101 protein-coding genes and 1 pseudogene (2 of these 102 running past the window's edge) are annotated in these 114,129 nt (G+C 71.2%); 63 read left to right on the top strand and 39 right to left on the bottom strand.

The features are described from left to right. On the bottom strand, positions 1–405 hold the start of the coding sequence (locus QM782_RS16260) for a sigma-54 interaction domain-containing protein (protein WP_415203942.1). 1,140 nt of this gene lie to the left of the window's left edge; the window shows 405 of its 1,545 coding nt (coding positions 1–405); it begins with the start codon at positions 403–405; its stop codon lies off the left edge, out of view. Between the two features lie 78 nt (positions 406–483). Here QM782_RS16260 and QM782_RS16255 point away from each other — a divergent pair, with 78 nt between their 5' ends. Together QM782_RS16255 and QM782_RS16250 are read left to right on the top strand one after the other, a co-directional pair. Then, positions 484–897 (top strand): RNA-binding S4 domain-containing protein, encoded by a 414-nt coding sequence (locus QM782_RS16255; RefSeq protein ID WP_415203941.1) that lies wholly within the window; start codon positions 484–486, stop codon positions 895–897. A gap of 20 nt (positions 898–917) precedes the next feature. Then, positions 918–1,055 (top strand): hypothetical protein, encoded by a 138-nt coding sequence (locus QM782_RS16250; RefSeq protein WP_415203940.1) that lies wholly within the window; start codon positions 918–920, stop codon positions 1,053–1,055. On the opposite strand, the gene QM782_RS16245 is transcribed toward QM782_RS16250, so the two are convergent. After that, positions 1,036–1,371 carry an I78 family peptidase inhibitor gene (locus tag QM782_RS16245; RefSeq protein WP_415203939.1) on the bottom strand — a complete coding sequence of 112 codons (336 nt, stop codon included), beginning with the start codon at positions 1,369–1,371 and terminating at the stop codon, positions 1,036–1,038. The two genes, QM782_RS16250 and QM782_RS16245, sit on opposite strands and share 20 nt — an antisense overlap. Positions 1,372–1,546: 175 nt before the next feature. Between QM782_RS16245 and QM782_RS16240 the strand changes: the two genes are divergently transcribed. From QM782_RS16240 to QM782_RS16230, 3 genes are read left to right on the top strand one after another with little or no spacing between them, the layout of a single operon-like run. Further along, positions 1,547–1,678 carry a hypothetical protein gene (locus QM782_RS16240; RefSeq protein ID WP_415203938.1) on the top strand — a complete coding sequence of 44 codons (132 nt, stop codon included), beginning with the start codon at positions 1,547–1,549 and terminating at the stop codon, positions 1,676–1,678. A 15-nt stretch (positions 1,679–1,693) separates the two neighbouring features. Then, positions 1,694–2,047 carry a hypothetical protein gene (locus QM782_RS16235; protein ID WP_415203937.1) on the top strand — a complete coding sequence of 118 codons (354 nt, stop codon included), beginning with the start codon at positions 1,694–1,696 and terminating at the stop codon, positions 2,045–2,047. A 43-nt stretch (positions 2,048–2,090) separates the two neighbouring features. Continuing rightward, entirely contained in the window at positions 2,091–2,336 is a 246-nt protein-coding gene (locus tag QM782_RS16230) for a hypothetical protein (protein ID WP_415203936.1), read from the top strand. A 103-nt stretch (positions 2,337–2,439) separates the two neighbouring features. On the opposite strand, the gene QM782_RS16225 is transcribed toward QM782_RS16230, so the two are convergent. The 4 genes from QM782_RS16225 to QM782_RS16210 form a co-directional block, all read right to left on the bottom strand. Beyond that, positions 2,440–3,399, bottom strand: coding sequence for an alpha-E domain-containing protein (locus QM782_RS16225; protein ID WP_415203935.1), 960 nt, complete (start codon positions 3,397–3,399; stop codon positions 2,440–2,442). A 4-nt stretch (positions 3,400–3,403) separates the two neighbouring features. Beyond that, positions 3,404–4,912, bottom strand: coding sequence for a circularly permuted type 2 ATP-grasp protein (locus tag QM782_RS16220; RefSeq protein ID WP_415203934.1), 1,509 nt, complete (start codon positions 4,910–4,912; stop codon positions 3,404–3,406). Positions 4,913–5,032: 120 nt separating this feature from the next. Then, a complete protein-coding gene (gene ppk2, locus QM782_RS16215; RefSeq protein WP_415203933.1) occupies positions 5,033–6,205 on the bottom strand; it encodes a polyphosphate kinase 2 in 1,173 nt (390 codons plus the stop codon). A gap of 103 nt (positions 6,206–6,308) precedes the next feature. Then, the gene (locus tag QM782_RS16210; RefSeq protein WP_415203932.1) at positions 6,309–8,744 is read right to left on the bottom strand and encodes a DNA internalization-related competence protein ComEC/Rec2; all 2,436 of its coding nucleotides are present in this window, start codon (positions 8,742–8,744) and stop codon (positions 6,309–6,311) included. 120 nt (positions 8,745–8,864) lie between these two features. On the opposite strand from QM782_RS16210, the gene QM782_RS16205 reads away from it, so the two are divergent. The 5 genes from QM782_RS16205 to QM782_RS16185 all read left to right on the top strand — a co-directional run bounded on the left by QM782_RS16205 (position 8,865) and on the right by QM782_RS16185 (position 17,205). Beyond that, a complete protein-coding gene (locus QM782_RS16205; RefSeq protein WP_415203931.1) occupies positions 8,865–12,389 on the top strand; it encodes a DUF2126 domain-containing protein in 3,525 nt (1,174 codons plus the stop codon). A gap of 72 nt (positions 12,390–12,461) precedes the next feature. Then, positions 12,462–15,083: a circularly permuted type 2 ATP-grasp protein gene (locus tag QM782_RS16200; protein WP_415203930.1), complete on the top strand. Its 2,622-nt coding sequence runs from the start codon at positions 12,462–12,464 to the stop codon at positions 15,081–15,083. A gap of 54 nt (positions 15,084–15,137) precedes the next feature. Further along, on the top strand, positions 15,138–16,055 hold the full coding sequence (locus QM782_RS16195; RefSeq protein ID WP_415203929.1) for a transglutaminase family protein: 918 nt from the start codon (positions 15,138–15,140) through the stop codon (positions 16,053–16,055). Further along, entirely contained in the window at positions 16,052–16,507 is a 456-nt protein-coding gene (locus QM782_RS16190) for a RidA family protein (RefSeq protein ID WP_415203928.1), read from the top strand. Before QM782_RS16195 ends, QM782_RS16190 begins: the two co-directional genes overlap by 4 nt. Then, positions 16,504–17,205, top strand: coding sequence for an SDR family oxidoreductase (locus tag QM782_RS16185; protein ID WP_415203927.1), 702 nt, complete (start codon positions 16,504–16,506; stop codon positions 17,203–17,205). Before QM782_RS16190 ends, QM782_RS16185 begins: the two co-directional genes overlap by 4 nt. A gap of 21 nt (positions 17,206–17,226) precedes the next feature. Here QM782_RS16185 and parC read toward each other — a convergent pair whose 3' ends face one another. The 3 genes from parC to QM782_RS16170 all read right to left on the bottom strand — a co-directional run bounded on the left by parC (position 17,227) and on the right by QM782_RS16170 (position 22,706). After that, a complete protein-coding gene (gene parC, locus QM782_RS16180) occupies positions 17,227–19,629 on the bottom strand; it encodes a DNA topoisomerase IV subunit A (RefSeq protein ID WP_415203926.1) in 2,403 nt (800 codons plus the stop codon). 282 nt (positions 19,630–19,911) lie between these two features. Beyond that, the gene (locus QM782_RS16175) at positions 19,912–20,727 is read right to left on the bottom strand and encodes a lytic transglycosylase domain-containing protein (protein ID WP_415203925.1); all 816 of its coding nucleotides are present in this window, start codon (positions 20,725–20,727) and stop codon (positions 19,912–19,914) included. Continuing rightward, positions 20,727–22,706, bottom strand: a complete 1,980-nt coding sequence (locus tag QM782_RS16170) for a DNA topoisomerase IV subunit B (protein WP_415203924.1) — start codon at positions 22,704–22,706, stop codon at positions 20,727–20,729. The genes QM782_RS16175 and QM782_RS16170 overlap by 1 nt, the downstream gene beginning before the upstream one ends. Positions 22,707–22,792: 86 nt before the next feature. Here QM782_RS16170 and QM782_RS16165 point away from each other — a divergent pair, with 86 nt between their 5' ends. The 6 genes from QM782_RS16165 to QM782_RS16140 are packed head-to-tail and all read left to right on the top strand — an operon-like array spanning position 22,793 to position 27,563. Continuing rightward, positions 22,793–24,013 carry an MFS transporter gene (locus QM782_RS16165; RefSeq protein ID WP_415203923.1) on the top strand — a complete coding sequence of 407 codons (1,221 nt, stop codon included), beginning with the start codon at positions 22,793–22,795 and terminating at the stop codon, positions 24,011–24,013. Further along, on the top strand, positions 24,010–24,135 hold the full coding sequence (locus QM782_RS16160) for a hypothetical protein (protein WP_415203922.1): 126 nt from the start codon (positions 24,010–24,012) through the stop codon (positions 24,133–24,135). The genes QM782_RS16165 and QM782_RS16160 overlap by 4 nt, the downstream gene beginning before the upstream one ends. Continuing rightward, positions 24,132–24,698: a class I SAM-dependent methyltransferase gene (locus QM782_RS16155; protein ID WP_415203921.1), complete on the top strand. Its 567-nt coding sequence runs from the start codon at positions 24,132–24,134 to the stop codon at positions 24,696–24,698. The genes QM782_RS16160 and QM782_RS16155 overlap by 4 nt, the downstream gene beginning before the upstream one ends. Positions 24,699–24,758: 60 nt before the next feature. Beyond that, complete coding sequence (gene dapA / locus QM782_RS16150) at positions 24,759–25,643, top strand: 4-hydroxy-tetrahydrodipicolinate synthase (protein WP_415203920.1); 885 nt, start codon at positions 24,759–24,761, stop codon at positions 25,641–25,643. Between the two features lie 34 nt (positions 25,644–25,677). Then, positions 25,678–26,766 (top strand): outer membrane protein assembly factor BamC, encoded by a 1,089-nt coding sequence (gene bamC, locus QM782_RS16145; RefSeq protein WP_415203919.1) that lies wholly within the window; start codon positions 25,678–25,680, stop codon positions 26,764–26,766. A 14-nt stretch (positions 26,767–26,780) separates the two neighbouring features. Beyond that, positions 26,781–27,563, top strand: coding sequence for an MBL fold metallo-hydrolase (locus QM782_RS16140; RefSeq protein ID WP_415203918.1), 783 nt, complete (start codon positions 26,781–26,783; stop codon positions 27,561–27,563). Positions 27,564–27,615: 52 nt separating this feature from the next. Here QM782_RS16140 and QM782_RS16135 read toward each other — a convergent pair whose 3' ends face one another. Beyond that, on the bottom strand, positions 27,616–27,972 hold the full coding sequence (locus tag QM782_RS16135) for a hypothetical protein (RefSeq protein WP_415203917.1): 357 nt from the start codon (positions 27,970–27,972) through the stop codon (positions 27,616–27,618). Between the two features lie 186 nt (positions 27,973–28,158). Next, positions 28,159–29,280, bottom strand: a complete 1,122-nt coding sequence (locus QM782_RS16130; protein WP_415203916.1) for a JmjC domain-containing protein — start codon at positions 29,278–29,280, stop codon at positions 28,159–28,161. A 64-nt stretch (positions 29,281–29,344) separates the two neighbouring features. On the opposite strand from QM782_RS16130, the gene QM782_RS16125 reads away from it, so the two are divergent. Then, positions 29,345–29,869 (top strand): FKBP-type peptidyl-prolyl cis-trans isomerase, encoded by a 525-nt coding sequence (locus QM782_RS16125; RefSeq protein WP_415203915.1) that lies wholly within the window; start codon positions 29,345–29,347, stop codon positions 29,867–29,869. 218 nt (positions 29,870–30,087) lie between these two features. Here the strand turns inward: QM782_RS16125 and dut are convergent, their stop codons facing one another. From dut to coaBC, 3 genes are read right to left on the bottom strand one after another with little or no spacing between them, the layout of a single operon-like run. Next, positions 30,088–30,534, bottom strand: coding sequence for a dUTP diphosphatase (gene dut, locus QM782_RS16120; protein WP_415203914.1), 447 nt, complete (start codon positions 30,532–30,534; stop codon positions 30,088–30,090). Continuing rightward, complete coding sequence (locus tag QM782_RS16115; RefSeq protein WP_415203913.1) at positions 30,531–30,944, bottom strand: hypothetical protein; 414 nt, start codon at positions 30,942–30,944, stop codon at positions 30,531–30,533. Before QM782_RS16115 ends, dut begins: the two co-directional genes overlap by 4 nt. Further along, positions 30,944–32,191: a bifunctional phosphopantothenoylcysteine decarboxylase/phosphopantothenate--cysteine ligase CoaBC gene (coaBC, locus tag QM782_RS16110; RefSeq protein WP_415203912.1), complete on the bottom strand. Its 1,248-nt coding sequence runs from the start codon at positions 32,189–32,191 to the stop codon at positions 30,944–30,946. Before coaBC ends, QM782_RS16115 begins: the two co-directional genes overlap by 1 nt. Positions 32,192–32,304: 113 nt before the next feature. Here coaBC and QM782_RS16105 point away from each other — a divergent pair, with 113 nt between their 5' ends. Genes QM782_RS16105 through QM782_RS16075 form a run of 7 tightly spaced genes read left to right on the top strand, consistent with a single transcriptional unit; the run spans position 32,305 to position 38,084 of the window. Continuing rightward, on the top strand, positions 32,305–34,002 hold the full coding sequence (locus QM782_RS16105; RefSeq protein WP_415203911.1) for a CTP synthase: 1,698 nt from the start codon (positions 32,305–32,307) through the stop codon (positions 34,000–34,002). Continuing rightward, complete coding sequence (kdsA, locus tag QM782_RS16100; RefSeq protein WP_415203910.1) at positions 33,999–34,856, top strand: 3-deoxy-8-phosphooctulonate synthase; 858 nt, start codon at positions 33,999–34,001, stop codon at positions 34,854–34,856. The genes QM782_RS16105 and kdsA overlap by 4 nt, the downstream gene beginning before the upstream one ends. Before the next feature lie 5 nt (positions 34,857–34,861). Next, the gene (locus tag QM782_RS16095) at positions 34,862–35,152 is read left to right on the top strand and encodes a DUF1330 domain-containing protein (protein WP_415203909.1); all 291 of its coding nucleotides are present in this window, start codon (positions 34,862–34,864) and stop codon (positions 35,150–35,152) included. Positions 35,153–35,187: 35 nt separating this feature from the next. Then, a complete protein-coding gene (gene eno, locus QM782_RS16090; protein ID WP_415203908.1) occupies positions 35,188–36,471 on the top strand; it encodes a phosphopyruvate hydratase in 1,284 nt (427 codons plus the stop codon). Positions 36,472–36,501: 30 nt separating this feature from the next. After that, the gene (ftsB, locus tag QM782_RS16085) at positions 36,502–36,777 is read left to right on the top strand and encodes a cell division protein FtsB (RefSeq protein ID WP_415203907.1); all 276 of its coding nucleotides are present in this window, start codon (positions 36,502–36,504) and stop codon (positions 36,775–36,777) included. Continuing rightward, positions 36,778–37,419, top strand: a complete 642-nt coding sequence (gene pnuC / locus QM782_RS16080) for a nicotinamide riboside transporter PnuC (RefSeq protein ID WP_415203906.1) — start codon at positions 36,778–36,780, stop codon at positions 37,417–37,419. Next, entirely contained in the window at positions 37,416–38,084 is a 669-nt protein-coding gene (locus QM782_RS16075; protein ID WP_415203905.1) for an AAA family ATPase, read from the top strand. Before pnuC ends, QM782_RS16075 begins: the two co-directional genes overlap by 4 nt. A 7-nt stretch (positions 38,085–38,091) precedes the next feature. On the opposite strand, the gene QM782_RS16070 is transcribed toward QM782_RS16075, so the two are convergent. From QM782_RS16070 to QM782_RS16060, 3 genes and pseudogenes are all read right to left on the bottom strand, one after another. After that, entirely contained in the window at positions 38,092–39,090 is a 999-nt protein-coding gene (locus tag QM782_RS16070; protein WP_415203904.1) for an Hsp33 family molecular chaperone HslO, read from the bottom strand. Then, positions 39,090–39,362 carry a gamma carbonic anhydrase family protein gene (locus QM782_RS16065; protein ID WP_415205666.1) on the bottom strand — a complete coding sequence of 91 codons (273 nt, stop codon included), beginning with the start codon at positions 39,360–39,362 and terminating at the stop codon, positions 39,090–39,092. Before QM782_RS16065 ends, QM782_RS16070 begins: the two co-directional genes overlap by 1 nt. A 306-nt stretch (positions 39,363–39,668) precedes the next feature. Beyond that, positions 39,669–40,442: pseudogene (locus QM782_RS16060) on the bottom strand (ferritin-like domain-containing protein); the annotation flags it as partial. Positions 40,443–40,714: 272 nt separating this feature from the next. On the opposite strand from QM782_RS16060, the gene QM782_RS16055 reads away from it, so the two are divergent. Beyond that, complete coding sequence (locus QM782_RS16055; RefSeq protein WP_415203903.1) at positions 40,715–41,983, top strand: EAL and HDOD domain-containing protein; 1,269 nt, start codon at positions 40,715–40,717, stop codon at positions 41,981–41,983. 37 nt (positions 41,984–42,020) lie between these two features. Here QM782_RS16055 and QM782_RS16050 read toward each other — a convergent pair whose 3' ends face one another. Then, positions 42,021–42,962: a LysR family transcriptional regulator gene (locus tag QM782_RS16050; RefSeq protein ID WP_415203902.1), complete on the bottom strand. Its 942-nt coding sequence runs from the start codon at positions 42,960–42,962 to the stop codon at positions 42,021–42,023. 132 nt (positions 42,963–43,094) lie between these two features. On the opposite strand from QM782_RS16050, the gene hmgA reads away from it, so the two are divergent. Continuing rightward, the gene (gene hmgA / locus QM782_RS16045; protein ID WP_415203901.1) at positions 43,095–44,399 is read left to right on the top strand and encodes a homogentisate 1,2-dioxygenase; all 1,305 of its coding nucleotides are present in this window, start codon (positions 43,095–43,097) and stop codon (positions 44,397–44,399) included. A 43-nt stretch (positions 44,400–44,442) separates the two neighbouring features. After that, positions 44,443–45,777, top strand: a complete 1,335-nt coding sequence (gene fahA / locus QM782_RS16040; protein WP_415203900.1) for a fumarylacetoacetase — start codon at positions 44,443–44,445, stop codon at positions 45,775–45,777. 12 nt (positions 45,778–45,789) lie between these two features. Here the strand turns inward: fahA and xerD are convergent, their stop codons facing one another. Both xerD and QM782_RS16030 read right to left on the bottom strand, forming a co-directional pair. Further along, complete coding sequence (xerD, locus tag QM782_RS16035) at positions 45,790–46,716, bottom strand: site-specific tyrosine recombinase XerD (RefSeq protein WP_415203899.1); 927 nt, start codon at positions 46,714–46,716, stop codon at positions 45,790–45,792. Further along, entirely contained in the window at positions 46,713–47,675 is a 963-nt protein-coding gene (locus QM782_RS16030; RefSeq protein WP_415203898.1) for a tripartite tricarboxylate transporter substrate binding protein BugE, read from the bottom strand. The genes xerD and QM782_RS16030 overlap by 4 nt, the downstream gene beginning before the upstream one ends. A 170-nt stretch (positions 47,676–47,845) precedes the next feature. Here QM782_RS16030 and QM782_RS16025 point away from each other — a divergent pair, with 170 nt between their 5' ends. After that, on the top strand, positions 47,846–48,763 hold the full coding sequence (locus tag QM782_RS16025; protein WP_415203897.1) for an AEC family transporter: 918 nt from the start codon (positions 47,846–47,848) through the stop codon (positions 48,761–48,763). 75 nt (positions 48,764–48,838) lie between these two features. Here QM782_RS16025 and dld read toward each other — a convergent pair whose 3' ends face one another. The 9 genes from dld to QM782_RS15980 form a co-directional block, all read right to left on the bottom strand. Further along, positions 48,839–50,638: a D-lactate dehydrogenase gene (gene dld, locus QM782_RS16020; RefSeq protein ID WP_415203896.1), complete on the bottom strand. Its 1,800-nt coding sequence runs from the start codon at positions 50,636–50,638 to the stop codon at positions 48,839–48,841. Positions 50,639–50,749: 111 nt separating this feature from the next. Then, a complete protein-coding gene (locus QM782_RS16015; RefSeq protein WP_415203895.1) occupies positions 50,750–51,274 on the bottom strand; it encodes a gamma carbonic anhydrase family protein in 525 nt (174 codons plus the stop codon). Positions 51,275–51,296: 22 nt separating this feature from the next. Further along, positions 51,297–53,180, bottom strand: a complete 1,884-nt coding sequence (locus QM782_RS16010; RefSeq protein ID WP_415203894.1) for a TRAP transporter large permease subunit — start codon at positions 53,178–53,180, stop codon at positions 51,297–51,299. A 115-nt stretch (positions 53,181–53,295) separates the two neighbouring features. Beyond that, positions 53,296–54,207 (bottom strand): L-threonate dehydrogenase, encoded by a 912-nt coding sequence (gene ltnD / locus QM782_RS16005; protein WP_415203893.1) that lies wholly within the window; start codon positions 54,205–54,207, stop codon positions 53,296–53,298. Further along, entirely contained in the window at positions 54,204–55,796 is a 1,593-nt protein-coding gene (locus tag QM782_RS16000) for an acyl-CoA synthetase (RefSeq protein ID WP_415203892.1), read from the bottom strand. Before QM782_RS16000 ends, ltnD begins: the two co-directional genes overlap by 4 nt. After that, on the bottom strand, positions 55,793–56,953 hold the full coding sequence (locus QM782_RS15995; protein WP_415205665.1) for an acetyl-CoA acetyltransferase: 1,161 nt from the start codon (positions 56,951–56,953) through the stop codon (positions 55,793–55,795). Before QM782_RS15995 ends, QM782_RS16000 begins: the two co-directional genes overlap by 4 nt. 35 nt (positions 56,954–56,988) lie before the next feature. Continuing rightward, complete coding sequence (locus QM782_RS15990) at positions 56,989–57,999, bottom strand: TRAP transporter substrate-binding protein (protein WP_415205664.1); 1,011 nt, start codon at positions 57,997–57,999, stop codon at positions 56,989–56,991. 760 nt (positions 58,000–58,759) lie between these two features. Beyond that, positions 58,760–59,557, bottom strand: a complete 798-nt coding sequence (locus QM782_RS15985) for an IclR family transcriptional regulator (protein WP_415203891.1) — start codon at positions 59,555–59,557, stop codon at positions 58,760–58,762. Between the two features lie 321 nt (positions 59,558–59,878). After that, complete coding sequence (locus QM782_RS15980; protein ID WP_415203890.1) at positions 59,879–61,060, bottom strand: isovaleryl-CoA dehydrogenase; 1,182 nt, start codon at positions 61,058–61,060, stop codon at positions 59,879–59,881. A 97-nt stretch (positions 61,061–61,157) separates the two neighbouring features. Between QM782_RS15980 and QM782_RS15975 the strand changes: the two genes are divergently transcribed. Further along, positions 61,158–62,210 carry an AraC family transcriptional regulator gene (locus QM782_RS15975; protein WP_415203889.1) on the top strand — a complete coding sequence of 351 codons (1,053 nt, stop codon included), beginning with the start codon at positions 61,158–61,160 and terminating at the stop codon, positions 62,208–62,210. Here the strand turns inward: QM782_RS15975 and queG are convergent. After that, positions 62,183–63,247 (bottom strand): tRNA epoxyqueuosine(34) reductase QueG, encoded by a 1,065-nt coding sequence (gene queG / locus QM782_RS15970; RefSeq protein WP_415205663.1) that lies wholly within the window; start codon positions 63,245–63,247, stop codon positions 62,183–62,185. The two genes, QM782_RS15975 and queG, sit on opposite strands and share 28 nt — an antisense overlap. Before the next feature lie 123 nt (positions 63,248–63,370). Here queG and tsaE point away from each other — a divergent pair, with 123 nt between their 5' ends. The 3 genes from tsaE to QM782_RS15955 all read left to right on the top strand — a co-directional run bounded on the left by tsaE (position 63,371) and on the right by QM782_RS15955 (position 65,682). Further along, positions 63,371–63,841: a tRNA (adenosine(37)-N6)-threonylcarbamoyltransferase complex ATPase subunit type 1 TsaE gene (gene tsaE, locus QM782_RS15965; RefSeq protein WP_415203888.1), complete on the top strand. Its 471-nt coding sequence runs from the start codon at positions 63,371–63,373 to the stop codon at positions 63,839–63,841. A 65-nt stretch (positions 63,842–63,906) separates the two neighbouring features. Continuing rightward, positions 63,907–65,331 (top strand): N-acetylmuramoyl-L-alanine amidase, encoded by a 1,425-nt coding sequence (locus tag QM782_RS15960; RefSeq protein WP_415203887.1) that lies wholly within the window; start codon positions 63,907–63,909, stop codon positions 65,329–65,331. A gap of 129 nt (positions 65,332–65,460) precedes the next feature. After that, positions 65,461–65,682 carry a glycine zipper domain-containing protein gene (locus QM782_RS15955; protein ID WP_415203886.1) on the top strand — a complete coding sequence of 74 codons (222 nt, stop codon included), beginning with the start codon at positions 65,461–65,463 and terminating at the stop codon, positions 65,680–65,682. 31 nt (positions 65,683–65,713) lie between these two features. Here the strand turns inward: QM782_RS15955 and QM782_RS15950 are convergent, their stop codons facing one another. Next, positions 65,714–65,983 (bottom strand): hypothetical protein, encoded by a 270-nt coding sequence (locus tag QM782_RS15950; RefSeq protein ID WP_415203885.1) that lies wholly within the window; start codon positions 65,981–65,983, stop codon positions 65,714–65,716. Between the two features lie 50 nt (positions 65,984–66,033). Then, positions 66,034–66,678 carry a DedA family protein gene (locus tag QM782_RS15945; protein WP_415203884.1) on the bottom strand — a complete coding sequence of 215 codons (645 nt, stop codon included), beginning with the start codon at positions 66,676–66,678 and terminating at the stop codon, positions 66,034–66,036. Positions 66,679–66,820: 142 nt separating this feature from the next. Between QM782_RS15945 and QM782_RS15940 the strand changes: the two genes are divergently transcribed. The 4 genes from QM782_RS15940 (at position 66,821) to QM782_RS15925 (ending at position 71,748) form a co-directional block, all read left to right on the top strand. Beyond that, a complete protein-coding gene (locus QM782_RS15940) occupies positions 66,821–67,705 on the top strand; it encodes a zinc ribbon domain-containing protein (RefSeq protein ID WP_415203883.1) in 885 nt (294 codons plus the stop codon). A 29-nt stretch (positions 67,706–67,734) separates the two neighbouring features. Continuing rightward, a complete protein-coding gene (locus tag QM782_RS15935; protein WP_415203882.1) occupies positions 67,735–68,877 on the top strand; it encodes a hypothetical protein in 1,143 nt (380 codons plus the stop codon). Further along, positions 68,874–70,781 (top strand): DNA mismatch repair endonuclease MutL, encoded by a 1,908-nt coding sequence (mutL, locus tag QM782_RS15930; RefSeq protein WP_415203881.1) that lies wholly within the window; start codon positions 68,874–68,876, stop codon positions 70,779–70,781. Before QM782_RS15935 ends, mutL begins: the two co-directional genes overlap by 4 nt. Before the next feature lie 73 nt (positions 70,782–70,854). Beyond that, entirely contained in the window at positions 70,855–71,748 is an 894-nt protein-coding gene (locus tag QM782_RS15925; RefSeq protein WP_415203880.1) for an alpha/beta hydrolase, read from the top strand. A 36-nt stretch (positions 71,749–71,784) separates the two neighbouring features. Here the strand turns inward: QM782_RS15925 and QM782_RS15920 are convergent, their stop codons facing one another. Next, positions 71,785–72,735, bottom strand: coding sequence for a LysR substrate-binding domain-containing protein (locus QM782_RS15920; RefSeq protein WP_415203879.1), 951 nt, complete (start codon positions 72,733–72,735; stop codon positions 71,785–71,787). Between the two features lie 96 nt (positions 72,736–72,831). Between QM782_RS15920 and QM782_RS15915 the strand changes: the two genes are divergently transcribed. The 14 genes from QM782_RS15915 to QM782_RS15850 all read left to right on the top strand — a co-directional run bounded on the left by QM782_RS15915 (position 72,832) and on the right by QM782_RS15850 (position 88,251). After that, complete coding sequence (locus QM782_RS15915) at positions 72,832–73,587, top strand: sulfite exporter TauE/SafE family protein (RefSeq protein WP_415203878.1); 756 nt, start codon at positions 72,832–72,834, stop codon at positions 73,585–73,587. Positions 73,588–74,206: 619 nt separating this feature from the next. Then, positions 74,207–75,133: a LysR family transcriptional regulator gene (locus QM782_RS15910; protein WP_415203877.1), complete on the top strand. Its 927-nt coding sequence runs from the start codon at positions 74,207–74,209 to the stop codon at positions 75,131–75,133. 324 nt (positions 75,134–75,457) lie between these two features. Continuing rightward, on the top strand, positions 75,458–76,426 hold the full coding sequence (miaA, locus tag QM782_RS15905) for a tRNA (adenosine(37)-N6)-dimethylallyltransferase MiaA (protein WP_415203876.1): 969 nt from the start codon (positions 75,458–75,460) through the stop codon (positions 76,424–76,426). After that, complete coding sequence (locus QM782_RS15900) at positions 76,423–77,088, top strand: ABC transporter ATP-binding protein (RefSeq protein WP_415203875.1); 666 nt, start codon at positions 76,423–76,425, stop codon at positions 77,086–77,088. The genes miaA and QM782_RS15900 overlap by 4 nt, the downstream gene beginning before the upstream one ends. Continuing rightward, positions 77,075–79,645, top strand: a complete 2,571-nt coding sequence (locus tag QM782_RS15895; protein WP_415203874.1) for an FtsX-like permease family protein — start codon at positions 77,075–77,077, stop codon at positions 79,643–79,645. The genes QM782_RS15900 and QM782_RS15895 overlap by 14 nt, the downstream gene beginning before the upstream one ends. A 44-nt stretch (positions 79,646–79,689) precedes the next feature. Next, a complete protein-coding gene (locus QM782_RS15890; protein WP_415203873.1) occupies positions 79,690–80,358 on the top strand; it encodes a TetR family transcriptional regulator C-terminal domain-containing protein in 669 nt (222 codons plus the stop codon). A 395-nt stretch (positions 80,359–80,753) separates the two neighbouring features. Next, on the top strand, positions 80,754–81,341 hold the full coding sequence (locus QM782_RS15885) for an NAD(P)H-dependent oxidoreductase (RefSeq protein ID WP_415203872.1): 588 nt from the start codon (positions 80,754–80,756) through the stop codon (positions 81,339–81,341). Positions 81,342–81,351: 10 nt separating this feature from the next. Beyond that, entirely contained in the window at positions 81,352–82,683 is a 1,332-nt protein-coding gene (locus tag QM782_RS15880; protein ID WP_415203871.1) for an amidohydrolase family protein, read from the top strand. A 16-nt stretch (positions 82,684–82,699) separates the two neighbouring features. Then, positions 82,700–83,569: a creatininase family protein gene (locus tag QM782_RS15875; RefSeq protein ID WP_415203870.1), complete on the top strand. Its 870-nt coding sequence runs from the start codon at positions 82,700–82,702 to the stop codon at positions 83,567–83,569. Positions 83,570–83,645: 76 nt separating this feature from the next. Continuing rightward, positions 83,646–84,626 carry an ABC transporter substrate-binding protein gene (locus QM782_RS15870; protein WP_415203869.1) on the top strand — a complete coding sequence of 327 codons (981 nt, stop codon included), beginning with the start codon at positions 83,646–83,648 and terminating at the stop codon, positions 84,624–84,626. Next, positions 84,623–85,522: an ABC transporter ATP-binding protein gene (locus QM782_RS15865; RefSeq protein WP_415203868.1), complete on the top strand. Its 900-nt coding sequence runs from the start codon at positions 84,623–84,625 to the stop codon at positions 85,520–85,522. Before QM782_RS15870 ends, QM782_RS15865 begins: the two co-directional genes overlap by 4 nt. Beyond that, the gene (locus tag QM782_RS15860) at positions 85,519–86,412 is read left to right on the top strand and encodes an ABC transporter permease (RefSeq protein ID WP_415203867.1); all 894 of its coding nucleotides are present in this window, start codon (positions 85,519–85,521) and stop codon (positions 86,410–86,412) included. Before QM782_RS15865 ends, QM782_RS15860 begins: the two co-directional genes overlap by 4 nt. Before the next feature lie 13 nt (positions 86,413–86,425). Continuing rightward, on the top strand, positions 86,426–87,796 hold the full coding sequence (locus tag QM782_RS15855; protein WP_415203866.1) for an FAD-binding oxidoreductase: 1,371 nt from the start codon (positions 86,426–86,428) through the stop codon (positions 87,794–87,796). Then, on the top strand, positions 87,793–88,251 hold the full coding sequence (locus QM782_RS15850) for a RidA family protein (RefSeq protein ID WP_415203865.1): 459 nt from the start codon (positions 87,793–87,795) through the stop codon (positions 88,249–88,251). Before QM782_RS15855 ends, QM782_RS15850 begins: the two co-directional genes overlap by 4 nt. 138 nt (positions 88,252–88,389) lie before the next feature. On the opposite strand, the gene QM782_RS15845 is transcribed toward QM782_RS15850, so the two are convergent. From QM782_RS15845 to QM782_RS15835, 3 genes are all read right to left on the bottom strand, one after another. Then, complete coding sequence (locus tag QM782_RS15845; protein ID WP_415203864.1) at positions 88,390–89,022, bottom strand: DUF6683 family protein; 633 nt, start codon at positions 89,020–89,022, stop codon at positions 88,390–88,392. 604 nt (positions 89,023–89,626) lie between these two features. Beyond that, positions 89,627–90,559: an electron transfer flavoprotein subunit alpha/FixB family protein gene (locus QM782_RS15840; protein WP_415203863.1), complete on the bottom strand. Its 933-nt coding sequence runs from the start codon at positions 90,557–90,559 to the stop codon at positions 89,627–89,629. A 13-nt stretch (positions 90,560–90,572) separates the two neighbouring features. After that, positions 90,573–91,322, bottom strand: coding sequence for an electron transfer flavoprotein subunit beta/FixA family protein (locus QM782_RS15835; protein ID WP_415205662.1), 750 nt, complete (start codon positions 91,320–91,322; stop codon positions 90,573–90,575). 1,108 nt (positions 91,323–92,430) lie between these two features. On the opposite strand from QM782_RS15835, the gene QM782_RS15830 reads away from it, so the two are divergent. From QM782_RS15830 to QM782_RS15770, 13 genes are all read left to right on the top strand, one after another. Then, entirely contained in the window at positions 92,431–94,053 is a 1,623-nt protein-coding gene (locus QM782_RS15830) for a GMC family oxidoreductase (RefSeq protein ID WP_415203862.1), read from the top strand. Between the two features lie 477 nt (positions 94,054–94,530). After that, positions 94,531–96,042: an aldehyde dehydrogenase gene (locus tag QM782_RS15825; RefSeq protein ID WP_415203861.1), complete on the top strand. Its 1,512-nt coding sequence runs from the start codon at positions 94,531–94,533 to the stop codon at positions 96,040–96,042. A gap of 518 nt (positions 96,043–96,560) precedes the next feature. Further along, a complete protein-coding gene (locus QM782_RS15820; RefSeq protein WP_415203860.1) occupies positions 96,561–98,870 on the top strand; it encodes an acyl-CoA dehydrogenase in 2,310 nt (769 codons plus the stop codon). A 77-nt stretch (positions 98,871–98,947) separates the two neighbouring features. Further along, a complete protein-coding gene (locus tag QM782_RS15815; protein ID WP_415203859.1) occupies positions 98,948–100,456 on the top strand; it encodes an aldehyde dehydrogenase family protein in 1,509 nt (502 codons plus the stop codon). A 71-nt stretch (positions 100,457–100,527) separates the two neighbouring features. Then, the gene (dctP, locus tag QM782_RS15810; protein ID WP_415203858.1) at positions 100,528–101,556 is read left to right on the top strand and encodes a TRAP transporter substrate-binding protein DctP; all 1,029 of its coding nucleotides are present in this window, start codon (positions 100,528–100,530) and stop codon (positions 101,554–101,556) included. Between the two features lie 92 nt (positions 101,557–101,648). Beyond that, positions 101,649–102,173, top strand: a complete 525-nt coding sequence (locus QM782_RS15805; RefSeq protein WP_415203857.1) for a TRAP transporter small permease — start codon at positions 101,649–101,651, stop codon at positions 102,171–102,173. Beyond that, complete coding sequence (locus QM782_RS15800) at positions 102,170–103,456, top strand: TRAP transporter large permease (protein WP_415203856.1); 1,287 nt, start codon at positions 102,170–102,172, stop codon at positions 103,454–103,456. The genes QM782_RS15805 and QM782_RS15800 overlap by 4 nt, the downstream gene beginning before the upstream one ends. 188 nt (positions 103,457–103,644) lie before the next feature. Then, positions 103,645–105,261: a GMC family oxidoreductase gene (locus QM782_RS15795; protein ID WP_415203855.1), complete on the top strand. Its 1,617-nt coding sequence runs from the start codon at positions 103,645–103,647 to the stop codon at positions 105,259–105,261. A gap of 56 nt (positions 105,262–105,317) precedes the next feature. After that, positions 105,318–106,283 carry a Bug family tripartite tricarboxylate transporter substrate binding protein gene (locus QM782_RS15790; protein WP_415203854.1) on the top strand — a complete coding sequence of 322 codons (966 nt, stop codon included), beginning with the start codon at positions 105,318–105,320 and terminating at the stop codon, positions 106,281–106,283. 39 nt (positions 106,284–106,322) lie between these two features. After that, on the top strand, positions 106,323–107,285 hold the full coding sequence (locus QM782_RS15785) for a Bug family tripartite tricarboxylate transporter substrate binding protein (protein ID WP_415203853.1): 963 nt from the start codon (positions 106,323–106,325) through the stop codon (positions 107,283–107,285). Further along, a complete protein-coding gene (locus QM782_RS15780) occupies positions 107,194–108,534 on the top strand; it encodes an NAD(P)H-dependent flavin oxidoreductase (RefSeq protein WP_415205661.1) in 1,341 nt (446 codons plus the stop codon). The genes QM782_RS15785 and QM782_RS15780 overlap by 92 nt, the downstream gene beginning before the upstream one ends. Positions 108,535–108,662: 128 nt before the next feature. Beyond that, positions 108,663–109,799: an ABC transporter substrate-binding protein gene (locus QM782_RS15775; RefSeq protein WP_415203852.1), complete on the top strand. Its 1,137-nt coding sequence runs from the start codon at positions 108,663–108,665 to the stop codon at positions 109,797–109,799. A gap of 458 nt (positions 109,800–110,257) precedes the next feature. Further along, complete coding sequence (locus QM782_RS15770; RefSeq protein WP_415203851.1) at positions 110,258–110,554, top strand: hypothetical protein; 297 nt, start codon at positions 110,258–110,260, stop codon at positions 110,552–110,554. Here QM782_RS15770 and QM782_RS15765 read toward each other — a convergent pair whose 3' ends face one another. The 3 genes from QM782_RS15765 to QM782_RS15755 all read right to left on the bottom strand — a co-directional run. Beyond that, complete coding sequence (locus QM782_RS15765) at positions 110,555–111,325, bottom strand: SDR family NAD(P)-dependent oxidoreductase (protein ID WP_415203850.1); 771 nt, start codon at positions 111,323–111,325, stop codon at positions 110,555–110,557. Positions 111,326–111,351: 26 nt separating this feature from the next. Then, positions 111,352–112,851, bottom strand: a complete 1,500-nt coding sequence (locus QM782_RS15760; RefSeq protein WP_415203849.1) for an aldehyde dehydrogenase family protein — start codon at positions 112,849–112,851, stop codon at positions 111,352–111,354. Between the two features lie 357 nt (positions 112,852–113,208). After that, positions 113,209–114,129, bottom strand: partial view of an acyl-CoA dehydrogenase family protein gene (locus tag QM782_RS15755; protein WP_415203848.1) — the 3' portion only. 738 nt of this gene lie beyond the right edge of the window; the window shows 921 of its 1,659 coding nt (coding positions 739–1,659); the start codon falls outside the window, past its right edge; the stop codon is at positions 113,209–113,211.

Here is a 114,129-nt window from a genome sequence, read left to right as displayed (position 1 = left end):
CGGGCGCAGCGTGGTCTCGGGATGGTCGAAGAGCACGATGCCGATCGCGCCGATCACCGCCCCGCCCTCGCCCTGCAGCGGCAGCCGGCTGACGACGAAGGTGCCGGCCTTGTTGGTCAGCAGGTCCACCAGCACCGGCTCGCCGGTCTCCAGCACGCGGCGCATCAGCGTGTTCGGGATCACCTGCTCGACCGGACGGCCGACGAACTCCTCGGCCGAGGAGAAGCCCAGCGCCGGCAGGAAGCGCCGGTAGCCCTCGTTGATCCAGACGATGGTGCCGGCCCGGTCGACCAGGAACATGCCCTGGCTCATGCTGGAGAACAGCTGGAACATCGAGCGCGCGGCCAGCGCATGGATGCCATGGGCATCCTGCGGCAGCGCGGCGGCAGCGGGGCGGGTCGGCATCGGCGCATGGTAGCGGCGACTGCGCATGCGCCGGCGGCCTACACATCGGCGGCCGCGGCCGGCGCACAATCCACCGCGATGGACCGCATGCGCATCGACAAATGGCTCTGGGCCGCGCGCTTCTACAAGACGCGCACGCTGGCCGCCGACGAGGCGGACCGCGGCCGCGTGCAGGTCAACGGCCAGGACGCCAAGCCGGCACGCGAAGTGAAGGTGGGCGACACCGTGGCACTGCGCCAGGGCGCGGTGGAACGCACCGTCGTGGTGCGCGGCCTCAGTGCGCAGCGCGGCCCGGCACCGATGGCGCAGGCGCTGTACGCGGAGACAGCCGACAGCCTGGCCCGGCGCGCGCAGCAGGCCGAGCAGCGCCGGCTGGCGCCCGAGCCGGCGCTGGCCCAGGCGCACGGCCGGCCGACCAAGCGCGAACGCCGCGCGCTCGACCAGGCCACCGGCGGCTGGGACGAGCGCTGGAGCGCCCGCTTCGATGGATGACCGCCGGGGAGGATCTTCCGATGCGCAAGTTCCTGCCGTTCGCCTGGATCGCCCTGCTCGCCCTGCTGGCCGGCTGCCCCGACAGCAAGGTGCCGCCCGACCCGACCCGGCCGCCGATGCCGAAGGCCGAGGCCGGCGTCAGCCGCAGTTCACCCTGACCACCTTGGCCCGCCCGTCCAGCGTGAGGTTGATGCGCATGGCGTTGTATTCCAGGGTGATGACCTGGCCGGGGTTGAGCCAGCGCACGATGCTGGCGCCCGAGCGCGCCCGCACCTCGCGCTCCAGCGCCGGACTGAAGGACTGGCCGAGCGCGAACTGCGCGGCATCGGCATTGCAGACGGGCTCCGGCGCCTGCGGCGGCGGAACGCTGGAAGTACCGCCACCGGAGCCCGGCAGGCCGGCGCAGCCCGCCAGTGCCAATGCGGCGGCCGCCGCCGCGGCGCGGAACGAAAGGAGAGGAGATGAGATTCGCATGGGCCGCATGCTAAGGGCTAACGGCCCGGCCGGCGGGTACACTTCGGCCCTTCGCTGCGCCGGCACCGCTGCCGGCAGCGCCCCCCGGCAGCTCTGGCATCCTTGCTGCTTGCCGGCAGTTTCCCTGGCCGCGGTCCACCCTGCGGCACGCCCTGCCACTTTCGAACGACGCTTGGTGAAAGCCACCCTGACGCCCCCGCCCCCCTCCGTGCCGCTGCGCAGCCGCGTGGGCTTCGTGCTCCATGCGTTGCTGGTGCTCGGCGGCCTGTCCACGATCACGGCGCTGATCGAGCGCGCCGCCCCCTGAGAAGGCTCTTCCACCATGTCGACCGCCCGCCGCCCCTACATCGAAGAACGGCTGGAACAGCTCGAGCGCAGCAACGAGGAGCTGGTCGGGCTGGTCACGGCGCTGTCGGCCGTCACGACCGCGCTGGCCGCGACCCATCCGCAGCGCGCCGTGCTGCTCGAAGCGCTGGCGCGCGCCGCCCCCGGCGTGCGCGAGGCCACGCAGGCGCACGGCCTGTCCGAACGCACCCAATTGGTGCTCGAGACCTACACCAACCTGCTGCACCAGACGCTGACCGAGCCGGAGCCGGCCGAGCTGGACGAGGCCAACCAGGTGATTCAGGCGATCCTGCAGAACCCGTCGGACGACGAACCCAGGGATTGCGAGTAGACGCGCAGCACCGCAAAGGCCCGGGACTTGCTATCCACCCTCCATGCGAGCCGAGCCTACCGTCATCCTCGAAGTCGACCGGCGCCTGGCGCAGTTCATCCGGACCGCGCGGCCTGCCCACCTCGACCGCGCCAGCCCGGCCGAACTGGGCCGCTGGTACGCCGCCCAGGAAGTGCGCAAGATCCTGCAGGATGCCTGCCCCTACGAGCCGGGCTCGCCCTCCCGCAGCGCGTGGTTCGTCGAGAAGTACGGTGATGCCGCCGGCGCGGTGATCGGCAGCGACGGCTGATCCCGCCGCCGTCTCCCCCGCCGCTTCGGCGGCTGTCCAGACGGCACGAGGCCCCGCCCCGGCGTACCGGGTGCGGGGCCTCGCCGCCTTCGGGGCCGGGAAATCAGGCCTGGACCGGCACCAGGAACTCGCGGCTGATGTAGCTGCCCAGTTCGTTCACGCGGTCCAGGAACTGCGTCAGGAAGGCATGCAGGCCGGTCGCCAGGATCTCGTCGATGCGGCCGAACTTCAGGTCGGCGCGCAGCTTGCCGGCCCGGCGCAGCGTCTCGCTGGCCGGATCGGCGACCACCAGCTCCAGGTTGGACAGCACCTCGTTCAGGCTGGCGTGCAGCGAGCGCGGCATGTCGTCCCGCAGGATCAGCAGCTCGGCCACGCGCTCGGGCTTGATCACGTCGCGGTAGACCTTGCGGTAGACCTCGAACGCCGAGACCGAGCGCAGGATCGCGCTCCAGTGGTAGAAGTCGTACTCCTGGTCCTTCTCGCTGGCGGCGCCGTAGAAGTCGCTCTCCACCGCGTGGAACTTCACGTCGACCAGGCGCGCGGTGTTGTCCGCGCGCTCCAGGAAGGTCCCCAGGCGCATGAAGTACAGGGCCTCGTCCTGCAGCATGGTGCCCAGCGTGACGCCGCGCAGCAGGTGCGAGCGGAACTTGACCCACTCGAAGAACTGGCCCGGGTCGGCCTCGAACTCGCCGCTCTTGAGCATGCGGTTCAGGTCCAGCCAGGTCGTGTTGGCGGTCTCCCAGACCTCGGTGGTGAGGCTGCCGCGCACGGCGCGGGCGTTCTCGCGCGCGGCGCGCAGGCAGGACACGATGGACGACGGGTTGTCCTCGTCGCGCACCATGAAGTCCATGACCTCGCGCGAGCGGATGGTCGGATGCTTGGCGTTGTACATGCCCCCCAGCTCGCTGATCGACAGCAGGCCCTGCCAGCCCAGCTGGGCGACGGCGGCGGACTGCGGCAGCAGCGAGGACTGGTAGTTCACGTCCAGCATGCGGGCCGTGTTCTCGGCCCGCTCGGTGTAGCGCGACATCCAGAAGAGATGGTCGGCGGTGCGGCTCAGCATGGTCTCAGCTCTCCTGGGTCTGTGCTTGTTGTGGTCGGCTGGTCGTGGGCGACTCCTCGTCCTCGAGGATCCAGGTGTCCTTGGTGCCGCCGCCCTGCGAGGAATTGACGACGAGCGACCCTTCCTTGAGGGCCACGCGGGTCAGGCCGCCGGGCACCATCTGCACCTCCTTGCCCGACAGCACGAAGGGCCGCAGGTCGATGTGGCGCGGCGCGATGCCGCTTTCCACGAAGGTCGGGCAGCTGGACAGGCTCAGCGTCGGCTGCGCGATGTAGCCGCTGGGATTGGCCTCCACGGCCTTGCGGAAGTCCTCGATCTCGGCCTTGGTGGCGGCCGGGCCGACCAGCATGCCGTAGCCGCCGGCGCCGTGCACCTCCTTGACCACCAGGTCCTTCAGGTTGGCCAGCACGTACTTGAGATCTTCCGGCTGGCGGCACATGTAGGTCGGCACGTTGTTGAGGATCGGCTTCTCGCCCAGGTAGAACTCGATCATCCGGGGCACGTAGGGGTAGATCGACTTGTCGTCGGCCACGCCGGTGCCCACGGCATTGCAGATCACCACGTTGCCGGCCTTGTAGGCCGCCATCAGGCCGGCGCAGCCCAGCGTGGAGTCGGGCCGGAACACGAGGGGGTCGAGGAAGTCGTCGTCCACCCGGCGGTAGATCACGTCCACGCGGCGCGGGCCGCGCGTGGTGCGCATGTAGACGAAGTTGTCCTTGACCAGCAGGTCCTGGCCTTCGACCAGCTCCACGCCCATCTGCTGTGCCAGGAAGGCGTGCTCGAAGTAGGCGCTGTTGTACATGCCCGGCGTCAGCACCACGACGGTCGGGTCGGCCGTCGCCGGCGGCGCCGAGGCGCGCAGCGTCTCCAGCAGCAGGTCGGGGTAGTGCGCGACCGGCGCGATGTGGTGCGTGCTGAACAGGTCCGGGAACAGCCGCATCATCATCTTGCGGTTCTCCAGCATGTAGCTGACGCCGCTGGGCACGCGCAGGTTGTCCTCCAGCACGTAGTACTCGCCCCGGCCCTGGGCGTCCGGCGCCCGCACGATGTCGACGCCCGAGATGTGCGAATAGACCTGGTTGGGCACGTCCACGCCGACCATCTCGGGGCGGAACTGCGCGTTGTCGACGACCTGCTCCTTCGGGATCAGGCCGGCCTTGATGATTTCCTGGTCGTGGTAGACGTCGTGGATGAACCGGTTCAGCGCGGTCACGCGCTGCACCAGGCCCTTCTCCATCGCCTGCCATTCGGCCGACGGGATGATGCGCGGGATCAGGTCGAACGGGATCAGGCGCTCGGTGCCCGAGCCGTCCTCGTCCTTGGCGCCGTAGACCGCGAAGGTGATGCCGACGCGGCGGAAGATCATCTCCGCCTCGGATCGTCGCTTGGCCATCATGTCTCCGGGTTGCCGTGCCAGCCAGTCGTCGTAGATCTTGTAGTGATCCCGGATCTGCGCGCCCTTCGAAAAGAACTCGTAGGGCAGCTGGGTATACATCTCGTCAAATTTCAGCATTGGGCCGTTCTCTCCTGCACGGGAGGATAGCAATTTGCAAGCCAGCGAACGCGGCGGAACCCGCCGGCGACGAAAAAAAGCCGCCGGACGGCGGCGGCTGGCCAGGCGGCGCAACCGTGCTCAGCTGGCCGGGGCGGAGGCGAGCGCGTCGTCGCCCAGCACGGACACCAGCGAGGGCCGGCCGACGATCAGCGGATCGACCGGCCCGACCTCCAGCAGGTCGCGCTGCGTGTACGGCAGGCGGTTCAGCAGGTAGCGCATCGCGTTCAGGCGCGCACGCTTCTTGCAGTCGCTCTTGACCACGGTCCAGGGCGCGTCCGAGGTGTCGCAGTGCAGGAACATCGCTTCCTTGGCGCGGGTGTAGTCGTCCCACTTGTCCAGCGAGGCCATGTCGATCGGGGACAGCTTCCACTGCTTGAGCGGGTGCAGCTTGCGCTCCTTGAAGCGGCGGCGCTGCTCGGCCTGGCTGACCGAGAACCAGAACTTGACCAGGTGCACGCCCGAGCGCACCAGCTGGCGCTCGAACTCGGGCACCTGGCGCAGGAACTCCTGGTATTCCTGCTCGCTGCAAAAGCCCATCACGCGCTCCACGCCGGCGCGGTTGTACCAGCTGCGGTCGAACAGCACGATCTCGCCGCGCGTGGGCAGGTGCTGGACGTAGCGCTGGAAGTACCACTGGCCGCGCTCGACCTCGCTCGGCTTCTCGAGCGCGACCACGCGCGCGCCGCGCGGGTTCAGGTGCTCGGTGAAGCGCTTGATGGAACCGCCCTTGCCGGCCGCGTCGCGGCCCTCGAACAGGATCACCACGCGCTGGCCGGTCTCCTTGACCCAGGCCTGCAGCTTCAGCAACTCCACCTGCAGCCGGTACTTCTGGTGCTCGTAGCTCTTGCGCGACAGCAGGTTGCGGTACGGATAGGCACCCGTGCGCCACCCCGGCGCCAACTCGGCATCGGGGTCGACGTCGTCGGCCGGCGCATCCACCTTCTGGAACAGCGTGCGGCGCAGCGCGCGGACCTCGTCGGGCGAGGCGCCGGCAATCAGCGTCTGCAGCTGGCGCAGCAACTCCTGCGGCGCCGTGCCGCCACCGGCGGTGGCACGCGTCAGCAGGTCGGCGACGACCTCGGACTGCACCGTCTCCGCGGTGCTGGTGCGGCGGTGCACGCGGTCGGCCTCGGCCGCGCGGCGGCCGGGACGGGCCAGCGTGTCGCCGGCCTCGACCGGGCGCGGCGCTGGCATGCGCCGGGCGCGGCGCACGGGGGAGGAAGCGGAAGACGGGGCGGATGCGTGGGCCATGGTGTGGTGTGTGGCGCGTCGATGATGGCTTCGATGTTGCGCCGGCCCGCCGGCGGCTTCTTGATGGAAGTCAACTGCGGCGCCATCAGCCGGCCGTTCACGTTCAGTCCGGCCGGTGTTGCCAGTAGCGCACGTCGCGCAGGCGCTCGCAGTCCACCGCCGCCGGCGCATCGCTGCGCCAGCGCGCGGCGCCGCACTGGGTCGAGGTCACCACGGCGGCACCCTGCGCCTGCAGGCGCCGCACCACCTCGGGCGCCGGATGGCCGAAGCGGTTGCGGTAGCCGGCCTGCACCATGGCGATGCGCGGCGCCACCGCGCCCAGCCACGCGGCGCTGGACGAGGTCTTGCTGCCGTGGTGCGCCACCAGCAGCCAGTCGGCCTGCAGCGGCGCGGCGCCGGCCAGCAGGCGGGCCTCCTGCGGCTGCTCGATGTCGCCGGCCAACAGCGCCGCGGCACGGCCGTTGGCGATGCGCAGCACGCAGCTGCGCGCGTTGGGCTTCTCGCCGGGCGGCCCGTCGTCCTCCGCGGGGTGCAGCACCTCGAACTGCACGCCGTCCCACTGCCAGCGCTGGCCGGCGCGGCACGGCGCGAACGCGTGCGAGACCCGCAGCGCATGCCCCTGCGGCAGCGATGCCAGCAGCTCGGCCTGCGGCTGCATGGCCAGCACGGCGGCGGCGCCGCCGCTGTGGTCGCTGTCGGCATGGCTCACGACCACGCGGTCCAGCCGCTCGCCCAGCGCGCGCAGCAGCGGCACCAGCACGCGGTGGCCGGCGTCGCTGTCCTGGCCGTAGCGCGGCCCGGTGTCGTACAGCAGCGCATGCCCGGCCGTGCGCACCAGCACCGCGTTGCCCTGCCCCACGTCGGCGGCCAGCAGTTCGAACTCGCCTGCCGGCGGGCGCGGCGGCTGCCAGCACAGCGCCGGCAGCAGCAGCGGCAGCCCGGCCAGCCGCAGGCCCGCCGGCCAGCGCAGCACCAGCAGCAGCGCCCCCGCGATCGCCGCCGCGCCGAGCGGCCAGGGCAGCGCCGCATGGTCGATGCTGGCCAGCGGCCAGCGCGCGCACCACGCCAGCAGCGCCAGCAGCAACCCGGTGGCGCCGGCCGCCAGGTCCCACAGCGGCGCGGCCAGCACGCCCAGCAGCGCCAGCGGCGTCAGCACCAGCGTGACCCAGGGAATGGCCGCCAGGTTGGCCAGCAGGCCGACCAGCGAGACCTGCTGGAACAGCATCAGCGACAGCGGCGCCAGCGCCACCGTGACGACGGCCTGCTCGCGCAGCAGCCGCCCCAGGGCCGACGCCGCGCGGCGGCCCATGCCCTGCGGCCGGGCGCCGCCGGCTTCCGGCGCACCCGCACCGGCGCCCGCGAACAGCACGCCGACCGCCACGAAGCTCAGCCAGAAGCCGGCCTGCAGCAGCGCCCAGGGATCGAGCAGCACCACCAGCGCGGCCGCCAGCAGCAGCACCCGCGGCCAGGGCCAGCGCCGCCCGGCCAGCCGCAGCGCGGCCACGGCGGCCAGCATGATCAGCGTGCGCTGCGCCGGCACACCCCAGCCGCTGAACACCGCGTAGGCCCCCGCCAGCGCCACGCCGCCCACCAGCGCGGCATGCGGCGCCGGACACCACAGGCAGGCGCGCGCCGACCGGCGCCAGGCCCAGCCGAGCACGGCGGTGGCCAGCCAGGCGAACATGGTCACGTGCAGGCCCGACACCGCGAGCAGGTGGGCGACGCCGGTGGCGCGGAACAGGTCCCAGTCGGCGCGCTCGACGGCGCTCTGGTCGCCCATGGCCAGCGCCGCGACCAGGCCGGCGCGGCCCGGCTCGGCGATGCGCGCGAAGATCGCCTCCCGCACCGCCTGCCGCGCGCGCTCGACCGGGTGGTGCCAGCCGCGCTCCAGCCGTTCGGGCGCCGCGTCGCGCGGGCCGGCGCGCACGTAGCCGGTGGCCTGCACGCCGCGCTCCCACTGCCACAGCTCGTGGTCGAAGCCGTGCGGATTGCGCTGGCCGTGCACCGCGCGCAGCCGCGCCTGCACGCGCCAGCGGTCGCCGGCCAGCACCTGGGGCACCTGCTGCGACCTGCCGTCCAGGCTGCCGTAGTACCAGGACAGCTCGACCAGCGGCGGCACCCGCACCGGCACGCCATCGTCCTGCGCCGCCTCGACCTGCAGGCGCAGCCGCAGCGCGATGTCGCCGGGCTGCGGCATGGCCGCCACGCGGCCGGTCAGCACCAGGTCGCGGCCTTCCAGCGCCGGGTCCAGGGCCTGCGCCTGGAACGCCAGCGCCCGCAGGCCGACGCCGCCGAAGGCGAGCGCCGCGGCGGCCAGCAGCGCCGCCCCCGCGGCCAGGCCGCGCCGGCCCGCGCGCCAGGCCGGGACCAGCACCGCCGCGCCGCCCAGCGCCAGCACCGCATACGCCAGGGCCGGCGACAGCACGGGCTGCTGCAACTGCACGGCCGTGCCCAGCAGCACGCCGGCGCACAGCGCCAGCCAGGGCCCCGGGCGCGCCTGCGCGGCCCGCGGCGGTGTCGCGCCCGCCGGCTCGGTCATGTTCCCCCTCTGCACTCGCGAGCCCCTGCCGGAGACCGGCCTGCCACTGGCTCACCTCTTGCTAGTATCCGGCAGCGATGGCGCACGCCATTGCCACTTCCTTCCCGACAAGAGACAAAGATGTCCACACACGCAGCGCTGAATCACGTTTCCCATTACCGCTACGACCGCCCCGTACAGCTGGGCCCCCAGGTGATCCGACTGCGCCCCGCGCCGCATTGCCGCAGCAACGTCATCTCGTATTCGCTGAAGGTCGAACCGGCCAACCACTTCATCAACTGGCAGCAGGACCCGTTCTCCAACTACCAGGCGCGCCTGGTGTTCCCCGAGAAGACCACCGAGTTCAAGGTCACGGTCGACCTGGTGGTCGAGATGGCGGTCTACAACCCGTTCGACTTCTTCCTGGAGCCGGCGGCCGAGAACTTCCCGTTCCAGTACGAGCCGATGGTCAAGGAGGAGCTGGCGCCCTACCTGGCCTGCGAGCCGCTGACGCCGCTGGTCGAGCGCTACCTGGCCACCATCGACCGCAGCGAGCAGCGCACGATCGACTTCCTGGTCAACCTGAACCGCAAGATCTCGCAGGACATCCGCTACCTGATCCGCCTGGAGCCCGGCGTGCAGACGCCGGAGCAGACGCTGGAGCTGGCCAGCGGCTCGTGCCGCGACTCCGGCTGGCTGCAGGTGCAGCTGCTGCGCCGCATGGGGCTGGCGGCGCGCTTCGTCTCGGGCTACCTGATCCAGCTGACGCCGGACGTCAAGTCGCTGGACGGCCCCAGCGGCACCGACCACGACTTCACCGACCTGCATGCCTGGTGCGAGGTCTACCTGCCCGGCGCCGGCTGGATCGGGCTGGACGCGACCTCCGGCCTGCTGGCCGGCGAGGGCCACATCCCGCTGGCCTGCACACCCCAGCCCTCGGGCGCCGCGCCGATCGAAGGCCTGGTCGACGAGGCCGAGGTCACGTTCGAGCACCACATGGCTGTCACGCGCATCTTCGAGTCGCCGCGCGTGACCAAGCCCTACACCGAGGAGCAATGGGCCGAGGTGCTGGCGCTGGGCAAGCAGGTCGATGCCGAGCTCGTGGCCGGCGACGTGCGCCTGACCATGGGCGGCGAGCCGACCTTCGTGGCCACCACCGACCGCGATGCACCAGAATGGAACACCGACGCGCTGGGCCCGACCAAGCGCGGCTATGCCACCGGCCTGGTGCACAAGCTGCGCGACGAGTACGGCCAGGGCGGCTTCCTGCACTTCGGCCAGGGCAAGTGGTACCCGGGCGAACAGCTGCCGCGCTGGGCGCTGTCGGTGTTCTGGCGCGCCGACGGCCAGCCGAGCTGGCGCAACCCGGCGCTGTTCGCCGACGAGCGCGAGCCCGCGCACTACACCGGCGAGGACGCGCGCCGCTTCACCCACCTGCTGGCCAGCAAGCTGGGCCTGAGCGACGCCTACATCCAGCCCGGCTACGAGGACGTCTGGTACTACCTGTGGCGCGAGCGCCGCCTGCCGGTCAACGTCGACCCGTTCGACGCCCGGCTGGACGACGAGCTCGAGCGCGTGCGCCTGCGCCGCGTGTTCGAGCAGAAGCTCGATGCCGCCGTCGGCTACGTGCTGCCGCTGCAGGTCGGCGAGGGTCCCGGCATGGCCGGCACGTACTGGACCACCGGCCCGTGGTTCTTCCGCGACGAGCGCATGTACCTGATCCCGGGCGACTCGCCGATGGGCTACCGGCTGCCGCTGGATTCGCTGCCCTGGGTCAGCAAGAGCGACTACCCCTACTTCAACGAGCGCGACCCGATGGAGCCGCGCGCGGCCCTGCCCGCGGCCGAGGCGCTGCGGGCCCGCCATACCGCCGCCACCGCGGCTACCGCCGGGCCCGGCAGCGCCGTCGGCGGCCTGGACCCGGCCCGCTTCGTCGCCGCGCCGGACCACTCGCCCAGCGAGGCCGTGCGCCGCCTGCAGGACCGCCGCTTCGCCGCGGCGGACGGCGGCCCGGCGGCTCTCGGGCCGGACCCGCAGGCCGAGCCGGCCGATTTCGTGCGCAGCCCCCAGCGCTTCGAATCCGCGCACTGGATCACCCGCACCGCGCTGTGCGTGGAAGCGCGCGACCCGCGCCGCGCCAACGGCCCCAAGGCCGAGCAGCAGGGCGACAAGTCCGGCCAGCTGTACGTCTTCATGCCGCCGCTGGCGCGGCTGGAGGACTACCTGGACCTGCTGTCCGCGGTCGAGGCCACGGCCGAGGAACTCGGCGTGAAGATCGTGCTGGAAGGCTACCCGCCGCCGCGCGACAGCCGCCTGAAGATGCTGCAGGTCACGCCCGACCCCGGCGTCATCGAGGTCAACATCCACCCCGCCCACAACTGGGGCGAGCTGGTGCAGCACACCGAGTTCCTGTACCAGGCGGCGTTCGAGACGCGGCTGTCGGCCGAGAAGTTCATGACCGACGGCCGCCACACCGGCACCGGCGGCGGCAACCACTTCGTGCTGGGCGGCGCCACGCCGGCGGACAGCCCGTTCCTGCGCCGGCCCGAGCTGCTGGCCAGCCTGATCCTGTACTGGCACAACCATCCCTCGCTGTCCTACCTGTTCTCGGGCCTGTTCATCGGCCCGACCAGCCAGGCACCGCGCGTGGACGAGGCCCGCAACGACCAGCTCTACGAGCTGGAGATCGCGCTGCGCGAGATCCGCCGCAACCGCGAGATCCACGGCCAGGACATGCCGCCCTGGCTGGTCGACCGCACGCTGCGCAACGTGCTGATCGACGTGACCGGCAACACCCACCGCAGCGAGTTCTGCATCGACAAGATGTACTCGCCCGACAGCAGCACCGGGCGCCTGGGCCTGCTGGAGCTGCGTGCGTTCGAGATGCCGCCGCACGCCCGCATGAGCATCGTGCAGCAGCTGCTGATGCGCGCGCTGATCGCCCGCTTCTGGGACGCGCCCTACCTGGCGCCGGCCACGCGCTGGGGCACCGAACTGCACGACCGCTTCCTGCTGCCCACGTTCGTGAAGATGGACTTCGACGACGTGATCCGCGAGATGCGCGAGGCCGGCTACGCGTTCGACCCGTCCTGGTTCGCGCCGCATCTCGAGTTCCGCTTCCCGATAGTCGGCCACATCCAGAAGTCCGGCATCGAGCTGACCGTGCGCAACGCGCTGGAACCCTGGCACGTGATGGGCGAGGAAGGCGCCATCGGCGGCACCGTGCGCTACGTGGACTCCTCGCTGGAGCGCATCGAGGTGCGCGTGACCGGGCTGAACGAGAGCCGCTACGTGGTCACCTGCAACGGCCGCGCGCTGGCTATGCAGCCCACCGGTACCCAGGGCGAGTACGTCGCCGGCATCCGCTACCGCGCCTGGCAGCCGCCGTCGGCCCTGCACCCGACCATCGGCGTGCACGCGCCGCTGGTGCTGGACATCGTGGACACCTGGATGAAGCGCTCGCTGGGCGGCTGCCAGTACCACGTCGCGCACCCGGGCGGGCGCAACTACGACACCTTCCCGGTCAACTCGTACGAGGCCGAGAGCCGCCGCCTGGCACGCTTCTTCCGCATCGGCCACACGCCGGGCACCATGGTCGTGCCGCCGGCGACGATCAACGTGCCGGGCAGCCGCGAGTTTCCGTTCACGCTGGATCTGCGCCGCTGAGGGCCGCCGGGACGGGCATCTCGGCGCATGGACGGCATCCCGGCACCGCCGGGATGTGACAATGTCCCTGACGTGGATCAACAGAACAGCTCACTCTTCGACGCGCAGGGCCCGGAAAGCCCGGCGGACCTGGCCAGCGCGCTCGCGCGGCTGGCCATGCCCGGCCATTTCGACGAGCTGCGCGGCCAGGCGCGCCCGGCCGGCGACGGGCCGCCGCGCAGCAACAGCGCGCGCCCGCCGCTGGCGGCCGACTGGGCCGGCTTCTTCGAGCTGCTGGGCCGCGACGGCTTCGCCGACCTGGACCGGCGCACCGCGCTGATGCACCGCCAGCTGCGCGACAACGGCGTCACCTACAACGTCTACGCCGACGCCGAGAACCCGCAGCGCCCCTGGTCGCTGGACCTGTTCCCGCTGATCGTCACGCCCGAGAGCTGGCGCCAGATCGAGGCCGGCGTGCTGCAGCGCGTGCGCGTGCTCGACAGCGTGATGGCCGACGTCTACGGCGAGCAGCAGTTGCTGGCCCGGGGCCTGCTGCCGCCCGCGCTGGTGCAGGGCCACCCCGGCTACCTGCGCACGATGCACGGCTTCCGGCCGCTGGGCGGCACGCACCTGCACATCACGGCCTACGACCTGGCGCACGACGCCGACGGCAACTGGTGGGTCGTGTCGCAGCGCACGCAGGCGCCCTCGGGCCTGGGCTACCTGCTGGAGAACCGGCTGGCGATCTCGCGGCTGTTCCCGCAGGCCTTCGAGGCGCTGCACGTGCAGCGCCTGGCCGCCACCTACGGCGCGCTGATCGAGGGCCTCAAACGCATGAGCCCGGCCGGCGACGACGCCCACATCGCGCTGCTGACGCCCGGGCCGTACAACGAGACCTACTTCGAGCAGGCCTACCTCGCGCGCTACCTGGGCATCACGCTGGTCGAGGGCAGCGACCTGACCGTGCGCGACCAGCGCCTGTACCTGAAGACGCTCAAGGGCCTGGAGCCGGTGCACGGGCTCGTCAAGCGGCTGGACGACCAGTACCTGGACCCGCTGGAGCTGCGGCCGGACTCGCGCCTGGGCGTGCCCGGGCTGCTGCAGGCGGTGCGCGCCGGCAACGTGCTGATCGCCAACACGCCGGGCTCGGCCTTCCTCGAATCGGCGGCGCTGCTGGGGTTCCTGCCGGCGCTGTCGCGGCACCTGCTCGGCGAGGAGCTGCAGCTGCCGGCCGTGCCGACCTGGTGGTGCGGCGAGCGCGCCGCGATGGAGGCCGTGCTGCCCGACCTGGCGCGCTGCGTGATCAAGCCCACCTACGGCGACAGCGGCGGCCCGGCCCCGTTCGAGGCCGTGCTGGGCGGCACGCTGACGCGCCGCCAGCTCGACGAATGGACCGGCCGCATCCTGCGCCAGGGCGACGAGCACACCGTGCAGACCTACATGCCGCTGTCGCAGATGCCGACCTGGAGCAGCGGCAAGGGCTTTCCGCCGCGCATCACGCCGCGCTCGGTCATGCTGCGCGTGTTCGCGGTGTCCGACGGCCCGCGCTCCTGGCGCGTGCTGCCGGGCGGGCTGGCGCGCATGGTCAGCGCGCACCACAGCATCGCCTCCATGCAGCGCGGCGGCAGCAGCGCCGACGTCTGGGTGCGCACCGACGGCGAGGTCGACCGCACGACGCGGCTGACCCGGCACCTGTCGCCGGCATCCACGGTGCACCGGCGCCGCATGGTCACCAGCCGCGCGGCCGAGAACCTGTTCTGGCTCGGCCGCTACGCCGAGCGCACGGAGAACACGCTGCGCTTGGCGCGCGTGACGCTGTCGGTGCTCAACGGCGAGGACCAGTCGCTGGCCCCGCTGCTGGCCTGGCTGTACGAGCTGAACAAGGCCTTCGCGCTGGTGCTGCCGGCCGTGCCGTCGCCGGTGCAGGCGCGCCGCGTGTTCGAGCGCTCGCTGATCGCCGGCCTGGGCGACGCCGAGAAGGTGCAGAGCGTGGGCTACAACCTGCGCGCCACGCGGCTGGCGGCCTCGGCCGTGCGCGAGCGGCTGTCGCAGGAGCACTGGAACGTGATCGTGCAGGCCGAGGAGGACTTCCTCGGGCGCTGCGCCGAGGCCACGCGCGGCGGCGACTTCTCGGCGCTGGAGGCGATGCGCCTGCTGGAATCCACCAGCACCGCGACCGCCGCCATGACCGGCGCGCAGACCGACCGCATGACGCGCGACGACGGCTGGCGGCTGCTGTCCATCGGCCGCCACGTGGAACGGCTGGGCTTCCTGGCCTCGGCGCTGGCGCGCGCGGTGTCCACCGGCGCGGTCGCCACCACCGGCGGCTTCGAGGCCGTGCTGGCGCTGTTCGACAGCAGCATCACCTTCCATTCGCAGTACCAGCAGAGCCGCGAGCTGGCGGCGCTGCTGGACCTGCTGGTGCTCGACCGCGACAACCCGCGCTCGATCGGCTGGGTCGCCCACACGCTGGCCGGCCGGCTGGCCCGGCTGGCCGGCGACGCGCCGGTCCGGGACACGCCGCTGGCCCGCGACGTGGTACAGCCGGCGCGCTGGAACCTCGACGAACTCGTCGAAGCCGGCGCGGACGCCCCCCATGCGCTGCTGCTGGAGCGGCTGGAAGCCTGCGTGCAGTGCGCATACGACATCTCGGACGCGATCGGCGCGGTCTACTTCACCCACTCGCGGGACGCCAAGACCAGCGTCGGCGCGTGAGAAGGCGTGAACGAACCACCCACACCTTCCGACCCGACGGCGCGCGCCGGAGCCATGAAGCTGCAAGTCACCCACGAGACCCGCTACCACTACACGCCGGCCGTCGAGACGGCGCAGCACATCGCGCACCTGCAGCCCTGCGACACGCCTTACCAGGTGCTGCTGCAGCACCGGCTGGACATCACGCCCACGCCGGACGAACTGCGCACCGGCCGCGACGTGTTCGGCAACATCCGCACCTTCTTCGCGCTGCAGAGCAGCCACGACGAGCTGTGCGTGGTGGCCGACAGCCTGGTGGAGACCCGGACGCCGCTGCGGCCGGCCAGCGCCCTGCCCTGGGAGCAGGTGCGCGACCGCTTCCGCTACCGCGCCGGCGGCGAGTTCGATCCGGCCGCGCAGTTCCTGTTCCATTCGCCCTACGTGCCGCGGCATGCCGATTTCCTGGACTACGCGCGGCCCAGCTTCGGCGCGGGCGTGCCGCTGCTGGAGGCGGCCGAGGATCTGATGCGCCGCATCCACCGCGACTTCGAGTACGCCGCCGACAGCACCGAGGTCAGCACCCCGGCCGTGGAGGCGCTGGCGCTGCGCAAGGGCGTGTGCCAGGACTTCGCGCACATCATGGTGGCCTGCCTGCGCATGCTGGGCCTGCCGGCACGCTACGTCTCCGGCTACCTGCTGACGCAGCCGCCGCCGGGCCAGCCGCGGCTGATCGGCGCCGACGCCTCGCACGCCTGGGCCTCGGTCTACGTGCCCGGCGGGCCGGACCACGACGGCTGGTACGACTTCGACCCGACCAACGACCGCGCGCCCGGCGAGGACTACGTGACGCTGGCCGTCGGCCGCGACTTCTCCGACGTCTCGCCGATGCGCGGCGTCATCCATGGCGGCGCCAGCCACCACCTGCGCGTCGGCGTGACGGTGCAGCCGCTCGCCGACGCCGACGAACCCCGACCCGAGGAGACCACACCATGAGCATCCACGACAAACTCCAGGCCCTGGGCATCACGCTGCCGCCGGTGGCCGCGCCGGCAGCCGCCTACCTGCCCTTCGTGCGCACCGGCAACCTGGTGTTCCTGTCCGGCCACATCGCCAAGAAGGATGGCAAGCCCTGGGTCGGCCAGTTCGGCAGGACCCTCACGACCGAGGACGGCAAGGCCGCCGCGCGCGCCGTGGCGATCGACCTGCTCGGCACGCTGCAGGCGGCCACCGGCGACCTCGCCAGAGTCAAGCGCATCGTCAAGCTGATGAGCCTGGTGAACTCCACGCCGGACTTCACCGAGCAGCACCTGGTGACCAACGGCGCCAGCGAGCTGCTGGGCGAGCTGTTCGGCCCGGCCGGCGCGCACGCGCGCAGCGCCTTCGGCGTGGCGCAGATCCCGATGGGCGCCTGCGTCGAGATCGAACTGATCGCGGAAGTCGAATGACGGTTCGCGCGGCCATCGTCACCGCCGGCGGCAGCGGCATGGGCGCGGCCGCCGCGCGTGCGCTCGCCGCGGCCGGCTACGGCGTCGCCATCCTGTCGTCCTCCGGCAAGGGCGAGGCGCTGGCGGCCGAACTCGGCGGCATCGGGGTGACCGGCTCGAACCAGTCCGACGCCGACCTCAGCCGCCTGGTCGATGCCACGCTCGAGCGCTGGGGCCGCATCGACGCCGTCGTCAACAGCGCCGGCCACGGCCCCAAGGGCGAGCTGCTGGCGATCACGGACGCCGACTGGCACCTGGGCATGGAGTTCTACCTGCTGAACGTGGTACGCATCGCGCGCCTGGTCACGCCGCAGATGCAGCGGCAGCAGGGCGGCTCCATCGTCAACATCTCGACCTACGCGACCTTCGAGCCCGAGGCCGCGTTCCCGACCTCGGGCGTGTTCCGCGCCGGCCTGGCCAGCTTCGCCAAGCTCTACGCCGACCGCTACGCCGCGGACAACATCCGCATGAACAACGTGCTGCCCGGCTTCATCGACAGCCTGCCCGAGAAGGCGGAGCGGCGCGCGCGCATCCCGATGGGGCGCTACGGCACGGCCGAGGAAGTGGGCGAGCTGATCGCCTTCCTGGCGTCCGACAAGTCGGCCTACATCACCGGGCAGAACATCCGCATCGACGGCGGCATCACGCGCTCCGTGTGACCGCCGCGATGCGATGCGCGGCTATTCGACGCGCAGCACCATGGCCGGCTTGAAGCCCAGGTCGGTGCTCTTGCCCTTGCGCCCGCGCGCGCCGCGTGCGTTGTTCAGCGAGCGGATTTCCAGCTGCTCCTCGCGCGGCTTGCCGCCCCGGCCGGTGCCGCTGATCCGCACGCTGCGCGTGTAGGCGGCCGCGCCGGCCAGCGCGTCCTTGGGCTCCAGGTCCATCAGCACCAGGCCGCGGCCGCCCTTCTCCATGGCCTTGAGCTCGCCGATCTCGAAGGTCAGGATGCGCCCGCCGGTGGAGGCGCAGGCCACGTGCGTGGCCGGCGCCAGCGTGAGGCCCTGGGCCGCGCCGCTGGCGTGCGAGGGCCGGCACAGCGACTCGCCCTCGCCCACGCTGACGAAGGCCTTGCCGCCGCGCTGGCGCGACAGCATGCTCTCCACCGTCGCCAGGAAGCCGTAGCCGCCCGAGCTGGACAGCAGCAGCGTGGCGCCGGGCGGGCCGGCGAAGAAATGCACGACCTGCGTGCCGCTCTCCAGCTCGATCAGCGAGCTGACCGGCTGGCCGTCGCCGCGCGCGCCCGGCAGCGCCGACACCGCCACGGTGTAGACGCGGCCGTTGCTGCCGAACACCAGCAGGTGGTCCACGCTGCGGCACTCGAAGGCCGCGTACAGGGCGTCGCCGGACTTGAAGCTGTACTCCGCGGGCGTGGCGCGGTCCCGGGCCCAGCCCTTCTGCGCGCGCACCCAGCCTTTCTGCGAGACCACCACGGTGACCGGCTCGTCGACCACCCGCACCTCGGCCACGGCCCGCTTGTCGGCCTGGATCAGCGTACGGCGTTCGTCGGCGAAACTCTTGGCGTCGGCCTCGATCTCCTTGACCATCAGCCGGCGCAGCGAGGCCGGGTTGCCCAGCACGTCCTCCAGCCGGCCCTGCTCCTCGCGCAGTTCCTTGAGCTCCTGCTCGATCTTGATCGCCTCCAGCCGTGCCAGCTGGCGCAGCCGGATTTCGAGGATGTCCTCGGCCTGGCGGTCCGTCAGGCCAAAGCGCGCGATCAGCGCCGCCTTGGGCTCGTCCGACTGGCGGATGATAGCGATCACCTCGTCGATGTTCAGCAGCACCAGCTGCCGGCCCTCCAGGATGTGGATGCGGTCCAGCACCTTGTCCAGCCGGTGCTGCGAGCGGCGCTGCAGCGTGCCCTGGCGGAATTCGATCCACTCCTCCAGCAGCTGGCGCAGCGACTTCTGCACCGGCTTGCCGTCCAGCCCCACGCCGGTCAGGTTGACCGGCGCGCTGGTCTCCAGGCTCGTGTGCGCCAGCAGCGCGCCGGCCAGTTCGGCCTGGGCGATGCGGCTGGTCTTGGGCTCGAACACCAGGCGCACGGCCGCGTCCTTGCTGGATTCGTCGCGCACCCCGTCCAGCACCGCCAGCATGCTGGCCTTGAGCTGCTGCTGCTCCTGGCTCAGCGTCTTCTTGCCGGCCTTGACCTGCGGGTTGGTGATGGCCTCGATCTCCTCGAGCACGCGCTGGGCGCTCACGCCGGGCGGCAGCTCGTGCACCACCAGCTGCCACTGCCCGCGCGCCAGGTCCTCGATGGTCCAGCGCGCGCGCACCTTCAGCGACCCGCGGCCGGTGCGGTAGGCCTCGGCGATCTCGCCGGGGCTGCTGATGACCTGGCCACCGCCGGCGTAGTCGGGGCCGGGGATGAGCCGCAGCAGTTCCTCGTCCGCGAGCCTGGGCGACTTGACCAGCGCCACGCAGGCGTCGGCCACCTCGCGCAGGTTGTGGCTCGGGATCTCGGTCGCCAGGCCGACGGCGATGCCGCTGGCGCCGTTGAGCAGCGTGAACGGCAGCCGCGCCGGCAGCTGGCGCGGCTCCTCGGTGGAGCCATCGTAGTTCGGGACGAAGTCGACCGTGCCCTCGTCGATCTCGTCCAGCAGCAGCCGCGCGATGCGCGCCAGCCGCGCCTCGGTGTAGCGCATCGCGGCGGCGCCGTCGCCGTCGCGGCTGCCGAAGTTGCCCTGCCCGTCGATCAGCGGGTAGCGCTGGCTGAAGTCCTGAGCCATGCGCACCAGCGCGTCGTAGGCGGCCTGGTCGCCGTGCGGGTGGAAGCGGCCCAGCACGTCGCCGACCACGCGCGCGCTCTTGACCGGCTTGGCCGCGACCGTGCCGTTGGGCCCGCCATAGGCCAGACCCATGCGCGCCATCGCGTACAGGATGCGGCGCTGCACCGGCTTGCAGCCGTCGCAGACGTCGGGCAGCGCACGGCCCTTGACCACGCTCATCGCGTATTCGAGGTAGGCGCGCTGCGCGTAGCGGCCCAGTTCGAGCGCGTCGTCGCCCTCGCCGTCGGCGGGGCCGCCGGGGCCCTGGCCGGGCGGCGGCGGATCGGAGAAGTCCAGCGTGTTGGATTCGTCGGTCATGTTCGAACGGGAAAAGACATGCGACGGCCGGCAGCAACCGGCCGCGCGGGTGGGTCGGGAAGCGTCAGAAGCCGTGCACGAATCGGCCGCCCCCACGGCGGGGTACGCCGGGCCCCGGGCGCAGGCCGCCGCCCTGGCCAGTGCCAGGACAAGGACGGCGACGCCCGCATGGGAGGCGTGCCCCAGCCCGAAGGGCCAGGCCCCGGGCACGGCGGTGGCGCTGCGCGTGGACGCTCATCGGGGATCGCGCGGGGGTGTGGTGAGGGACGCGTCCACAGCTTCTCAAGGCTGCTGCGCCAGCTGCGTGGCCACCACGGTGGTGGCGGCATCCGCCGCCGCCTGCGGTGGGCGGCCGCGCAATTCCATGCGCACGCGCAGCGGCGACTGGCGGCGCGCCTCGACCGGCGGCTTCAGGCCCCGGTACAGCCGCATCACGGTGCGCACGTACTCCTGCGTTTCCTTGTAGTTCGGGATGCGGTTGCCGGCCTTCATGACGGCGCCCTCGCCGGCGTTGTAGGAAGCCAGCGCCAGGTCCAGCTGGCCCGGGAACAAATCGAGCAGGAAGCGCAGGTAGCGCGTGCCGATGCCGATGTTGGTCTTGGGATCGGCGAGCTTGGCCTCGATCGGCGTCTTGGCGTCGCCGGTCAGGCCGTAGCGCTCGGCCGTGGCCGGCATGATCTGCATCAGGCCGACCGCGCCCTTGGGCGAGACGGCCGTGCGGTCGAAGCCGGACTCGGCCACGATCAGCGCCTGCAGCAGCTCGACCTCGATGCCGTGCTTGCGCGCGGCCTCGCGCAGGTGCGGCTTGACCAGCTTGTAGGTCGGCGAGACGTCGAAGAAGTTCTGCAGCTTCGGCGGCAGCGCCGGGCGCTCCTCGGCCGGCGGGTTGAAGGCACCGGCGCCGCTGCGCGTGTCGAAGCTCTCGTCGCCCTTGTAGAACAGCGTGTAGCGCTCGTCCACCTGCCGCTCGGCGAAATGCGCGACGCCGCGCGCGTCGATGTAGCCCCAGACGTCGGCCCGCGACGCGGCCGGCCACAGCGATGCCGCCAGCGCCAGCACGGCCAGCCATGCCTTCGTGTTCCGTCCTGCCTGCTTCATCAGATGTCCACCTCGACCGCGTCGCCGTGCAATTCCATGAGCTCGCGGCGCGACGCGGCTTCGCCCTTGCCCATGAGTTTGGTGATCAGCCGCTCGGTGCCGGTGAAATCCACCGTGCCCAGCTGCACCGGCAGCAGGCGGCGCGTGTCGGGATTCAGCGTGGTGTCCCACAGCTGCTCGGCGCTCATCTCGCCCAGGCCCTTGAAGCGGCTGATGGTCCAGCTGCCTTCGCGCACGCCTTCCTTGCGCAGTTTATCGAGGATGGCGGCCAGTTCTCCCTCGTCGAGCGCGTAGGCCTTGGAAGCCGGCTTTTTTCCACGTGCCGGCGCGTCCACGCGGAACAGCGGCGGGCGCGCGACGTAGACGTGGCCGGCCTCGATCAGCCTGGGGAAATGGCGGAAGAACAGCGTCAGCAGCAGCACCTGGATGTGCGAACCGTCCACGTCGGCGTCGGCCAGGATGCAGATCTTGCCGTAGCGCAGGCCCGACAGGTCGGGGCTGTCGCCCGGGCCGTGCGGGTCGACGCCGATGGCGACCGAGATGTCGTGGATCTCGGTGTTGGCGAACAGCCGGTCGCGCTCGACCTCCCAGGTGTTCAGCACCTTGCCGCGCAGCGGCAGCACGGCCTGGCATTCCTTGTCGCGGCCCATCTTGGCGCTGCCGCCGGCGGAATCGCCCTCGACCAGGAACACCTCGTTGTGCGTGATGTCGCGGCTTTCGCAGTCGGTCAGCTTGCCGGGCAGCACGGCCACGCCCGAGCCCTTGCGCTTCTCGACCTTCTGGCCGGCGCGCTGGCGCGCCTGCGCGGAGCGGATGGCCAGCTCGGCCAGCTTGCGGCCGTAGTCCACGTGCTGGTTCAGCCACAGCTCCAGCGCCGGGCGCACGAAGCTCGCCACCAGGCGCACGGCATCGCGCGAATTCAGCCGCTCCTTGATCTGGCCCTGGAACTGCGGATCGAGCACCTTGGCCGACAGCACGTAGCTGGCGCGTGCGAACACGTCCTCTGGCAGCAGCTTGACGCCCTTGGGCAGCAGCGCATGCAGTTCGATGAAGCTCTTGACGGCCGTGAACAGGCCCTCGCGCAGGCCGGCCTCGTGCGTGCCGCCGGCGCTGGTGGGGATCAGGTTCACGTAGCTCTCGCGCACCACGCTGCCTTCCTCGGTGAAGGCGACCGACCACTGCGCGCCCTCGCCTTCGGCGAAGGTCTCGTTGCTGTCGGCGTAGCCCTCGCCCTCGAACAGCGGGATCACCGGGTCGGCGGCGAGCGTCTGCGCCAGGTAGTCCGTGAGGCCGCCCTTGTACTGCCAGGTCTGCGTCTCGCGCGCCTTCTCCACGGCCAGCGACACCGTGACGCCCGGCATCAGCACCGCCTTGCTGCGCAGCAGGTGGGCCAGCTCGTGCATCGGCAGGGCGTCGCTGTCGAAGTACCGGGCGTCGGGCCACACGCGCACCGTGGTGCCGCTGCGGCGGTCGCCCTCGCCGCCCTTGCGCACCACCAGCGGCTCGGCCACGTCGCCGTGCGCGAACACCAGGTGCGCCACCTGGCCGTCGCGGTAGCTGGTGACTTCCAGCCGCCTGGCCAGCGCGTTGGTCACGGAGACGCCGACGCCGTGCAGCCCGCCGGAGAAGCTGTAGGCGCCGCCCTGGCCCTTGTCGAACTTGCCGCCGGCGTGCAGCCGCGTGTACACCAGTTCGATGACCGGCGCCTTTTCCTCGGGGTGCAGGCCGTGCGGGATGCCGCGGCCATCGTCCTCGACGGCGATCGAGCCGTCGGCATGCAGCGTCACGCGGATCCTCTTGCCATGGCCGGCGAGCGCTTCGTCGGCCGCGTTGTCGATGACTTCCTGGACGATGTGCAGCGGGTTGTCGGTGCGCGTGTACATGCCGGGCCGCTGCTTGACCGGCTCCAGGCCTTTCAGGACACGGATGGAGGCTTCGCCGTACTGCGGCGCTGCCTTCGCGGAGGATTGGGTTGCCATGGCGCGCGATTGTAGAGGGCTGGTTTTAAAGACAGGTCCGCCCCGCCGCCAGCGCGGTCGGCCCGAAGTCACTACAGTTCGCGGCCATGACGACAACGACGAAGACACTGCCGCTGGCCCGCATCCTGCTCTGCGGCGGCCTCGTGGTCACGCTGTCGATGGGCGTGCGCCACGGCTTCGGCCTGTGGCTGCAGCCGATCACGCAGGACCAGGGCTGGACGCGCGAGAGCTTCGCGCTGGCCATCGCGATCCAGAACATCGCCTGGGGCCTGGCCGGCATCTTCGCCGGCATGGCGGCTGACCGCTTCGGCGCGTTCCGCGTGCTGCTGGTCTGCACGCTGCTGTACGCGCTGGGGCTGTTCGGCATGGCGCATGCGGCCACGCCGCTGCTGTTCGCGCTGTCGGCCGGCGTGATGATCGGCATGGCCCAGGCCGGCACCACCTACGCGGTGATCTTCGGCGTGATCGGCCGCAACGTGCCGGCCGAGAAGCGCTCCTGGGCCATGGGCATCGCCGCCGCGGCGGGCTCGTTCGGCCAGTTCCTGATGGTGCCGGTGGAAGGCTGGCTGATCCAGCGCTTCGGCTGGCAGCAGGCGCTGGTGGTGCTGGGCGCCGCGGTGCTGGTCATCGTGCCGCTGGCCTTCCTGCTGCGCGAGCCGGGCTTTTCCGGCAGCGCGCCGGTCCGGCGCGAGCAGACCGTCGCCCAGGCGCTGGCCGAGGCCTTCCGCTACCGCAGCTTCCAGCTGCTGATGGCCGGCTACTTCGTCTGCGGCTTCCAGGTGGTGTTCATCGGCGTGCACCTGCCCAGCTACCTGAAGGACCACGGCCTGGCGCCCCAGGTGGCCAGCACCGCGCTGGCCCTGGTCGGCCTGTTCAACGTGTTCGGCACCTACGCCGCCGGCAGCCTGGGCCAGCGCATGCCCAAGAAGAGCATCCTGTCCTTCATCTATTTCGCGCGCGCCGTGGTGATCGCGCTGTTCCTGCTGGCGCCGCTGACGCCGTGGAGCGTCTACGCCTTCGCCGCCGCCATGGGGCTGCTGTGGCTGTCCACCGTGCCGCCGACCACGGCCGCCGTGGCTTCGATCTTCGGCGTGGCGCACCTGTCGATGCTGGGCGGCTTCGTGTTCTTCTCGCACCAGATCGGCTCGTTCCTGGGCGTCTGGCTGGGCGGCTACCTGTACGACCGCACCGGCAGCTACGACGTGGTCTGGATGATCACGATCGCGCTCGGGGTGTTCGCCGGCCTGGTGAACCTGCCCGTCAAGGAAGCCGCGATCCCGCGCGGCCCGGCGCTGAAGGCCACATGAGCAGGACGGCGCGCCTCCTCGCCTGGGCCGCCGCGCTGGCGGCGCTGGCCGGCGTGTTCGCGCTGTACCTGCGGCCCGACTTCATGGTCGACCTCGCGAACCAGCTGTGGGCCTGCTTTTGAGCGGCGTCCGCCCGCCCGCGTCGCTGCCGGCGCCGTCGGCCTGGGTGCAGCGCTGGGCGAACCTGATCCCGCCCGGTGGCCGGGTGCTGGACCTGGCCTGCGGCACGGGCCGGCATGCCTACTGGCTGCATGGCCTCGGCTTGCACGTCACTGCAGTGGACCGCTCGCCCGAGGCCCTGGCCAGCCTGGCGCCGCTGGCCGCGGCCGGCGCCGAGGTGCTGCAGGCCGAGCTCGAGGACGGCCCCTGGCCGCTGGCCGGCCGGTGCTTCGACGCGGTAGTCGTCACCAACTACCTGTGGCGGCCGCGCCTGCCCGACGCGGTGGCCGCGGTGGCGCCCGGCGGGGCGCTGCTGTACGAGACCTTCGCCCAGGGCAACGAGACGGTCGGCCGGCCGTCGCGGCCGGAATTCCTGCTGCGCCCGGGCGAGCTGCTGCAGGCCGCGGCGGGCCTGCGCGTGGTGGCCTACGAGGACGGCTTCCTGGAGGCGCCCGAGCGCTTCGTCCAGCGCCTCGCGGCCGTGCGCGCAACACCCTCGGAACGCCCGCCGCGGCACCGGCTCTGAACACCTTCGCCGCCAGGCCCGCTGGGTAGAATGCGCGTTTTTCGGTTCCGGACATACGGCATGACCACCATTACCGGCAGCATCGTGGCCCTCGTGACGCCGATGCACGAGGACGGCAGCGTCGACTACCCGACGCTGCGCAAGCTGATCGACTGGCACGTCGCCGAAGGCACGGACTGCATCGGCGTGGTCGGCACCACCGGCGAATCGCCCACCGTCAGCGTCGAGGAGCATTGCGAGATCATCCGCGTCTCGGTCGAGCAGGCGGCGGGCCGCGTGCCCATCATGGCCGGCTGCGGCGCCAACTCCACGGCCGAGGCCATCGAGCTGACGCGCTTCGCCAAGAAGGTCGGCGCCGACTGCCAGCTGCAGGTCGTGCCCTACTACAACAAGCCCACGCAGGAAGGCCAGTACCGGCACTTCAAGGCCATCGCCGAGGCCGTCGGCGACCTGCCGATGGTGCTGTACAACGTGCCGGGCCGCACGGTGGCCGATCTGCAGCACGACACCGTGCTGCGCCTGGCCCAGGTGCCCGGCATCGTCGGCATCAAGGAAGCCACCGGCAACATCGAGCGCGCGCAGTGGCTGATCCGCGACCTGCCCCCCGGCTTCGCGGTCTATTCCGGCGACGACCCGACGGCCGTGGCGCTGATGCTGTGCGGCGGCCAGGGCAACGTCAGCGTGACGGCCAACATCGCGCCGCGGCTGATGCACCAGCTGTGCGTGGCCGCGATCGCCGGCGACGCGCGCGGCGCCATGGAGATCCAGCGCCGGCTGCTGCCGGTGCACAAGCAGCTGTTCATCGAAGCCAACCCGATCCCGCTGAAGTGGGCCATGGCCCGCATGGGCCTGTGCGGCGGCACCATGCGCCTGCCGATGACGCCCCTGGGCTCCCACAACGAAGGCGCGGTCGAAGCCGCGCTGCGCGCCAGCGGCCTGCTCTGAGCCGCGGCCGGTCTTTCATCAGGAATCCCTGCACGTGAATCCTCCCGTTCGTCTGGCGCTGCTCGCGCTGTCCCTGTCGCTGGGCGCCTGCTCGGTGCTCGAAAACACCAAGATCGACTACAAGAGCGCCGGCAAGGCCCCGACGCTGGAAGTCCCGCCCGACCTGACGCAGCTCAGCCGCGACAGCCGCTACGTGGTGCCCGGCAGCACCGTCTCGGCCAACGCGATGGCCGCGGCCCAGCCCCAGCGCGCCGGCATGCCGGTGGCCGCCAGCCAGCTCGGCGCGGTGCGCATCGAGCGCGACGGCAACCAGCGCTGGCTGGTCGTCGACCGCGCGCCCGACGAGAAGATGTGGGAGACGGTGCGCGACTTCTGGCAGGAGAACGGTTTCCTGCTGACGACGGACCAGCCCAACCTGGGCATCATGGAGACCGACTGGGCCGAGAACCGCGCCAAGCTGCCGCAGGACTTCATCCGCAACACGCTGGGCAAGGTGCTGGACTCGTTCTACTCCACCGGCGAGCGCGACCGCTTCCGCACCCGCATCGAGCGCACCGCCACCGGCAGCGAGATCTTCATCAGCCACCGCGGCATGGTCGAGGTCTACCCCGACAGCCAGGAGCGCGACCGCACGGTCTGGCAGCCGCGCGCCGTCGATCCCGAACTGGAGGCCGAATTCCTGCGACGGCTGATGGTCAAGCTCGGCGCCACCGACGAGCAGGTCAAGGCCGCCGCGGCGTCGGAGTCCGCGGTGCGCTCGACCACGCGCATCGCCACGGTCGACGGCCAGCCCGTGGTGCAGATGGACGACGGCTTCGACCGCGCCTGGCGCCGCGTCGGCCTGGCGCTGGACCGCACCGGCTTCACGGTCGAGGACCGCGACCGCAGCCAGGGCGTGTACTTCGTGCGCTACGTCGCCCCGAATCCGGACAAGGCCGAGCCGGGCTTCTTCGGCAAGCTGTTCGGGCGCAACGCGCAGGCCGAGCCGCCGATCAAGTACCGCATCGCGGTGCGCAGCCAGGGCAACGCCAGCACGGTGTCGGTGCTGAACACCAACGGCGCGCCCGAGGCATCGGCGAACGCCCAGCGCATCGTCAAGGTCCTCGCCGACGACCTGCGCTGAAAGGCGCCGCGCCCTTGCTGCGCTTTCGCAACCTGGGCAGCGGCAGCACGGGCAATGCCACCGTGGTCGAGGCCGGCGACGGCGGCCGCAAGCCCAGCCGCCTGCTGATCGACTGCGGCCTGGGGCCGCGCGAGCTGGCGCGGCGCCTGGGCGAAGCCGGCCTGGACATCGGCGACCTGGACGGCATCTTCGTCACGCACGAACACAGCGACCACATCGGCAGCGCCTGCAAGATCGCGCTGCGCCACCGCATCCCGACGTGGATGAGCCACGGCACCTGGCTGGCCATCGGCGCGCCGGACCTGGACGGCCTGCTGCGCCTGGCGCGCGACGGCGAAGCCATCGCGCTCGGCGCGCTGCAGCTGCGCCCGTTCACCGTGCCGCACGACGCGCGCGAGCCGCTGCAGCTGCGGCTGTCCGACGGCGCCCGCTGCCTGGGCGTGCTGACCGACCTGGGCCACGCGACGCCGCACGTGCTGGAACAGCTGGCCGGCTGCCGGACCATGCTGCTGGAGTGCAACCACGACCCGGACCTGCTGGCCGCCTCGTCCTACCCCTGGTTCCTCAAGCGTCGCGTCGGCGGCGCACTCGGCCACCTGGCCAATCCGCTGGCAGCCGGCATCGCCGCGGCCCTGGCTGGCCAGGGCCTGCAGCACGTCGTGGCCGCCCACCTGAGCCAGCAGAACAACCGGCCCGAATTGGCCCTGGCCGCACTCGCGGCCGGCAGCGGCTGCGCCGGGCTGGAGCTGGGCGTGGCGGACCCGCTGACCGGCACGCCCTGGATCGGCGTCGTCTAGCCAATAAAAAAGCCACCTCGCGGTGGCTTCTTCGCGGGCCTGCCGGGCAGGCTTACTTCTTGGCAGCGTCCTTGGCGGCATCGGCCGCGGCCTTGGCGGCGTCGACGGCGGCGTTGGCGGCATCCTTGGCGGCTTCGGTCGCATTGCTCACGGCTGCGGCAGCGGCGTCCTTGGCGGCCTCGGTGGCATTGCCGACGGCGGCTGCGGCGGAGTTGGCAGCGGAAGCTGCGTCGGCAGCGGCGGAAGCAGCCGCTTCGGCCGCCGGAGCGGCAACTTCGGGCGCCGGTGCGGGAGCGGGCGCAGGTGCCTCGACGGCCGGAGCGGGCGCGGGCGCCGGCTCTTCCTTCTTGCCGCAGGCAGACAGCGCCACGGCAGACACCAACGCGACCAATACGAGCGATTTGTTCATGACCAAGATCCTTTGCTTTGTTCTGTTCAGAGTAGAACGAGTCCTGAAGACGGGCCCGCACTCGGGCGCGGCCGATGAGTGGAACGCACGAGGGCGCTTCCAGCCCAACGCGCGATTATAGGATGCCGCGGCCTGTAACCTAGTGTTAACCCGTAGCCTGTCAGTTCTCGCAGGCTCTGGGCCGCGTCATGGCTGCGCCTGCAGCCAACCGTCCTCGCACCACTGCGCCAGCAGCGCGCGTGCGGCCGCGCTGGCCGCCGCGACCTCGCGCGCGCTCAGGCGGCGCGCGTCGGCCAGCCGCTGCATCAGCCGCGCGTCGCGGCCGGCGGCGCACCAGCTCTCGCCGTTCAGGTAGATGCGGCCGGCGTCGTACAGCATGCGGCTGCGCCGGTCCAGCGCGACGCCGGCACCGTCCGGCAGGTCCCCGCCTTCGCCGAACCAGACCTGTGGCTTGGGCTCGCTGAGGATCTCGCCGAGCGCGCAGTCCAGCGCCGCCGGATCGTCCAGCAGCCGGCGCAGCGCCCGGCCGGCGAAAGCCGCCATCGCGCCGGGCACACGGGCCGGCTCGGCCGTCGCCAGCTGGCCCGGATCGCGGTACAGCGCGGCGCCGAGGCCGTCTTCCGCGGTGTCGGCCAGGCGCTGCAGCAGTTCGCGCGCGATGCCGCCGTCGGCCGGCGCCCGAAAGCCGATGGAATAGGTCATGCACTCGCCCAGCGCCACGCCGTCGTGCGCATACCGCGGCGGCAGGTACAGCATGTCGCCGGGCTCCAGCACGTATTCCTGCTCGGGCGCGAAGTCCGCCAGGATCCGCAGCGGCACGTCTTCCTGCAACCGCAGGTCGCGCTGGCGGCCGATGCGCCAGCGGCGCCGGCCGTGGGCCTGCAGCAGGAACACGTCGTAGCTGTCGAAATGCGGCCCGACGCCGCCGCCGTCGCTGGCGTAGCTGATCATCACGTCGTCCAGCCGCGCGTCGGGCACGAAGCGGAACGACTGCAGCAGCGCGTGCACGGCGTCGTGGTGCAGGTCCACGCCCTGCACCAGCAGCGACCATGCGCGGCGCGACAGCGGCGGCAGCGCACGGCGCGCGAACGGGCCGTGGCGCAGCGTCCAGCCCTTGGCGCCGTGCTGCACCAGCCGCGACTCCACCTCCTCGCGCCCGGCCAGCGCGAACAATCCGGCGCGGTCCAGCAGCGGCGCGAAGCCCGGGATCGCGCCGCGCACCAGCAGCGGCTTCTTCTGCCAGTGGCGCCGCATGAAGCGCTCGGGCGTCAGGCCGCCCAGCAGCGGCAAGGGTTCGTGGATGTCCATCGGGCTCTCTCAAACGGCTTCGCCCCGCGCGGGGGCGGCGGGGCGAAGCTGCGACAATTCTTCCATGGAAATCACCCCCCACTGCGTCGTGGCGCTGACCTGGACCTTGAAGGACACGCTCGGCGAGGACCTCGACGTGCTCAGCGACCCCGTGGAATTCCTGGTCGGCGGCAACGACCTGCTGGCCAGGATCGAGGAGGCGCTGCAGGGCCATGTCGCCGGCGACACGCTGCACCTGCACCTGGAACCCGAGGACGCGTTCGGCGATTTCGACGAGGAGTTGATCTTCCTGGAGCCGCGCGCCAGGTTCCCGGACGCGCTGGAGGAAGGCATGAGCTTCGAGGGCACGGCCCTGCCCGAAGGCCTGTCGGCCGGCATGCCGCGCGACCGCCTGTACACCGTGACCGAGATCTATCCCGAACACGTGGTGCTGGACGGCAACCATCCGCTGGCCGGCATCGCGCTGCGGCTGGCGCTGACCGTCAACGCCGTGCGCGAGGCCACCGAGGAAGAGGTCGGCCGCGGCACGGCGGGCACCGGCTTCTTCACGGTGCAGCTGCCGGCGCCCGGCAGCGACACGCGGCACTGAGCCCGGCGCTAGAAGGTGTGAATGAATCGATCGCACCCACGACGGGGTGCGGCGGGCCGCAGGCCGCCGCCCTGGCGGGTGCCAGGGCAAGGACTGCAACGCCCGCATGCGGCCTGGCGCATCCCGGCCCACAGGGCGAGACCCTGGGAGCACGCGTGATGCGAGAAGCAGGCGGTCATCGGGCCGCGCGTGGGTGTGAGCGGTTCGTTCACCCCTTCTCAAGCCGTCCCGGTCGAACCGTAGCCGCCGGCGCCGCGGGCCGAGGCCTCGAATTCCTGCACGACGTTGAAGCGTGCCTGCACCACCGGCACCACGACCAGCTGCGCGATGCGCTCCATCGGCTGCACGGTGTAGGCGGTGGCGCTGCGGTTCCAGGCGCTGACCATCAGCTGGCCCTGGTAGTCGCTGTCGATCAGGCCGACCAGGTTGCCGAGCACGATGCCGTGCTTGTGGCCCAGGCCCGAGCGCGGCAGGATCAGCGCCGCGTAGCCGGGGTCGGCCAGGTGGATGGCGATGCCGGTGGGCACCAGCTGCCACGCGCCCGGCGCCAGCGGCAGCGGCGCGTCCAGGCAGGCGCGCAGGTCCAGGCCGGCGCTGCCGGGGGTGGCGTAGGCCGGCAGCTGGCCGGCCATGCGCGGATCGAGGATCTTGACGTCGATGTTCATCGGTTCTCGGACGGGCGGCGCCACGGCAGCCGCAGCCGCCGCCGGTAGGCGAAGACGAGGAAGGCCAGCACCAGCAACCCGCCCCACCAGTGCGCCAGCGGCGGCACCAGCGCCACCAGCACCGCCACCGCCAGGGGCGCCACGCACAGCATCACCGCCCATTGCACGAGTTCGCGCAGCAGGGAGAAGGCCGGCGTGGCCGAAGCAGCAGAGGCAACAGAGGTGGACGGTGCGGCAGCGGTGGCCGGCGCGGCGGAAGTGGATGGCCTGGCCGCCGGGGCGGGGCCGCGCGGCGGCCGGCGCTTGCGCGGCGGTGGGCCGGGCCGGCCTGCCGGCGCCGCCGGCCGGTTCAGCTGCTCGACGTAGCGCGCGAAGTCGCCGTCCGGCGGCGTGTCGTAGGGCGACGGCATCACGGCAACCGGGCGCCGATCTCCGCCACCAGTTGGCGCGCCAGCGCCAGCTTGGACGCACGCGGCAGCTCGCGCACGCCCTGCTCGTCCACCAGCAGCAACACGTTGTGGTCCTGGCCGAAGGTGGCCGGCCCGATGTTGCCGACCAGCAGCGGCACGCCCTTGCGCCGGCGCTTGGCCTGCGCGTGCGCCAGCAGCGATTCGCTCTCGGCCGCGAAACCCACGCAGTACAGCGCGCCGGCGCGCGCGCGCTCGGACTGCGCCACGCGCGCCAGCACGTCGGGGTTCTCGACGAAGTCCAGCGCCGGCACCTGGCCCGAGCCGTCCTTCTTGATCTTCTGCCCGGCCGCCTGGGCCGGCCGCCAGTCGGCCACGGCCGCGGTGGCGATGAACACGGTGGCCGCGTCCACCTGCTGCTCCACGGCCAGCAGCAGCTCGCGGGCCGACCGGATGTCCACGCGCTGCACGCCGCGCGGCGTGGCCAGGCTCACCGGCCCGGCGACCAGCACGACCTCGGCGCCGGCCTCGCGCGCCGCGCGCGCGATCGCGAAGCCCATCTTGCCGCTGGACAGGTTGGTGATGCCGCGCACCGGGTCGATGGCCTCGAAGGTCGGCCCAGCCGTGACCAGCACCCGCTGGCCCGCCAGCGGCTTGGGCGACAGATGGGCGACCAGGTCCTCGACGATCTCGGCCGGCTCCAGCATGCGGCCGTCGCCGGTCTCGCCGCAGGCCTGCGGGCCGCTGCCCACGCCCAGCAGCACGGCGCCGTCGGCCGCCAGCTGGGCCATGTTGCGCTGCGTGGCCGGGTGCAGCCACATCTCGCGGTTCATGGCGGGGGCGATCAGCAAAGGCACGCGCGCGGCCGGCCGCGCCAGGCACAGCAGGCTCAGCAGCTCGTCCGCGCGGCCCTGCGCCAGCCGCGCGATGAAGTCCGCGCTGCACGGCGCGATCAGGACCGCATCGGCCTCGCGCGACAGGTTGATGTGCGGCATGTTGTTCGGCTCGCGCGCATCCCATTGCGAGCCGTACACCGGCCGGTTCGACAGCGCCTGCATCGTCACCGGCGTGATGAAGCGCTCGGCCGCCTCGGTCATGACGACCTGCACGCCGGCGCCCTGCTTGACCAGCAGCCGGCACAGCTCGGCCGACTTGTAGCAGGCGATGCCGCCGGTCAGCCCGAGCACGATGCGGCGGCCGACCAGGTCGCCCGCCGCCGCATCCGCAGCAGCCTGCCCGCAGTTGTCCATGGATGTCCCTCGTGTGCGCAACGGGGGCGCAATGTAGCAGACGGGGCGGCGCCCGGGGCCCTCCTATAATCTCGCTTTACCACCTCCCCGGGAACGCCTTTCCCGACCCTGACATGACCAAATTCGTCTTCGTCACCGGCGGTGTGGTGTCCTCCCTCGGCAAGGGAATCGCCTCAGCCTCCCTTGCTGCGATCCTCGAATCGCGCGGCCTGAAGGTCACCCTCATCAAGCTCGACCCGTACATCAACGTCGACCCGGGCACCATGTCACCGTTCCAGCACGGCGAGGTGTTCGTGACCGACGACGGCGCCGAGACCGACCTGGACCTGGGCCACTACGAGCGCTTCATCACCACGCGCATGCGCCGCGCTAACAACTTCACCACGGGCCGCATCTACCAGTCCGTGCTCGAGAAGGAACGCCGGGGCGACTACCTGGGCAAGACCGTGCAGGTGATCCCGCACGTGACCAACGAGATCCAGGAGTACGTCAAGCGCGGCGCCGGCGTCGGCACGCCGGACGCGGTGGACGTGGCCATCGTCGAGATCGGCGGCACCGTGGGCGACATCGAGTCCCTGCCCTTCCTCGAAGCGGTGCGCCAGCTGGCCCTCAAGCAGGGCCCCAACAACTCCGCCTTCGTGCACCTGACCTACCTGCCGTACATCGCCACGGCCGGCGAGCTCAAGACCAAGCCCACGCAGCACACCGTGCAGAAGCTGCGCGAGATCGGCATCCAGCCCGACGCCCTGCTCTGCCGCGCGCAGCAGCCGGTACCCGAGGAGGAGCGGCAGAAGATCTCGCTGTTCACCAACGTGCCCGAGTGGGGCGTGATCAGCATGTGGGACGTGGACACCATCTACAAGGTGCCGCGCATGCTGCACGAGCAGGGCCTGGACGGCCTGATCTGCGACAAGCTGCGCCTGAACACGCCGCCGGCCAAACTCAAGCGCTGGGACGACCTGGTCTACGAGACCGAGCATCCGCAGCACGAGGTCAGCATCGCCATGGTCGGCAAGTACGTGGACCTGTCGGACAGCTACAAGTCGCTGAACGAGGCGCTGCGCCACGCCGGCATGCACAACCATGCGCGCGTGAAGATCAGCTACCTGGATTCGGAGACCATCACGCCGGCCAACGTCGCGCAGCTGGCGCAGTACGACGCGGTGCTGGTGCCCGGCGGCTTCGGCAAGCGCGGCATCGAGGGCAAGATCTGCGCGGCCCGCTTCGCGCGCGAGCAGCGCGTGCCCTACCTGGGCATCTGCCTCGGCATGCAGGTCGCCACGATCGAGTTCGCGCGCCACGTCGCCGGCCTGAAGGACGCCAACTCCACCGAGTTCGACCCGGCCACGCCGCACCCGGTCATCGCGCTGATCACCGAATGGCAGGACGCCGACGGCAGCATCAAGACACGCGACGAGCACTCCGACCTGGGCGGCACCATGCGCCTGGGCGCGCAGAGCTCCGACGTGGCCAAGGGCACGCTGGCGCACCAGATCTACGGCGACGTGGTGACCGAGCGCCACCGCCACCGCTACGAGGCCAACGTCAGGTACCTCGACAAGCTGCGCGCGGCCGGCCTGGTGATCTCGGCGCTGACGCAGCGCGAGCAGCTGACCGAGATCGTCGAGCTGCCGCAGAGCCAGCACCCCTGGTTCATCGGCGTGCAGTTCCACCCCGAGTTCAAGTCCACGCCCTGGGCCGGCCACCCGCTGTTCAACGCCTTCGTGAAGTCCGCGCTGGACCACCAGAAGGCGCGCCAGGCGCAGCCCGCGCAGGAGGCCGCGCGGCCCGACGTGGTGGCCGCGGCATGAAGCTCTGCGGTTTCGACATCGGCCTGGACCGGCCGTTCTTCTTGATCGCCGGCCCCTGCGTGGTCGAGTCCGAGCAGTTGCAGATGGACACGGCCGGCCGGCTCCAGGAAATCACCGCCGCGCTGGGCATCCCGTTCATCTTCAAGAGCAGCTTCGACAAGGCCAACCGCTCCTCGGGCGCCAGCTTCCGCGGCCCGGGCCGCGAGAAGGGCCTGGAGGTGCTGGCCAAGGTCAAGCGCGAACTCGGCCTGCCGGTGCTGACCGACGTGCACACCGAGGACGACATCGCGGTCGCGGCGCGCACCGTCGACGTGCTGCAGACCCCGGCCTTCCTGTGCCGCCAGACCGACTTCATCCGCGCCGCGGCGCAGTCGGGCCTGCCGGTCAACATCAAGAAGGGCCAGTTCCTGGCGCCGCACGACATGAAGAACGTCATCGACAAGGCCCGCGCCGCCGCACGCGAGAAGGGCCTGCCGGAGGACAGCTTCATGGCCTGCGAGCGCGGCGCGAGCTTCGGCTACAACAACCTGGTCTCCGACATGCGCAGCCTGGCGATCATGCGCGAGACCGGCGCGCCGGTGGTGTTCGACGCCACGCATTCGGTGCAGCTGCCCGGCGGCCAGGGCACCAGTTCCGGCGGCCAGCGCGAGATGGTGCCGGTGCTGGCCCGCGCGGCGGTGGCCGTGGGCGTGGCCGGCCTGTTCATGGAGACCCATCCGGATCCGGCCAAGGCCCTGTCGGACGGTCCCAACGCCGTGCCGCTGAAGCACATGCGCGCACTGCTGGAAACGCTGCGCGAACTCGATGCCGTGACCAAGAGGAACGGCTACCTCGAAAACGATTTCGGAGCCTGATTTCCATGCCCAGCGCCTACATCATCGCCGACGTGACCGTGACCGACCCCACCCAGTACGAGGAGTACAAGAAGTGGTCCACCGCCGCCATCCAGGCGCATGGCGCCGAGGTCTGCGTGCGCGGCGGCACGGTCCAGGTGCTGGAAGGCGACTGGAGCCCCGCGCGGCTCGTGGTCCTGAAGTTCCCCAGCGTGGAGGCGGCCAGGGCCTTCGACGCATCGCCCGAGTACGGCAAGGCGCGCACGGCGCGCCAGGGCGCAGCCATCATGCGCATGGTCGTGGTCGAGGGCGTCTGATTCCCTATCCCTCAATCCCTAAGAAAGAAGCAGCAATGAGTGCCATCGTAGACATCGTGGGCCGCGAGGTCCTGGACAGCCGCGGCAACCCGACCGTGGAATGCGACGTGTTGCTGGAGTCCGGCACCATGGGCCGCGCCGCCGTGCCCTCGGGCGCCTCCACCGGTTCGCGCGAAGCCATCGAGCTGCGCGACGGCGACAAGGGCCGCTACCTGGGCAAGGGCGTGCTGAAGGCCGTCGAGCACGTCAACACCGAGATCAGCGAGGCCGTGATGGGCCTGGACGCCTCCGAGCAGGCCTTTCTGGACAAGACGCTGATCGACCTGGACGGCACCGACAACAAGTCGCGCCTGGGCGCCAATGCGATGCTGGCCGTCTCCATGGCCGTGGCCCGCGCCGCCGCCGAGGAATCCGGCCTGCCGCTGTACCGCTACTTCGGCGGCATGGGCGGCGTGACGCTGCCGGTGCCGATGATGAACGTCATCAACGGCGGCGCGCACGCCAACAACTCGCTGGACCTGCAGGAGTTCATGATCATCCCGGTCGGCGCGCCCAGCTTCCGCGAGGCGCTGCGCTACGGCGCCGAGACCTTCCACGCGCTCAAGAAGATCCTGCACGACCAGGGCATCAGCACCGCCGTGGGCGACGAGGGCGGCTTCGCGCCCAGCGTGCCCGACCACGAGGCCGCGATCCAGATGATCCTGCAGGCCATCGAACAGGCCGGCTACCGGCCCGGCGAGCAGATCGCGCTGGGGCTGGACTGCGCGTCGTCGGAGTTCTACAAGGACGGCAAGTACGTGCTGTCCGGCGAGAACCTGACGCTGTCCGGCGAGGAATGGACCGACAAGCTCGCGGGCTGGTGCGACAAGTACCCCATCATCTCGGTCGAGGACGGCATGGCCGAAGGCGACTGGGACGGCTGGAAGCACCTGACCGAGCGCCTGGGCAAGCGCGTGCAGCTGGTCGGCGACGACCTGTTCGTGACCAACACCAAGATCCTGCAGCAGGGCATCGAGCGCGGCATCGCCAACTCCATCCTGATCAAGATCAACCAGATCGGCACGCTGACCGAGACCTTCGCCGCGATCGAGCTGGCCAAGACCTCGGGCTACACCTCGGTGATCAGCCACCGCTCGGGCGAGACCGAGGATTCCACGATCGCCGACATCGCCGTGGGCACCAATGCCGGCCAGATCAAGACCGGCTCGCTGTCGCGCTCGGACCGCATGGCCAAGTACAACCAGCTGCTGCGCATCGAGGAAGACCTCGGCGAAGTGGCCCTGTACCCCGGCCGCCGCGCGTTCAACGTGCTGCGCTGATCCCCTGCCCTGCCGCCGCCCGCATCCGCCATGGGTTCGCGCTTCGTCCCGGCCGTGCTGCTGGTGCTGCTGGCCGTCGTGCATGCCCAGCTCTGGTTCGGGCGCGGCAGCATCTCCAACGTGGCCGAGCTCCAGCAGCGGCTGGAGGAGCAGCAGGCCGCCAATGCCAAGGCCCAGGCCGTCAACGACCGCCTGCAGGCCGAGGTGCGCGACCTGCAGGACGGCCTGGAGATGGTCGAGGAGAAGGCGCGCAGCGAACTGGGCATGGTCAAGCCCAATGAAGTGTTCGTCCAGTTCGCGCGCTGAATGGTCGATGCGCTGACCGCGCTGTGGGCCTGGCTGCTGGGCCCGGCCTTCACGCTGTGGAACACGGCCAGCAGCCGGCTGGAACTGCTGGCCGTGCTGCTGGCGCTGGCCATGGTGGGCTTCAACATCCGCGAGCGGCACTGGGGCTGGCCGCTGGCCATCGCCAGTTCGCTGCTGTACCTCGGCCTGTTCTCGCGCCACCGCCTCTACGGCGATGCGGCGCTGCAGTTCTTCTTCGCCTGCGTGGCGCTCTGGGGCTGGCTCAGCTGGCTGCGCGGCCGGCGCGCCGACGGCTCGGCGCTGCGGGTGAGCCGGCTGTCGGCCCGCGGCTGCTGGATGACGGTGGCGGCCTGCGCCGTGCTGTGGCCGGCCACGGCGCTGTTCCTGCGGCGCTTCACGGACACCGACGTCCCCTGGTGGGACGCCTTTCCCACCGCGGTGAGCCTGGTCGGCCAGTTCCTGCTGGGCCGCAAGTACGTCGAGAACTGGCTGGTCTGGCTGGTCGTCAATACCGTCAGCGTGGGCCTGTTCGCCTACAAGGGCCTGTGGCTGACCACGCTGCTGTACGGCCTGTTCATCGGGCTGAGCTGGCTGGGCTGGCAGGCGTGGAAACGGCGGCTGCCGGCGCCGGCCGCGCCATGACGCCGCTGCGGATCGCCCTGCTGGGCGCCGAGAGCAGCGGCAAGAGCACGCTGTCGCAGGCGCTGGCCGACGCGCTGGCCGCACGCGGCCTGGCCGTGCGGCTGGTGCCCGAATGGCTGCGCACCTGGTGCCTGCAGGCCGGCCGCACGCCGCGGCCGGACGAGCAGATGGGCATCGCCCGCCACCATGCCGGATTGCTGGACCAGGCCGCCGCCGCGCTGGACGGCCCGGCCGTGCTGATCGCCGACACCACGCCGCTGATGGTCGCGGTCTACAGCGACCTGCTGTTCGGCGACCCGTCGCTGTACGACTTCGCGCTGCAGCACCAGCGCCGCTACCACGCCACGCTGCTGATGGGCCTGGACCTGCCCTGGGTCGCCGACGGCGCGCTGCGCGACGGCCCGCACGTGCAGGCCCCGGTGGACGCCAAGGTGCGCGCCGCGCTGCAGCGCGCCGGCATCCCGTTCCAGGTGGTCTACGGCCACGGCCCGGCGCGGCTGGCCCGTGCCGAGCGTGCGCTGCACGGCCTGGCCGGCCCGGTGCCGCGGCCGGACGACGCGCCGCCACCACCCTCCGGCGACGGACCGGCCTGGGCCTGCGATTGCGGCAGCGACGCCGGCTGCGAGCACCGGCTGTTCCAGCGCCTGCTGGGCGGCGCGGCCTGAACGGCTGCTACTGCATCGCGTCGCTGCCCGGCGGCAGCGCGTCCGGCGGCGCGAAGATCTGCGCCGCGTCGACCGGGTCGAAGCGGTACTGCTGGCCGCAGAACTCGCAGCCGACCTCGATGTCGCCGCGCTCGGCCAAGATGGACTCGGCCTCCGCGCGGCCCAGCCCGCGGATCATCTGCGCCACGCGCTCGCGGCTGCAGGTGCAGGCGAAGCGCGGCCCGGCCTCGCCGGTCAGCGGCGTGAACGCCAGCACGCGCTCTTCCCAGAACAGGCGGCGCAGCACGGTGTCGATGTCCAGGCCCAGCAGCTCCTCGCGCTTGAGCGTGCGCGCCAGGTGCGCGATGCGGTTGAAGTCCTCGTTGCGGCCCTGCGTGTCGGCCTGTTCGGCGGCCTCGGCCTGGCTGGCCTCGCCGGCCAGGTTGGCTTCTCCCTTGACCGGCAGGCGCTGCACCAGCAGGCCGGCGGCCGTCTCGTCGTCGGCGGCTAGCACCATCACCGTGTCCAGCTGCTCGCTGCGCAGCATGTAGTGCTCCAGCACCTCGGCCACGCCGGCCAGGCGCCGGCCGTCGTCGCCGGCCAGGGCGACCATGCCCTGGTAGGGCTGCTGGCCGGGCTGCCTGCGGGCCGGGTCCAGCGTGATGGCGCAGCGGCCCTGGCCGCGCTCGTTCACCAGCTCGGCCAGCGTGGCGTCGTCGTCCACCTCGCCGGCCAGCGTCGCGGTGGCGCGCAGCCGCAGGTCCGACTGCACTTCGACCACGGCCAGCTTCAGCGGCCCGTCGCCGAAGATCTGCAGCACCAGCGCGCCGTCGAACTGGATGCCCGCCTGCATCAGCACGGCCGCGGCCGTCATCTCGCCCAGCACTTGCTGCACCGGCGCCGGGCATGGGCCGGCCGCCGGGTTCGAGGCGCGCCGGCGCAGCAGCTCCTGCCAGGCGTCGGTCAGCCGCACGATGGCGCCGCGCACGGGCAGGCCCTCGAACAGGAACTTGCGCAGTTCGGACATCAGCCGATCTTCTTCAGGCCGGCCCGGTAGCGCCGCGCGTTGTCGATGTAGTGCTGCGCGCTGCGCCGCAGCCCGGCGATCTGCTCGGGCGTGAGCGGGCGCACGGCCCGCGCCGGGCTGCCGAGGATCATCGAGCCGTCGGGGAATTCCTTGCCCTCGGTGACCAGCGCGCCGGCGCCGACCAGGCAGTTGCGGCCGATCCGCGCGCCGTTGAGCACGATGGCGCCGATGCCGATCAGCGTCTCGTCGCCGATCGTGCAGCCGTGCAGCATGACCTGGTGGCCCACGGTCACGTGCCGGCCGATGGTCAGGGGCAGGCCCTCGTCGGTGTGCAGCACGCTGTTGTCCTGGATGTTGCTGCCCTCGCCGAGGGTGATCAGCGCGTTGTCGCCGCGGATCACGACGCCGGGCCAGACGCTGCTGTCCGCCTGCAACGCCACGCTGCCGATGATCTGCGCGCTGTCGGCGACCCAGGCGGTCGGCGCGACCTCGGGCGCACGCTGATCCAATGTGTACAGGGCCATCGCGGATACCTCGTGGATTCGTTCGGATTGCGGCCATTGTAGGGAGCCGTCCGGCTGCTGCAGGGCCGCCAGCTCGGCCTCGCTGAAGCCCGCCGCGCGCCGCGCCGGCAGGTTGAACGGCCCCTTGAGCCGCGGCGCGCCGTAGCGCCGCGCCAGCGCCGCGTAGGTGGCCACCGGCTCCAGGCCGCGCGCGCGGCACAGCCAGCCGTACCAGCGGTTGCCGATGGCCACGTGGCCGACCTCGTCGGCCAGGATCCGGTCCAGGATCTCGCCGGCGCGCCGGTCGCCGGCGGCCAGCAGCTTGTCGCGGATCGGCGGCGCCGCGTCCAGCCCGCGCGCCTCCAGCGTGCGCGGCACCAGCGCCAGCCGGGCCAGCAGGTCGTCCCGCGTCTTCTCGGCCATGTCCCACAGGCCGTTGTGGGCGGGCAGGTCGCCGTAGGCATGGCCCAGGCCGGCCAGGTGCGCGGCCAGCAGCTGGAAGTGCAGCGCCTCCTCGCGCGCGACCTGCGCCCAGTCGCGGTAGAAGGCCTCGGGCAGGCCCGGAAAACGCCACAGCGCGTCGCAGGCCAGGTCGATCGCGTTGAACTCGATGTGCGCCAGCGCATGCAGCAGCGCGGCCCGGCCCGCGGGCGTGCCGACCGGACGCGGCCTGAGCTGCTGGTGCGGCACCAGCACCGGCCGCTGCGGCCGCCCCGGCACCGGGCCCGGCGGCGCCAGCACCCGCGCCACCGCCAGCGGCAGGTCCGGCGCCAGTTGGCGCGCCAGCGCCGCCTTGCGCGCCGGCACGGGTTCGCAGAGCGCGGCCAGCGCCGCGGCGCGCAATTCCATCTTTTCGTGCGATTCTTGTTTCAAGTGCAGCGCCGTATTGGTTTGAGGGCCGCGCGAATAAGGTGGTGCGACCTAGAATTCCACGCATCTTCCCATCGTTCTTGGCCGACCCCGCCGCCCTCATGACCGCTGCCGCCGCCCCCGGCCCGATCGCGCGCCCGGCCAGCCGATTCGCAGCCTCCCGCCGCCTGGCCGTGGTGCCGCCAGTCCGGCCCGGCCGGACGCGCTGACCCGGCGCCCCCATGGAACCGACCTTTGCCCGGGCCTCCACCATGTCTTCCCTCCTCTCCGACGCGCCGACGCCGACGGCGCCCGCCCCCCTCGAAGCCGGCAACCAGATCGCCATCGCGCGCCAGGCCATCGTGGGCGAGAACCGGGCCGTGCTCGGCTACGAGCTGTTCGACCGCTCCACCTCGCCGGCCGCGCATACCGCCGACAGCGACGCCGCGCTGCTGTTCAACGCGTTGTCGTTCGCCGACACCGAGGCGCTGGTCGGCAACAAGCTGGTGTTCATCAACTGCACGCACGCCAGCCTCAAGGCCGGGCACCTGGAGCTGATCCACCCCGGCAAGGTGGTGCTGGAGGTGCCGCCCGCGCCCGACCACGCGCCCGGCGCCATCGAGGAGCTGGCCGCCGTGCTGGCCAGCCTGCGCAAGGAGGGCTTCCGGCTCGCCTTCAACCACACCGTGCTGACGCGCGGCTACGCCTCCTGGCGGCCGCTGGCGGCCTACGTGAAGCTGGACAGGGCGGCGCTGGCGCCCGAGAAGATCGAGCCCTTCGTGGCCTTCGCGCGCACCGGCACCGACGCCCAGCTGATCGCCGAGAAGGTGGAGACGGCCGAGCAGCACCGGATGCTGTCGGACTGCGGCATCCGGCTGTTCCAGGGCTACTGGCTGGACAAGCCGGCGGTCGTGAAGGTACAGACCATCCGGCCCCCGCAGGCCACCATCCTGCAGCTGTTCAACCTGGTGCGCAGCCGCGCCGACACGGCCCTGCTGGAGGAGCTGCTCAAGCGCGACCCCACGCTCGCGTTCAACCTGCTGCGCTTCATCAACGCCTCGGGCCTCGGGCTGAACTGCGAGATCACCTCGTTCCGCCACGCGGTCATGATCCTCGGCCACCAGAAGCTGTCCCACTGGGCCCGGCTGCTGCTGACCACCTCGCGCAGCGGCGGCGCGCCGCCGGTCGCGGGCCGCACCGCCGTGGTGCGCGGCCGGCTGATGGAACTGCTGGCGGCCGAGCTGCTGGCGCCCGAGGAATGCGACAACGCCTTCGTCGTCGGCGCGTTCTCGCTGGTCGACGCCATGCTGGGCGTGCCGCTGGCCAAGGCGCTGCAGACCGTGGCGCTGCCGCAGCCGGTGGTCGACGCGCTGCTGCAGCGCACGGGCGTCTACGCCCCGCTGCTGGAGCTGACCGAGGCCTGCGAGAGCGGCAACGAGGAGGTGTTCGCGCGCGTCGCCAATGCGCTGCACCTGTCCAACCGCCAGGTCAACATGGCGCATCTGCAGGCGCTGGCCTGGGCCGAGGCCATGGGCGGCTGAAGCGACTGAAGCGGCGCAAGCCGCAAAAGCCGCCCCGTCAGCCCTTCGGCCCCCGCCGGGCCCCGGCGACGGGGCGCGCGCCCCGGCCGCTGCTGCGGAACACGTCCACGACCAGCGCGCGCAGCCAGCGGCTGCGCGCGTCGTGCTGGTAACGCGCGTGCCAATGCTGCTTGATGCGGTAGGCCGGCACATCGAACGGTGGCTCGTGGATGCGCAGCCGCGGGTCGCCCATCGATTCGGCCAGCCTGCGCGGCACGGTGCAGACCAGGTCGGTGCGCGCCACCACGGCCTCGGCCGCCAGGAAGCTCGGCAGCTTCAGGCCGATGCGCGGCGCCAGGCCCTGCGCCTGCAGCGCCCGCGCCACCAGCCAGTGCGAGGTGCCCTGGGCCACGATCTCCACGTGCGAGGCCTCGCGGAAGGCCCTGAGCGTCAGCGTCCTGCCGATGCGCGGATGGCCGGCCCGCGCCACGCAGACGAAGGATTCGTCGAACAGCGCCTGCTCCATGAAGCCGCCCTCCAGGTCGCCGATCGAGCCGATCGCCAGCTCCGCATCGGCCTGCTCCAGCAGCCGTGGCGTGTCGGCCGACACCGGCAGCACCTCGATGCCCAGGTGCGGCGCCTCCTGCGCCAGCCGCGCTTGCAGCGCCGGCAGCATCACCACCTGGCTCACGTCGGTCATGCACAGCCGCAGGCCGCGGGTGGACTGCTGCGGGTCGAAGCTGCTCCTGCGCCGCAGTGCATCCACGATCAGTGCGCGCGCCTGCGCCAATGGCTGCCACAGCTCGGCCGCGCGCGGCGTGGGCTCCATGCCCGCCGAGGTGCGCACGAACAGCGGGTCGCCGAAGCGCTCGCGCAGCCGGCGCAGGCCCATGCTCACGCTGGACTGCGCCAGCCCCAGGCTGGCGGCGGCGGCCGAGACGCTCTTGGTCCGGTAGATCTCCTCGAAGATCTCCAGCAGCCGCAGGTCCAGGTTCAGCATGCGGCGGGGACCTCCATCAACGTTCCTGATACATGGCATCGCCTCGCGCGCCTGTTCAGCGCACGGCGCGTTCGCTATTGTTGCGCCACACGCGGCCGCCGCCCCTGCCGCATCCCGACCTGGAGACATGCCATGCCCTTGACCGACAACCGCTACATGAGCGGCTTCGTCAACGAGTTCGCCACCGAGGCCCTGCCCGGCGCGCTGCCGGACGGCCGCAATTCGCCGCAGCGCGCGCCCTACGGCCTGTACGCCGAGCAGTTGAGCGGCACCGCCTTCACCGCGCCGCGCCATGCCAACCGGCGCAGCTGGACCTACCGCATCCGCCCGGCCGCGCTGCACCAGCCGTTCGAGCTGGCCGCCGAGGTCGGCGCGCACTGGCTGAGCCACGGCACCGGCGGCTTCGACGAGGTGCCCACGCCGCCGAACCAGTTGCGCTGGGATCCTCTGCCCTTCCCCACGGCGCCGACCGACTTCGTCGACGGCATGGTCAGCATCGCCGGCAACGCCGGCTGCGGCATCCACCGCTATGCGGCCACGCAGTCCATGGACCGGCGCTTCTTCTACGACGCCGACGGCGAGCTGCTGATCGTGCCCGAGCAGGGCCGCCTGGAACTGGCCACGGAGATGGGCGTGGTCGCGCTGGCGCCGCTGGAGATCGCGGTGGTCCCGCGCGGCGTGCGCTTCCAGGTCCGGCTGCCGGACGGCCGCGCGCGCGGCTACGTCTGCGAGAACCCTGGCGCCGCGTTCCGGCTGCCCGACCTCGGCGTGATCGGCTCCAACGGCCTGGCCAATCCGCGCGACTTCCGCACGCCGGTGGCGGCCTACGAGGACCGCGAGGGCGACTTCGAGCTGGTGGCCAAGTTCAACGGCCGCTTTTGGCGCGCGCGCATCGGCCATTCGCCGCTGGACGTGGTGGCCTGGCACGGCAACTACGCCCCCTACAAGTACGACCTGCGGCGCTTCAACGCGATCGGCTCGATCAGCTACGACCATCCGGACCCGTCGATCTTCCTGGTGCTGCAGGCGCCCAGCGACACGCCGGGCGTGGACTCGATCGACTTCGTGATCTTCGCGCCGCGCATCCTGTCGATGCAGGACACCTTCCGCCCGCCCTGGTTCCACCGCAACGTCGCCAGCGAGTTCATGGGGCTGATCGAGGGCGTGTACGACGCCAAGGCCGAGGGCTTCGCGCCCGGCGGCGCCTCGCTGCACAACTGCATGACCGGCCACGGCCCCGACGCCGAGACCTTCGAGAAGGCCAGCGCGGCCGACACCAGCAAGCCCGACTACATCGACCACACCATGGCCTTCATGTTCGAGACGCCGGCCGTGATCCAGCCCACGCGCGCCGCACTCGCGTCGCCGCTGCTGCAGCACGGCTACTACCGCTGCTGGCAGGGCCTGGCCAGGCACTTCGACCCCGCTAGGCGCTGACCCGCGCCGCGCTCCCACCGACCCGCAGGACCCGCCACACCCCATGACCATGCCCCTGAACGAAACCCACGACCCGTCGCTGACCAGCTGGGTCGCCTCGGCCAACGCGGCCGACACCGACTTCCCGATCCAGAACCTGCCGTTCGCGGTGTTCCGCCGCCGCGGCAGCGCCGAGGCCCTGCGCGTCGGCGTGGCGATCGGCGAGCAGGTCCTGGACCTCACGGCCGCCGTCCAGGCCGGCGTGTTCGACGGCGCGGCGCAGCGCGCGGCCCAGGCCGCCTGCGCCGACCGCCTGAACGCGCTGATGGCCCTGGGCGCGCCGGCCTGGTCCGCGCTGCGGCTGGCGCTGTCGCGCCTGCTGCGCACCGGCGCCGCGGCCCAGGCCCGCCTGGCTGGGGCGCTGGTGCCGCAGGCCGAGGCCGCGTACGCGCTGCCCGCGCGCATCGGCGACTACACCGACTTCTACATCGGCATCCACCACGCCACCGCGGTCGGCAAACAGTTCCGCCCGGACAACCCGCTGCTGCCCAACTACAAGTGGGTGCCGATCGGCTACCACGGCCGCGCCTCGTCCATCGTCGTCGGCGGCACGCCGGTGCGCCGGCCGAACGGCCAGACCAAGGGCCCGGCCGACGAGCAGCCCGCGTTCGGCCCGTCCAGGCGGATGGACTACGAGCTGGAGCTGGGCTTCCTGGTCGGCCCCGGCAATGCGCTGGGCGAGCCGATCCCGATCGCGCGCGCCGAGCAGCACCTGTTCGGCGCCGCGCTGTTCAACGACTGGTCGGCCCGCGACATCCAGCCCTGGGAATACCAGCCGCTCGGCCCCTTCCTGTCCAAGAACTTCGGCAGCACGCTGGCGCCCTGGGTCGTGACGATGGAGGCGCTGGCGCCGTTCCGCGCGCCGTTCGCCCACCCCGCGGGCGACCCGGCGCCGCTGCCCTACCTGGACTGCCCGGCCAACCGCAGCCAGGGTGGGCTGGACGTCCACCTGGAGGTCTGGCTGCAGTCCGCCCGCATGCGCGAGGCCGGCCAGGCGCCGCTTCGCCTGTCGCACGGCAACATGCGCGAGGCCGCCTACTGGACCGCCGCGCAGCTGGTCGCGCACCACACCGCCGGCGGCTGCAACCTGAACCCCGGCGACCTGCTGGGCTCGGGCACGCTGTCCGGGCCGGGCGCGGGGCAGAACGGCTCGCTGCTGGAGCTCACGCGCGGCGGCACGGAGCCGATCGCGCTGCCGAGCGGCGAGAGCCGGGGCTTCCTGGCCGACGGCGACACGGTGGAGCTGCGCGCCTGGTGCGAACGCGCCGGCGCGCGCCGCATCGGCTTCGGGGCGTGCAGCGGCACGGTGCTGCCGGCGCCGGCCGTGGCCGCGGCCTGAACGGGCGCCGCCTCACCCGCGCGGATGGTGGCGCGCGTGCAGCGCATGCAGCCGCTCGCGCGCCACGTGCGTGTAGATCGTCGTCGTCGAGATGTCCGCATGCCCCAGCAGCATCTGCACCGCGCGCAGGTCGGCGCCGTGGTTCAGCAGGTGCGTGGCGAAGGCGTGGCGCAGCGTGTGCGGCGACAGCGGCACGCGGATGTCGGCGGCCAGCGCGTACTTGCGGACCAGGCTCCAGAACATCACGCGCGACATGGCCTGGCCGGCCTGCGCGCCGCGCGAGGTCACGAACAGGTCCTCGCTCTGGCGGCCAGCCAGCAACTCGGGCCGGGCTTCGTGCAGGTAGCGCTCCAGCCATTCCTGCGCGAGCTCGCCGAACGGCACCAGGCGCTCCTTGCCACCCTTGCCGGTCACGCGCAGCACGCCTTCCTTCAGGCCGATCTGGAAGGTGCGCAGCGACACCAGCTCGGACACGCGCAGGCCGCTGGCGTACATCAACTCCAGCATCGCACGGTCGCGCAGGCCGAGCGGCGCCTGCACGTCCGGCGCGGCCAGCAGCGCCTCGACCTGGGCCTCGGTCAACGTCTTGGGCACGCGCAGCGGCTGGCGGGCCGATTGCAGGCGCAGCGTGGGATCCGCCGCGATCGCCCCTTCGCGCAGCGCCCAGCGGAAGTAGCGCTTGAACACCGTCAGCCGGCGGTTGGCCGAGGTGGCCTTGGTGCGCGCGTGGCGCGCCGCGAAATAGGCGTGCAGGTCGGCCTCACACGTCGCGTCCAGGCCCCGGCCGCCCTGCCCGGCGAGCCACTGCGCGTAGAGCGTCAGGTCGCGCCGGTAGGCGGCCAGCGTATTGCGGGCCAGCCCCTGCTCCAGCCACAGCGCGTCGATGAAGGCGTCGACGCGGCCCAGGCTGGCCGCGTCCGGGGCCGGCGCGGCGGTCACTCCAGCGTCAGCTTGGCGCTTTCGACGACCTTCTTGTAGACGTCGTACTCGGCCTTGATCTGGTCCGCGAACTGCTCGGGCGAGTTGCCGATGATCAGCGAGCCGGTCTCCTCGATGCGCTTGCGCACGGCCGGGTCTTCCAGCGCCTTGCGCACGCCGGCGTTGATCTTGTCGACGATCTCCTTGGGCAGGCCCTTGGGACCGAGGATGCCGTAGAAGGCCATGCGGTTCACCGGCTCCAGGCCGACTTCCTTGAAGGTCGGCACGTTGGGCAGCGACGCCAGGCGCTGCGGCGCGGCCACGACGATGGGCAGCAGCCGGTTGGACTGCACGAAGGGCAGCGTGGACGGCAGGTTGTCGAAGATCATCGGCACCTGGCCGGCCACGGTATCGTTCAGCGCCGGGCCGGCGCCGCGGTACGGGATGTGGGTGACGAACACGCCGGCCATGCCCTTGTACAGCTCCATCTGCAGGTGGCCGATGCCGCCGGTGCCGGACGACGCGTACGAATACTTGCCGGGCGACTTCTTCAGCTCGGCCACGAAGCCCTTGTAGTCCTTGCCCGGGAAGCTCGGGTTCACCGCGATGATGTTGGGCGTGGCCGCGATGTTGATGATGGGCGTGAAGTCGGTGATGGGGTTGTACGGCACCTTGGGGTTGATGGCCGGATTGGCCGCCGTGGTGGACACCGTGGCCACGCCGAGCGAATAGCCGTCGGGCGCGGAGCGCGCGGTCTCGGCCGCGCCGATGATGCCGCCACCGCCACCCCGGTTGTCCACCACGACGGGCTGGCCCAGCACCTTGCCCAGCGGATCGGCGATCACGCGGGCGATGATGTCGGTGGTCCCGCCCGGCGCGAACGGCACGACCAGCTTGATCGGCTTGGTCGGATAGGACTGGGCGAAGGCGGTACCGGCCGCGGCCAGCAGGGCGAGGGTGAAGACGGAACGGCGTTGCATCGAGGGAGGACTCCGCGTGAGGTGGATCGGAACCGGTGGCGGCGCTCGTGGCATCCGGCCGGCAAAAAAATTATAGGAGTCGCCTTCCGCGCTCCCTCCCCGCGCAAACCCCGCAACGCCGGCTGCTATTCTCGGCGCCCGCTTCGCCGCGCCGCCGGCGCAACCGCCCCGTGAACCACGCGCAACTGCTGATCCCGGACTTCTCGCTGATCCTGATCGGCTTCCTGCTGTGCCGCTACACGCCGATGGACCGCACCGTCTGGGGCTCGGTCGAGAAGCTCGTCTACTACGTGCTGTTCCCGGTGCTGCTGTTCCAGTCGGTGCTGCGCTCGCGCATCGACCTGGCGGCCACCTCGGACCTGATCCTGGCCGGCCTGCTGCTCGCGGCCAGCGGCATCGCGCTGGCCTACAGCCTGCCGCGCTGGCCCGGGCTGGGCCGGCACGTCGAGCGGCGCGAGCACGCCGGCGCCGCGCAGATCGGCTTTCGCTTCAACTCCTTCATCGCGCTGCCGCTGGCCGAGCGCCTGGCCGGCGCGCCCGGCGCGCTGGCGATGGCGGTGCTGATCGCGGTGTGCGTGCCGCTGTTCAACATCGCGGCCGTCTGGCCGATGGCGCGCGGCGCCAGCGCCAGCTTCGTGCGCGAGCTGCTGCGCAACCCGCTGATCATCGCCACCGCCAGCGGCCTGGCCGCCAACCTGGCCGGCCTGTCGATCCCGGCCTGGATCGAGCCGACGGCCACGCGCATCGGCGCCGCCTCGGTGGCGCTGGGCCTGATGGCGGCCGGCGCGGGCATGCAGTTCGGCCCGCTGGCGCGCGCCAAGGCGCTGGGCACCGGCCTGCTGGCGATCCGCCACCTGCTGCTGCCGCTGGTGGCGCTGGGGCTGGTGCTGGCGCTGCGCCTGCCGCCGGTGCAGGCCACGGTGCTGATGATCTTCTCGGCCCTGCCCACGGCGTCGAGCTGCTACGTGCTGGCCGCGCGCATGGGCTACAACGGGCCGTACGTGGCCGGCCTGGTCACGCTGTCCACGCTGGCCGGCATGCTGAGCCTGCCGTACGCGCTGGGCGTGCTGCGGCCGCTGGCCGGCTGAGACGGCGCCCGCGCCATCGATTCACGCAGCGGAACGGCCAGCAAGCGGGCCCGATGCACGGCCCATCCGCAGCGGTCACGCAGGCCGGTCCCCGGCATGGTCGGAATAGGCGGCCGGCCAGGTCGGCTTGCCATCGCAGCGCAGGCCCCATCCACGCAGGCGGGAGGTGTGGCCGATGCCGGGATTGAACGAGTTGGTCGGGTCCAGCTGCCGATAGAAGTCGGCCAGCGCGGGCTTGGCCACATAGAGATGGCCCACGTTGTGCTCGGCGGGGTATTCGGCACGCCGCGCATCGAAGAGCGTCCACAGCCGGTGTTCCGTCGCCAAGGGATCGACGCCCTTCCGGACGATGTAGTCCTGGTGGAAGACGTGGCAGAAGAAATGACCGTAGTACAGCTTGTGGACGACGTCCGGCTCCATCTCCGGCGGCAGCTTCTCCACCCACTCCCGGTCATTTCGCCGCAAGGCCACGTCCAGGGCCACGATGTCCTCCACGGCATGGCGATGCACCGCGCGGTAGCGGATTGCCGCTCCCGCGATCGCGAAGCGGTGGAGGAAGGCCTTGCGCCCCTCTTCGTCGGTGCACTCGAAGTACGCGCCGCTGCCGCTGCCCGAGAAATAGCGCGCCAGAAAACCGCGCGTGGCCTCCACCGTGTCGTTGGATACCCGCAGCAGCAGATGGTGTTCGTAGTGCTCGCGCCATTGCCGCATGCGTTCCGGCAGGTGGCGCGGCAGCAGGCGCGTGGCGGCCTGCAGAAAGCGGTCGGTCACCCCGTGCAGGCCGAACCGCTCGAAGAAGCCGTCGATTCGGCTCTTGAGCGCGAATGCGGCCGGCACCCGGGCCGTGCCGAGGCGGTCGATGAGCAGGAAGGTGTCCTTGCCGTAGCGTTCGCCGATGTCGTAGGCGTCGCGGTGGATGTATTCGCCCGCGATCGGCAGCCGTGGCAACGACGTCAGCAACTGCCGGCGAACCTCGGTGAGGTCGTTCGGATCGTTGCTGCCGATGTAGAAGACGGTGCTCGGCTCCTTCGGGAACGTGTCGAGGCGAACGGCGAAAAGACAGAGCCTGCCGGCGGAACCCGACGCCTCGAAGAGCCGCGAGGGGTCCGCATTGAAGCGCGCGGGCGTGTCGGCATCGACGGCCCGGACATCCTCGGCATAGCGCGGATCGGAGGCCGCGCGCGTCGTGCCGCACACGATGTCCGCTTCCGTGTAGAGGCCACGCTGCAACCGCGTGAGGATTTCCTCCGGCGTACTGCCAAGATCGATGCCGAGATGGTTGACCAGGTGCAAGGCGCCATCGGCCCGCACCTGCGCATACAAGGCCAGTTCCGTGTAGGCCGGGCCGCGGCGCACCAGGGCGCCGCCCGAGTTGTTGCATACGCCGCCGAGAACCGACGCTCCGATGCACGACGAACCGATGACCGAATGCGGCTCGCGGCCCAGGGGTGCCAGCGTCTTTTCCAGGCGATCCAGGGTCGCGCCCGGCAGGCAGATGACCTGCGCTCCGCCGCCGATCACCTGGATGCCCGTGATCCGCAGCGTGTTGATCAGCACCACCTCGCGGTCGTAGCCATCCCCGTCGGGCGTCGATCCACCGGTCAGGCCGGTGTTGGCCGCCTGCATGATCACGATGCATCCGGCGGCGATCGAAGCCTCGAGCACCTGCCATTGCTCCCATAGCGTCCCCGGCCGAACCACGGCAAGCACCGCGCCTTCCCCCGTACGGTGGCCCTTGCGAAAGCGGCGCGTCTCTCCGGCACCGGTCAGCACATGCGAACGGCCGACGATGCGGCGCAACCGCTGGAGAAGGCTCTCTCGATCCACGCAAGCGGATTCGACCAGCCGTTCCCCGGCGGCACTGGACTTGATCATTGCATCCTCACAAGGCGATCGGTGGCGACGCGCACGCGCGTCTCGCGTCGGCGACTGGAATCCTGGAGGCGGGCGCCGATCGACACGGGCGCCGCGCCACCGCGGCGTGGTTCAACCGACGGGCCTCAACCGTTCCAGGTACTGGCGAGCGCGGGCGACATAGTCGCGGGCATTGCCCACCAGCTTCTCCATGTCCTCGGCGCTCAATTGCCGGATTGCCTTCGCCGGCGCTCCGACGATCAGCGACCCGTCCGGGAAGACCTTCCGTTCGGTCACGACCGCGCCAGCGGCGACCAGGCAGTTCCTGCCGATCACCGCTCCGTTGAGCACGATGGCCTGGATGCCGATCAAGGAACCTTCCCCCACCGTGCAGCCGTGCAGCATGGCCTGGTGACCCACGGACACGTCGGCAGCGATGTGCAGCGGGAACCCTGGATCACTGTGGAGCACCGCTCCATCCTGGATGTTGGTCCCGTCGGCCACGAAGATGGGCTCGTTGTCCGCTCGAATCACCGCCTGCGGCCAGACGCTGCAACCTTTGCCAAGGCGGACCTGTCCGATCACGGTGGCGCTTTCCGCAACGTATGCGGAGGCATCGACAAGGGGCGTCAGCTCGCCCAGTGCATAGATGGTCATGGGAGACTCCACGGAGATTGTGTTACTTGAGGAAACCCAGGGAGATCCACGGCACTGCGGCAATCACGAGAATGCCCAACAGCAGCGCGATCATGTAGCCCACGATGGGGCGGACGCCGGAATCGGGATTGACGCGCGTGATGGCGCAGGCCGCGTAGTAGCCGACCCCCAGGGGCGGCGCGAACAGGCCGAGGCCCATCGACAGAATGACGACCATCGCATAGTGCACTTCGTGGACACCCAGCTGCCGGGCGATCGGAAACAGCAGCGGACCGAAGAGCACGATGGCGGGAATGCCTTCGAGCACGGCGCCCAGCACCGCGAAGGCCAGGATGGACACCAGCAGGAAGCCCAGCGCGCCGCCGGGGATTGCCTGCATCATCGTCGCCAGCCCCTCCGAGAAGCCGAACTGCGTGAGCCCCCAGGCCATGGCCGTGGCCGTGCCGATGATGAACAGGATGGCCCCGGACAGCGATGCGGTACTGACCAGCATCCGTCCCAACTGGCTCCACGCGAACTGGCGGTAGAACAACAGCCCTGCGAGCACGCTGTACACGATGCCGAGAGTCGAGACTTCCGTCGCCGTCGCCACGCCCTCCACGACGGCCGCGCGGATGACGAAAGGCAAGGCTATCGCGGGCAAGGCCACCAGGAACAGCTTGAGCACGTCCTTGCGGGGAACGCGCGGCACCTGGCTCAGATCCTCGTGCCGGTACCGCAGCCACACCACGCCGCACAGCAGCGCTCCCAGCACGACGGCCGGCAGCAGCCCGCCCGTGAACAGCGCGGCGATGGAAACGCCGGTCACCGACCCCACCGTGATCAGCACCAGGCTCGGCGGCACGGTTTCCGTCTGGGCCCCCGTGGCGGACAGCAGCGCCACGAGGTCGCCCTCCTTCGCGCCCCTGCGCTTCATCTCCGGGAACAGCGCCGGTGCGATGGCCGCCATGTCGGCCACCTTCGAGCCCGAGATGCCGGACACCAAGTACATGGCGCCGACCAGCACATAGCACAGGCCACCCCGCACGTGCCCCAGCAGGCTGGCCAGGAATCCGATCATGGCCTTCGCCATGCCCGTCATCTCGATCAGCAGGCCGAGGAACACGAACAGCGGCACGGCCAGCAGCATCAGGTGCGACATGCCCTCGTCCATCCGGCCCACCAGCACCGGCAGCGGCGTGCCGGTCGATAGCGCCACGTAGCCGAAGGTGGCCAGGCCGAACGCGAAGCCGATCGGCACGCCGGCGAAGACGCAGGCGGCCGTCACGCCGAAGAAGAAGATCAGCAGGTTCGCATTGCCAAGGTCCTGGAACAGCGGCCGCGCAAGCCAGAATGCGCAGACCACCGCCGCGACCACGGCGACGGCGACGATCCGGTCCTTGACGCTGGAGACCAGCATCATCCGCAGCAGCGCGAACAGCCCCATCAGCGCGATGCCGGCCGGCAGCGCCCCGGCCTTCCAGGCGTTGGAGATCTCCAGCGCGGGCGTCGTGATGACGAGCTCATCGCTCGCGTATTCCCAGGAAGGCCAGGCCGCGATGGCCAGGAGCGCCAGGCACGCCGCGATCGCCACCGCTTCGAGCAGCGCCTGTCCCCGTGGGCTCAGCTTGCTGACCAGGGCCGTCATGCGCATGTGCTCCGATCGGCGCAGCGCGCACACGGAACCCAGCATCGCGAGCCAGATGAAGAGGATCGACGCGAGCTCGTCCGACCAGACGAGCGGGCTGTGGAACACGAAGCGCGCGATCACGCCCCAGAGGAGAATGACGATCTCCACGAGCACCAGCAGCGCCGCCGCTGCATCGACGACGGCTCCGAGAACACGCTCGGCGCGGCGCACTGGCGAATCGGTCTCCTGGTTCAAGCCGAGGTCCCGGCCATCGGATTCCTGTGCGGCCGCACTCATGATGCGCTCCGCCACTGTGGCTGCCGCGCTGGCAGCGAGGTTGTTTGCATGATCGGCATGCTTGTCTCCTGACCCATGTGAGTTGTGCGTGCAGGCCCTGGGGCCCGCAGCGCTGTCAATCGAGTGGCGCGTCCGCGCCCTTTCCTTGCGGCAGCTCGAGACCGGGGAAGGTCTTGATGACCGCCGTGTCGTCTTCCGAGCCCAGGCCCGCGCTCGATGCGTTCGCGAACATCTGGTAGGCGGTGGACGTCAACGGAAGCGGGAACTGGCTCTCCCTCGCCAGGTCCAGCACGAGGCCCAGATCCTTGACGAAGATGTCCAGCGCCGTGTGCGGCGGCGAGTAGTCGCCCTGCACGATGCGCGGGACCCGGTCGCTGAAGGCCCAGGAGTTGCCCGCGCTGGACTTGATGACGTCGTACAGCAGCGCGGGATCGACGCCTTCGCGCAGGCCCAGCGCCATCGCCTCCGCTGCGGCGGCGATCTGGACGCCGACCAGGAGCTGGTTGATGATCTTGATCTTCGACGCGATGCCGAGCTGGGGACCGAAGCGATACACCTTGGTGGAGATCGCCTCCAGCACCGCATTGCAAATGCCATAGGCAGCTTCTGCCCCGGAGGTCAGCAGTGTCAGGCGGCCCTCGGCAGCGCCTTTGATGCCTCCGCTCACCGGCGCTTCGATGAGATGCACGCCCGCCGCATCGAGTTGCCGCCCCAGGTCATGCATGAAGCTCGGCGGCACCGTCGCGCATGACACCACCACCGAGCCAGGGCGCATGCGTTGCACGGCACCCTGCTCCCCGTGGAGCACGCTGGACACCTGCTTGGCGTTCACGACGAACAGCAGCAGGGTGTCGCACGATGAGGCGGTATCCGCCGGCGAGGCATGTGCCACGCCGCCTGCCGCGCTCAGCGACTCGAGGGCCTGCGGGCGCACGTCGCAGCCATGTACCGTGAACCCCTTGGCCAGGAGCGTCCGCGCCACGCCCAGCCCCATCGCGCCGAGGCCGACGACTCCGACGTCCTTCATGCCGCCCCCCCGGGAATGTCACCGCGCTCCACGAGGATCCGCTTCACATCCTTCTTCGTCACCTTGCCGTAGCCGGACTTCGGCAGCGCGTCCCAGAAGAAGAACTGCCGCGGCCAGCGATAACGCGCGCAGCGGCCATCGAGATGCCGAAGGAGCTCCGTGTCCCCGACGGGCTGCGTCCCTTCCTTGCGGACGATGACCGCGACACCGATCTCGCCCCACTTGGGATCCGGCACGCCCAGGACCGCGACTTCTGCGACACCGGGGTGCATGAGCAGAATCTCTTCCACTTCACGCGGGTACACATTGGATCCGCCCGAGATGTACATGTCGGACTCGCGGCCGGTGATGTACAGCAGCCCCCGGTCGTCCAGCCGCCCGAGGTCGCCGGTATGGAACCAGCCGCCCCGCAGCGCCTTCTCCGTCGCGTCGGGATTGGCGTGGTAGCCGGCGAACACGGCCGGTCCCCTGCAGCAGATCTCGCCCACCGTGCCCACCGGAACGCGCTGCAGCTGCTCGTCGAGGATGGCGACTTCCATGCCGACGCGGGGCCTGCCGCAGGAGCCGACGTTCGCGTCCGGATCATCGTCGTCGGCGGAATGCATCGCCGGCGGCAGGACCGTGATGCACCCGGTCACTTCGCCCAGGCCGAAATACTGGACCAGCACCTTGCCCAGCTTCTGCAGGGCCAGCTTCTGGTCCTCCCGGTACATGGGGGCGCCGGCATAGATGACGTACCGCAGCGAGCTGTGGTCGTACCGGTCGACGGACGGATGCTCCACCAGCATCTTGACGATCGTAGGCACGGTGAAGAGGTTGCTCACGCGGTGCGTCTGCACCAACTGCCAGAAGACCTCCGGGTCCAGTTTCTCGCCCGGGGGCAGCACCGTGGCCGCGCCTCGCGCCACGTTGAGCAGCGCGTGGATCCCGGCGCCATGGGACAGCGGCGCGACGGCGATGGAGCAGTCGCGCTCCGTGGTTCCCGGAATCAGGTCGGCCAGGTGGTTGGTGACCACGAACGCCATCTGGCCATGCGTCAGCACCCCCGCCTTCGGCTTTCCGGTCGTCCCGGAGGTGTAGAAGAACCACAGCGGATCGTCGTAGCCGACCGTGGCAGGCTCCGGCTGGGCGCCACGGTGGCGCTCCACGAGTTCCTCGTACCCGTGCTCGCCCGGGCGCGGCGAGCCGATGCAGACGACATGCTCGACAGCGGCCGACGCGGCGCGGACCGCTTCCACATGGTCGGCGAAGTCGGCCTCGTAGAGCATGGCCCTGGCGCCGCTGGACGCCCCCAGGTAGGCCACCTCGGGCGGCGTCAAGCGGTAGTTCGTCGGCACCCACACGCAACCCAGGCGGAACGCGACCCAGCAGCTTTCGAAGAGCTGCAGGTTGTTGCGCGACTGCACCAGGATCCTGTCGCCCTGGCGCAGGCCGAGTGCGCGCAGCGCGGCCACCATGGCGTCGACGCGCTGATCGATCTCGCGCCAGGTCCACCGCTGCTGCCCCTGGATGACACCGCTGTGCCCGGGGAACAGCTGCGCCGTCTGGCGCAGCAGCGACCCGAGGTTCATCACCTGCGCCGCGTTCATGCCGCCTCCAGGATGCTCAGGTAGTTCGCGACGGCGGCCCCGCCCATGTTGAAGACCGCCCCGAGGCCGGCACGCGGGATCTGCATCCCGCCCGCCTCTCCGGCCAGCTGCATGGCCATCATGACGTGCTGCGACACGCCCGTGGCACCGATCGGATGGCCACGGGACTTCAGCCCGCCGGAAGGATTCACCGGCAGCCTGCCGTCCTTGGCCGTGACTCCGTCCAGGATCGCGCGCGCGCCCTGCCCGTGCGGGGCCAGGCCCATGGCCTCGTACTCGAGCAGTTCGGCGACCGTGAAGCAGTCATGCGTCTCGACCACGTGCAGATCGGCCAGCGCGACGTCGGCCTGGTACAGGCCGCGCGACCAGGCGAGCGCCGCGCCTTCGAAGCGCGTGGGATCGCGGCGCGACAGCGGCAGGAACTCGTTGACCTGCGTACGCGACCGCCAGCGGATCGCGCTGTCCCCCGGCCGGGGCGCCATGGACAGCACCAGCGCCGCGGCGCCGTCCGACACCAGCGAGCAGTCGGAGCGCTTCAGCGGGCCGGCGACCAGCGGGTTCTTCTCGGACACGTTGCGGCAGAAGTCGAATCCGAGGTCCCGCCGCATGTGGGCATAGGGGTTGTCCACCCCGTTGCGGTGGTTCTTCGCCGAGATGGCGGCGAGCGCGTCCGACTGATCGCCGAATCGCTCGAAGTACCGGGCGGCGATGTTGCCGAAGACGCCGGCGAAGCCGCCGGGCTTGCCGCCTTCCTCCTTCACGTATGAGCACTTCAGCAACACGTCGCCGATCTGCGCGCTCGGCAGCGTGTTCATCTTCTCGAAGCCCACGACGAGCGCGCGCTGGACGCGCCCGCTCTGCAGCGCGTCCAGCGCGGCCCAGATGGCCGCGGAGCCGGTGGCGCAGGCGTTTTCCACGCGAACGGCGGGCGTATGGCGGAACTCAGGCATCGCGACGCCGGCCAGCGACGCGCTGAAGTCCTGGGGAACGAAGCCGGCATTGAAGGTACCGACGAAGATGCCGTCGATATCCGCCGCCTCGACGCCGGCGCGCTCCAATGCGGGATGCACCGCATCTCGAAACAGTTGCTCCAGATCGGCCTGGTCGAGCTTGCCGAACGGGGTGTGACCCCAGCCAATGATGTGTGGTACGGACATCGAACGTCTCCTCGTTGAAAACCAGTAGGAAGGAATCAGGCCAGCTTGCCGACGGCGGCTTCCAGCCGCTCCCAGGCTTCGCCGCCGAACTTGGATTTCCACTCCGCATAGAACTTGGCTTCCTGCAGCGCGGCGCGGAATGCGGCCGAGTCCGGCTTGTTGAATGCCAGGCCTTTGGCCGTCAGTTCCTGTTGCAGTGACACGGCCAGCTTCTCGCTGTCTTGGCGCTGGGCCATCGCGGCATCGTTGAGATGCTTGTTGACGATTTCGCGCAACGGCTCGGGAAGCGCCTCGAAGGCACGCTTGTTCCCCAGCAGCCAATAGCCGTCCCAGCCATGGTTGGTCAATGCGCAGGACTTCTGCACCTCGTAGAGCTTGGCGGTCGCGATGATGGCCAGCGGGTTTTCCTGGGCCTCGACCACCCGGGTCTGCAGGGAGCTGTAGAGCTCGTTGAAGTTGATCGGCGTCGGGGCTGCCTTCAACGCCTTGAACAGGGACACCAGCAGCGGCGCCGGCGGGACGCGGATCTTCAGGTCGACCAGGTCGCGCGGGCCGGCGATGGGCTTGTTGGACGTGATCTGGCGGAAGCCGTTGTCCCAGACCTTCTCGAAGCAGACGAGATTCGCCTTGGCGATGTGCGAACGGATGTATTGCCCGAGATCCGCGTCCATCGCCTTCCAGACGGAGGGATAGTCGGGAAAGATGAAGCCGACGCTGTTGAGTGAAGCCATCGGCACGAGATTCGCGAGGATCAGCCCCGGCAGCGTCAGGAACTGGATGCCGCCAGAGCGGACCTGGCTGAGCATGTCCGTGTCCGAGCCGAGCTGCCCGCTGGGAAACACGCGGATGTTGACCTTGCCGCTGGTCTCGGCCCTGATCTTCTCGGTGGCCTCGTTCAGGCGGATCGCGATCGTGTGCGTCACCGGCACATTGGTGCCCAGCTTGTAGTTGAAGGCGCCGGCTTGCGCCAAGGCTGTGCGGCCAGCAATGCCGACCAGTCCGGCGGCGCCGGTGGCCTTCAGCACGCTACGTCGAGAAGCGTTCATAGGTTCATCTCCTGTGGTTGTGAAAAAGGGGGGCAGCGAAGAGGCGGTCAGGCGCAGCACGCGGCCAGACCGCCGAGGACGACCAGCGTCGCCCTCGTGATGGATCGGGCGTCGCCGCACGCCCGGAACAGGCCCCGAACACGCGGGTCGGGTGGCTGGCCGTGGCTGCCGGCCCCGGTGCCGATCACCATGCCGTCGTTCCCGCATCTGGCCATGTCTCGTCCTTTGATCTTGTAGATTGGATCAATATATGAACCTTTTGGATTCACCCATCAGGCTCTGTATGGGATCGATGGTAGACAAACTGGCGCCATCCCATTCATGAAATTGCAGGAGTTTCTGCATTTTCCGGTTCACTATGTGCCCCACTCTGTTGGGGTTTTCATGCTCAAATGGTCCTATATATGAACCAATCAGGATTGCATGATCGCTGTGGAACCCGCCATCCGCCGGTCAGCGCGATGGAGACGGCCGCAGCGGCCGCTCACGCCACTTGCCGAGGCGTGCTGCCAGCACTGCGCAGGCCTCTCGTGCCACCGCAGGACTGAACGCGAACCCGGCGCACGTGCAGCAGCGATCGCGTCGAACTGCAGCGCGGTGCGCTCCTGGGAGCCATGGGGGTTTCAGGCCGAACGGGCCCGCGGCGCCTGCAGGCGGGCTTCACCGCAGGCGAGTACGTCAGAGGCGCCGAACACGCGCAGGGCTCAGCGCCGCCGTGGCGGCGGCCCGGGCGCCCTCCGGGCGACCAGGCGACCGCTTGTCACGAGGCCTTTTCGGCCGCTTGCTGCTGGGTGAGGTCTTGACTCGCCTGCATCAGGCGGTTGCCGAGGTAGATTCCCTTGGCGCCTTCGATCCGGGACCTGATGGCGGCGATGCTGATCGATGCGACCGGCCGGCCTTCGAAGTCGTAGACGGGCACGCCCACCGCCCAGCTGTCTTCGAGCACCAGGCCGGGATTGATGCAGTAGCCGTTCTCGCGCGTCTCCTGGATCAGACGCCGGATGGCCTGGTCGGTACAGCGCGGGAACTGCGTGCTGCGGACCGGAGCCGTGCGCCGCAGGGCATCTTCGATCTCGTCGTCCGACAAGGCGGCGAGCAGCGCGGCCGCCCCCGCTCCGACGCCCAGGGGCCACCGGTCGCCGGCCTTCACGAGCTGGTTCTTGATGGGGAAGTAACCCTCGTCGCGAGACAGGCAAATGGTCTCGCAGCCGTGCAGCACCGAGAAAAACACGGTGTCGCCGGACTCGTTGGCCAAGCCCCGCAGGGTCGGCGCGACCAAACGCTGCAGCTGATAGCTGTCCTCGGCCGCCAGGCCGACCGCAAATGCCTCGGGGCCCAGCCGGTAGCGGCCGGATTGCCGGTCGTGCAACACGAAGCCCTCGTCGACCAGCGTCTTCGTCAAACGAATCACCGTGGCCTTGTTCAGCTCCAGCCGGCGCGTGATCTCGAGCATCCGCAGGCCGGACGGCCCGACCTGCGTGAGCAGGCGCAAGACAGCCAGGCCACGCCGAAGCGTCTGTGCACCGACCGTCATCGGCACCTCGATCTCCTCACGCATGTTGCCTCCCGAGATAGTCCGCCATGTGAACCAAGCGACCAGTACGCCCGATACCCAAGTGTCGAAATATGGACCTGTCCCAGCACTTGACTGCCCGGAAATCGCCCAATGACCCGCCTTCCGGCACGCGGTTTCCTGGCAGCCCGGCCCGGAGCCCGGCGCAGCACTGGTTTATATAGCAGACCTGCACCATGCCGCCGACCCGCGCGCAGCCGCCACGGCATGGCGCCGTGGCCAGCCGGGCTGGACGGATCGCAGGCCCCCCCGGCGACGGGCGTGGCAGGCGCCGGGCAGGCACGCCGCCCGCGCGGCAGGCCGGACTCAGGCGGTCTCGGCGAACAGTTCGCGGCCGATCAGCATGCGCCGGATCTCGCTGGTGCCGGCGCCGATCTCGTACAGCTTGGCGTCGCGCCACAGGCGTTCGACCGGGAAGTCCCTGGTGTAGCCCACGCCGCCCAGCGCCTGGATCGCCTCGCCGGCCATCCAGGTCGCCTTTTCGGCCGAGTACAGGATGGCGCCGGCCGCGTCCTTGCGGAAGCTGCGCGCGTGGCCGGCGCGGTCGGCCGCCTGGCCCACGGCGTAGACGTAGGCGCGCGTGGCCTGCCAGGTGCTGTACATGTCGGCGAGCTTGCCCTGCATCAGCTGGAACTCGCCGATGGGCTGGCCGAACTGCCGGCGCTCGTGCACGTAGGGCACGACGGCGTCCATGCAGGCGGCCATGATGCCCAGCGGTCCGCCGGACAGCACGGCGCGCTCGTAGTCCAGCCCGCTCATCAGCACCCTGGCGCCCATGCCTTCGCCGCCCAGCACGTTCTGCTCGGGCACCTCGCAGTTGTCGAAGAACAGCGGGTAGGTGTTGCTGCCGCGCATGCCCAGCTTGTCCAGCTTGGCGCCGGCGGTGAAGCCGGGGAAGCCCTTCTCGACGATGAAGGCCGTCATGCCGCGCGCGCCCAGCTCGGGCTCGGTCTTGGCGTAGATCACCAGCGTGTCGGCGTCGCCGCCGTTGGTGATCCACATCTTGCCGCCGTTGAGCACGTAGTAGCCGTCCTTGCGGTCGGCCCGCAGCTGCATGCCGACCACGTCGGAGCCGGCGCCGGGCTCGCTCATGGCCAGCGCGCCCACGTGCTCGCCGCTGACCAGCCTGGGCAGGTACCTGGCCTTCTGCGCGGCGCTGCCATTGCGGTGGATCTGGTTCACGCACAGGTTGGAGTGCGCGCCGTAGGACAGGCCGACCGACGCCGAGGCGCGCGAGACCTCCTCCATGGCCACGATGTGGGCCAGGTAGCCCAGGCCGGTGCCGCCGTATTCCTCCCCGACCGTCATGCCGTGCAAGCCCAGCGCGCCGAGCTTGGCCCACAGGTCCCGCGGGAACTGGTTGTCGCGGTCGATCGCGGCGGCGCGCGGCGCGATCTCCTCGGCGCAGAAGGCGGCGACGGCGTCGCGCAGCGCATCGATGGTCTCGCCCAGGCCGAAGTCCAGGCCGGGCAGGTGGGAGGTGGGCATGCGGGAGTCTCCTGAAGGAAGGCGGGATGCCGGGCCGCAGCTTACGCCGATGCAGCGGACACTTGGCGCCACAATGGTTGCCGATCGTGCCACGCCCATGACGCCCAGAACGCCTCCCGGCGCGGCCCGCGCCGCCACGCCGATGGCCTTCGTGCAGGCCATCGTGCAGGGCTACGAACGCCACGGCCGCGACCCGGCGGCGGCGCTGCGCGCGGTACAGATCGCGCCGCACGAGCTGGCCCGCCCCGGTGCACGCGTGACGGCCGCGCAGTTCGAGGCGCTGAGCGCGCACGCGATGCAGGAGCTGGACGACGAGGCCCTGGGCTGGTTCGGCCGCCGCCTGCCCTGGGGCAGCTACGGCATGCTGTGCCGCGCCTCGCTGACCGCGCCGGACCTGGGCGTGGCGCTCAAGCGCTGGTGCCGCCACCACCGGCTGCTGGTGGACGACGTGCTGCTGCACCTGCAGGTGGCGGGCGGCGTCGCCGAGCTGTCGATCGAGGAACGGCGGGACCTCGGGCCGCTGCGCGAGTTCTGCCTGGTGTCGCTGCTGCGCTTCGCGCACGGCTACGCCAGCTGGGCCATCGACTCGCGGCTGCCGCTGCTGGAGGCCAGCTTCCCGTTCGCGCCGCCGCCGCATGCCGAGGCCTACCCGCTGATGTTCCCCGGCCGCGTGCGCTTCGGCACGGCGCGGGCCGGCTACCGCTTCGACGCGCAGTACCTGGCGCTGCAGCTGGTGCGCGACGAGCCCGCGCTGCGCAGCATGCTCGGCCGCGCGCTGCCGCTGACGGTGCTGCCGTACCGGCGCGACCGGCTGCTGGGCCGGCGCGTGCGCACGCTGCTGCGCACGCAGGCCGAGGCCGGTACCGCCGAGGCGGTGGCCGCGCTGCTGCACGTGTCCACGCGCACGCTGCACCGCCAGCTGCAGGCCGAGGGCCTGTCGCTGCAGGGGCTGAAGGACCAGGTGCGGCACGAGCAGGCGGCCGAGCTGCTGCGCCGCACCCGGCGCTCGATCCAGCAGATCGCGCTGGCGGTGGGCTTTCGCAACGAGAAGAGCTTCGCCCGCGCGTTCCGGCAGTGGACCGGCATGGCGCCGGGGGCGTTCCGCGCGGCGCAGGGCGACCGTCAGTCCGGCGCGCCGCCCTCGCCCTGATCCAGCGCCCAGGCCACGTGCTCGCGCACCAGCGCGCTGGGATGCCCGGCGCGCGCCTGCAGCGCGCCGCGCAGCGCCGGCCGCTCGCCGTCGCCCGACGCGCGCAGCGCATTGCCCAGCGCCACGGCGATGTTGCGCAGCCAGCGCTCGTGGCCGATGCGGCGGATCGGGCTGCCTTCGGTGCGGCGCAGGAATTCGTCCTCGCTCCAGCCGAACAGCTGCACCAGGGTGCTGCCGACCAGCCCTTCGCGCACGTCGAAGTCCGCCAGCGTCGCGGTGCGCGCGAACTTGTTCCAGGGGCAGGCGAGCTGGCAGTCGTCGCAGCCGTAGATGCGGTTGGCCAGCAGCGGGCGCAGCGGCGCCGGGATCGCCCCCGGATGCTCGATCGTGAGGTAGGAGATGCAGCGCCGCGCATCCAGCCGGTGCGGCGCGACGATGGCCCCCGTGGGGCAGGCGGCGATGCAGGCGCTGCAGCTGCCGCAGTGCGCGCCCACCGGCGCGCTGGCCGGCAGCGCGATGTCCAGGTAGATCTCGCCGAGGAAGAACATCGAGCCGCCGCCGCGGTCCAGCACCAGCGTGTGCTTGCCGCGCCAGCCCTGGCCGCTGCGCGCGGCGAGCTCGGCCTCCAGCACCGGCGCCGAATCGGTGAACACGCGAAAGCCCAGCGGGCCGACCTCGTCGGCGATGCGCTCGGCCAGCTTCTGCAGCCGCGCGCGCAGCACCTTGTGGTAGTCGCGGCCGCGGGCGTAGACCGAGACGATGGCCTCGCCGGGGCGCTGCAGGCGCGCCAGCTCGCGCGCCTGCCAGTCGGGCGGCGTGCCGCGCGGCAGGTAGTCCATGCGCGCGGTCAGCACGCTGAGCGTGCCCGGCACCAGCTCGGCCGGGCGGGCGCGCTTCATGCCGTGCGCGGCCATGTAGCCCATCTCGCCGTGGAAGCCCTGCGCCAGCCAGGCCGCAAAACCCGGCTCTGCCGACGACAAATCCACGGGGGCCACGCCGATTTGGGAGAATCCCAGCGCGCTGGCCCAGCCCCGGATGCGGGACACCAGCTGGAGAGCATCGATCTGAACCACAGCAGCCGCCACCCGCCGATTGTAGAAACCGCCCTCCGGGCAAATGCCCTCCGGGCGGACGGCGGCGCCCCTCCCTCCCCCGACACCTTGACCCTGCACTGGCCTGACGAAGCGGCCACGGCCGCATTTGCGGCGCGGCTCGCACAACTGCCCGGCACCGCCGCGGCCTTCATCGCGCTGCACGGCGACCTGGGCGCCGGCAAGACCACGCTGGTGCGCCACCTGCTGCGCGCGCTCGGCGTGCAGGGCCGCATCAAGAGCCCGACCTACGCCGTGGTGGAGCCGCACCGCGTGGACGCGCGTGAACCGGCGCTGGACGCCTGGCACTTCGACTTCTACCGTTTCGACGACCCGCGCGAGTGGGAGGACGCCGGCCTGCGCGACCTCTTCGCCAGCCCCGGCCTGAAGCTCGCGGAATGGCCGGCCAAGGCCGGCGCGCTGCTGCCGGTGCCGGACCTGGACATCGCCATCGCGCCGCGCGACGATGACAGCCGCGACGCCACCGTGACCGCGCGCTCCGCGCTCGGCCGCACGCTGCTGCAGGGGCTGGCGCCATGAGCGCCGGCCGGCCCCCCCAAGGTGCCCGCCCCGCAGCAGCCGCCCGTGCGGGCGAAGGCACGCCGATGAAGCGCCGCCGCGTACTGGGCCTGGGCCAGGGCGCCCTGGTGCTGCTGCTGGGCGTGACCCACGCCGCGCGCGGCGCCGGCATCGTGGCCGTGCGCGTCTGGCCGGCGCCGGAATACTCGCGCGTGACCCTCGAATCCGACGTGCCGCTGGTCACCCGGCAGACCTTCGTGCCCGAGCCGCCGCGGCTGGCCGTGGACATCGAGGGCATCGAGCTAGATGCCGCGCTGCGCGAGCTGGTCGGCCGCGTGCAACCGGACGACCCGAACATCGAGCGCATCCGCGTGGGCCAGAACCAGCCCGACGTGGTGCGGCTGGTGATCGACCTCAAGCGCGCGGCCTCGCCGCAGGTGTTCTCGCTGGCGCCGGTGGCTGCCTACAAGTACCGGCTGGTGCTGGACCTGTACCCGGCCCACACCGAGGACCCGCTGCAGGCTCTGATCGACGAGCGCCTGCGCGAGGCCCCGGGCAGCGCGGCCCCCTCCTCGCCGGATGCGCTGGACGCGCTGGTCGCCCGCCACAGCGGCCCCGAGCTGACGCCCTCGCCGCCGCCCGGCCGGGTCAGGCCGCTGCCGGGCCCCGGCGATACCGCGCGCCCGCCCTCGCCCGCGCTGCCGCACGGCACGCTGGCCGCCGCGCCGACGAAGCCGCCGCCGCCACCGGCCCTGCCCCCCGCGCAGCCGGCCCGGCCCAGCCGCACCGACCGGCTGATCATCGTGGCGCTGGACCCGGGCCACGGCGGCGAGGACCCCGGCGCGATCGGCGCGCGCGGCACGCGCGAGAAGGACATCGTGCTGCGCATCGCGCACAAGCTGCGCGAGCGCATCAACGCCAGCAGCGTCAACGGCAACCCGATGCGTGCCTTCCTGACGCGCGACGCCGACTTCTTCGTGCCGCTGGGCACGCGCGTGCAGAAGGCCCGCCGCGTGCAGGCCGACCTGTTCATCAGCATCCATGCCGACGCCTTCACCACGCCGGACGCGCGCGGCGCCAGCGTGTTCGCGCTGAGCCAGCGCGGCGCCAGCAGCTCGGCCGCGCGCTGGCTGGCCAACAAGGAGAACGAGGCCGACCTGATCGGCGGCGTGAACGTGCAGGCGCACGACGCCCACGTGCAGCGGGCGCTGCTGGACATGAGCACCACCGCGCAGATCAACGACAGCCTGAAGCTGGGCAGCGCCGTGCTCGGCGAGATCGGCGGCATGGCGCGGCTGCACAAGCCGCGCGTGGAGCAAGCCGGCTTCGCGGTGCTGAAGGCGCCCGACATCCCGAGCGTGCTGGTCGAGACGGCCTTCATCAGCAACCCGGACGAGGAAGCCCGCCTGCGCACCGACGCCTACCAGGACGACCTGGCCGACGCGATCATGCGCGGCATCCGCGGCTACTTCGCGAAGAACCCGCCGCTGGCGCGCAACCGCTCCGTGTGAGGCACTGCCTGCGGGCGCCGCCCACGGCGGGCGGCGGCCATGGCCTACAGGCGCGCGCCGCCTGCGGGCCTACAGTGCAGGCACAGGCCCTCGGGGCCCGGCATCGCAACGACATGACGAGGTGACGACATGATCAAGACCCTCCTGGCCGTGACAGCCGCTTCGGTGATCGGGCTGACCGGCTGCGGCACCAACCCCACCAGCGCCCAGGTCGGCACGGGCGTGGGCGCGGTGGCCGGCGGCGTGGTCGGCAATGCGGTGTTCGGCAGCACGCTGGGCACCGTGGGCGGCGCGGCCGCCGGCGCCCTGGTCGGCAACGAGGTCGGCAAGCGGCGCGACCAGAACCGCTGAAGCCCGGCCGGGCCTGCGCGCTGCCGGGGGCTCAGGAGCTTTCCGGCAGCTTCACGGCCTGGCACTGGATGGCGCCGCCGCTGCTGTGGTGGCAGGCGACGGCGCGGCCCGTGGCCGGATCGTGGAACCAGGCCGTGCTGCCGTTGCCGCTGGCGGACACGCCCATCGGCTGCAGGCTGGGATTGGCGCGGATCTGCGACTGCGCCGCGGGCAGCAGCACGGCGCCGAGCGCCACGGCGGTGGCGGCGCCCAGCAGCACGGCGCGCGGGCGGGAGAAGAAGGACGAGAACGAAGAAGGCATGCGGGGGCTCCCGGTGAAGGACGGTGGACGGAAGGCCCGCATCATGGCAGCTACGCGGCCGCCTGGCGGCGCGCCTTCCAGGCGCCGAAGATCGCGATCAGCCCCGGCACCAGGATCAGCGCCCAGATGATCTTGTCCAGGTTCTGCTTGACCCAGGGCAGCCCGCCCAGGAAGTAGCCGGCAGTGCACAGGCCGACCACCCAGAGCACCGCGCCGGCCACGTTGAAGGCGGTGAACTTGCCGCGGCTCATCGCGGCCACGCCCGCCACGAAGGGCGCGAAGGTGCGGATGAAGGGCATGAAGCGCGCGAGGATGATGGTCACGCCGCCATAGCGCTCGTAGAACGCGTGGGCCTGGTCGAAGGCCTTGCGGTTGAAGAAGCGCGAGTCCTCCCACTGGAACACCTTGGGGCCGAAATGGCGCCCGATGCTGTAGTTGCACTGGTCGCCCAGGATGGCGGCCACCAGCAGCACCGCGATCGCGACCGGCAGGCTCATCAGCCCCAGGCCGCACAGCGCGCCCGCCACGAACAGCAGCGAATCGCCCGGCAGGAACGGCATCACGACCACGCCGGTCTCCACGAACACGATGACGAACAGCAGCGCGTAGACCCAGGGGCCGTAGTCGCGCACGAAGGCCTCCAGGTAGCGGTCCACGTGCAGGATGAAATCGATCAGAAAGCTTGCCAGTTCCATGCGGCGGCATTATCGGGGCCCGATTTGAAAGCACTTGTCACAAACCCGGGCGCGGCCGGGAATGGTCGCGGGGCGTTTGCTAGCATCGGCCCGCTTCGGGCGTGCCGGCGCCCGGGGCCCCGCCATCCACCTGCTGTCCCCCATGTCCAAGATCTGCCCGGCCTGCGGCACCGGGAACCGGCCCATCGCCCGGTTCTGCAAGAAGTGCGCAACGCCCCTGTTCCCCGCCGCCGAGGCTGCCGCCGCAGCACCACCGGCTGCCGTGCCGCCGCGCGTGTACTGCACGGCCTGCGGCAAGCCCAACAACGCCGCGGCGCGCTTCTGCCGCAGTTGCGGCAATCCGATGGCGGGCGCCGGCCCGGCCGCCGCGGCGCCGGCGCAGCCCGCGCCGCCACGTGGGCGCAACGCCGCGCTGGTCGTGCTGCTGCTGCTCGCCGCGCTGGCGGCGGGGCTGTGGTGGCAGAACCGCCGGCCGCCGGACGCGCCGCAGCCGGTCGAGGAGTTCCTGCAGAACGAGGTCCCCAAACCCGCCCCGCCGGCCAGCGCGGCCCCGGCTGCGCCGGCACCTGCGGAAGGCGCGACGTCCGCCCCGTCGCCGGCCGCATCGGGCCAGGCGCCGGCTGCGTCGGTCCCGGCACCTGCCGCGTCCGGTCCCATGCCGACGGCGACGCGGGACGCCGCCACCGCGCCGCGGCACCCGCCGGCCCCGGCCGTTCCAGTGGCAGAACCGGCCATGGTGCCGACCGCCAGCCTCCCGGCACCCGCCCCGCCTCCCGCCGCCGTGGAAGCCGCGCCTCCCGCCCCGGCGCCCCGCCCCGCGGCGCGGCCACCGGCTCCCGCACCCACAGTCGTTGCAGCGGCCGCCACCGCGGCCCCGGCCGGCCCGGAGACCCAGTGCACCGACAGCAGCAACAGCTTCACGCGGCGCTTCTGCGTCAGCATGCAGTGCGCCAAGGACGCCTACCGCCGGCATCCGACCTGCCTGCGGCTGGCCGAGGAAAATAGGCAGAACCGCCCGAGCCCGTAGCGCCCGGCGGGGACCAAGGAGAGAAACACGTGCTTTCCCGGCAGATCAAGGACAGCGGCACCCTGCTCGACAGCGTGGACGCGATGCGCAACTGGCGCGCACTGGTGCTGTTGCTGATCACGCTGGTCGTCGGCGCGCTGCTGATGGGCCTGGGCACGCTGCTGGCCGGCTTCAGCTACTTCTTCGTCGCGCTGTTCGCCATCGGCGCCTACGGGGTGATGTTCTACGGCGTCAACGCCGCCGGCGTGATGCTGATGGACGAGGCGCACGGCCAGCGCTCGCGCTCCATCGTCGACGCGGTCGCGCATTCGCTGGCGCACTCGCACCGCCTGCTGCTGGTCTACCTGTGGCTCGCGGCGCTGTACCTCGCGGGCCTGGCGCTGCTGGCCGTCGTGGTGTTCGCCTGCAAGCTGCCGCTGTTCGGGCCGATGCTGTACGCGGTGGTGTTCCCGCTGGCCGTGGCCGCCAGCGGCGTGGCGCTGTTCGCGCTGCCGATGGTGGTGTTCCCGCTGTCGGCGCCCTCGGTGTGGAACGGCGCCACGGCGCGGGAATGCGTGAGCCAGCTGATCGCGATCTCGCGGCGCCGGCTCGGCATGGTGCTGGTGCTGATGCTGGTCGTGGCCTGCATCGCGGCGCTGGTGGGGCTGCTGATTGCGGCCGTGCTGTTCGGCGGCGTGGCGATCACGGCCGGCGTGTCCGGCCCGATCCTCGGCAGCGTGGACATCTCGGGCGGCTTCGACGCCGCCGGCCGCAGCGCGCATGCGGCGGCGGCCGGCTTCGGCAGCAGCGTGCTGTTCGCGGCGGCCTGCACGCTGCCGGGGCTGGTGTACCTGCGCGGCGTCAGCACCGTGTACCTGCAGGCGCTGGACGGGCTGGACCTGGCGGCCGAGCAGGCCCACGTGGACGCCCACCTGGACTACGCGGTCGAGAAGGCGCGCGAGCTGCAGGAGCAGGCCCAGGCCCGCGCGCAGCAGATGGCCGAGCGCGCCCGCGCCACGGCGGCAGCGGCCACGGGCGGCGGCGCCGCCGCCGATCCGTCCGTCGCCGATCCGCCTGCCGACGCCGGCACGCCCGCATCGGCACCGGCACCGGCGACAGCCTGCCCATCCTGCGCCGCCGCGGTGCAGGCCGGCGACACCCATTGCGCCGCCTGCGGCCGGGCGCTGACGTGAACGCCGCGCTGCCCGCCGCCGGCGCGCGCCGGCGCATCCAGGAGCTGCCGGACGAGCTGGTCAGCCAGATCGCCGCCGGCGAGGTCGTCGAGCGCCCGGCCTCGGTCGTGCGCGAGCTGGTGGACAACGCGCTGGACGCCGGCGCGCACCAGGTCACCGTGCGCCTGCTGGCCGGCGGCGTGCGGCTGATCGCGGTCGAGGACGACGGCATCGGCATCCCCGCGGCCGAGCTGCCGCTGGCGCTGCGCCGCCACGCCACCAGCAAGATCGCCAGCCTGCAGGAGCTGGAAGGCGTGGCCACCATGGGCTTTCGCGGCGAGGCGCTGGCGGCGATCTGCTCGGTCTCCGACATGGCCGTGCTGTCGCGCCCGGCCGACCAGGCCCACGCCATGCTGCTCGACGGCCGCACCGGCGAGATGAAGCCGGTCGCGCGCGCGGCCGGCACCACGGTGGAGGTCAAGGAACTGTTCTTCAGCACGCCGGCCCGGCGCAAGTTCCTGAAGACCGACGCGACCGAGCTCGCGCACTGCGTCGAGGCGGTGCGCCGCCACGCGCTGGCGCGGCCCGACGTGGGCTTCGCCGTCTGGCACGAGGGCAAGCTGGTCGAGCAGTGGCGCGCCTGCGCCGACGGCGACGACGGCGGCCTCACCCAGCGCATGGCCGACGTGCTGGGCGACGACTTCGTCGAGCGCTCGGTCGCGGTGGACTACGCCAGCCACGCCCAGGCCGAGGCCGGCGGCCCGCTGATCCGCGTGCGCGGCCGCGCCGGCATCCCGGACGCCGCGCGCGCCCGCGGCGACCAGCAGTTCGCCTACGTCAACGGCCGCTTCGTGCGCGACAAGGTGCTGGGCCATGCCGCCCGCAGCGCCTACGAGGACGTGCTGCACGGCCAGCGCCAGCCGGTGTACCTGCTGTACGTGGACATCGATCCGGCGCGCGTGGACGTGAACGTGCACCCGACCAAGATCGAGGTGCGCTTCCGCGACAGCCGCGAGGTGCACCAGGCCGTGCGCCACGCGATCGACCAGGCGCTGGCCGCGCCACGCGCCGCGCTGGCCGGTGCCATGCCGGCCCCGGCGCCGCAGCGCCCCGCCGCGCCACCGACCTGGCAGCAGCCGGCCATGGCCTTCGCCGAACGCCCGCCCGAAACGCCGCCGCCGGCCGCCGAGGCACCCGCGCCCTGGAGCAGCCCCGCGCCCACCGCCCGCGTGGCGCAGCCGCCGGCCGCCTGGAACATCCCCGCCGGTGCGCCCGCGCTGCCGGCCGCACCGGCGCCGGCACCGACTCAGGCCGACCCGGCGCCCGCCGCCGACAGCCCCGCCTGGCCACTCGGCCGCGCCCTGGCCCAGCTGCAGGGCATCTACATCCTGGCCGAGAACCAGCAGGGCCTGGTGGTGGTGGACATGCACGCCGCGCACGAGCGCATCGTCTACGAGCGCCTGAAGGCCCAGGCCGACCGGCAGGCCCTGGCCAGCCAGCCGCTGCTGATCCCGGCCACCTTCGCGGCCACGCCGCAGGAGTTGGCCACGGCCGAGGCGCACGCCGACACGCTCGGCGAACTGGGGCTGGACGTGGCGCCGTTCTCCACGCGCACCCTGGCGGTGCGCGCCGTGCCCGCCAGCCTGGCCCACGGCGACGCGGTGGCGCTGGCGCGCAGCGTGCTGGCCGAGCTGGCCCAGCACGAGGCCAGCGGCGTGGTCGAGCGCGCCCGCAACGAGCTGCTGGCCACCATGGCCTGCCACGGCGCCGTGCGCGCCAACCGCCGCCTGACGCTGGAGGAGATGAACGCCCTGCTGCGCCAGATGGAGGCCACCGAGCGCTCGGACCAGTGCAACCACGGCCGGCCGACCTGGCGCCAGATCACGGTGCGCGAGCTGGACCAGCTGTTCCTGCGCGGACGGTGAGATGGGCGCCGCAGAGCCCACGCCGCCGCCGCGGGATTGAACTTCCGCCCCGCCTGCCGAGTCTCTGCCCGCCATGCGCAGCACCTCGCTGATCGCCCTGCTGCTGTCGCTGCTGGCCGCCATCGCCGTGGTCAGCGGCTGCGGCCTGCTGGACGAGCGCCAGCGCGACTGGATCTTCCAGCCCGGCGACCGCAGCTGGGGCCACAGCGCCGCCATGGCCGAGGGCATGGAAGACGTGTGGATCGACTTCCACTCGCAGGTCTCCGGCCGGCCGGTGCGCCTGCACGGCCTGTGGCTCCCCGCCGGCCAGCCGGCGGACGGCCCGGTGCTGCTGTACCTGCACGGCGCGCGCTGGAACGTGCAGGGCTCGGCGCCGCGCATGCGCCAGATGCAGGCGCTGGGCTTCGCGGTGCTGGCCATCGACTACCGCGGCTTCGGCAAGAGCACGACCGAGCTGCCGTCCGAGGACCGCGCGTTCGAGGACGCCCGCGCCGCCTGGGACTGGCTGGCCGCGCACCACCCCGGCCGGCCGCGCTACATCTTCGGCCACTCGCTCGGCGGCGCGATCGCGATCGACCTGGCCTCCAAGGTCGACGACGAGCGCGGCGTGCTGGTCGAGGGCACCTTCACCTCCATCCCCGAGGTCGCGGCCAGCATGAAATGGGGCTGGCTGCCGATCGGCTGGCTGATCACCCAGCGCATGGAGTCGGTGCGCAAGGTCGCGCGCATCGGCTCGCCGCTGCTGGTGGTGCACGGCTCGGACGACCGGCTGATCAGCCCGGACATCGGCCGCCGGCTGTACGACGCCGCCCGGCAGCCCAAGGCCTTCGTGGTCGTCGAGGGCGGCACCCACCACGACACCATCGTGCGCGGCCACGACCAGTACCGCAGCGCCCTGCAGGCCCTGTTCGGGCCCTGGCCCGGCCCGGCGCCGGCCGACGCGCTGGCGCTGACGGACCACCGGTAGCGCGGGCCATGCCGCCACCGTTCCAGGCTGCCGCTGCTAACCGCCGGCGCGGCAGACCTCCCGCAGCGCCTGGGCGAACAGCGCATCCGCCGCACGCACGGACTCCTGCGCCCGGCGAAACAGCGTGACCGGCGGCAACGTCCAGCCGAAGCGGTGCGCGACCACGCCCACACCCGCCAGGCGCGCCAGTTCCTCCGCGATGTCCGCCGGCACGATGGACACCGCTCGCTCGTTGGCGGCGATCAGTTCGCCGATCACCTTGGCCGACAGGCTCTCCACCAGTGGCGCGGGAGGCGGCACGTTGGCGCGGAGAAAGAAGTCGGTGATCTGCTCGCGCATCGGCGTATCGCGCTGGCCCAGTACCCAGTCCAGCTGCGCGAGCTCGGCCCACGACAGCGGCCCGCGGCCGAGCCGCGTCGCCAGGCGCCGGTGCGCGATGAGCCTCGGCTCCTGCTCGTAGAGCACCTCGTGCACGAGGCCATCCATCGACAGGATGGGGGAAGCGCGGCCGACGACACAGTCCAGCGCATGGGCGCGCAGTTGCGCCAGCAGATGGTTGCTGGTGTTCTCGTGGATCGTCACCGTGATGCCGCGCCCCTGCAGGCGAGTCCGCCCGATGGCCGCCGCCAGCAGCCGACCGGGGATGAAGGGGATCACGCCGATCTGCAGGTGCGCCGCATGGCCGGCGCCGACCGCCTCCATGTCGCGCGCCCAGTGCCCGAGGTCCTGCAGCATGGCCTGGGCACGGCCGAGTGCCGCTTTGCCCAGCGGCGTCGGCGCCATGCCACGGACCGAGCGCGTGAACAGCGCCGCGCCGAACATGGCCTCCAGTTCGGCCAGGGCGTGCGTCACCGCCGGCTGGGTGGTGGCCATGTGCTCGGCCACGCGCGTCAGGGAGCCATGCTGCTCGATCAGGCACAGCATGACGAGGTGGCGCATCTTCAGGCGCGCGCGCAGCCGGGCCTGGAGTTCATCGGAGCGGAGCATGCGAAGCCATGAGGTCTTTGGGATGGATCGATCCCATTTTCGAATGATCGCCTCATGGCGTGCCCGCCACAATGCCGGGCAGCGAGGAGGATGGGCATGGAGGCGAACTACATCGTCGTGGCACTCGGCGCCGTCGTGGCGGGCTTCGTCCAGGGGCTGTCGGGCTTCGCCTTCGGCATGGTGGCGATGTCGTTCTGGGCCTGGGCCCTGGAGCCGCGCCTGGCGGCGGCGCTGACGGTGTTCGGCGCGCTGACCGGGCAGCTGATCGCCGCCGTCTCGGTGCGGCGCGGCTTCGACGCCCGGCGCCTGCTGCCGTTCGTGCTGGGCGGGCTGCTCGGCGTGCCGCTGGGCGTCATGCTGCTGCCCCGGCTGGACGTCGACTGGTTCAAGGCGGTGCTGGGCACGCTGCTGGTGCTGTGGTGCCCGGCCATGCTGATGGCGCGCAGGCTGCCGCGCATCGCCTGGGGCGGGCGGCTGGCCGACGGCGCCGTGGGCCTGGCCGGGGGCGTGATGGGCGGCATCGGCGGCTTCACCGGCACGCTGCCCACCCTGTGGTGCACGCTGCGCGGCATGGACAAGGATGCGCAGCGCGCGGTGATCCAGAACTTCAACCTCTCGATGCTGCTGGTGACGATGGGCACCTACCTCGCCACGGGCGTCGTCACGCGCGCGATGGTCCCGCTGTTCGCCGTCGTCGCGCCGGCGATGCTGGTGCCCACGCTGCTGGGCACCCGGCTCTACACCGGCATCGACGAGGCCAGGTTCCGGCAAATCGTGCTGGGCCTGCTGACGATGTCGGGCGTCGCGCTGCTCGCCTCGGCGCTGCCGCGCCTGCTCGGCCGGTGGGCCTGAGAAACTGTGGACGCGTCCCTCGCTCCCACGCGAGGCCACCGATGAACGACACGGCCCCCGGGTGAATTGACGCGCCCGGCGGAAGTCCCGCCCCGTTCCAGCTGCACGATCGCGGCCTCGTCGGTGAACCGCGCGCACCACGCGGACACGAGGCGCGGCCCCGGGGCCTGGTCGAGCGCCGCGATCATGCCTTCGCAATCGGCCACCCGCCCCGCCGCAGGGCAGGCAATCTCGTCGATCGCCGCCGCGTGGCCCGGGTGCAGCGGCAGCCGCAGCTCGCCGCTCATGCCCAGCGCGCGGCCGCGCCGCGCCGAAGCCTGCAGGTCCCCGATGGCATGCGCCTGCTGTCCCCCGCCGACCGGCAGCTTGCCAGCGTCGCGCACGGCCATCACGGCGCGCAACGTCATGTACAGCGTCTCGCGGCCTCCGGCGGACCGGGGATCGGCGCATCGGCCTGGCTGCCGACGGACTCCTCGATTCCGACGGGCCTCGTGGCCGGGCACGAAGAGGAGCGAACGGATGGGTTCATCGACCATGGCATAGGTGTTGTCTCCTTGTTCGCCGGGTGGAAGGGGGATAGGCTTTCGCCTTTGCGCTCTCGGAACGGCTTTTCTCGGAAATGTCTGGAACCTTCAACAAAGTCCACCTCATCCGCCAGGTCGACCTGTTCACGCTCAAGCTGTTCCTGACCGTGATCGAAGAAGGCCAGGTCGGCCGCGCGGCCGCACGCGAGAACATCGCGGCCTCGGCGGCCACCAAGCGCATCCAGGATCTGGAGGCGATCGTCGGCGCCGAACTGTTCGACCGCAATCCACGGGGCGTCATTCCGTCGGCCGCAGGCCTGGTGCTGGCGCGCCACCTGACGAAGGTCTTCAACGCCTTCGAAGACGTCCGGCGCAACCTCGGCGAGCTGAGCGAAGGCGTGCGGGGCATGATCCGCGTGGCGTCGACCGGCGGGATTATCTCCCGCTACGTGGCGCACGACGTGGCGGAGTTCGCACGCGATTTCCCATTGGTCGACATCGACCTGCAGGAACACATGAACGGCAGCGTGCTGCGCGCCGTGGCCGCGGGCGAAGTCGATGTCGGCGTCTTCGTCTCGACGCCCGGCCTGCCGGAGGACGAGATCGACACGATCGAATACCGCCAGGACCGGCTCATCGCGCTCGTCCCGGCCGGCCACCCGCTGGCCGACCGGCCCTACGTGAAGATGCGCGAGCTGTTCGAGCACACGTACATCGCGCTCTCCCCGCGCACCAGCCTCATGGCGCACGTGCGCCAGGCGGCCGCGGATGCCAGGCTCGATTTCAAGCCGAAGTACACCGTCAACAGCGTCTATGCGGCAACCGGCCTCGTGCGCATGCAGCAGGGCGTCACGATCCAGCCGGAACACATGCTCATGCCGCGCGACATGGAACTGGTGCGCACGGTGCCGCTGGACGAGCCGTGGGCATTGCGCCGCCTCGTGGTGGCCAAGCCCCGCGAGCGCGGCCTGTCGATGGCGATGCGCAACTTCATCACGCAGCTCACGCGGCAGCCGGTCTAGCCGCCGCGTACCTGCCACTGCGCGACGCCGTCGCAGCTGGCAAAACGCCCTGCGCGCGTTGGGCGGCTGCGGGCACGTGGCCCGGCCGGCCAGTGCCACGCTGTTCAGGCGTCGCCACGGCCGCCGATGCAGCGTTCAACCTGGACCCGGCCCGCGCCTGCGCGGCAGGCCGCCGCGGTGCGCTGGTGGCGAGGCCGGCTCGCCGGCGGCATCCGTTCCCCGCATCGCCGCCCCGGCGCGACGCCGGCTTTTCCTCGAGGCCTCGGCGGGCTTGCGACAATGCGCCGCTGCGGCGGCCGCCCCGGGCCGCCGGCAGCCCGCAGCGTGCCCGCCTCCTCCCATCCCTCTCCTCCGGATCCCGCCTGGATCGGCCTGGCCGGCCCCACGGCCAGCGGCAAGACCGCGGCCGCGCTGGCCCTCGCCGCGCGCCGGCCGGTGGAGATCGTCAGCGTCGATTCGGCCCTGGTCTACCGCGGCATGGACATCGGCACGGCCAAGCCCAGCGCCGCCGAGCGCGCGGCCGCGCCGCACCACCTGATCGACATCCGCGACCCGCGCGAGGCCTACAGCGCCGCCGAGTTCGTGGCCGACGCGACGCGGCTCGTCGGCGAGATCCGCGCGCGCGGCGCGCTGGCGCTGCTGGTCGGCGGCACCATGCTGTACTTCAAGGCGCTGATGGACGGGCTGGACGCGATGCCGCAGGCCGACCCGGCCGTGCGCGCCGCGCTGGACGCCGAGGCCGCCGCGCGCGGCTGGCCGGCGCTGCACGCCGAGCTGGCCGCCGTCGATCCGGCCACGGCCGCGCGGCTGGCGCCGCACGACGCGCAGCGCATCCAGCGTGCGCTGGAAGTCTGGCGCACCAGCGGGCGGCCGCTGTCGTCGTTCCATGGGCGCGGCCGGGGCTACGCCGGGCTGCCCGGGCGCCTGGTCTCGCTGGAGCCGCAGGACCGCGCCTGGCTGCACGCGCGCATCGCCGAGCGCTTCGACGCGATGCTGGCCGCCGGCCTCGTGGACGAGGTACGGGCGCTGCGCGCGCGCGGCGACCTGCAGGCGGACCTGCCGTCGATGCGCTGCGTCGGCTACCGCCAGGCCTGGATGGCGCTGGACGCCCTGCCCGACCCGCAGGCGCCGCTGCCGCCGGCCGCGCTGGCGCGGCTGCGCGAGCAGGGCATCGCCGCCACGCGCCAGCTCGCCAAGCGCCAGCTGACCTGGCTGCGCGCGATGCCCGCGCGCGAGGTCGTGGCCTGCGACGCACCGGATGCGCTGGCGCGCGTGCTGGAGAAGCTGGCGTGACCGCGGCGCTGCAGGTCGAGGGCCTGGCCCGGCGCCATGGTGCGTCCGTGGTGTTCGAGGGCGTCTCGTTCGCCGTCGCGCCCGGCGAGTTCGTCGCCATCGTCGGCGAGTCCGGCGTCGGCAAGTCCACGCTGCTGAACTGCGTCGCCGGGCTGGACCACTGGAACGCCGGCCGTGTGCACCTGGCCGGCCAGGACCTGGGCCTGCTCGACGACGACGCCCGCGCCCGGCTGCGCCGACGCGCGCTGGGCTTCGTGTTCCAGGCCTTCCACGTGCTGCCGCACCTGGACGTGGCGCAGAACGTGGCGCTGCCCCTGCTGCTGCTCGGCCGGCGCGACGGCGACGCCGAGGTCGCCGCCATGCTCGACGCCGTCGGCCTGGGCGGCCTGGGCGCGCGGCTGCCGCAGCAGCTCAGCGGCGGCCAGCTGCAGCGCGTGGCCATCGCCCGCGCGCTGGTGCACCGGCCGCCGCTGCTGCTGGCCGACGAGCCCACCGGCAACCTGGACCCGGCCACGGCCGCGCGCATCACGGACCTGCTGGTCGGCCAGGTGCGCGCCACTGGCGCCGCGCTGGTGCTGGTCACGCATTCCGAGGCCGCTGCCGCGCGCGCCGACCGCGTGCTGCGCCTCACGGCCCGGGGCGTCGCCGATGGCCCGCGCTGAGCCGCGCGTGCTGGCCGCGCTGCTGCGCGGCTTTTCCTGGCAGGAGCTGCGCCACCACCCCTGGCGCAACGCCGCGGCCCTGGTCGCGGTGATGCTGGGCGTGGCGCTGGCGTTCTCGGTGCATTTGATCAACGCCTCGGCGCTGGACGAGTTCGCCAGCGCCGTGCGCGCCGTGAACGGCCAGCCCGACCTGGAGCTGCGCGCGGCCCAGGGCGGCTTCGACGAAGCGCTGTACGCCCGCGTGGCCGCCCATCCCCAGGTGCGCCAGGCCAGCCCGGTGCTGGAGCTGCAGACGCTGGCCGCCTCGCGCGCGACCGGTGCCGAGCGGCTGCCGCTGCGGGTGCTGGGCCTGGACGCGCTGCGCGTCGGTGCCTTCGCGCCGGAACTGCTGCCGGCCGTGGCCGGGGACCTGCCCGACGCGCGCGAGGCCTGGTTCGCGCCCGCCACGGTGTTCCTGAACCCGGCCGCGCAGCAGGCGCTGGGCCGCGACGGCCTGCAGCTGCAGAGCGGCCTGGCGCTGCGGCCGGTGCGCGTGGCCGGCAGCGTGGCCGCCGGCGGCCCGCCGCTGGCGGTCATGGACATCGGCGCCGCGCAGGACCTGTTCGGCCGCCTGGGCGAGCTGACGCGCATCGACCTGCAGCTGGCCGGCGGCACCGACCGCGCCGCGCTGCTGCGCGAACTGGCGCTGCCGGCCGGCGTGCACGCGCAGACGCCGGGACAGGAGGCGCAGCGCGTGTCCAACCTCTCGCGCGCCTACCGCACGAACCTGACGGCGCTGGCGCTGGTGGCCCTGTTCACCGGCAGCTTCCTGGTGTTCTCGGTGCTGTCGCTGTCAGTCGCGCGGCGCGGCCAGCAGTTCGCGCTGCTGGGCGTGCTGGGGCTCACCGCTGGCGAGCGCCGCCGGCTGGTGCTGGCCGAATCGGCCGCGCTGGGGCTGGCCGGCAGCCTGGCCGGCCTGGCGCTGGGCACGCTGCTCGCGGCCGCGGCGCTGCGCCTGCTGGGCGGCGACCTCGGCGGCGGCTACTTCGCCGGCGTGGCGCCGCCGCTGCAGTGGAGCGGGTCCGCGGCCCTGCTCTACGGCGCGCTGGGCGTGGCTGCCACGCTGGCCGGCGGCTGGTGGCCGGCGCGCGCGGCCGGGCAGTTGCCGCCGGCCCAGGCGCTCAAGGGCCTGGGACCGGCGCCCGCCGGCCGGCGCCGCCAGCTGGCCGGCCTGGCGGCGGTCGCGGCGGGCGCGCTGGCGGCGCTGGCGCCGCCCGTCGCCGGGCTGCCGCTGGGCGCCTACCTGTCGGTCGCGCTGCTGCTGGTCGGCGGCATCGGCACGCTGCCCTGGCTGGTCGAGGCCGTCTACGACCGGCTGCAGCCGCGCGTGGCCCACCACCTGCTGCCGCTGCTGGCCGTGGAGCGCGCGCGCCGCGTGCGCGGCAGCGCGGCGGTGGCCGTCAGCGGCGTGGTCGCGGCCCTGTCGCTGGCGGTGGCGCTGACGGTCATGGTCGCCAGCTTCCGCACCTCGATGGTCGAATGGCTGGACCGCGTGCTGCCGGCCGACCTGTACCTGCGCCCGTCGGCCAGCAGCGGCGCCGGCGACGCGGTGTTCTTCGCCCCCGGGACCGTGGCCGCCATCGCCGCCAGCGAGGGCGTGGCGCGCGTCGCGGCGACGCGCCAGCGCAGCCTGCAGCTGCAGCCCGACCGGCCAGCCGTGCAGCTGCTGGCGCGCGCGCTGGACGATCCGGCCGCCAGCCTGCCGCTGGTCGGCCCGGCGCTGCCGGTGCCGGCCGGCATGCTGGGCGTCTACGTCAGCGAGCCCATGGCCGACCTGCACGGCGCGCGCCCCGGCAGCACGCTGGATGCGCTGGCCGCGGCCGTGTTCCCGCAGGCGCGGCCGGCGCCGCGCCTGTTCGTGGCCGGCGTCTGGCGCGACTACGTGCGCCAGTTCGGCGCGGTGCTCGTCCCGCTGGCGGACTACCAGCGCCTGAGCGGCGACGCGCGCGTGAACGAGCTGGCGGTCTGGCTGGCGCCGGGCGCCGACCTCGGCGCGCTGCAGCAGCGCCTGCGCGGGCTGGTCGACGCGCAGTCGCCCGGCGCCGGGGCGCTGCTGGCGTTCGCCTCGGTGGCCGACCTGCGCGCCCGCTCGCTGCGCATCTTCGACCGCAGCTTCGCCGTGACCTACTGGCTGCAGGCCGTGGCCATCGCCATCGGGCTGTTCGGCGTGGCCGCCAGCTTCAGCGCGCAGGTGCTGGCGCGGCGCAAGGAGTTCGGCCTGCTGGCCCACCTGGGGCTGACGCGCCGCCAGATCCTGGCCGTGGTCGCCGGCGAAGGCGCGGCCTGGACGCTGATCGGCGCCATCGCCGGCCTGGCGCTGGGCCTGGCCGTCGCCGTGGTCCTGGTGCACGTGGTCAACCCGCAGAGCTTCCACTGGACCATGGACCTGCATGCGCCCTGGGGGCGGCTGGCGGCGCTGTGCGCGGCGGTGGTCGCGGCCGGCACGGCGACGGCCTGGACCGCCGGCCGCGCGGCCGCCGGGCGCGACGCGGTGCTGGCCGTGAAGGAAGACTGGTGAGGCCGCCGCCCGCGCGGCCGCGTGTATTCTTCGCCGCTGCCGCCATGAACCCCGACACCGCCGTGCGCCTGACCGATCTCCTCGCCCCCGCGGCGCCCCGCACGCGCGCCCGCCCGGGGCGCGAGCGCATCCTGGCGGACATCCGCGCGGCGGCCATCACCGAGTTCAGCCAGAACGGGCTGAAGGGCACCTCCACCCAGGCCATCGCCGACCGGGCCGGCCTGACCAAGCCGCAGCTGCACTACTACATCGCCGGCAAGGAGGAGCTCTACAACGAGCTGCTGATGCAGGTGCTGCACGACTGGAAGGTGGTGTTCGCCTTCGACGAGCAGGCGGACGACCCGGGCCGCGTGCTGGCCGCCTACATCCGGCAGAAGCTGGACCACGCCTTCGACAAGCCGGAGATGTCGCGCATCTTCACGCGCGAGGTGCTCGACGGCGGGCGCAACCTGGAGCGCTTCTGGCCCGCGTCGCGGCAGTGGACGCAGCAGAAGATCGACATCATCGACGGCTGGATCGCCCGCGGCCGGATGCGCCCGCTGGACGCCGGCCTGCTGCTGCAGCACATCTGGGCCATGACCCAGTACCACGCCGACTACGCGCTGCAGGCGCGCGCCATGGACGGCCTGCCCGGCAACGCCGGCGTGGACCGCGAGCCGGTGGCGCGCGAGCTCATCGCCTTCGTGCTGGCGGGCTGCGGCATCACCCCCTGAACTGAAACACCCCCGGTCTGCGCGCTGCGCCAGCCCCCTCCAGGGGGCGGAGGGCCGCAGCTCCAGGCCTGCCTGCGCAGGCCTGGACGGTCCGACGAGGGCAGCTCCTCGGGAACAGCTACGGCCTGCACGGCACGCCTGCGGTCCGGCCAAGCCGGCCCACGGCGCCCGTTGGCATGGCCTGCGCCACGGCCGTTCGAACCACTGCTGAGCCCGGTTGCATGCGCCGCGGGTGGCGCGCCAGCGCCGTGGACAACTGAGCTGAAGAACGCCCCGCGTCCGCCCGGCACGCGCGGCGGACCAGGGCAGCGCCGATGCGCCAATGCAGTGCGCACCGGCTGGCACATGCCTTGCATGGAATCTGACCACTTGCTCTGATTAAGCGGTCAAACCCCATGCGCGTGTTCGTCGTGTACTGCCACCCGGTCGAAACCAGCTTCGCCGCCGCCATGCACCAGGAGGTGGTGCGCCAGCTGCGCGGCGCCGGCCACGAGGTGGACGACTGCGACCTGTACGCCGAGGGCTTCGACCCGGTGATGTCGCGCGAGGAGCGGCTGGGCTACCACGCGGTGCCGGGCAACCGCGCCCCGGTGCAGGCCTACGTCGACCGGCTGCACCGCGCCGAGGCGATCGTGTTCTGCTTTCCGACCTGGTGCTTCGGCCTGCCGGCCATGCTCAAGGGCTGGTTCGACCGCCTGCTGATGCCCGGCGTGGCCTTCGACCTCAGCGACCCGGCCCACGTCCGGCCGATGCTCACCAACATCCGCCGCATCAGCGCCGTGGTGACCTACGGGCGCCCGCGCTGGGTGGCCTGGTACATGGGCGACCCGCCGCGCAAGATCATCACCCGCTACATGAAGCGGCTGACGGCCGCGCAGGCCCGCGTGGACTACCACGCCCATTACCACATGAACGTGGCCACGCCCGAACAGCTCGCGCGCTTCAAGGCCCGCGTGGGCCAGGCGATGGCGAAGTTCGCCTGAGAGGCACGCCATGCCATCCGTCACCAGCCTGCACGACGTGCGCCTGCCGCGCTGGCTGCTGCCCGCCGGCTGGCCCGCGGCCCAGGGCGCGCCGGCCACGGCACGCATCGACATCGCCCAGGGGCGCATCGCGGCGGTGCGCCCGGCCGCGGCCGATGCCGCGCCAGACGCGGCGCCGGGTGCCTGGCACCTGCACGGCGCGCCGGCGCTGCCCGGCTTCGTCGACGCGCACGTGCACCTGGACAAGACTTTCACGCTGCCGCGCATCCGCCACATCGCGCCCGGCCTGCTCGGCGCCATCGAGGCCATGCTGGCCGACCGCGCCGGCTGGACCGCCGGCGACGTGCACGCACGCGCCAGCCGCGCGCTGCAATGGGCCTGGGAGGCCGGCAGCACCCGCCTGCGCACCCACGTGGACTGGTGGGAGGCCGGCCGCCAGCCCGTCGCCTGGCCGGTGCTGGGCGAACTGGCCGCGGCCTGGCGCGGCCGCATCCGCCTGGAGCGGGTGGCCCTGATGCGCCTGGACTTCCATGCGGACGCGGCCGAGGCCGACCGGCTGGCCCGCCTGGTCGCCGCCGGCGGGCCCGATGCGCTGCTGGGCGGCTTCGTCCACACCGCGCACTGGAACGAGCCGGCGCTGCGCCACCTGCTGCTCGCCGCGCAGCGCCATGGCCTCGACGTCGACCTGCACGTGGACGAAGAGCTGGAGCCTTCGGCCCGCGGCCTGGCCGCCGTCGCCCGCATGCTGCGCGAGATCGGCTTCGCCGGTCGCGTGGTCTGCGGCCATGCTTGCGCGCTGGCGGCGCAGGACGAAGCCACCGCGCTGGCCACGCTGGACGCGGTGGCGCGCGCGCCGATCACGCTGGTGGCGCTGCCCGCCACCAACCTGCTGCTGCAGGACGCCGCCGTCGGCCGCACGCCGCGCCGGCGCGGCCTCACGCTGGTGCAGGAGGCGCGCGAACGCGGCATCCCGCTGCTGCTGGCCAGCGACAACGTGCAGGACCCGTTCTGCCGCCTGGGCAGCTACGACCCGGTCGACGCGCTGGCCGCCGGCGCGCTGGCGGGCCAACTGCCCGACCCGTTCGACACCTGGTCCGAGGCGCTGTGCCGCGCCGACTGGCTGGACCGCACGCCCGCCGCGCCCCCGCTCGTCGGCGCGCCGGCCGACCTGGTGCTGTTCGCCGATGCCGACGCGCACGGCTTTCCGTCGCGCGCCGCGCGCCGCGTGGTGCTGCGCGCCGGCCGCGTCGCCCACGGCGCGCCGCCCGCCCACTGGGCACCGCAGGCCGCTGCCGCCGCGCCGCAGCGGCAGGCGGCGCCGGCCTTCGCTCCCTCCTCCTGACCCTTCGAGGCTCCCCATGCTCCACGGCTACATCCCGCCCCACCGCTTCCTGCCCTACCTGAGCTGGACCGACATCAACCAGCTGCCCGACCGCGAGAACACGGTGATCGTGCTGCCCTGCGGCGCCATCGAGCAGCACGGGCCGCACCTGCCGTGCTCGGTGGACAGCGTCATCGCCTCCGGCGTGATGGGCGAGGCGCTGCGCCGCCTGCCGCCGCAGGTGCGCGCCTTCGCGCTGCCGGCCATCACCTACGGCAAGTCCGAGGAGCACCTGCACTTTCCCGGCACCATGACGCTGACCGGCACCACGCTGCTGGCCACCGTCGTCGAGATCGGCGAGTCGGTCTACCGCGCCGGCTTTCGCAAGCTGCTGTTCGCCAACGGCCACGGCGGCCAGCCCCAGGTGCTGGAGATGGCCGCGCGCGAACTGCGGCTGCGCCATGGCGACTTCGTGGTGGTGCCGCACGGCGTCACGCGCCTGCCCAGCGCGGCCAGCCGGCAGGTCAGCGAGCAGGAGAAGAAGCTGGCCATGCACGCCGGCCATTCCGAGACCGCGCTGATGCTCGCGCTGGCGCCCGAGACGGTGCACATGGAGCGCGCCGTCGCCAACTACCCGCCGGCCTTCCCGATCAAGCTGCTGTCGGGCGACGGCCGCCCGGCCTGCGCCTGGACGGCGCGCGACTTCGGCCCCAGCGGCGTCATCGGCGACCCGACCGCGGCCACGCGCGCGCAGGGCCAGGAGATCCTCGACACCCTGGCCGACAGCTGGGTGCAGGCCCTGACCGAGCTGTACCAGCTGCGCTGGCTGGTGCGCGAGGAGCCCACCTGGGAGCGCGGCCACCAGACCGGCTTCATCCAGCCTTCGTTCGAGCCGGCCGCCGCCTGACAGAGCCGGCCTGGCCCGATTCGTGCCGCACCCGTTCCGACACCGTCCCTTCCCACGCCTTCCGGAGAACCCCGCCATGCGCCACCGCCCCGGCCCCCTGCTCGCCACCGCCGCGCTATGCGCCGCCGCCTTCGGCGCCCAGGCGCAGGAGAAATTCGTCTACATGACCAACTGGTACGCCCAGGCCGAGCACGGCGGCTTCTACCAGGCCGTGGCCACCGGCCTCTACAAGAAGCACGGGCTGGACGTGAGCATCAAGATGGGCGGCCCGCAGGTCAACATCATGCAGGTCATGGCCGCCGGCCAGGCGGACTGCATCATGGGCTCGAGCGACCTGCAGATGATGCGCGCCCGCGACAACGGCGTGCCCGTCGTCACCGTCGCCACGACCTTCCAGAAGGATCCCCAGGTGCTGATCGCGCACGAGGACGTGAAGTCGATGGAGGACTTCAAGGGCAAGACCATCCTCATCGCCGGCAACGCCTACCAGGGCTACTGGGCCTGGGTGAAGGCCAAGTACGGCCTGAGCGACGCGCAGGTCAAGCCCTACACCTTCAACATCCAGCCCTTCCTGGCGGACAGGAACACGGTGCAGCAGGGCTTCCTCACCTCCGAGCCCTTCGCCATCCAGAAGGCCGGCGTGAAGGCCAACACCTTCCTGCTGGCCGACCACGGCTACACCTCCTACGCCTCCACCATCTCGTGCATGGACAAGACGGTGGAGACGCGGCGCCAGGCGGTGGCGGCGTTCGTCAAGGCCTCCGCCGAGGGCTGGAAGAGCTACCTGGCCGACCCGGCGCCGGGCAACGCGCTGATCCGCAAGGACAACCCCAACATGAGCGAGGAGCAACTCGCCTACAGCGTGGAGCAGCTCAAGAAGATGGGCATGGTCACCTCGGGCGACGCGGTCACCGGTGGCATCGGCGTGATCACCGAGGCGCGCGCCAGGGCGAACCTGAAGATCCTGGTCGACCAGAAGTTCGTCGACCCGGCCAAGGTGGACATCGCCAAGGCCTACCGGCTCGACATCGCGCAAGCGGCGAAGGTGCTGCCATGACGGCGGCGACGCCCGCCCCGGCATCGCCGGCCGTCGAGATCCTGTCGGCGCAGAAGACCTACCCCAACGGCACCGTCGCGCTGCAGCCGGTCGACCTGACCATCCAGCAGGGCGAGTTCGTCACGCTGCTGGGCCCCTCGGGCTGCGGCAAGAGCACGCTGCTGAAGATGATCGCCGGCCTGCTGGAGCCCAGCGACGGGCGCCTGCTGCTGTGGCGCACGCCGGTGGCGGCGGCGCAGGCGGGCGAAGGCAAGCACCAGGAAACGCCGGGCCGCCCCAAGTTTCCCGGCGCCCCGCGGGGGACGGGCGGGGCGGAGTCCGGCCCTGGCGGCCGCAGGATGGCCTTCGTGTTCCAGTCGCCCACGCTCATGCCCTGGGCCAGCGTGCAGGCCAACGTGCGCCTGCCGCTGGACCTGGCCAAGGTGCCGCGCGCCGAGGCCGACGCCCGCGTGGCCGAGGCGCTGGCGCTGGTGGGCCTCGCCAAGTTCGCCAAGGCGCTGCCGCGCGCGCTCTCGGGCGGCATGCAGATGCGCGTGTCGATCGCACGCGGCCTGGTGGTGCAGCCCAACCTGCTGCTGATGGACGAGCCCTTCGGCGCGCTGGACGAGATCACGCGCCACAAGCTCGACGCCGACCTGCTGGCGCTGTGGCGCAAGAAGCAGCTCACCGTCGTCTTCGTCACGCACTCGATCCACGAGGCGGTGTTCCTCTCCAGCCGCGTGGTGGTGATGGCCGCGCGCCCGGGCCGCATCGTGGAGGAGGTGCGCATCGACGCGCCCTACCCGCGCAGCGAGGAGTTCATGGTGTCGTCCGAATTCCAGCACTACGCCAAGTACCTGCAGCGCTGCCTGCGGGCCGCCAGCCAGCCCACCGACGAGGAGGCCACCGCATCATGAGCATCACCTGGAACGCCGCGCCCGCCCCGGCGCCCACGCCCGCGCAGGCGGCCCCCGCGCCCGCCGCCCCGGCGGCACCGCCGCGCCGGCGCGCCGTGCCGCTGCTGCACCAGCCGCGCGTGCAGCGCCTGGTGCTGCCGCTGCTGGTCGGCCTGATCCTGGTGGGCGGCTGGCAGGCCCTGGTGGACGGCCTGGAACTGCCGCCCTACCTGGTGCCCTCGCCGGCGCTGATGATGCAGACGCTGCTCGTCGACGCGGCGATGCTCGGCAGCTCGCTGCTGGTCACGCTGAAGATCACGGTGCTGTCCTTCGTCGTCGCCACGGTCGTGGGCGTGCTGGTCTCCTTCCTGTTCGTGCAGAGCCGGCTGATCGAGACCGCGCTGTTCCCCTACGCCGTGCTGCTGCAGGTCACGCCCATCGTGGCGGTGGCGCCGCTGATCATCATCTGGGTCAAGGACCCGACCGCCTCGCTGGTGATCTGCGCCACGCTGGTGGCGTTGTTCCCGATCATCAGCAACACCACGCTGGGGCTGCGCAGCGTCGATCCGGACCTGCAGGCCTATTTCAGGATGAACCACGCCACCCGGCTGCAGACGCTGCTGCGCCTGCGCGTGCCCAGCGCGCTGCCCTACTTCTTCGGCGGGCTGCGCATCTCCAGCGGGCTGGCGCTGATCGGCGCGGTGGTGGCCGAGTTCGTCGCCGGCACCGGCGGCAGCGCCACCGGGCTGGCCTACCAGATCCTGATGGCCGGCTACCAGCTCAACATCCCGCGCATGTTCGCCGCGCTGCTGCTGATCTCGCTGACCGGCGTGGCGCTGTTCGCGCTGATGGCCTGGGCCACGCGGGCCGCGCTGGGCTCGTGGCACGCCAGCGAGATGTCCCATGACTGAGGAGGCCGCCACCATGAACGCACCCCTGTACCCCATCGAGCAGCTGCAGCTGGAGCTGCCCGAGCTCGACTGGATCACCGACCCGAACCGCATCGAGCGCCTGTCGCAGGACTTCTCCTGGTTCAGTCCGGTGCTCAAGCGCCAGCTCGAAGGCAAGGTGGCCGACACCGTCGTGCGCCCGCGCACCGAGGACGAGATCCGCCGCCTGGTGGCCGCCTGCGCCCGGCTGAAGGTGCCGGTCACCATCCGCGGCAGCGGCACCGGCAACTACGGCCAGACCACGCCCCTGGCCGGCGGCGTGGTGCTCGACATGACCGGCTACGGCACCATGCTGTGGGTGCGCCCCGGCGCGGCGCGGGCGCAGGCCGGCATCCGCCTGCACCAGTTCGAGAAGGCCGCGCTGCGCAGCGGGCAGGAGCTGCGCTGCATGCCCTCCACCTACCGCAGCGCCACGCTGGGCGGCCTGTTCGGCGGCGGCTTCGGCGGCGTGGGCTCGATCAACTTCGGCCCGCTCGGCGCGCCGGGCAACGTGCTCGGCCTGAAGGCGATGACCATCGAGCCGGAGCCGCAGGTCGTCGAGCTGCGCGGCGCCGAGGCCATGCGCATGCACCACCTGTGGGGCACCAACGGCCTGGTGCTGGAGCTGGAGATCGCCCTCGCGCCGGCCCAGCCGTGGCTGGAGACGCTCGCCACCTTCACCGACTTCGACGCCGCGCTGGCCTTCGCCGACGCGCTGGCGCGCGCCCCGGGCCTGGCCAAGCGCGAGGTGGCCTTCTTCGCCAGCCCGGTGCCCGACCACCTGACGCAGCTGGCGCAGTACCTGCCCGCCGGCTGCCACGCCGTGCTCTCGCTGGTGGCCGAGGCGGGCGAGGAGGCGCTGCAGGCGATGGTCGCGGCGCACGGCGGCACGGTGACCTACCGGCGCACCGCCGAGGAGGTGGCGAAGTCCAACCGCACGCTGATGGAGTACACGTGGAACCACACCACGCTGCACGCGCTGCGGGTGGACAAGAACCTGACCTACCTGCAGACCAGCTTCACCCCGGGCGAGCACGTGCGCCAGATCACCGAGCTGACGCAGCGCTACGCGGGCGAGGTGCTGATGCACGCCGAGTTCCTGCGTTCCATGGACGGGCTGCTGACCTGCAGCGCGCTGCAGCTGGTGCGCTTTTCCTCCGAGGAGCGGCTGGACCAGATCATCCAGGAGCACCGCGACTACGGCGTGCGCATCAACAACCCGCACGTGCACATCGTCGAGGACGGCAAGGCGGGCGGCGACCTGGCGCCCGACATCCTGGCCATGAAGGCGCGCTTCGACCCGCTGGGCCTGCTGAACCCGGGCAAGCTGCGCCACTGGCCGGTGGCGCCCAGGCCGGCGCCATGAGCACCGGCGCCCCCATGGCCCGCTACGCCGCCGCGCGTCGCATGGGCGACTTCGTCTTCATGAGTGGCGTGGTGGCGGTGGACCCGGCCACGCGCCGCGCCGTCGCCCGCTACGAGGACCTGCCGGAAGAGGCGCAGGCCGCGCTGCGCACCCTGGGCTACCAGACGGGGCAGATGTCGGTGGACGTGTTCGAGGCACCGATCGTCGCGCAAAGCTGGTTCGTGCTGGCGCGCATCCGCGACCTGGCCATCGCGCACGGCGGCAGCATGGCGCAGGTCGTCAAGCTGGTGCAGTACTTCCGGCGCCTGCCCGACTACGCGCACTTCAACCGGGTCCGCGGGCTGTTCTATCCCGACGAGCCGCCGGTCAGCACCGTGGTCGAGGTCAACCGCTTCCTGCCCGGCGACGAGGCGCTGGTGGAGGTGGAGGCGACGATGTACCTGCCGCGCGAGTAGAGTTCCACGGGGCCCGGCGTCGAGCCGGCCAATCCAATGCACGGGCGCGGCGTGCTGCGCCCGCCCTGCAGGCCGGAAAGCCGCAGCACGCACCTCGAACGCTCGGCAGGCCGGATCCAGGCCAGTGCCGGGACACCGCTACCGCAGCGCCATGCCCTTCGGACCCAGCGACAGGCGCGTCACATCGCCCTTGACGAACTGGCCGAGGTACTGGCGTGCGGCATCACGGGTGCGCTGTGCCAGGCCGGCATCCGGCCGGGACCTCAGCCCCATCTGCGTGGTCGCCATGAACATGCCGATGATGGCCAACTGTTCGTAGGCCTCGCGCTTCTCGCGCGCCGACACCTTGGCGAAGCCGGGCACCGAGGCCATGGCCGTGCGCATCTGGCGCACCAGCGGGGCGAAGTGCTCGTCGGGGAAGTCCGCGCCATGCAGGGCCATGTAGCAGCCGGCGACGAATGCCGCCGCCGCCCCGCCGAGATCGCCCGGGGGAATCGAGAACCGCTTCTCGATCTCGGCATAGGACCGCAGCAGGGACCTGAAGGTCGCCTCGGCCTCCGCACGGCTGGCCGCCGGATAGCCCGACGCCAGCCTTGCGGGCATCGAGACGGCGGGCGAAGGCGTGGTGACGAGCTGCGAGCGGGCCTCGGCGGGCCGCTCGTCCTTGCTGCCGAGCGCGATGTCGTACTGGATGGCCTGGTAGTACCACGACGAATCCAGGATGCCCAGGTTGCCCATGTCGTACATGGGCCCGTAGGCGCGTGCCAGCATGGGGAGCACCAGCCACAGCAGCCAGAAGAAACGCCGCGGACTACGCATCGAGCACACCTCCGGAACAGGCCCAGTCGGCCGCCGCCATGATTGCAGAGTCCTTCGGGAATGGCCCCAGGCCAGTTGCAACAATGCACAAACGGCACCCCTCGGGCACCAGGGTGCGGCGCGGCGAAGGCTTCGGCGCTTTTTCGCGGCGGCGTGCCGCCGCATCGCCTTGCCCGGGCTCAGGCCGGCCACGCGCTGCTGGAGCAGCCTGCGGTTCTCGCTCCCCGAGCTGGCGCAGCCGTCGCGGCCCCGATGGGCCCACGCCGCCTGCTTCCGCGCAAAAGCACTCGGCCTGTCGGTGAACCGGCACTTCCCCACGGCATGTACTCCGGGCCCGCTGCGTGGCCCCATCGTGCCGGTCGTACTCCGTCACCGAACGGTGCTGGATGCCGGGCCAGGGTCCATTGCCGTGGCTGGCCTCCCGGCCCGGCGGGTCATTCGATGGCGGCGCTGGCCTGCATGGCCGGCGCGTCGAGCAGCACCTCCATCGGCCCGGCGGGGCCGTCGAGCAGCTGCACGCCCGCCGCCGGCGCGGCCGGCTCCAGGCCCATGGCGCTCAAAGCGCCTGGACCAGCTCCGGCACGGCCTGGAACAGGTCGGCCTCCAGCCCGTAGTCGGCCACCGAGAAGATCGGCGCCTCCGGGTCCTTGTTGATCGCCACGATCACCTTGGAGTCCTTCATGCCGGCCAGGTGCTGGATCGCCCCGCTGATGCCCGCGGCGATGTACAGCTGCGGCGCCACGATCTTGCCGGTCTGCCCGACCTGCAGGTCGTTGGGCGCGTAGCCGGCGTCCACCGCCGCGCGGCTGGCTCCGATCGCCGCGCCGAGCTTGTCGGCCAGCGGGGTCATGACTTCGTTGAATTTCTCCGCGCTGCCCAGCGCCCGTCCGCCGGAGACGATGATCTTGGCGGCGGTCAGTTCGGGGCGTTCGCTCTTGGCGATTTCCGAGCCGAGGAAGGCGCTCTTGCCGGTGTCGGCGACGGCGGCGAGGCTTTCCACCGCGGCGCTGCCGCCGCTTTCGGCGGCAGCGTCGAAGCCGGTGGTGCGCACGGTGATGACTTTGACGCTGTCGCCGCTTTGCACGGTGGCGATGGCGTTGCCGGCGTAGATCGGGCGCTCGAAGGTGTCGGCGCCGATGACTTTGGTGATGTCGCTGATCTGGGCGACGTCCAGCCTGGCGGCTACGCGCGGGGCGACGTTCTTGCCGCCGGCGGTGGCCGCGAACAGGATGTGGCTGTAGCCGCCGGCGATGGCCAGGACTTGGGCGGCGATGTTTTCGGCCAGGGCGTGGGCCAGGCTGGGGGCGTCGGCGTGCAGGACTTTGGCGACGCCGGCGATCTGGCTGGCGGCCTGGGCGGCGGCGCCGGCGTTGTGGCCGGCGACCAGCACGTGGACGTCGCCGCCGCAGGCTTGGGCGGCGGTGACGGTGTTCAGCGTGGCGCTTTTGAGGCTGGCGTTGTCGTGTTCGGCGATGACGAGGATGCTCATGGCGTGTCTTTCTTCAGATGACCTTGGCTTCGTTCTTGAGCTTGGCCACCAGGGTGGCGACGTCGGGGACTTTGATGCCGGCCGAGCGTTTGGGCGGTTCGCTGACTTTGAGGGTCTTGAGCTTGCTTTGCACGTCTACGCCGAGGTCTTCGGGCTTGACGGTCTCCAGCGGCTTTTTCTTGGCCTTCATGATGTTGGGCAGCGTGACGTAGCGCGGCTCGTTCAGGCGCAGGTCGGTGGTGATGACGGCCGGCGTGGCCAGTTCCAGCGTCTCCAGCCCGCCGTCGACTTCGCGGGTCACCTTGACTTTGTCGCCGGTCACTTCGACTTTGCTGGCGAAGGTGGCCTGGGGCAGTTCGGCCAGCGCCGCCAGCATCTGGCCGGTCTGGTTGCAGTCGTCGTCGATGGCTTGCTTGCCCAGGATCACCAGCCCGGGCTGTTCCTTGTCCACCAGGGCCTTGAGCAGCTTGGCCACCGCCAGCGGCTGCAGTTCGGCGTCGCTTTGCACCAGGATCGCGCGGTCCGCGCCGATGGCCATGGCCGTGCGCAGCGTCTCCTGGCATTGCGCCACGCCGCAGGACACCGCCACCACTTCCGTGGCCGCGCCTTTCTCCTTCAGGCGCACCGCCTCTTCCACCGCAATCTCGTCGAACGGGTTCATCGACATCTTCACGTTCGCAATGTCCACCCCGCTCGCGTCCGACTTCACCCGGACTTTCACGTTGTAGTCCACCACGCGCTTGACGGGGACGAGAATTTTCATGATCGGGATTCCTTCAAAAAAGTAGGACTGGGAAAGCTGCGGCACGTGCTCGGCCACGTGCCCGGAATCATGGGGGGTGGTGGCCTCCGGCTCGATGAAGGCCTCGGCCTGCGGAATCAGGGTGTGCCCGGCGTCCAGGCCGTCGAAGACCGCCTTCGGGCCTCGTGCCCAGGCCCAGTGGGCGGACTCGGGCAGATCAACACCGCGCGCCCATGCACGTCTGGATGGGCACGGCAGAACGGCCTGCCCGTGCATGGGCTGCCGGGGAAATCGCAGTCATCATGACCGGCAGCGCCGTGCCGGCCAGTGGGCGAAACATGGAATGCATGCGCTTGTCTCCTGCCGTGATTCGAACGAGTCCACCACGATAAGAAGCGGTGGAAGAAGGGTCAATTGCCGATACGCGAACCAGCCCTTCGACAACACCGAATGGCAGCCGGGGACACACCGTCTCCATGCCTCGACGCTGCACGGGTCCCCATGGCGGGCCCCGCATTTGCCATGTGCGCCGCAGCACCGTGGCGAGAACCGAGGCCGGTACACGAAAGCACCGGCCGTTCCGGCCGCCGGCCCCTTCCGCCTGCCGTCGCGCCGGCCAGGGTCAGCCCACGGCACCTCCTGCCATCGCGGCCATCAAGAAGATCGACAGGCCGCTTCCGCAGCCAGCGCGTTCGCCAATGCGGAATCCGCCCTTCTCCATTCGGAACTTGGTTTCCGGCGCATGAGGCCCGAGACTTTTCGCAGGAGACATCGACATGCGCGCTTCCGCCCGCCGCCTCGCCCTGGCCACGCTGGCCCTTCCCTGTTCACCGTCGCCGCTCTGCCTGCCGCCGCGCCGCACAAGCCACCCGCGCACTTCTTGGCCGGCCATTCGGCTGGTGGCCCGGTGGACCAGGCCGCGCGCCTGTTCGCCGTCGCACCGGCCAAGGGGCCGGGCTCCCCGGTCGCCGTGGCGAACGAGCCCGGTGCCGACGCCGCGCTGGCTGGCCGCGAGCTGCTGAACGCCAGGCCCGGCGGCATCCGTCGGCTCAGGCCGCTCCACGAATGCCGGCAACGGCCACCTCATCCAGAAGAAAGCGGTGCCAGACGGCGGCTGCACGAGGAACCCATGGACATCTATGACTACATCGTGGTGGGCGCCGGCTCGTCGGGCTGCGTGGTGGCAAGCCGCCTGTCCGAAGACCCGAGAACGCGCGTACTGCTGATCGAAGCCGGCGGCAGCATGGACGCCTTCTGGGTCAACACCCCCGCGGGCATGGCCAAGCTGTTCGGCAGCGAGCGCTACAACTGGCGCTTCAAGACCCAGCCCGAGCCCATGCTGGGCGGCCGGCAGGTGCAATGGGACCGGGGCAAGGGCCTGGGCGGCTCCAGCAGCATCAACGGCATGATCTACATGCGCGGCCAGCCCGAGGACTATGACCTGTGGGAACGCCTGGGCAACCCGGGCTGGGGCTGGAACGACGTGCTGCCCTACTTCAAGCGCTCGGAAAACAATGCGAGCCTGCACGACGCCGCGCATGGCGACCAGGGGCCGCTGTCCGTGACCGACCCGGTGGAAGTGCATCCCTCGGCCGAGGACTTCGTCGCCGCGAGCGTGAACGCCGGCATTCCGCGCACCCGCGACCTGAACGCGCCGCCCCACCCCGGCGTGGGCGTGCGCCAGTACACCATCAAAGGCGGGCAGCGCCACACCACGTACAAGGCCTTCATCGAGCCGGTGCGCCACCGCTCCAACCTGTCGGTACTGACCGACGCGCATGTCGCCCGCGTGCTGCTCGATGGCGAGCAAGCCACGGGCGTGGAGGTGCTGCACGGCGGCCAGCGCCGCCAGATCGCGGCGGCACGCGAGGTGATCCTGAGCGCGGGTGCGCTCGCCTCGCCGCAGCTCCTGATGCTCTCGGGCATCGGCGAGGCGGCGCAGCTGCAGCGCCACGGCATCGCCGTGCGGCATGCGCTGCCCGGCGTGGGCCGCAACCTGCAAGACCACTGGTATGCATCGCTGACCTGGCGCGCCACGCCGGGCAGTTCGGTCAACCACCGCCTGAGCGGCCTGCGCAAGTACCTCGAAGGCGCGCGCTACGTGTTCACCCACGGCGGCTACCTGGCGCTGGGCGCGGCCCCGGTGTCGGCCTACACGCGCAGCAGCAGCGCACCGGACGCGCGGGCGGACGTGCAGCTCACCTTCAACCCCATGAGCTTCTCGGGCACGCCCACGGGCGAGGTGGCGGCCGACGGCTATCCGGGCGTCTCCGGCTCGGTGGTGCTGCTCACGCCCGAGTCGCGCGGCCACATGGAACTGGCGAGCGCCGACCCGCTGGCCGCGCCGCTGTTCCGTCCCAACTATTTCAGCGCCGAGAACGACATCCGCCGCCACGTCGGCGGCCTGCGCCTGCTGCGCCAGATCATCGGCACGCCGCCGCTGAGCCGGCGCGTGGTGGAGGAAGTCAAGCCCGGCCCCGGCTGCGAGAGCGACGCGCAGCTGTTCGAGCACATCCAGCGCACCGGCGGCACGGGCTGGCACATGGTGGGCACCTGCAAGATGGGCAGCGATGCCGGCGCCGTGGTCGATGCGCGACTGCGCGTGCACGGCGTGCGGCGGCTGCGCGTGATGGACGCGGCCATCATGCCCCTGGTCACGGCCGGCAACACCAACGCCCCCTGCATCATGATCGGCGAGAAGGGCGCGGACATGGTCCGCGAGGACGCGCTGGCGCCTCGCGTCATCGCTTGAATCACCAAAGAGGCACGGCGATGACAGCGACCGCCGCCCCCTTGAACGGGCCTCGCGCCGGCCGGTGCTTCAGCGGCGGCCAATGGGCCAACCCTCCCACCGGGGTAGCCCCTTCCACCGCCGACACCTTCAACAGGCTCGACTGCGCCACCGAAGAAGTCGCGCCGCGTGGCCAAGGCCAGCGAGGCCGACGTGGCCGCCGCCGTGAAGGCCGCTCGCCAGGCCCCCGGCCGCGCATCGCCCTGTTCCGAACGCCGAGGTGTTCACGCAGACTGCGGAGCACGCCATGCGTGTAGCGCGCCGGTCGCACGCGGGCCCGGCGAGGCACGAGGCTTCGCGCACCGCTTCCTCCATCAGCCTCGGCAGCTTCGAGCCATCGGGCGTGGGACGCGAGGGCGGCGTGGCCGGGCTCGCGGCCTTCCCCGAACCGAAGACCGTGGCATCCGACCCAGCCGCAACCCGAGAGCCGACGCAGCCATGACCCCTCCTCCTTCCGCCATCCCCTACGGCCACCACGACCGCCTCTACATCGGCGGCGCCTGGGTCCCGCCCGGCAGCGACGGCATGCTCGACGTGATCGCCCCGGCCACCGAGACCTGCTACGTGCGCGTGGCCGAGGCCCGCGAGGCCGACATCCACGCCGCCGTGGCGGCCGCCCGCGCCGCGTTCGACCACGGCCCCTGGCCACGGATGACGCCGGCCGAGCGCGCCGGCCACCTGCGCGCGCTGGGCCAGGAAATCACCGCGCGCGCGGGCGACATCGCGCAGGTCTGGCCCAACGAGATGGGGGTGGTCCACGCGCTCGCGCAGGCCATGGCGGCGCGCACCTGCCAGTTCTACGGCAGCTACGCCGACCTGGCCGGCACCTACCCGTGGGAGGCACGGCACACGCCCGCGGGCGGCGGCGACACGGGCCTGCTGGTCAAGGAGCCGGTCGGCACCGTGGCCGCCATCATTCCGTGGAACAGCCCCATCTCGCTGCTCACGCACAAGCTGGCGCCCGCGCTGCTGGCGGGCTGCACCGTGGTCGTCAAGGCCGCGCCGGAGGCGCCCGGCGCCGCCTACATCGTCGCCGAGGCCGCCGAGGCGGCGGGCCTGCCGCCGGGCGTGGTCAACGTGCTGACGGCGGACCGCGCGGCGTCCGAGGCGCTGGTGCGCCATCCCGGCATCGACAAGGTGGCCTTCACCGGCTCGACCGCCGTGGGGCGGCGCATCGGCGCGATCCTGTCCGAGCGCATCGGGCGCTGCACGCTGGAGCTCGGCGGCAAGTCCGCCGCCATCGTGTTCGACGACTACGACATCGACACCGCCGCCAAGACCATCGCCACGCCCGCCTGCATGCTGAGCGGGCAGGTGTGCTCGTCGCTCACGCGCATCATCGTGGGCAAGGGCCGCCACGACCAGATGGTCGAGGCGCTGGCCGCGCACTTCGGCGCGATGCGCGTCGGCGACCCGTTCGACCCCGCCACGCAGGTCGGCCCGCTCGCATCGCGCCGCCAGCGCGAGCGCGTGGAGGGCCTGATCGCCAAGGCCCGGCAGGAAGGCGCCGTGCTCGCCACCGGCGGCAAGCGGCCCGGCCACCTGGAGCGCGGCTTCTACATCGAGCCCACGGTGTTCGGCCGCGTGGACAACGCGTCGACCCTCGCGCGCGAGGAGGTGTTCGGCCCGGTGCTGAGCGTCATCGCCGCCGACAGCGACGCGCACGCCGTGGCCCTGGCCAACGACACCCTCTACGGCCTGAACAACTCGGTCTTCACGCACGACGTGGACCGCGCCTACGCGGCGGCGCGCCAGCTGCGCTCGGGCACCGTGGGGCACAACGTCTTCCGCACCGATTTCTCCATCGGCTTCGGCGGCTTCAAGCAGTCGGGCATCGGGCGCGAAGGGCTGGTCGAGGGGCTGGACGCCTACCTCGAATCGAAGACGGTCATCCTCGACGGCAGGCCCTCGCGGGAATTCAAGCCCAACCGACCTCCGGGTCTTTCCTGACGGGAGCGCGTGGCTCTCTTCTCGGCCGCAGAGGCCCGCCAGGAAACCCGGGCCCGAAGCCTCGCGGCTCCGCCACCCCATCGGCCATCGGCAGCACGCAGGGCAGCACGTTCGAGCAACGCGCCGGCCGAGCCGGCCTCCCAGGAGCACCGTGGCCCACGGCACCACGGTGGACCGATCGTCCCCACGCAGGACGGCGCCATGCTTCCGGCCACGGTTCGCGCGCCTCTGCGAGGGCGCCGGCGTGGACCGGGCGGAACGAGAGCCCCGCCACCGGCGCCGGCCGCGTGCTCCGCCTCGACGCGCTCGTCCCGGTGATGAACCGCCCGCACGCGCAACCGCAGGCGCCGCGAGGCAAGCGCGTGCTCCGGGTCCCTATCGCGGGATTCGCGAATGGTGAACAAGCGATTCGCCATCCTGAACTTGGCTTCGGACGCCCCAGGCCCGAGACTTTCCCGCCGAAGGCTGCACTGCTGGCAGCCTCTCCGTCCATAGAACAGAACGAGGCAAGCACTTCAATGAGCGACTCCCCATCCGAAGACCAGGCGCTGCTCGCGGCGATCGAAGACTCCGCGGAACAGTTCCTGAAAGACCGTGGCGGCCTGGACGTTCCCCGCCGCCAGCGCGCGGCGGAAGACACGCCCCTGCCCCACGCCGAGTTCCGCCGCGAGGACTGGACCGAAGTCGCCGGCCTGGGCTGGCCCGGCGTGCTGGTGCCCGCCGAGCAGGACGGCCTGGGCCTGGGCGTCCAGGCCGCCGCCATCCTGGCGCGCAAGGTGGGCCGCTGGGTCGCCCCCGAACCCTTCACCGCCGTGGCCGGCATCGCCGCCACGCTGCTGGCGGGCGCATCGTCCGACGCGGCGCGCGCGCTGCTCGCCGGCCTCGTGTCCGGTGAGCGCATCGTGGGCGTGGCGCTCGATCTCGACCATCCCGCTGGCGCCAGCCAGGTCGCCAAGGCGGCGGACGGTTCGCTGCGCCTCTCGGGCGTGGCCGCCTACACGGCGCCCGCCCACCCGGCCGACGGCTGGCTCGTCGCCGCCGCCGATGCGCAGGGCCAGCCGGTGCTGGTGCACGTCGGCGCGCAGGACGCCGGCCTGGCCGTGGAGCCTCAGCTCGAAGTCGACGGCCGCTGTCGCGCCCGCCTGGTGTTCGACGACCTGGCCCTCGGCACCGATGCCGTGGTAGCGCAAGGCGCCGAGGTGCCCGCGCTGATCGACCGCGCCGTGCTGGCCGGCCGCATCCTGTACGCGGCGGAACTGCTGGGCAGCGCCGAGCGGCTGCACGAGGTGACGCTGGAATACGTCTCGCAGCGCAAGCAGTTCGGCAAGGCCATCGGCAGCTTCCAGGTGCTCCAGCACCGCTGCGTGGACGTGCGCATCCAGGTCGAGCTGGCGCGCGCCAGCGTCGAGGAAGCCTGCGCCCACCCCACCGACGCCAATGCCGTGCGCGCCAAGCTGCGCGCCGGACGCGCGGCCATGGACGCGAGTCTGGCGGCCGTACAACTGCATGGCGCCATGGGCATCACCGACGAATGCGACGTGGGCCTGTACTTCAAGCGCGTGCTGGCCTTGCTGCCGCGCCTGGGCGGCGAGCGCGCGCTGCAGGCACGCTGGCTCGCGGCCGTGGGCGAAGGCGCGTCGCACGAGGTGGCCGACGAGTGGACGGGCGAGTTCCCCAAGAGCGCCGATTGGGAGGCCATGCCGGACGAGGACTTCCGCCGCATGCTGCGCTCCTTCCTCATCCGCAACTACCCCGGCCACCTGCGCCACATGCCGCGCCGCGTGCACTGGGACGAGATCGGCGACTGGTACCGCTGCCTGTCGCGCCAGGGCTGGATCGCCCCGGCCTGGCCGGTCCAGCACGGCGGCATGGGGCTGCCCGCCGCCAAGCAGCTGGCATGGTTCGAGGAGCTGGAGTCCTACGGCGTGGCGCGCGCGCCCGACCAGGGCCTGCTCATGGTCGGCCCGGTGCTCATGCAGTACGGCACGCCCGAGCAGCAGCAGCGCTTCCTGCCCAGGATCGTCAGCGGCGAGAACGTCTGGTGCCAGGGCTATTCCGAGCCCAACGCCGGTTCCGACCTCGCCAGCCTGCGCACCGAGGCGGTGCTGGACGGCGACCACTACGTCGTCAACGGCCAGAAGATCTGGACCACGCTGGCGCAGGACGCCACGCACATCTTCGTGCTGGTGCGCACCGACAAGACGGTGAAGCAGCAGGCGGGCATCAGCTTTTTGCTGGCCGACATCAAGACGCCCGGCATCACCGTGCGCCCCATCATCGACCTGGCGGGCCATGCCGAGTTCTGCGAAGTGTTCTTCGACAACGTGCGCGTGCCGCGCGAGAACCTGGTGGGCCAGCCCAACGAGGGCTGGACGATTGCCAAAGCGCTGCTGGGCTTCGAGCGCCTGCACCTGGGCAGCCCCAAGCAGTCGCAGTTCGCGCTGGCGCAGCTGCGCACGCTGGGCCGCATGAGCGGCCTGATGGACGACCCGGCCTTCTGCGCGGCCTACACCGAACTGGCGCTGGACGTGGCCGACCTCTCCGCCCTCTATACCCGCTACGGCGACTACGTGAAGCGCGGCGAGAAGCTGCCCGCCTCGGTGTCCATGCTCAAGGTCTGGGCCACCGAGACCTACCAGCGCATCGGCCTGGCGATGGCCAGGCACGGCGGCACCTCCGCCACGCTGGCCGGGGCGGCGGACGTGGGCGGCAGCCGCATCCACCTGCTCGCGCCGCTGCTCAACGCCAGCGCCGCCAAGATCTACGGCGGCTCCAACGAGGTGCAGCGCAACATCCTCGCGCGCACCGTGCTCGATCTGCCGGGCTGACCCGCGACCGCGCGGGCCACATCCGGCCCAGCGCGGCGGGCATTTCCAAGTAGCGAACGACATCAAGGAGACGAGACATGTCCTCATTCACCTCTGCCCAAGCCAGCAGCCAATCCGTGAACGAAGGACTCGCCCTAGCGCAGCGCTGGATCGCGGCTGGACCCAAGCAGTTGCTGATCGACGGCCAATGGGTTCCTGCCCGGACCGGCAAGACGATCCAGAGCATCGACCCCGCCACCGAGGAAGTGCTGGCCGAGATCGCCGAGGGCGATGCCGCCGACGTCGATGCCGCGGTGGCCGCCGCACGCCGGGCGTTCGAAGCCTCGTCGTGGCGCGGCATCTCGCCGCACGTGCGCTCGCGCGCCCTGCTGCGCATCGCCGACGCCATCGAGAAGAATGCCGCCGAGCTGGCGGCACTGGAGTCGCTGGACAACGGCATGCCCATCTGGCTGGCCACCGCCGCCGTGGGCATGGCGGTGGACGCCTTCCGCTACTACGCGGGCTGGCCGTCCAAGATCATGGGCACCACCAACCCCACGGACGAGACGGCCTTCATCTTCACCCTGCGCGAGCCGGTGGGCGTGTGCGGCCAGATCAACCCCTGGAACGTGCCGATGCTGCTGATCGCGCTGAAGATCGCGCCGCCGCTGGCCTGCGGCAACACGGTGGTGCTCAAGCCCTCGGAGCTGTGCTCGCTGACCACGCTGCGCGTGGCCGAGCTGATCCAGGAAACCGGCCTGCCGCCCGGCGTGGTGAACATCGTCACCGGCTACGGCTCCACCGTGGGCTCGGCCATCTCGGGCCACGAGGGCATCGACAAGGTCTCGTTCACCGGCTCCACCGCGGTGGGCAAGATGATCCTGCAGGCCTCCTGCGGCAACCTCAAGCGCACCACGCTGGAGCTGGGCGGCAAGTCGCCCAACATCCTGTTCGCCGACGCCGACCTGGACAAGGCCATCCCGCGCGCCGTGCTGGGCTTCACCATGAACTCGGGGCAGATCTGCTCGTCCGGCACCCGCATCTTCGTGCAGGAGAGCGTGCTGGACGAAGTGACCGAGAAGATCACCCGCTTCGCCGCCGCGCAGAAGGTGGGCTCGCCCTTCGACCCCGACACCAAGCTCGGTCCGCTGGTCTCGGGCACCCAGCTCAACCGCGTGCTGTCCTACGTCGAGGCGGGCCGCGAGGCGGGCGCGAAGCTCATGACCGGCGGCGAGCGCCTGCCGGGCAAGGGCTATTTCCTCGGCCCCACGGTGTTCGCCGGTGCCGACAACCAGATGAAGATGGCACGCGAGGAGATCTTCGGCCCCGTCACCGCCATCATCCCGTTCAAGGACGAGGCCGACGTGATCGCGATGGCCAACGACTCCAGCTACGGCCTGGCCGGCGGCATCTGGACGCAGAACGTCAGCCGCGCCCACCGCATGGCGCGCGCCATCCGGGGCGGGCGCATCTGGGTCAACACCTTCGGCGAGACGGACTCGGTCATGCCCTTCGGCGGCTTCAAGCAGTCGGGCCTGGGCCGCGAGTTCGGCATCGACTCGATCATGACCTACACCGAAACCAAGTCCGTGATGTTCAGGTTCTGAGCACCGTGCCGATGGGGCGGCCGACAGGGCTGCCGCCCACCATCGGCAACCACAAAACCAAGGAGACAAGCATGCAACCCACTACCCGCTGGGCACGGATCGCCGTGGCCGCCGTTCTGGCCGCAACGGCCGCGGCATCGCACGCCCAGGACAAGCCCATCACCTTGAAGATGGCGCACCTGGTGCCGCCGACGCACGTCTTCTGGGAAAAGGGCGGCAAGCCGTTCTCCGAAGAAGTCACGGCCAAGACCAACGGCCGCGTCAAGTTCGAGGTCTACCACTCCAACCAGCTGGGCAGCGACTACCTGACCATCCTCAAGACCGGCCTGGCCGACATCGTGATGCTGGTGCCGTCCTACCAGCCCGACAAGATGCCGCTGTCCACCGTGGGCGAGCTGCCGGGCCTGTACTCCACTTCGTGCGAAGGCACGGCCAAGCTGTCCGCGATTTCGCGCGCAGGCGGCATGCTGTACGAGCGCGAGCTCAAGGCCCTGGGCGTCCACGTGCTGTTCGTGAACGCGCTGCCGCAGTACAAGATCATGTCCACCACGCGCGAGATCAAGTCGCTGCAGGACATGCAGGGGCTCAAGGTGCGCGCCGTGGGCGGCTCCATGAACAAGACCGTCCGCGCCCTGGGCGGCGCGCCCCTGGCGGTGCCCGCGGGCGAGCTGTACGACTCGCTGAACCGCGGCACCATCGACGCGGGCATGTACCCCTACACCGGCGTGAAGCCCTTCAAGATCGAGGAAATCGTGCGCCACGCCGTCGAGGGCCTGCAACTGGGCGGGGCCAACATCATGTTCGCCATCAGCAGCAAGGGCTGGAACGCCCTGCCCGAGGACGTGCGCAAGGTGCTCGACGAGGCCGGGCGGAACGCCCAGAAGAGCATGTGCCAGGGCCAGGATGACGGCGAGGCCGCGCTGCGCAACGAGTTCGTCCAGAAGAACCACTGGAAGATCACGACGCTGACGCCCGAGCAGGCGGCGCAGTGGAGCGACAAGGTCAAGTCCGTGACCACCGACTGGGTGGCCGAGATGGATCGCGCACGCAAGCCGGGCGCGGCCGTGCTCCAGGCCTTCCACGACGCCAGCGGCAAATAAGCACGGCGCACCGCATGCGCGCCGCACCGTGCGCCGGGTCGTCCCGGCGCGGTGCTGCGGCCCTTGCCGCGCCCCTACTTTCCTGGAGCTCCATGCAAACCCTCATTCGGCGGCTCGAGCAGATCGGCCTGGCCCTGGCGGGCCTGTGCATCTGCCTCGTCATGCTCGCGGTATCGGCCGACACGCTGATGCGCTACGCCTTCACCGCACCCCTGCAATGGGTGACGGACGTGACCTCCTTCTACCTGCTGGTGGGGGCCGCCTATCTGGCGATCTCCTCCACCTTCACGCACGGCGACCACATCAACATCAACCTGCTGCACCAGCGCATGCCGCCGCGCCTGCGCGCCGTGACCGATGCGCTGTGCGCCCTCGCGTACCTGGCCGTGTTCGGGCTGGTCGGCTGGCTGGCCTGGGAAACCGCCATGGAAGCGCTGCACAACCAGGAGTACATGCCGGGCTACATCGAATGGCCGGTGTGGCTGTCCTACCTGCCGATTCCCCTGGGCACGGGCATTCTCTGCCTGCGCCTGGTGCACCACATCTTCATGCTGCTGACGCGCGGCCAGGATCCGGACGTGGTCCAGGACCACGGCCTGGAAGGAGGCGTGGAATGAGCGCCGCCGTCATCCTCGCACTGCTGTTCACGCTGCTGCTGCTGGGCGCGCCCATCGGCTTCGCGCTGATCCTCTCGGGTTTCGCCGGCATCCTGTGGGTGGGTGGCACGACCGCCGCGCTGGGGGTGCTGGCCTCGGTGCCGCACGAACTGGCGGGCAAGTTCGAGTTCCTCACCATCCCCATGTTCCTGCTGATGGCCGAGTTCGTGCTGCGCTCGGGCGTGGCCGACGACCTGTTCAAGGTCGCCGCCGCCTGGTGCGGCCGCGTGCCCGGTGGGCTGGGCATGGCCACGGCCCTGTCGGGCGCGGGCTTCGGCGCGATCTGCGGCTCGTCAACGGCGTCGGCCGCCACGCTGTCGGCCACCTCGCTGCCGGCCATGCTCAAGCACGGCTACGAGCGCCGCATGGCGGCGGGCGTGGTGGCGATCTCCGGCACGCTGGCGATGCTGATCCCGCCCAGCATCGCCATGATCATCTACGGCCTGCTGGCCGACGTGAACATCGGCAAGCTGCTGATCGCCGGGGTGGTGCCGGCCATCTTCGTGACGGCGGCCATCATGCTGACCACCTACTACCTGGCCAGGCGCGACCCCTCTTGCGCGCCGCTGTCGGAGCAGGTCACCTGGGGCGAGAAATTCCGGCTGCTGCGCCTGGTGGCACCCATGCTGGTGCTGATGATGGCGGTGACCGGCGTGATCTACACCGGCGTGGCGACGCCCACCGAGGCATCGGCCATGGGCGCGCTGGTGTCCGCCATCCTGTATTTCATGCGCGGCCGCCGTACCTGGGCCGAGGTGGCCGACCTGGTCGGCCGCGCCACGCGCACCTCCTGCATGGTGGCCATCATCCTGCTGGGCGCGCACGTCTTCACGGTGTTCTTCGCGCTGACGCAGACCACGCAGTCGCTGATCGGCTGGGTGGGGGCGCTGCCGGTGAGTCCCTGGGTCATCATCCTCTGCCTGACGCTGATGTACCTGGTGCTGGGATGCTTCCTGGACCAGATCGCGATCCTGGTGCTCACCGTGCCCATCGTCGCGCCCCTGGTGTCCTCGCTCGGGTTCGACCTGATCTGGTTCGGCGTCATCAAGATCGTGACCGCCGAGCTGGGCATGGTCACGCCGCCCCTGGGGCTCAACTGCTTCGTGGTGTCCAAGTACTCCAGGACGCCCGTGCAGGAGGTGTTTCACGGCACCGTGCCGCACGTCGTCGCGCATCTGGCGGTGCTGGCGGTGCTGTTGCTGTTCCCGGCGCTGTCGCTGTGGCTGCCCAACCAGATGAAATGAGCGCCCGGCCCGGCGCGCGGCCGGGATAGCCATTCCACGCTGGATCATTTCCCCTTTGCGCAGTTTCCGGTTCGCCAACAAAGAAGGGCCGGTTCGCGAAACAAAAATTGTTCCCGGCGGCACCTCCCCCTAAGCTATTGCAGCGACGGGATGATTATTCATCCATCAACCCATAAAAAGGAGACAAGGTGTCCTACCGCATCACAGAGGATGGGTACGACTATGTGATCGTAGGCGCCGGGTCGGCAGGCTGCGTTCTGGCGAACCGCCTTTCCGCCGATTCGAATATCCGTGTCTGCCTGATCGAAGCCGGGCCGCCCGACAGCCACCCCTATATCCAGGTACCGCTGGGTATCGCCACACTGCTCAGCCATCCGACGCTGAACTGGAATTTCTCCAGCGTTCCCCAGCCGAACGCCGCCAACCGCACCATTGCCGTGCCCCGCGGAAAAACCCTGGGCGGGTCCAGCTCGATCAATGGAATGGTTTATACGCGCGGCCACCCGACGGATTACGACGACTGGCGCAATCTCGGCAACGAGGGCTGGTCGTTCGAGGAAGTGCTGCCTTATTTCACGCGCTCCGAAAACAACCGGGATTTCAGGGATTCTCCGTACCACGGCACCAGCGGCCCGGTGGAGGTCGGGTTCCTGGACCGCTACAGCCCGATGGTGGAGATGTTCTTCCAGGCGGGGGAAAGCCTGGGCTACCAGCGCAACCCGGACTTCTGCGGCCCGACCCACGAGGGGTTCGGCCGCCGGCAGGCGTCCATCGCGCGGGGGCGGCGCGTCTCGGCCTCCACGGCCTATCTGCGCCCGGTGCGGTCGCGCCGCAACCTGACGGTGCTGACCGGCATGCTGGTGCGGCGCGTCGTGGTGGAGGACGGGCGGGCCGTCGGCGTCGAGGCCGGCCCGCAAGACGGCGAAGGCCGCGTCATCCAGGCCCGCAAGGAGGTGATCCTCTCGGCAGGCGCGGTGGGCTCGCCACATCTGCTGATGCTGTCGGGCATCGGCGACGCGGACGAGTTGCGCACCCATGGCATCGCCGTCCAGCAGCACCTGCCGGGCGTGGGCAAGAACCTGCAGGACCACCTGTGCGCGACGATCCAGTATTCCAGCCCGACCACGATTCCCTACGGACTCTCGTGGCGCAGTTTCCCCTGGCTGGCCTGGAATTTCCTGTCCTACCCGATCACCCGCAAAGGCCTCCTGGCCAACAACGTACTGCACGCGAGCGCGTTCATCCGCAGCCTGCCCGATCTGCCCCGCCCCGACGTACAGATCATCCTGGTGCCCACCGTCCACGACAAGAAAAGCGGGAAGATGGGCATCGGCCATGGCTTCGGACTGATGACATCGCTGATGCGCCCGAAAAGCCGGGGCAGGATTTATCTCGCGAGCGCCGATCCGAAGCAGGCGCCCGTCATCGATTTCAATTTCCTATCGGCGCAAGAAGACATCGACACGCTCGCCCGAGGCGCACGAATTTCCCGCCGCATCGCCGAAAGCCCGTCATTCGACAAGGTGCGGGGAAATGAACTGGAACCCAATCCCAAGACTTGGTCCGATGGCGAACTGGCGGACTATATCCGCCAGTACAGCCACACCGGCTATCACCCGGTGGGCACCTGCGCCATGGGCCAGGATGAAAACGCCGTCGTCGATGCGCAATTGCGGGTGCGTGGAATCAATGGCCTGCGCGTGGTCGATGCCTCCATCATGCCGACCCTGATCGGCGGAAATACCGGCGGGCCGGTCATGATGATTGGAGAAAAAGCAGCGGACATGCTGATTTCTGCCACATAGATTCCCTTCCATCCCCAACGAGCAACCCTTTATTCATCGTGTCAAGGAAAATCACCATGCGTCGCGCTTTCCTGAAAACTGCAGTGTCGTCCGTCGCGGCCCTGTTCTGTACCGTCGCCCCCGGCCTGGCCCAGGCGCAACATTTCAAGGGCCCCATCAAGATCGTGGTGCCCCAGGCACCTGGCGGCGGCACCGACCTGGTGGCCCGCCTGGTGGCGCCAGGCCTGTCCAAGGAACTGGGGCAGACGGTGATCATCGACAACAAGCCCGGCGCCAGCGGCCAGATCGGCGCGCAGACGGTGCAGAACGCCGTGCCCGACGGCACGACCATCCTGTGCTCGACCGATCATTCGCTGCTGATCGTGCCGGTGACCGAAGCCCACGTGAAGTACACCGTGGGTGACTTCGTCGCGCTGGGCCAGGGTGCCCGCACTTCCTGGGCACTGCTCCTGCCCGTCGCCGCGGGCTACAAGGACTTCAAGGACTACACGGCAGCGCTCAAGCGCGATCCGGTCAAGCGCTCCTACGGCGTTCCGCTCACGGGCGGAGCCCCTGGCGTGGTGGGCGACGCCATCGGCAAGGCCGTCGGCGTCGAGATGGAGCAGATTCCCTTCGCAGGCTCGGCCCCGGTATCGCAGAACGTCATGGCGAACCAGATCCCCGCAGGCGTGACGGGCATGCCCGAGGCCGTCTCCGTCAGCCGCGGCGACAAGGCCAGGACGTTCGCCGTCACCGGCGAGAAACGTTCGCCGCTGCTGCCGGACGTACCCACCTTCAGCGAATTGGGCATCGCAGGACTGGACAAGGTCTACACCTTCGTGGGCTTCTTCGGCCCCAAAGGCATGCCACCCGAGGCAGCCAATGAATTCAACGCCGCGCTGCGCAAGGCGCTGGCCGACCCTGCCGTGCGTGAAAAGCTCACCGGCGCCGGCTTGACGGCAGCGCCCACCACCCTGGAGGAAGCTGGCCAGGAAGTGACCGTCCAGGCCAAGTACTGGAAGGACACGCTGGGAAAACGCTGACGCCCTGGATGTCCGAAACCCTCGCAGGAGACTGTCCCCATGTTCCCCCGTCGATCCATCGTCCTGGCGCTGCCAGGCATCGCCCTGCTCGGAGCGGCCGGCCGGGCGCTGGCCGAAACCTACCCGGCGCGCCCCGTCCGCTTCATCGTTCCCGTGGCCCCCGGCTCCGCCACCGACCTGACGGCCCGCCAGGTCAGCGCGGGGCTCTTCAAGCTGTGGAACAGCGTCCCCGTGGTCGTGGAGAACAAGCCCGGCGCGGGCACGATCATTGGCACGGACGCCGTGGCCAAGGCACCCGCCGACGGCTACACGCTGCTGTTCAACCTGTCCAGCCACTACACCTCGCCCGTGCTGAACAAGACCAGCTACGACCCCGTCAAGGACTTCGAGCCGGTCGCCAAGCTGGTCAGCACGGCGCTGGTCATGATCACATCGGTCGATTCGCCGTTCAAGACCGTGCAGGACGTCGTCGCCGCGGCGAAGAAGGCCCCGGGCACGGTCACCTTCGCCTCCGCGGGCAATGGCACCACGTCGCACATGGGCGGCGCGCTGCTGAACAACGTCGCCGGCATCGAGCTGGTACACGCGCCCTACAAGGACGGCTCGCAGGCGATGGTCGACACCTCCACCGGCCAGGTGAAGCTGGGCTTCTCCGGGCCGGCGGCGATTCCGCTGATCAAGTCCGGAAAGCTGCGCGTGCTGGCCACCACGGGGGCCACGCGCTCGGCGCATCTGCCCGACGTGCCCACGGTCAAGGAAGCGCTGCACCTGGACTACGAGGTCACCTCGCCGGTCTGGGCCTTCGCGCCCAAAGGCACGCCCGAGGCCATCGTGAACCAGCTGTCCGAGGCGTTCGGCAAGATCGTCGCCACGCCGGAATTCAAGACGTTCTGCGACAACCAGTTCCTCGATCTGGCCTACGAACCCGCTGCCACCGTGCGCGCGGCCGCCGCCGGCGAAGCGGCCAAATGGCGCAAGCTCGTCGATCTCACCCGCAGCTGAGAAAAACGGCAGCGGCCGCGGCTGCGAACGCGACGACCGGCCCCACGTTCCCCCAAGCGCCCCGGCCGATTCGTCGAAACCGAATCGGGGGCTCGCAGAACAGAAGCTGCTTCCTGCGGGGCGATCTCTTAACCTGACCCATCCACATCACATCATCAGGAGATCCATCATGGCCAAACTCAGAACCCCCCTCTGCGACCTGCTCGGCATCGAATATCCCATCCTGCAGGCCGGCATGGGCGGCGTCGCCTTCGGGCCGCTGGCGGCCGCCGTGTCCAAGGCCGGGGGGCTCGGGACGATCGCGGCGATCTCGCCCACGCCCGAGCGCGTCGAGCAGGAAATCAAGCTGGTCCGCAGCCTGACCGACAAGCCGCTGTGCGTGGACATCGGCTTTCCGCTGCGGGCGCCGAAGGACCTGTCCGAGATCAAGATCGACGTCCTGCCTTCGCCGATCGTGCAGCTGCAAAAGGAGATCGAGGCGCTGGGCGTGCAGGTCAAGCCGGTGGACGACCAGGCCATGGGCATCGAGGATGCCAAGACCAAGCTGGAGATCTGCTTCAAGCACAAGGTCGAGGTGATCGCCTGCGCCCTGGGCACACCCAAGTGGGTGGTGGATGAATGCCACGCCCGCGGCGTCAAGACCATCAGCATGGTCGGGTCCGCCCGGCATGCGAAGTCCGCCATCAAGGCCGGCACCGACGTCGTCGTCGTGCAGGGAACCGAAGGCGGCGGCCACACCGGCGACGTCGGCCTGATCACCCTGCTGGCCGAAGTGCTGGAATTCGCCACGGTGCCGGTGGTGGCGGCCGGCGGCATCGTGAACGGCGCGCAGATCGCCGGCGTGCTGACGCAGGGCGCGCAGGGCGTGTGGGTCGGCACGCGCTTCATCGCGACGCGCGAGGCCACGGTGGGCCCGAACTACAAGCAGTCGATCGTCGACGCCGAGTACGACCAGACCATCCGCTCGCTGCTGTTCGACGGCCTGTACGTGCGCCAGCTCAAGAACCGCTACACCGAAGTCTGGGAAGGCCACGAGCACGAGATGCTGGGCTATCCGGCGCAGCGCGTGGCGATCGGCCCGGTGCGCTTCGCGTCGGTCGAAGCCGACCTGAAGGACCACCAGCCGCTGCCGGCCGGCCAGGGCTCGAGCCTGATCAAGGACGTCCCGCCCGCCGCCGACGTGCTGCACCGCCTGGTGGATGAAACGGTGGCCACGTTGCGCCAGTCGCGCGATCGCGTCACCATCTGACCCGGCGGCGGGACGGCAAGCGCCCCCATCGAGGCGCACCGTCCTGCGAGCGGCCCTCCGTCGCCGCTCGTTCGCAGCAAGGGCAGCGGCGCGCTACGCGCCCTGCCTGTTTTTTCAGGAGACGAACCATGTGCCCGATGCTCCGCAAGCTGGCCGGTACCGCGCTGCTGGCCACATGCGCCGCCCTCGCCCCGGCGGCCCACGCGCAGGACGAACTCGTCGTGGAGTCGATCCAGTCGTCCACCGGCCCCCTCGCCTACGGCGGCGTGCCCTTTCAGAACTCGATCCGCCTGGCCTTCGAGGAGGTCAATGCCAGGGGCGGCATCCATGGCGCCAAGGTCAAGCTGATCGAGCGCGACAACGGCAGCGACAAGGGCCAGTCCATCAACCTTGCCAACCAGGCCGTCGATCGTGATCGCGCCATCCTGGTGCTCGGCCCGACTTCCACCACCGACGCCATGGCCGTGGCGCCGCTGTTCGCCGACAAGCGCACGCCCAACCTGCATTCCGGTATGTCCGACGCGGTGCTCAAGGTCGGCGGCACCTGGAGCATGAAGTTCCAGCAGTCGCCCACCATGGTCACCGCCGTCGTCGCCCAGTACGCGCGGGAAAAGATGTCCATCCGCAAGGTGGCCCTCGTGTTCGACCGGTCCAACGAGACCTGGATCGACTCCAAGAACAGCTTCCGCGATCCGTTCAAGGCCGCAGGCGGCACCGTGGTGGCCGAGGAAGCCATCGTCACCGCCGACTCCAACTTCCAGCCCCTGGCCACCAAGCTCAAGACCCAGGACATCGACGCCATCTATCTCGCCACCTTCCCCGAGCAGTCCGCCAACATTATCGTGCAGCTGCGCCAGGCGGGCGTGCCCGAGAAGGTGCGCTTCATCGGCGCCGTGGGCATGGTGTCGCCCAAGTTCCTCGCGGCGGTGGGCAAGGCGGGTGAAGGCGCGGTCGCCGTGTCCGACCACGTGATCGGCCTGGACCGCCCGCTGAACAAGGCTTTCGAGGCCGCGTACCAGGCCCGCTACGGCATCGAGCCCGACAGCTGGGCAGCCGTCGGCTACACGCAGGGGCTGCTGGCGATCGCCACCTTGCAGGAAGCCGGCCCCAAGCCCACGCGCCAGGCCGTGCACGACGCCTTCCTGCGCATCAAGGACGTGCCCATCCTGGGCGGCAGCGGCCTGTGGAACCAGAAGGATCGCAAGCCGGAATTCGGCGCCGTGGTGCTCACCGTCAAGGACGGAAAGTTCGTCGTCGCGCCCTGAAGGCACCATCCACCACCCGGTACCTCGTCCATCGAACGCACGGGGGCAAGCGCACTGGCCTTGCAGCGCGCGCCCTGGGGCTGGGCAGCACCCGGACCGCCTGGGCCAGGCTGCACCGCCTGCGCGGGGCGATGGCGGCCGAGGCACAGGACCGGGAACGGCTAGGCGATGCCGTCGACGTGGGCGATGCGACCTGGCGGAGCCGGAACAGCGGTGCGCCCCTGCCGTGCAGGCGGCTCGGCCCAAGGGCCACGGCCCGGTGCGGCTGCAACGGATCACCGATGCGGCGGCACCGGGCGTGCCGGAGACCTTCATCCAGCGCGACGCCGTCCAGGGCGCCACCATCCGCATCGCACGGCCCGGGGACTACCGCACGGGGCGCGCGGCCCTGGGCCGTGCGTGCGCGCACGCCGCCGCTTCGGGGGCGGCCTCGCGCCGTCGCCCAGGCCCGGCAGCGGATGCAGAGCAGCCACCAGCGGCACATCCCGCCGTCCCTGTTGGATGTGCTGTTGCAGGAACTCGTGCTCCGGTTCGACCGGCGCGGCGCCAATTCGGTGGGCCGGACGTTCCGCGGTCTGCTGCGACACGCCGTGCACATGCCGCCATCCACCGACCGGGACATCGTCCAGGCCAAGCCGTCACGTCATGGCACGGCCAGGCCGTTGAGGAACCGTCGGGCTCGGATGGAAGCTGCGCTGCAGCGCCTGTACGGCAGGCGCATGCAGCTCGCTTTTCAGCAGCAACGCGGGGCGTGATCAGCGCGTGAGATAGCCCCCATCCACCGGCAGCGGCACGCCCGTGACGAACGATGCGTCGTCCGACAGCAGCCACAGCGCGGCATGCGCCACCTCCTCGGGCCGTCCCGCGCGCCCCATGGGCACGATGGCCATCAGGCGCGCCCGGTTGGCCTCCGCGTCCTGGTGGTCGTCGGCGCGGCCGAAGAACTTGGGCAGCATGGGCGTGTCGATGGGCCCGGGGCACACGGCGTTGACGCGGATGCCGTCGGCTGCGAAGCGCTGCGCCAGCGACATCGTCAGGCCCACCACGCCGAACTTGGCCATGGAGTACACGGGGCTGTGCATGGAGCCCACCAGCCCGCCGATGGAGGACGTGAACACGATGGCGCCGCCGCCGCGCTGGCGCATGTGCGGCGCGACCTCGGCGGCGCTGATGAGCGCGGAGGTCATGTTCAGGTCGATCGAGGCACGGTATTCGTCCATGTCGATGCCCTCGACCTTGGCGGTGCCGGGCATGCCCGCATGCGCCCACAGCAGGTCCACGCCGCCCAGCCAGGCGGCGCTCTCGGCGATCACGCGCCTGCACTCCTCGGGTTGGGACAGATCGGCGACGAACGCCTTGGCCGAGCCGCCGTTGCCGGTGATGGCCGCCGCGACTTCCTCGGCCTTGGCCTTGTCGTAGTCGACCACCGCGACCTTGGCGCCCTCGCGGGCGAACAGCTCGCAGCCGGCGCGGCCCATGCCGGAGCCGCCGGCGGTGACGATGGCCAGTTTGTTCTTCAGTCTCATGGGTGTCTCCTGGAGTGGAACGCGCTTCAAGCGTCGAGATTGAAGTTGACGGTCTTGAGTTCGGTGAACGCCTCGATGGACGGCCAACCGCCCTCGCGCCCGATGCCCGAGCTCTTGACGCCGCCCATGGGCGCGTTGGGCACGCTGGCATAGCCGTTGATGCCGATGGAGCCACTGCGGATGGCCCGCGCCACGCGCAACGCCCGCGTCACGTCGGTGGTGAAGACGCAGCCGGCCAGCCCGTATTCGCTGTCGTTGGCGATGCGGACGGCCTCCTCCTCGGTGTCGAAGGGAATCACGCACAGCACGGGGCCGAAGATCTCCTCGCGTGCCACGCGGAACTGGTTGCTCACGTTGGTGAACAGCGCCGGGTTGATCCAGTTGCCCTCGGCCAGGTCGCCGCCGGGCCGGTCGCCGCCGAACTGCAAGGTCGCGCCTTCCTGCTGGCCGCTTTCCACGTAGCCCAGGATGCGCTCCACCTGGCGCCTGGAGATGATGGGCGCCGAGGTGGTGGTGGACTCGAAGGGATTGCCGAACTTCACCTTCTTGACCTGCTCCGCGGCGTGGTGCACGAACTCGTCGAGCAGCGAGCGGTGCACCAGCGCCCGCGAGGGCGTGGAGCACACCTGTCCGGACAGGAAGGTGGAGCACAGGCCCATCAGCTGCGTGGCGGTGGCCGCCAGGCTGCGCGTGTCGGGAAAGACGATGCCGGCGCTCTTGCCGCCCAGCTCCAGCGAGAGGCGCTTCATGTTGCCGCCGCTGGCCAGCAGAATGCTGCGCCCGGTCTGCGGGCTGCCAGTGAAGGTGACCTTGTCCACGCCCGGGTGGGCCGACAGCGCCGAGCCGGTCGCGCCCGCGCCCGTCACCAGGTTGAACACGCCGGGCGGCAGGTCGCTCTCGGCCACGATGCGGGCCAGGCGGGTGACGGACAGGTTGGTGTATTCCGAGGGCTTGACCACCACCGTGCAGCCGGCGGCCAGCGCGGGGCCGACCTTGTTGGCGAACATCAGCAGCGGCGCGTTCCAGGCCAGGATGGCGGCCACCACGCCCACCGGCTCGCGGAACGACATGTACTGCATGTTCGAGGCCGCGGTGAACTGCGGATAGGTCTCGCCGGTGATCTTGTCGGCCCAGCCGGCGTAGCTGTCCATCACGTCGGCGGTGGCCTTGGCCGAGACGCGGGTGTTGCGGCTCAGGTGGTAGGGGATGCCGTTGTCCAGCGTCTGCAGCTTGGCGATTTCCTCCTCGGCGTCGTAGATGCGCTCGATGAAGCGCTGCAGGATGCGCTTGCGGTCCTGCGCGGCCATGCGCGGCCAGGGGCCTTCGTCGAAGGCCTTGCGGGCCGCCGCCACGGCTTCATTCACGCCGCGCTCGCCCGCCTCGGGGAAGCTGCCCATCACCTGCTGGGTGTTGGGGTTGATCTGGTCGAAGCGCGGGCCGTCCCAGTCCAGCCATTGGCCGTCGATGAACAACTGGCCGGGGCGCAGGTCGAGGCTGGCATGCACGCTCTGTACGGTCTCTGTCATGGACTTGTCTCCTCATCACGTTCAGATCATTCGAACTTCAGTGGCCGAGGCGTGGTGGTTGCCAGGCATGTCCTGGTCCGCCACGCCGGCCACATCTTCGGCGGGCGCGCCCACCTGCGCCGCAGGTTGCACGCGGCAACCCTGGTGGGCGCGCGCTTCGACCCCGTGCCTCAGGCCTTCCACGCCAGGTCGCGGGCCGCCGGCGAGCGCCAGAAGGTCGCACAGGCCGACTGCATGCACGAGCTGCTGCCCATCTTGAACGCCATCGCTCGCCCCGGTCGCCTTGGCGCAAGGAACTCGCCGAGGTTCGGCAATCCAGCCCGTTCGTCAAGATGGTGGCCTGTCGTTGACAGGAATTCAGACGGCCAAGGCGTCGTCCAGCAAGCTGCGTGCGATCACCTTGAGCGCCAGCGTCTCCTCCGCGCCCTCGAAGATCGACAGCACGCGCGCATCGACGAAGTAGCGGCTGACCGGCGTCTCCTCGGCATAGCCCATGCCGCCGTGGATCTGCTGCGCCTCGCGCGTCACGCTCTCGGCCGAGCGGCAGGCGAAGAGCTTGACCAGGCTCGCCTCCATGCGGCCCTTGCCCTGGTCGATCTGCTCGCCGATGGCGTAGGCCAGGTAGCGGCAGGCGGCGAAGCGGGCCGCCATCTTCGCGATCTTGATCTGCGTGAGCTGGTAGTCGGCCAGCGGCGCGTCGAACACGCGGCGGTCCTTGGCGTAGCGGATGGCGGCGGTGAGTGCCGCGCGCATCACGCCCAGGGCGCGGCCCGAGGTCTGGATGCGGCCGCCCACCATGCCGGCCATGGTCAGGTAGAAGCCCTTGCCCAGCCCGGCCTCGCCGCCGACCACGTTGGCGTCGGGCACGAAGAAGTCCTCGAAGGCCAGGTCGAACGAGTGCATGCCGCGGTAGCCGATGGTCGGGATGGCGCGGCCATGCAGCCTGCCGCCGCCGTCCTGCACGTAGGTGAACTCGTGGCCGTCGTAGGACGGCTTTTCCACCAGCAGCAGGCTCAGGCCCTTGTGGCCCAGGGATCGATCCGGGTTGGTACGGGTCACGGCCATCAGCAGGCCGGCCTTGCCCGCGAAGGTGCACCAGGTCTTGGCGCCGTTGAGCAGCCAGCCGCCTTGGGTGCGCGTGCCGCGCAGCGACAGGCTGGCGACGTCGGAGCCGTAGTCGGGCTCGGTGATGCCGATGGCGCACAGCGGCTGGCCCGCCGCGATCCGGGGCAGCCACAGCGCCTTCTGCTCGGGCGTGCCGCCAGCCATCAGGGCGCG

Origin of the sequence: Pseudorhodoferax sp. (assembly GCF_047601025.1) — a bacterium.
Taxonomy (GTDB): Bacteria; Pseudomonadota; Gammaproteobacteria; order Burkholderiales; family Burkholderiaceae_C; genus Pseudorhodoferax.
This window is presented reverse-complemented; position numbering and strand designations above follow the sequence as displayed.

Bases quoted from the DNA above. Each gene is read 5' to 3' on its own strand.
- QM782_RS16255 (WP_415203941.1), top strand. From the start codon at position 484: ATGGACCGCATGCGCATCGACAAATGGCTCTGGGCCGCGCGCTTCTAC.
- QM782_RS16250 (WP_415203940.1), top strand. From the start codon at position 918: ATGCGCAAGTTCCTGCCGTTCGCCTGGATCGCCCTGCTCGCCCTGCTG.
- QM782_RS16245 (WP_415203939.1), bottom strand. From the start codon at position 1,371: ATGCGAATCTCATCTCCTCTCCTTTCGTTCCGCGCCGCGGCGGCGGCC.
- QM782_RS16235 (WP_415203937.1), top strand. From the start codon at position 1,694: ATGTCGACCGCCCGCCGCCCCTACATCGAAGAACGGCTGGAACAGCTC.
- QM782_RS16230 (WP_415203936.1), top strand. From the start codon at position 2,091: ATGCGAGCCGAGCCTACCGTCATCCTCGAAGTCGACCGGCGCCTGGCG.
- QM782_RS16225 (WP_415203935.1), bottom strand. From the start codon at position 3,399: ATGCTGAGCCGCACCGCCGACCATCTCTTCTGGATGTCGCGCTACACC.
- QM782_RS16220 (WP_415203934.1), bottom strand. From the start codon at position 4,912: ATGCTGAAATTTGACGAGATGTATACCCAGCTGCCCTACGAGTTCTTT.
- ppk2 (WP_415203933.1), bottom strand. From the start codon at position 6,205: ATGGCCCACGCATCCGCCCCGTCTTCCGCTTCCTCCCCCGTGCGCCGC.
- QM782_RS16210 (WP_415203932.1), bottom strand. From the start codon at position 8,744: ATGACCGAGCCGGCGGGCGCGACACCGCCGCGGGCCGCGCAGGCGCGC.
- QM782_RS16205 (WP_415203931.1), top strand. From the start codon at position 8,865: ATGTCCACACACGCAGCGCTGAATCACGTTTCCCATTACCGCTACGAC.
- QM782_RS16195 (WP_415203929.1), top strand. From the start codon at position 15,138: ATGAAGCTGCAAGTCACCCACGAGACCCGCTACCACTACACGCCGGCC.
- QM782_RS16190 (WP_415203928.1), top strand. From the start codon at position 16,052: ATGAGCATCCACGACAAACTCCAGGCCCTGGGCATCACGCTGCCGCCG.
- QM782_RS16185 (WP_415203927.1), top strand. From the start codon at position 16,504: ATGACGGTTCGCGCGGCCATCGTCACCGCCGGCGGCAGCGGCATGGGC.
- parC (WP_415203926.1), bottom strand. From the start codon at position 19,629: ATGACCGACGAATCCAACACGCTGGACTTCTCCGATCCGCCGCCGCCC.
- QM782_RS16175 (WP_415203925.1), bottom strand. From the start codon at position 20,727: ATGAAGCAGGCAGGACGGAACACGAAGGCATGGCTGGCCGTGCTGGCG.
- QM782_RS16170 (WP_415203924.1), bottom strand. From the start codon at position 22,706: ATGGCAACCCAATCCTCCGCGAAGGCAGCGCCGCAGTACGGCGAAGCC.
- QM782_RS16165 (WP_415203923.1), top strand. From the start codon at position 22,793: ATGACGACAACGACGAAGACACTGCCGCTGGCCCGCATCCTGCTCTGC.
- QM782_RS16160 (WP_415203922.1), top strand. From the start codon at position 24,010: ATGAGCAGGACGGCGCGCCTCCTCGCCTGGGCCGCCGCGCTGGCGGCG.
- dapA (WP_415203920.1), top strand. From the start codon at position 24,759: ATGACCACCATTACCGGCAGCATCGTGGCCCTCGTGACGCCGATGCAC.
- QM782_RS16135 (WP_415203917.1), bottom strand. From the start codon at position 27,972: ATGAACAAATCGCTCGTATTGGTCGCGTTGGTGTCTGCCGTGGCGCTG.
- QM782_RS16130 (WP_415203916.1), bottom strand. From the start codon at position 29,280: ATGGACATCCACGAACCCTTGCCGCTGCTGGGCGGCCTGACGCCCGAG.
- QM782_RS16125 (WP_415203915.1), top strand. From the start codon at position 29,345: ATGGAAATCACCCCCCACTGCGTCGTGGCGCTGACCTGGACCTTGAAG.
- dut (WP_415203914.1), bottom strand. From the start codon at position 30,534: ATGAACATCGACGTCAAGATCCTCGATCCGCGCATGGCCGGCCAGCTG.
- QM782_RS16115 (WP_415203913.1), bottom strand. From the start codon at position 30,944: ATGCCGTCGCCCTACGACACGCCGCCGGACGGCGACTTCGCGCGCTAC.
- coaBC (WP_415203912.1), bottom strand. From the start codon at position 32,191: ATGGACAACTGCGGGCAGGCTGCTGCGGATGCGGCGGCGGGCGACCTG.
- QM782_RS16105 (WP_415203911.1), top strand. From the start codon at position 32,305: ATGACCAAATTCGTCTTCGTCACCGGCGGTGTGGTGTCCTCCCTCGGC.
- kdsA (WP_415203910.1), top strand. From the start codon at position 33,999: ATGAAGCTCTGCGGTTTCGACATCGGCCTGGACCGGCCGTTCTTCTTG.
- QM782_RS16095 (WP_415203909.1), top strand. From the start codon at position 34,862: ATGCCCAGCGCCTACATCATCGCCGACGTGACCGTGACCGACCCCACC.
- eno (WP_415203908.1), top strand. From the start codon at position 35,188: ATGAGTGCCATCGTAGACATCGTGGGCCGCGAGGTCCTGGACAGCCGC.
- ftsB (WP_415203907.1), top strand. From the start codon at position 36,502: ATGGGTTCGCGCTTCGTCCCGGCCGTGCTGCTGGTGCTGCTGGCCGTC.
- pnuC (WP_415203906.1), top strand. From the start codon at position 36,778: ATGGTCGATGCGCTGACCGCGCTGTGGGCCTGGCTGCTGGGCCCGGCC.
- QM782_RS16075 (WP_415203905.1), top strand. From the start codon at position 37,416: ATGACGCCGCTGCGGATCGCCCTGCTGGGCGCCGAGAGCAGCGGCAAG.
- QM782_RS16070 (WP_415203904.1), bottom strand. From the start codon at position 39,090: ATGTCCGAACTGCGCAAGTTCCTGTTCGAGGGCCTGCCCGTGCGCGGC.
- QM782_RS16065 (WP_415205666.1), bottom strand. From the start codon at position 39,362: ATGCTGCACGGCTGCACGATCGGCGACGAGACGCTGATCGGCATCGGC.
- QM782_RS16055 (WP_415203903.1), top strand. From the start codon at position 40,715: ATGTCTTCCCTCCTCTCCGACGCGCCGACGCCGACGGCGCCCGCCCCC.
- QM782_RS16050 (WP_415203902.1), bottom strand. From the start codon at position 42,962: ATGCTGAACCTGGACCTGCGGCTGCTGGAGATCTTCGAGGAGATCTAC.
- hmgA (WP_415203901.1), top strand. From the start codon at position 43,095: ATGCCCTTGACCGACAACCGCTACATGAGCGGCTTCGTCAACGAGTTC.
- fahA (WP_415203900.1), top strand. From the start codon at position 44,443: ATGACCATGCCCCTGAACGAAACCCACGACCCGTCGCTGACCAGCTGG.
- QM782_RS16030 (WP_415203898.1), bottom strand. From the start codon at position 47,675: ATGCAACGCCGTTCCGTCTTCACCCTCGCCCTGCTGGCCGCGGCCGGT.
- dld (WP_415203896.1), bottom strand. From the start codon at position 50,638: ATGATCAAGTCCAGTGCCGCCGGGGAACGGCTGGTCGAATCCGCTTGC.
- QM782_RS16015 (WP_415203895.1), bottom strand. From the start codon at position 51,274: ATGACCATCTATGCACTGGGCGAGCTGACGCCCCTTGTCGATGCCTCC.
- QM782_RS16010 (WP_415203894.1), bottom strand. From the start codon at position 53,180: ATGAGTGCGGCCGCACAGGAATCCGATGGCCGGGACCTCGGCTTGAAC.
- ltnD (WP_415203893.1), bottom strand. From the start codon at position 54,207: ATGAAGGACGTCGGAGTCGTCGGCCTCGGCGCGATGGGGCTGGGCGTG.
- QM782_RS16000 (WP_415203892.1), bottom strand. From the start codon at position 55,796: ATGAACGCGGCGCAGGTGATGAACCTCGGGTCGCTGCTGCGCCAGACG.
- QM782_RS15995 (WP_415205665.1), bottom strand. From the start codon at position 56,953: ATGTCCGTACCACACATCATTGGCTGGGGTCACACCCCGTTCGGCAAG.
- QM782_RS15990 (WP_415205664.1), bottom strand. From the start codon at position 57,999: ATGAACGCTTCTCGACGTAGCGTGCTGAAGGCCACCGGCGCCGCCGGA.
- QM782_RS15985 (WP_415203891.1), bottom strand. From the start codon at position 59,557: ATGCGTGAGGAGATCGAGGTGCCGATGACGGTCGGTGCACAGACGCTT.
- QM782_RS15980 (WP_415203890.1), bottom strand. From the start codon at position 61,060: ATGCCCACCTCCCACCTGCCCGGCCTGGACTTCGGCCTGGGCGAGACC.
- QM782_RS15975 (WP_415203889.1), top strand. From the start codon at position 61,158: ATGACGCCCAGAACGCCTCCCGGCGCGGCCCGCGCCGCCACGCCGATG.
- QM782_RS15960 (WP_415203887.1), top strand. From the start codon at position 63,907: ATGAAGCGCCGCCGCGTACTGGGCCTGGGCCAGGGCGCCCTGGTGCTG.
- QM782_RS15955 (WP_415203886.1), top strand. From the start codon at position 65,461: ATGATCAAGACCCTCCTGGCCGTGACAGCCGCTTCGGTGATCGGGCTG.
- QM782_RS15950 (WP_415203885.1), bottom strand. From the start codon at position 65,983: ATGCCTTCTTCGTTCTCGTCCTTCTTCTCCCGCCCGCGCGCCGTGCTG.
- QM782_RS15945 (WP_415203884.1), bottom strand. From the start codon at position 66,678: ATGGAACTGGCAAGCTTTCTGATCGATTTCATCCTGCACGTGGACCGC.
- QM782_RS15940 (WP_415203883.1), top strand. From the start codon at position 66,821: ATGTCCAAGATCTGCCCGGCCTGCGGCACCGGGAACCGGCCCATCGCC.
- QM782_RS15925 (WP_415203880.1), top strand. From the start codon at position 70,855: ATGCGCAGCACCTCGCTGATCGCCCTGCTGCTGTCGCTGCTGGCCGCC.
- QM782_RS15920 (WP_415203879.1), bottom strand. From the start codon at position 72,735: ATGCTCCGCTCCGATGAACTCCAGGCCCGGCTGCGCGCGCGCCTGAAG.
- QM782_RS15915 (WP_415203878.1), top strand. From the start codon at position 72,832: ATGGAGGCGAACTACATCGTCGTGGCACTCGGCGCCGTCGTGGCGGGC.
- QM782_RS15910 (WP_415203877.1), top strand. From the start codon at position 74,207: ATGTCTGGAACCTTCAACAAAGTCCACCTCATCCGCCAGGTCGACCTG.
- QM782_RS15895 (WP_415203874.1), top strand. From the start codon at position 77,075: ATGGCCCGCGCTGAGCCGCGCGTGCTGGCCGCGCTGCTGCGCGGCTTT.
- QM782_RS15890 (WP_415203873.1), top strand. From the start codon at position 79,690: ATGAACCCCGACACCGCCGTGCGCCTGACCGATCTCCTCGCCCCCGCG.
- QM782_RS15885 (WP_415203872.1), top strand. From the start codon at position 80,754: ATGCGCGTGTTCGTCGTGTACTGCCACCCGGTCGAAACCAGCTTCGCC.
- QM782_RS15880 (WP_415203871.1), top strand. From the start codon at position 81,352: ATGCCATCCGTCACCAGCCTGCACGACGTGCGCCTGCCGCGCTGGCTG.
- QM782_RS15875 (WP_415203870.1), top strand. From the start codon at position 82,700: ATGCTCCACGGCTACATCCCGCCCCACCGCTTCCTGCCCTACCTGAGC.
- QM782_RS15870 (WP_415203869.1), top strand. From the start codon at position 83,646: ATGCGCCACCGCCCCGGCCCCCTGCTCGCCACCGCCGCGCTATGCGCC.
- QM782_RS15865 (WP_415203868.1), top strand. From the start codon at position 84,623: ATGACGGCGGCGACGCCCGCCCCGGCATCGCCGGCCGTCGAGATCCTG.
- QM782_RS15860 (WP_415203867.1), top strand. From the start codon at position 85,519: ATGAGCATCACCTGGAACGCCGCGCCCGCCCCGGCGCCCACGCCCGCG.
- QM782_RS15855 (WP_415203866.1), top strand. From the start codon at position 86,426: ATGAACGCACCCCTGTACCCCATCGAGCAGCTGCAGCTGGAGCTGCCC.
- QM782_RS15850 (WP_415203865.1), top strand. From the start codon at position 87,793: ATGAGCACCGGCGCCCCCATGGCCCGCTACGCCGCCGCGCGTCGCATG.
- QM782_RS15845 (WP_415203864.1), bottom strand. From the start codon at position 89,022: ATGCTGGCACGCGCCTACGGGCCCATGTACGACATGGGCAACCTGGGC.
- QM782_RS15840 (WP_415203863.1), bottom strand. From the start codon at position 90,559: ATGAGCATCCTCGTCATCGCCGAACACGACAACGCCAGCCTCAAAAGC.
- QM782_RS15835 (WP_415205662.1), bottom strand. From the start codon at position 91,322: ATGAAAATTCTCGTCCCCGTCAAGCGCGTGGTGGACTACAACGTGAAA.
- QM782_RS15830 (WP_415203862.1), top strand. From the start codon at position 92,431: ATGGACATCTATGACTACATCGTGGTGGGCGCCGGCTCGTCGGGCTGC.
- QM782_RS15825 (WP_415203861.1), top strand. From the start codon at position 94,531: ATGACCCCTCCTCCTTCCGCCATCCCCTACGGCCACCACGACCGCCTC.
- QM782_RS15820 (WP_415203860.1), top strand. From the start codon at position 96,561: ATGAGCGACTCCCCATCCGAAGACCAGGCGCTGCTCGCGGCGATCGAA.
- QM782_RS15815 (WP_415203859.1), top strand. From the start codon at position 98,948: ATGTCCTCATTCACCTCTGCCCAAGCCAGCAGCCAATCCGTGAACGAA.
- dctP (WP_415203858.1), top strand. From the start codon at position 100,528: ATGCAACCCACTACCCGCTGGGCACGGATCGCCGTGGCCGCCGTTCTG.
- QM782_RS15805 (WP_415203857.1), top strand. From the start codon at position 101,649: ATGCAAACCCTCATTCGGCGGCTCGAGCAGATCGGCCTGGCCCTGGCG.
- QM782_RS15800 (WP_415203856.1), top strand. From the start codon at position 102,170: ATGAGCGCCGCCGTCATCCTCGCACTGCTGTTCACGCTGCTGCTGCTG.
- QM782_RS15790 (WP_415203854.1), top strand. From the start codon at position 105,318: ATGCGTCGCGCTTTCCTGAAAACTGCAGTGTCGTCCGTCGCGGCCCTG.
- QM782_RS15785 (WP_415203853.1), top strand. From the start codon at position 106,323: ATGTTCCCCCGTCGATCCATCGTCCTGGCGCTGCCAGGCATCGCCCTG.
- QM782_RS15775 (WP_415203852.1), top strand. From the start codon at position 108,663: ATGTGCCCGATGCTCCGCAAGCTGGCCGGTACCGCGCTGCTGGCCACA.
- QM782_RS15770 (WP_415203851.1), top strand. From the start codon at position 110,258: ATGCAGAGCAGCCACCAGCGGCACATCCCGCCGTCCCTGTTGGATGTG.
- QM782_RS15765 (WP_415203850.1), bottom strand. From the start codon at position 111,325: ATGAGACTGAAGAACAAACTGGCCATCGTCACCGCCGGCGGCTCCGGC.
- QM782_RS15760 (WP_415203849.1), bottom strand. From the start codon at position 112,851: ATGACAGAGACCGTACAGAGCGTGCATGCCAGCCTCGACCTGCGCCCC.